Annotated in this window: 117 protein-coding genes, 3 tRNA genes and 1 riboswitch (2 of these 121 running past the window's edge); of the genes, 66 read left to right on the top strand and 54 right to left on the bottom strand. The window is 60.8% G+C overall.

Going from position 1 to position 111714, the window contains the following annotated elements:
* From DZG07_RS21250 to DZG07_RS21325, 15 genes are all read right to left on the bottom strand, one after another.
* Positions 1–802: the 5' portion of an oxidoreductase gene (locus tag DZG07_RS21250; protein ID WP_119820628.1), read on the bottom strand. 158 nt of this gene lie to the left of the window's left edge; 802 of the gene's 960 nt are visible here — the first part of the coding sequence; it begins with the start codon at positions 800–802; the stop codon falls past the left edge of the window.
* Positions 802–1047, bottom strand: coding sequence for a hypothetical protein (locus DZG07_RS21255; RefSeq protein WP_119820631.1), 246 nt, complete (start codon positions 1045–1047; stop codon positions 802–804). The genes DZG07_RS21250 and DZG07_RS21255 overlap by 1 nt, the downstream gene beginning before the upstream one ends.
* Positions 1047–1328 (bottom strand): hypothetical protein, encoded by a 282-nt coding sequence (locus tag DZG07_RS21260; protein ID WP_119820634.1) that lies wholly within the window; start codon positions 1326–1328, stop codon positions 1047–1049. Before DZG07_RS21260 ends, DZG07_RS21255 begins: the two co-directional genes overlap by 1 nt.
* Positions 1329–1330: 2 nt before the next feature.
* Complete coding sequence (dnaN, locus tag DZG07_RS21265; protein WP_119820637.1) at positions 1331–2389, bottom strand: DNA polymerase III subunit beta; 1059 nt, start codon at positions 2387–2389, stop codon at positions 1331–1333.
* A 55-nt stretch (positions 2390–2444) separates the two neighbouring features.
* Positions 2445–3053 (bottom strand): vWA domain-containing protein, encoded by a 609-nt coding sequence (locus tag DZG07_RS21270; RefSeq protein ID WP_162931684.1) that lies wholly within the window; start codon positions 3051–3053, stop codon positions 2445–2447.
* A 54-nt stretch (positions 3054–3107) separates the two neighbouring features.
* Positions 3108–3734, bottom strand: a complete 627-nt coding sequence (locus DZG07_RS21275) for a hypothetical protein (RefSeq protein ID WP_119820643.1) — start codon at positions 3732–3734, stop codon at positions 3108–3110.
* A 50-nt stretch (positions 3735–3784) separates the two neighbouring features.
* Complete coding sequence (locus DZG07_RS24005) at positions 3785–4168, bottom strand: HNH endonuclease signature motif containing protein (RefSeq protein ID WP_162931685.1); 384 nt, start codon at positions 4166–4168, stop codon at positions 3785–3787.
* 251 nt (positions 4169–4419) lie between these two features.
* On the bottom strand, positions 4420–5232 hold the full coding sequence (locus DZG07_RS21285) for an ATP-binding protein (protein WP_119820648.1): 813 nt from the start codon (positions 5230–5232) through the stop codon (positions 4420–4422).
* Positions 5233–5285: 53 nt separating this feature from the next.
* On the bottom strand, positions 5286–6143 hold the full coding sequence (locus DZG07_RS21290; RefSeq protein WP_119820650.1) for a prohibitin family protein: 858 nt from the start codon (positions 6141–6143) through the stop codon (positions 5286–5288).
* A 442-nt stretch (positions 6144–6585) separates the two neighbouring features.
* Complete coding sequence (locus DZG07_RS21300; protein ID WP_119820656.1) at positions 6586–6771, bottom strand: hypothetical protein; 186 nt, start codon at positions 6769–6771, stop codon at positions 6586–6588.
* Positions 6768–7019 carry a hypothetical protein gene (locus DZG07_RS21305; protein WP_119820659.1) on the bottom strand — a complete coding sequence of 84 codons (252 nt, stop codon included), beginning with the start codon at positions 7017–7019 and terminating at the stop codon, positions 6768–6770. Before DZG07_RS21305 ends, DZG07_RS21300 begins: the two co-directional genes overlap by 4 nt.
* Entirely contained in the window at positions 7016–7354 is a 339-nt protein-coding gene (locus tag DZG07_RS21310) for a hypothetical protein (protein WP_119820662.1), read from the bottom strand. Before DZG07_RS21310 ends, DZG07_RS21305 begins: the two co-directional genes overlap by 4 nt.
* 257 nt (positions 7355–7611) lie before the next feature.
* Positions 7612–8742 (bottom strand): hypothetical protein, encoded by a 1131-nt coding sequence (locus DZG07_RS21315; protein WP_119820665.1) that lies wholly within the window; start codon positions 8740–8742, stop codon positions 7612–7614.
* A gap of 31 nt (positions 8743–8773) precedes the next feature.
* Positions 8774–9046 carry a hypothetical protein gene (locus tag DZG07_RS21320; protein WP_119820668.1) on the bottom strand — a complete coding sequence of 91 codons (273 nt, stop codon included), beginning with the start codon at positions 9044–9046 and terminating at the stop codon, positions 8774–8776.
* Positions 9036–9299 carry a helix-turn-helix domain-containing protein gene (locus tag DZG07_RS21325; protein WP_162931686.1) on the bottom strand — a complete coding sequence of 88 codons (264 nt, stop codon included), beginning with the start codon at positions 9297–9299 and terminating at the stop codon, positions 9036–9038. Before DZG07_RS21325 ends, DZG07_RS21320 begins: the two co-directional genes overlap by 11 nt.
* A gap of 326 nt (positions 9300–9625) precedes the next feature.
* On the opposite strand from DZG07_RS21325, the gene DZG07_RS21330 reads away from it, so the two are divergent.
* The 11 genes from DZG07_RS21330 (at position 9626) to DZG07_RS21375 (ending at position 16648) form a co-directional block, all read left to right on the top strand.
* Positions 9626–10348 carry a S24 family peptidase gene (locus DZG07_RS21330; RefSeq protein WP_119821954.1) on the top strand — a complete coding sequence of 241 codons (723 nt, stop codon included), beginning with the start codon at positions 9626–9628 and terminating at the stop codon, positions 10346–10348.
* Positions 10349–10444: 96 nt separating this feature from the next.
* A complete protein-coding gene (locus DZG07_RS21335) occupies positions 10445–10762 on the top strand; it encodes a hypothetical protein (protein ID WP_119820675.1) in 318 nt (105 codons plus the stop codon).
* Positions 10763–10944: 182 nt separating this feature from the next.
* Entirely contained in the window at positions 10945–11217 is a 273-nt protein-coding gene (locus DZG07_RS21340; protein ID WP_119820678.1) for a hypothetical protein, read from the top strand.
* Positions 11214–11870, top strand: a complete 657-nt coding sequence (locus DZG07_RS24010) for a hypothetical protein (RefSeq protein ID WP_119920303.1) — start codon at positions 11214–11216, stop codon at positions 11868–11870. Before DZG07_RS21340 ends, DZG07_RS24010 begins: the two co-directional genes overlap by 4 nt.
* Positions 11871–12076: 206 nt before the next feature.
* Positions 12077–13297, top strand: coding sequence for a hypothetical protein (locus DZG07_RS21350; protein WP_119920304.1), 1221 nt, complete (start codon positions 12077–12079; stop codon positions 13295–13297).
* On the top strand, positions 13298–14176 hold the full coding sequence (locus DZG07_RS21355) for a phosphoadenosine phosphosulfate reductase family protein (RefSeq protein ID WP_119820686.1): 879 nt from the start codon (positions 13298–13300) through the stop codon (positions 14174–14176).
* Positions 14170–14547, top strand: coding sequence for a hypothetical protein (locus tag DZG07_RS21360; protein WP_119820689.1), 378 nt, complete (start codon positions 14170–14172; stop codon positions 14545–14547). The genes DZG07_RS21355 and DZG07_RS21360 overlap by 7 nt, the downstream gene beginning before the upstream one ends.
* Positions 14540–14932: a hypothetical protein gene (locus tag DZG07_RS21365; RefSeq protein WP_119820692.1), complete on the top strand. Its 393-nt coding sequence runs from the start codon at positions 14540–14542 to the stop codon at positions 14930–14932. Before DZG07_RS21360 ends, DZG07_RS21365 begins: the two co-directional genes overlap by 8 nt.
* The gene (locus DZG07_RS24015) at positions 14929–15087 is read left to right on the top strand and encodes a hypothetical protein (protein ID WP_162931687.1); all 159 of its coding nucleotides are present in this window, start codon (positions 14929–14931) and stop codon (positions 15085–15087) included. The genes DZG07_RS21365 and DZG07_RS24015 overlap by 4 nt, the downstream gene beginning before the upstream one ends.
* On the top strand, positions 15084–15257 hold the full coding sequence (locus DZG07_RS24020; RefSeq protein WP_162931688.1) for a hypothetical protein: 174 nt from the start codon (positions 15084–15086) through the stop codon (positions 15255–15257). The genes DZG07_RS24015 and DZG07_RS24020 overlap by 4 nt, the downstream gene beginning before the upstream one ends.
* Before the next feature lie 215 nt (positions 15258–15472).
* The gene (locus tag DZG07_RS21375; RefSeq protein WP_119820698.1) at positions 15473–16648 is read left to right on the top strand and encodes a tyrosine-type recombinase/integrase; all 1176 of its coding nucleotides are present in this window, start codon (positions 15473–15475) and stop codon (positions 16646–16648) included.
* A gap of 157 nt (positions 16649–16805) precedes the next feature.
* Here DZG07_RS21375 and DZG07_RS21380 read toward each other — a convergent pair.
* Positions 16806–16880 (bottom strand) — tRNA-Thr (locus DZG07_RS21380).
* Positions 16881–17035: 155 nt separating this feature from the next.
* Here DZG07_RS21380 and DZG07_RS21385 point away from each other — a divergent pair.
* The 11 genes from DZG07_RS21385 (at position 17036) to DZG07_RS21435 (ending at position 23624) form a co-directional block, all read left to right on the top strand.
* Positions 17036–17218: a hypothetical protein gene (locus tag DZG07_RS21385; protein ID WP_091914208.1), complete on the top strand. Its 183-nt coding sequence runs from the start codon at positions 17036–17038 to the stop codon at positions 17216–17218.
* A 128-nt stretch (positions 17219–17346) separates the two neighbouring features.
* The gene (gene murA / locus DZG07_RS21390) at positions 17347–18636 is read left to right on the top strand and encodes a UDP-N-acetylglucosamine 1-carboxyvinyltransferase (RefSeq protein WP_119821956.1); all 1290 of its coding nucleotides are present in this window, start codon (positions 17347–17349) and stop codon (positions 18634–18636) included.
* A 94-nt stretch (positions 18637–18730) separates the two neighbouring features.
* Positions 18731–19165, top strand: a complete 435-nt coding sequence (locus DZG07_RS21395; RefSeq protein ID WP_091914206.1) for a DUF2948 family protein — start codon at positions 18731–18733, stop codon at positions 19163–19165.
* Between the two features lie 16 nt (positions 19166–19181).
* The gene (gene hisD, locus DZG07_RS21400; protein WP_119820700.1) at positions 19182–20480 is read left to right on the top strand and encodes a histidinol dehydrogenase; all 1299 of its coding nucleotides are present in this window, start codon (positions 19182–19184) and stop codon (positions 20478–20480) included.
* A 3-nt stretch (positions 20481–20483) separates the two neighbouring features.
* Entirely contained in the window at positions 20484–20969 is a 486-nt protein-coding gene (locus DZG07_RS21405) for a UPF0262 family protein (protein ID WP_091914202.1), read from the top strand.
* A 41-nt stretch (positions 20970–21010) separates the two neighbouring features.
* Positions 21011–21406 carry a low molecular weight phosphatase family protein gene (locus DZG07_RS21410; RefSeq protein ID WP_162931689.1) on the top strand — a complete coding sequence of 132 codons (396 nt, stop codon included), beginning with the start codon at positions 21011–21013 and terminating at the stop codon, positions 21404–21406.
* 112 nt (positions 21407–21518) lie between these two features.
* The gene (infA, locus tag DZG07_RS21415) at positions 21519–21737 is read left to right on the top strand and encodes a translation initiation factor IF-1 (protein ID WP_019172992.1); all 219 of its coding nucleotides are present in this window, start codon (positions 21519–21521) and stop codon (positions 21735–21737) included.
* Between the two features lie 39 nt (positions 21738–21776).
* Positions 21777–22406: a Maf-like protein gene (locus DZG07_RS21420; protein WP_091914198.1), complete on the top strand. Its 630-nt coding sequence runs from the start codon at positions 21777–21779 to the stop codon at positions 22404–22406.
* Positions 22403–22606, top strand: coding sequence for a DNA gyrase inhibitor YacG (gene yacG, locus DZG07_RS21425; RefSeq protein ID WP_119820706.1), 204 nt, complete (start codon positions 22403–22405; stop codon positions 22604–22606). The genes DZG07_RS21420 and yacG overlap by 4 nt, the downstream gene beginning before the upstream one ends.
* 315 nt (positions 22607–22921) lie before the next feature.
* Positions 22922–22997 (top strand) — tRNA-Phe (locus DZG07_RS21430).
* Positions 22998–23180: 183 nt separating this feature from the next.
* On the top strand, positions 23181–23624 hold the full coding sequence (locus DZG07_RS21435) for a hypothetical protein (RefSeq protein WP_119820709.1): 444 nt from the start codon (positions 23181–23183) through the stop codon (positions 23622–23624).
* A gap of 142 nt (positions 23625–23766) precedes the next feature.
* Here DZG07_RS21435 and DZG07_RS21440 read toward each other — a convergent pair whose 3' ends face one another.
* Complete coding sequence (locus DZG07_RS21440; RefSeq protein ID WP_091914192.1) at positions 23767–24012, bottom strand: YMGG-like glycine zipper-containing protein; 246 nt, start codon at positions 24010–24012, stop codon at positions 23767–23769.
* A 386-nt stretch (positions 24013–24398) separates the two neighbouring features.
* On the opposite strand from DZG07_RS21440, the gene DZG07_RS21445 reads away from it, so the two are divergent.
* Positions 24399–25097, top strand: a complete 699-nt coding sequence (locus tag DZG07_RS21445) for a GntR family transcriptional regulator (RefSeq protein WP_091914190.1) — start codon at positions 24399–24401, stop codon at positions 25095–25097.
* Between the two features lie 23 nt (positions 25098–25120).
* Here DZG07_RS21445 and DZG07_RS21450 read toward each other — a convergent pair whose 3' ends face one another.
* The 4 genes from DZG07_RS21450 to DZG07_RS21465 all read right to left on the bottom strand — a co-directional run bounded on the left by DZG07_RS21450 (position 25121) and on the right by DZG07_RS21465 (position 29860).
* On the bottom strand, positions 25121–27088 hold the full coding sequence (locus DZG07_RS21450) for an MOSC N-terminal beta barrel domain-containing protein (RefSeq protein ID WP_119820712.1): 1968 nt from the start codon (positions 27086–27088) through the stop codon (positions 25121–25123).
* Between the two features lie 9 nt (positions 27089–27097).
* The gene (locus DZG07_RS21455; protein WP_162931690.1) at positions 27098–28102 is read right to left on the bottom strand and encodes an alpha/beta hydrolase; all 1005 of its coding nucleotides are present in this window, start codon (positions 28100–28102) and stop codon (positions 27098–27100) included.
* Entirely contained in the window at positions 28099–29133 is a 1035-nt protein-coding gene (locus DZG07_RS21460) for an extracellular solute-binding protein (protein WP_119820716.1), read from the bottom strand. Before DZG07_RS21460 ends, DZG07_RS21455 begins: the two co-directional genes overlap by 4 nt.
* A 358-nt stretch (positions 29134–29491) precedes the next feature.
* Complete coding sequence (locus DZG07_RS21465; protein WP_119920305.1) at positions 29492–29860, bottom strand: hypothetical protein; 369 nt, start codon at positions 29858–29860, stop codon at positions 29492–29494.
* A gap of 285 nt (positions 29861–30145) precedes the next feature.
* On the opposite strand from DZG07_RS21465, the gene DZG07_RS24025 reads away from it, so the two are divergent.
* A complete protein-coding gene (locus DZG07_RS24025; protein WP_133304776.1) occupies positions 30146–30679 on the top strand; it encodes a hypothetical protein in 534 nt (177 codons plus the stop codon).
* Positions 30680–30731: 52 nt separating this feature from the next.
* On the opposite strand, the gene DZG07_RS21475 is transcribed toward DZG07_RS24025, so the two are convergent.
* On the bottom strand, positions 30732–30998 hold the full coding sequence (locus DZG07_RS21475) for a PepSY domain-containing protein (protein ID WP_091914177.1): 267 nt from the start codon (positions 30996–30998) through the stop codon (positions 30732–30734).
* Between the two features lie 111 nt (positions 30999–31109).
* Between DZG07_RS21475 and DZG07_RS21480 the strand changes: the two genes are divergently transcribed.
* Entirely contained in the window at positions 31110–31499 is a 390-nt protein-coding gene (locus DZG07_RS21480; protein ID WP_091914175.1) for a DUF930 domain-containing protein, read from the top strand.
* Between the two features lie 103 nt (positions 31500–31602).
* On the opposite strand, the gene DZG07_RS21485 is transcribed toward DZG07_RS21480, so the two are convergent.
* A complete protein-coding gene (locus DZG07_RS21485; protein WP_091914172.1) occupies positions 31603–31914 on the bottom strand; it encodes a hypothetical protein in 312 nt (103 codons plus the stop codon).
* A 261-nt stretch (positions 31915–32175) separates the two neighbouring features.
* Between DZG07_RS21485 and DZG07_RS21490 the strand changes: the two genes are divergently transcribed.
* The 3 genes from DZG07_RS21490 (at position 32176) to DZG07_RS21500 (ending at position 34493) form a co-directional block, all read left to right on the top strand.
* The gene (locus DZG07_RS21490; RefSeq protein ID WP_245429549.1) at positions 32176–33228 is read left to right on the top strand and encodes an ornithine cyclodeaminase; all 1053 of its coding nucleotides are present in this window, start codon (positions 32176–32178) and stop codon (positions 33226–33228) included.
* 103 nt (positions 33229–33331) lie between these two features.
* The gene (locus DZG07_RS21495) at positions 33332–33967 is read left to right on the top strand and encodes a DedA family protein (protein WP_119820722.1); all 636 of its coding nucleotides are present in this window, start codon (positions 33332–33334) and stop codon (positions 33965–33967) included.
* Between the two features lie 88 nt (positions 33968–34055).
* On the top strand, positions 34056–34493 hold the full coding sequence (locus DZG07_RS21500; protein WP_119820724.1) for an NUDIX domain-containing protein: 438 nt from the start codon (positions 34056–34058) through the stop codon (positions 34491–34493).
* Positions 34494–34528: 35 nt separating this feature from the next.
* Here DZG07_RS21500 and mprF read toward each other — a convergent pair whose 3' ends face one another.
* From mprF to DZG07_RS21530, 6 genes are all read right to left on the bottom strand, one after another.
* Positions 34529–37165, bottom strand: coding sequence for a bifunctional lysylphosphatidylglycerol flippase/synthetase MprF (gene mprF, locus DZG07_RS21505; RefSeq protein ID WP_119820725.1), 2637 nt, complete (start codon positions 37163–37165; stop codon positions 34529–34531).
* A gap of 177 nt (positions 37166–37342) precedes the next feature.
* Entirely contained in the window at positions 37343–38893 is a 1551-nt protein-coding gene (locus DZG07_RS21510) for a DegQ family serine endoprotease (RefSeq protein ID WP_119820727.1), read from the bottom strand.
* Between the two features lie 329 nt (positions 38894–39222).
* Positions 39223–40542, bottom strand: a complete 1320-nt coding sequence (locus DZG07_RS21515) for an AcvB/VirJ family lysyl-phosphatidylglycerol hydrolase (RefSeq protein ID WP_245429550.1) — start codon at positions 40540–40542, stop codon at positions 39223–39225.
* Between the two features lie 180 nt (positions 40543–40722).
* Positions 40723–42180, bottom strand: coding sequence for a dihydropyrimidinase (gene hydA / locus DZG07_RS21520; protein ID WP_119820729.1), 1458 nt, complete (start codon positions 42178–42180; stop codon positions 40723–40725).
* Between the two features lie 290 nt (positions 42181–42470).
* On the bottom strand, positions 42471–43784 hold the full coding sequence (locus tag DZG07_RS21525; protein ID WP_119820732.1) for a glutamine synthetase family protein: 1314 nt from the start codon (positions 43782–43784) through the stop codon (positions 42471–42473).
* Entirely contained in the window at positions 43774–44655 is an 882-nt protein-coding gene (locus DZG07_RS21530; RefSeq protein ID WP_091914155.1) for a MurR/RpiR family transcriptional regulator, read from the bottom strand. The genes DZG07_RS21525 and DZG07_RS21530 overlap by 11 nt, the downstream gene beginning before the upstream one ends.
* Before the next feature lie 196 nt (positions 44656–44851).
* Between DZG07_RS21530 and DZG07_RS21535 the strand changes: the two genes are divergently transcribed.
* The 9 genes from DZG07_RS21535 (at position 44852) to DZG07_RS21575 (ending at position 53269) form a co-directional block, all read left to right on the top strand.
* Complete coding sequence (locus DZG07_RS21535; RefSeq protein WP_245429551.1) at positions 44852–45619, top strand: N-formylglutamate amidohydrolase; 768 nt, start codon at positions 44852–44854, stop codon at positions 45617–45619.
* The gene (locus DZG07_RS21540; RefSeq protein ID WP_119820738.1) at positions 45620–46282 is read left to right on the top strand and encodes an isochorismatase family cysteine hydrolase; all 663 of its coding nucleotides are present in this window, start codon (positions 45620–45622) and stop codon (positions 46280–46282) included.
* Positions 46283–46437: 155 nt separating this feature from the next.
* Positions 46438–47613, top strand: coding sequence for an ABC transporter substrate-binding protein (locus tag DZG07_RS21545; RefSeq protein ID WP_119820741.1), 1176 nt, complete (start codon positions 46438–46440; stop codon positions 47611–47613).
* A 51-nt stretch (positions 47614–47664) separates the two neighbouring features.
* Entirely contained in the window at positions 47665–48399 is a 735-nt protein-coding gene (locus DZG07_RS21550) for an ABC transporter ATP-binding protein (RefSeq protein ID WP_119821960.1), read from the top strand.
* Entirely contained in the window at positions 48392–49099 is a 708-nt protein-coding gene (locus DZG07_RS21555) for an ABC transporter ATP-binding protein (RefSeq protein ID WP_119820744.1), read from the top strand. The genes DZG07_RS21550 and DZG07_RS21555 overlap by 8 nt, the downstream gene beginning before the upstream one ends.
* A 235-nt stretch (positions 49100–49334) precedes the next feature.
* On the top strand, positions 49335–50225 hold the full coding sequence (locus tag DZG07_RS21560) for a branched-chain amino acid ABC transporter permease (protein WP_091914143.1): 891 nt from the start codon (positions 49335–49337) through the stop codon (positions 50223–50225).
* 7 nt (positions 50226–50232) lie between these two features.
* On the top strand, positions 50233–51261 hold the full coding sequence (locus DZG07_RS21565; protein ID WP_119820747.1) for a branched-chain amino acid ABC transporter permease: 1029 nt from the start codon (positions 50233–50235) through the stop codon (positions 51259–51261).
* A complete protein-coding gene (locus DZG07_RS21570) occupies positions 51258–51926 on the top strand; it encodes an isochorismatase family cysteine hydrolase (RefSeq protein ID WP_119820751.1) in 669 nt (222 codons plus the stop codon). Before DZG07_RS21565 ends, DZG07_RS21570 begins: the two co-directional genes overlap by 4 nt.
* 26 nt (positions 51927–51952) lie before the next feature.
* Entirely contained in the window at positions 51953–53269 is a 1317-nt protein-coding gene (locus DZG07_RS21575) for an aspartate aminotransferase family protein (RefSeq protein WP_119820754.1), read from the top strand.
* A 6-nt stretch (positions 53270–53275) separates the two neighbouring features.
* Here DZG07_RS21575 and DZG07_RS21580 read toward each other — a convergent pair whose 3' ends face one another.
* Entirely contained in the window at positions 53276–54526 is a 1251-nt protein-coding gene (locus DZG07_RS21580) for a D-amino acid dehydrogenase (protein WP_119821962.1), read from the bottom strand.
* Between the two features lie 207 nt (positions 54527–54733).
* Here DZG07_RS21580 and hemA point away from each other — a divergent pair, with 207 nt between their 5' ends.
* On the top strand, positions 54734–56011 hold the full coding sequence (hemA, locus tag DZG07_RS21585) for a 5-aminolevulinate synthase (RefSeq protein ID WP_091914565.1): 1278 nt from the start codon (positions 54734–54736) through the stop codon (positions 56009–56011).
* Positions 56012–56055: 44 nt separating this feature from the next.
* Here the strand turns inward: hemA and DZG07_RS21590 are convergent, their stop codons facing one another.
* The 4 genes from DZG07_RS21590 to mscL form a co-directional block, all read right to left on the bottom strand.
* The gene (locus DZG07_RS21590) at positions 56056–56544 is read right to left on the bottom strand and encodes a molybdopterin-dependent oxidoreductase (RefSeq protein WP_119820757.1); all 489 of its coding nucleotides are present in this window, start codon (positions 56542–56544) and stop codon (positions 56056–56058) included.
* Between the two features lie 87 nt (positions 56545–56631).
* Positions 56632–57714 carry a branched-chain amino acid aminotransferase gene (locus DZG07_RS21595; protein ID WP_119820760.1) on the bottom strand — a complete coding sequence of 361 codons (1083 nt, stop codon included), beginning with the start codon at positions 57712–57714 and terminating at the stop codon, positions 56632–56634.
* 82 nt (positions 57715–57796) lie between these two features.
* The gene (locus tag DZG07_RS21600) at positions 57797–58963 is read right to left on the bottom strand and encodes a pyridoxal phosphate-dependent aminotransferase (RefSeq protein WP_119820763.1); all 1167 of its coding nucleotides are present in this window, start codon (positions 58961–58963) and stop codon (positions 57797–57799) included.
* Positions 58964–59075: 112 nt separating this feature from the next.
* Positions 59076–59495: a large conductance mechanosensitive channel protein MscL gene (gene mscL, locus DZG07_RS21605; RefSeq protein ID WP_091914128.1), complete on the bottom strand. Its 420-nt coding sequence runs from the start codon at positions 59493–59495 to the stop codon at positions 59076–59078.
* 273 nt (positions 59496–59768) lie between these two features.
* Here mscL and DZG07_RS21610 point away from each other — a divergent pair, with 273 nt between their 5' ends.
* Positions 59769–63260, top strand: coding sequence for a NahK/ErcS family hybrid sensor histidine kinase/response regulator (locus tag DZG07_RS21610; RefSeq protein WP_119821964.1), 3492 nt, complete (start codon positions 59769–59771; stop codon positions 63258–63260).
* Positions 63261–63269: 9 nt separating this feature from the next.
* Here DZG07_RS21610 and DZG07_RS21615 read toward each other — a convergent pair whose 3' ends face one another.
* Together DZG07_RS21615 and DZG07_RS21620 are read right to left on the bottom strand one after the other, a co-directional pair.
* Positions 63270–63926, bottom strand: a complete 657-nt coding sequence (locus tag DZG07_RS21615) for a response regulator transcription factor (protein WP_091914124.1) — start codon at positions 63924–63926, stop codon at positions 63270–63272.
* A 157-nt stretch (positions 63927–64083) separates the two neighbouring features.
* Positions 64084–64527 (bottom strand): hypothetical protein, encoded by a 444-nt coding sequence (locus tag DZG07_RS21620; RefSeq protein ID WP_119820766.1) that lies wholly within the window; start codon positions 64525–64527, stop codon positions 64084–64086.
* A 114-nt stretch (positions 64528–64641) separates the two neighbouring features.
* On the opposite strand from DZG07_RS21620, the gene DZG07_RS21625 reads away from it, so the two are divergent.
* Positions 64642–64992, top strand: coding sequence for a DUF952 domain-containing protein (locus DZG07_RS21625; protein WP_119820769.1), 351 nt, complete (start codon positions 64642–64644; stop codon positions 64990–64992).
* On the top strand, positions 64989–66080 hold the full coding sequence (locus tag DZG07_RS21630) for a quinone-dependent dihydroorotate dehydrogenase (protein ID WP_119820772.1): 1092 nt from the start codon (positions 64989–64991) through the stop codon (positions 66078–66080). The genes DZG07_RS21625 and DZG07_RS21630 overlap by 4 nt, the downstream gene beginning before the upstream one ends.
* Positions 66081–66143: 63 nt before the next feature.
* On the opposite strand, the gene DZG07_RS21635 is transcribed toward DZG07_RS21630, so the two are convergent.
* Positions 66144–67484, bottom strand: a complete 1341-nt coding sequence (locus DZG07_RS21635; protein ID WP_119820775.1) for an MATE family efflux transporter — start codon at positions 67482–67484, stop codon at positions 66144–66146.
* Between the two features lie 151 nt (positions 67485–67635).
* Here DZG07_RS21635 and DZG07_RS21640 point away from each other — a divergent pair, with 151 nt between their 5' ends.
* Positions 67636–68538: a histone deacetylase gene (locus DZG07_RS21640; RefSeq protein ID WP_119821966.1), complete on the top strand. Its 903-nt coding sequence runs from the start codon at positions 67636–67638 to the stop codon at positions 68536–68538.
* Between the two features lie 2 nt (positions 68539–68540).
* On the opposite strand, the gene DZG07_RS21645 is transcribed toward DZG07_RS21640, so the two are convergent.
* The gene (locus DZG07_RS21645; RefSeq protein ID WP_091914114.1) at positions 68541–68804 is read right to left on the bottom strand and encodes a DUF6460 domain-containing protein; all 264 of its coding nucleotides are present in this window, start codon (positions 68802–68804) and stop codon (positions 68541–68543) included.
* 138 nt (positions 68805–68942) lie between these two features.
* On the opposite strand from DZG07_RS21645, the gene DZG07_RS21650 reads away from it, so the two are divergent.
* A tRNA-Gly gene (locus DZG07_RS21650) sits at positions 68943–69016 on the top strand.
* Positions 69017–69178: 162 nt separating this feature from the next.
* On the opposite strand, the gene DZG07_RS21655 is transcribed toward DZG07_RS21650, so the two are convergent.
* The 3 genes from DZG07_RS21655 to DZG07_RS21665 all read right to left on the bottom strand — a co-directional run bounded on the left by DZG07_RS21655 (position 69179) and on the right by DZG07_RS21665 (position 73131).
* Positions 69179–71050, bottom strand: coding sequence for a nucleoside-diphosphate sugar epimerase/dehydratase (locus tag DZG07_RS21655; protein WP_091914112.1), 1872 nt, complete (start codon positions 71048–71050; stop codon positions 69179–69181).
* Complete coding sequence (locus tag DZG07_RS21660; RefSeq protein WP_205557145.1) at positions 71040–71969, bottom strand: glycosyltransferase family 4 protein; 930 nt, start codon at positions 71967–71969, stop codon at positions 71040–71042. The genes DZG07_RS21655 and DZG07_RS21660 overlap by 11 nt, the downstream gene beginning before the upstream one ends.
* Before the next feature lie 199 nt (positions 71970–72168).
* The gene (locus DZG07_RS21665) at positions 72169–73131 is read right to left on the bottom strand and encodes an NAD-dependent epimerase/dehydratase family protein (RefSeq protein ID WP_197716891.1); all 963 of its coding nucleotides are present in this window, start codon (positions 73129–73131) and stop codon (positions 72169–72171) included.
* A 213-nt stretch (positions 73132–73344) separates the two neighbouring features.
* Here DZG07_RS21665 and DZG07_RS21670 point away from each other — a divergent pair, with 213 nt between their 5' ends.
* Positions 73345–74508 carry a glycosyltransferase family 4 protein gene (locus tag DZG07_RS21670; protein ID WP_119820783.1) on the top strand — a complete coding sequence of 388 codons (1164 nt, stop codon included), beginning with the start codon at positions 73345–73347 and terminating at the stop codon, positions 74506–74508.
* Here DZG07_RS21670 and galE read toward each other — a convergent pair.
* The gene (gene galE / locus DZG07_RS21675) at positions 74505–75491 is read right to left on the bottom strand and encodes a UDP-glucose 4-epimerase GalE (RefSeq protein ID WP_091914106.1); all 987 of its coding nucleotides are present in this window, start codon (positions 75489–75491) and stop codon (positions 74505–74507) included. The two genes, DZG07_RS21670 and galE, sit on opposite strands and share 4 nt — an antisense overlap.
* A 243-nt stretch (positions 75492–75734) precedes the next feature.
* Here galE and DZG07_RS21680 point away from each other — a divergent pair, with 243 nt between their 5' ends.
* Positions 75735–76595 carry a glycosyltransferase family 2 protein gene (locus tag DZG07_RS21680; protein ID WP_162931691.1) on the top strand — a complete coding sequence of 287 codons (861 nt, stop codon included), beginning with the start codon at positions 75735–75737 and terminating at the stop codon, positions 76593–76595.
* A 62-nt stretch (positions 76596–76657) separates the two neighbouring features.
* Positions 76658–77626 (top strand): GDP-L-fucose synthase, encoded by a 969-nt coding sequence (locus DZG07_RS21685; RefSeq protein WP_119821968.1) that lies wholly within the window; start codon positions 76658–76660, stop codon positions 77624–77626.
* A 22-nt stretch (positions 77627–77648) separates the two neighbouring features.
* Here the strand turns inward: DZG07_RS21685 and DZG07_RS21690 are convergent, their stop codons facing one another.
* Entirely contained in the window at positions 77649–79007 is a 1359-nt protein-coding gene (locus tag DZG07_RS21690) for a phosphomannomutase (RefSeq protein WP_119820789.1), read from the bottom strand.
* A gap of 221 nt (positions 79008–79228) precedes the next feature.
* On the opposite strand from DZG07_RS21690, the gene DZG07_RS21695 reads away from it, so the two are divergent.
* The 5 genes from DZG07_RS21695 to DZG07_RS21715 all read left to right on the top strand — a co-directional run bounded on the left by DZG07_RS21695 (position 79229) and on the right by DZG07_RS21715 (position 86530).
* On the top strand, positions 79229–80119 hold the full coding sequence (locus tag DZG07_RS21695; protein WP_119820792.1) for a glycosyltransferase: 891 nt from the start codon (positions 79229–79231) through the stop codon (positions 80117–80119).
* 107 nt (positions 80120–80226) lie between these two features.
* Positions 80227–81630, top strand: a complete 1404-nt coding sequence (locus DZG07_RS21700) for a mannose-1-phosphate guanylyltransferase/mannose-6-phosphate isomerase (protein WP_119820794.1) — start codon at positions 80227–80229, stop codon at positions 81628–81630.
* 238 nt (positions 81631–81868) lie between these two features.
* Positions 81869–83233 (top strand): DUF2793 domain-containing protein, encoded by a 1365-nt coding sequence (locus DZG07_RS21705; RefSeq protein ID WP_119820797.1) that lies wholly within the window; start codon positions 81869–81871, stop codon positions 83231–83233.
* Positions 83234–83531: 298 nt separating this feature from the next.
* Positions 83532–85241, top strand: coding sequence for a type I secretion system permease/ATPase (locus DZG07_RS21710; protein WP_162931692.1), 1710 nt, complete (start codon positions 83532–83534; stop codon positions 85239–85241).
* Complete coding sequence (locus DZG07_RS21715) at positions 85238–86530, top strand: HlyD family type I secretion periplasmic adaptor subunit (RefSeq protein ID WP_119820802.1); 1293 nt, start codon at positions 85238–85240, stop codon at positions 86528–86530. The genes DZG07_RS21710 and DZG07_RS21715 overlap by 4 nt, the downstream gene beginning before the upstream one ends.
* 41 nt (positions 86531–86571) lie before the next feature.
* On the opposite strand, the gene DZG07_RS21720 is transcribed toward DZG07_RS21715, so the two are convergent.
* Positions 86572–87666, bottom strand: coding sequence for a 2'-deoxycytidine 5'-triphosphate deaminase (locus tag DZG07_RS21720; protein WP_119820805.1), 1095 nt, complete (start codon positions 87664–87666; stop codon positions 86572–86574).
* A 76-nt stretch (positions 87667–87742) separates the two neighbouring features.
* Positions 87743–87820, top strand: a riboswitch (SAM riboswitch).
* A gap of 44 nt (positions 87821–87864) precedes the next feature.
* Here DZG07_RS21720 and DZG07_RS21725 point away from each other — a divergent pair.
* Positions 87865–89055 (top strand): O-succinylhomoserine sulfhydrylase, encoded by a 1191-nt coding sequence (locus tag DZG07_RS21725; protein ID WP_091917876.1) that lies wholly within the window; start codon positions 87865–87867, stop codon positions 89053–89055.
* 182 nt (positions 89056–89237) lie between these two features.
* On the opposite strand, the gene DZG07_RS21730 is transcribed toward DZG07_RS21725, so the two are convergent.
* A complete protein-coding gene (locus tag DZG07_RS21730) occupies positions 89238–89843 on the bottom strand; it encodes a CDP-alcohol phosphatidyltransferase family protein (RefSeq protein WP_091917877.1) in 606 nt (201 codons plus the stop codon).
* Between the two features lie 140 nt (positions 89844–89983).
* Between DZG07_RS21730 and apaG the strand changes: the two genes are divergently transcribed.
* Positions 89984–90376, top strand: a complete 393-nt coding sequence (apaG, locus tag DZG07_RS21735) for a Co2+/Mg2+ efflux protein ApaG (RefSeq protein WP_091917878.1) — start codon at positions 89984–89986, stop codon at positions 90374–90376.
* 149 nt (positions 90377–90525) lie between these two features.
* On the opposite strand, the gene DZG07_RS21740 is transcribed toward apaG, so the two are convergent.
* The 3 genes from DZG07_RS21740 to DZG07_RS21750 form a co-directional block, all read right to left on the bottom strand.
* Positions 90526–91518: an Hsp33 family molecular chaperone gene (locus tag DZG07_RS21740; RefSeq protein ID WP_091917879.1), complete on the bottom strand. Its 993-nt coding sequence runs from the start codon at positions 91516–91518 to the stop codon at positions 90526–90528.
* A gap of 205 nt (positions 91519–91723) precedes the next feature.
* Positions 91724–92641 (bottom strand): ornithine carbamoyltransferase, encoded by a 918-nt coding sequence (argF, locus tag DZG07_RS21745; RefSeq protein ID WP_091917880.1) that lies wholly within the window; start codon positions 92639–92641, stop codon positions 91724–91726.
* A 27-nt stretch (positions 92642–92668) separates the two neighbouring features.
* Positions 92669–93853, bottom strand: a complete 1185-nt coding sequence (locus tag DZG07_RS21750) for an aspartate aminotransferase family protein (RefSeq protein WP_091917881.1) — start codon at positions 93851–93853, stop codon at positions 92669–92671.
* Positions 93854–94210: 357 nt separating this feature from the next.
* Between DZG07_RS21750 and DZG07_RS21755 the strand changes: the two genes are divergently transcribed.
* The gene (locus tag DZG07_RS21755; protein ID WP_091917882.1) at positions 94211–94729 is read left to right on the top strand and encodes a GcrA family cell cycle regulator; all 519 of its coding nucleotides are present in this window, start codon (positions 94211–94213) and stop codon (positions 94727–94729) included.
* Between the two features lie 117 nt (positions 94730–94846).
* Here DZG07_RS21755 and DZG07_RS21760 read toward each other — a convergent pair whose 3' ends face one another.
* Positions 94847–95854 carry a magnesium and cobalt transport protein CorA gene (locus DZG07_RS21760; protein WP_091917883.1) on the bottom strand — a complete coding sequence of 336 codons (1008 nt, stop codon included), beginning with the start codon at positions 95852–95854 and terminating at the stop codon, positions 94847–94849.
* A 97-nt stretch (positions 95855–95951) separates the two neighbouring features.
* Positions 95952–96677, bottom strand: a complete 726-nt coding sequence (gene phoU / locus DZG07_RS21765; RefSeq protein ID WP_119820808.1) for a phosphate signaling complex protein PhoU — start codon at positions 96675–96677, stop codon at positions 95952–95954.
* 262 nt (positions 96678–96939) lie between these two features.
* Here phoU and DZG07_RS21770 point away from each other — a divergent pair, with 262 nt between their 5' ends.
* From DZG07_RS21770 to DZG07_RS21785, 4 genes are all read left to right on the top strand, one after another.
* The gene (locus DZG07_RS21770) at positions 96940–98718 is read left to right on the top strand and encodes a chloride channel protein (RefSeq protein ID WP_245429666.1); all 1779 of its coding nucleotides are present in this window, start codon (positions 96940–96942) and stop codon (positions 98716–98718) included.
* A gap of 185 nt (positions 98719–98903) precedes the next feature.
* On the top strand, positions 98904–99629 hold the full coding sequence (locus tag DZG07_RS21775) for an autoinducer binding domain-containing protein (RefSeq protein ID WP_091917885.1): 726 nt from the start codon (positions 98904–98906) through the stop codon (positions 99627–99629).
* Between the two features lie 89 nt (positions 99630–99718).
* The gene (locus DZG07_RS21780; protein WP_119820811.1) at positions 99719–100384 is read left to right on the top strand and encodes an acyl-homoserine-lactone synthase; all 666 of its coding nucleotides are present in this window, start codon (positions 99719–99721) and stop codon (positions 100382–100384) included.
* Positions 100374–100847 carry a hypothetical protein gene (locus tag DZG07_RS21785; protein ID WP_133304777.1) on the top strand — a complete coding sequence of 158 codons (474 nt, stop codon included), beginning with the start codon at positions 100374–100376 and terminating at the stop codon, positions 100845–100847. The genes DZG07_RS21780 and DZG07_RS21785 overlap by 11 nt, the downstream gene beginning before the upstream one ends.
* A 98-nt stretch (positions 100848–100945) precedes the next feature.
* On the opposite strand, the gene DZG07_RS21790 is transcribed toward DZG07_RS21785, so the two are convergent.
* Positions 100946–102223, bottom strand: coding sequence for an ATP-binding protein (locus DZG07_RS21790; RefSeq protein ID WP_119820814.1), 1278 nt, complete (start codon positions 102221–102223; stop codon positions 100946–100948).
* Positions 102224–102326: 103 nt separating this feature from the next.
* Between DZG07_RS21790 and ppk2 the strand changes: the two genes are divergently transcribed.
* A complete protein-coding gene (gene ppk2, locus DZG07_RS21795) occupies positions 102327–103247 on the top strand; it encodes a polyphosphate kinase 2 (RefSeq protein WP_119820817.1) in 921 nt (306 codons plus the stop codon).
* Positions 103248–103414: 167 nt separating this feature from the next.
* On the opposite strand, the gene DZG07_RS21800 is transcribed toward ppk2, so the two are convergent.
* Positions 103415–103876, bottom strand: coding sequence for a hypothetical protein (locus tag DZG07_RS21800; RefSeq protein WP_119820820.1), 462 nt, complete (start codon positions 103874–103876; stop codon positions 103415–103417).
* 158 nt (positions 103877–104034) lie between these two features.
* On the opposite strand from DZG07_RS21800, the gene DZG07_RS21805 reads away from it, so the two are divergent.
* The 5 genes from DZG07_RS21805 to DZG07_RS21825 all read left to right on the top strand — a co-directional run bounded on the left by DZG07_RS21805 (position 104035) and on the right by DZG07_RS21825 (position 108021).
* Positions 104035–105291, top strand: a complete 1257-nt coding sequence (locus DZG07_RS21805) for an integrase family protein (protein WP_162931693.1) — start codon at positions 104035–104037, stop codon at positions 105289–105291.
* 93 nt (positions 105292–105384) lie between these two features.
* Entirely contained in the window at positions 105385–106278 is an 894-nt protein-coding gene (locus DZG07_RS24030) for a hypothetical protein (protein ID WP_119920307.1), read from the top strand.
* Between the two features lie 160 nt (positions 106279–106438).
* On the top strand, positions 106439–106615 hold the full coding sequence (locus tag DZG07_RS21810; RefSeq protein WP_162931694.1) for a helix-turn-helix domain-containing protein: 177 nt from the start codon (positions 106439–106441) through the stop codon (positions 106613–106615).
* A 529-nt stretch (positions 106616–107144) separates the two neighbouring features.
* A complete protein-coding gene (locus DZG07_RS21820; protein WP_119820832.1) occupies positions 107145–107441 on the top strand; it encodes a hypothetical protein in 297 nt (98 codons plus the stop codon).
* Positions 107442–107598: 157 nt separating this feature from the next.
* The gene (locus tag DZG07_RS21825) at positions 107599–108021 is read left to right on the top strand and encodes a hypothetical protein (RefSeq protein WP_119820835.1); all 423 of its coding nucleotides are present in this window, start codon (positions 107599–107601) and stop codon (positions 108019–108021) included.
* 16 nt (positions 108022–108037) lie between these two features.
* Here the strand turns inward: DZG07_RS21825 and DZG07_RS24035 are convergent, their stop codons facing one another.
* Together DZG07_RS24035 and DZG07_RS21830 are read right to left on the bottom strand one after the other, a co-directional pair.
* Positions 108038–108232 (bottom strand): hypothetical protein, encoded by a 195-nt coding sequence (locus DZG07_RS24035; protein WP_133304779.1) that lies wholly within the window; start codon positions 108230–108232, stop codon positions 108038–108040.
* Between the two features lie 2 nt (positions 108233–108234).
* Positions 108235–108741 (bottom strand): hypothetical protein, encoded by a 507-nt coding sequence (locus DZG07_RS21830; RefSeq protein WP_133304780.1) that lies wholly within the window; start codon positions 108739–108741, stop codon positions 108235–108237.
* Positions 108742–109875: 1134 nt separating this feature from the next.
* On the opposite strand from DZG07_RS21830, the gene DZG07_RS21840 reads away from it, so the two are divergent.
* Both DZG07_RS21840 and DZG07_RS21845 read left to right on the top strand, forming a co-directional pair.
* Positions 109876–110631 carry a hypothetical protein gene (locus tag DZG07_RS21840; RefSeq protein WP_119920309.1) on the top strand — a complete coding sequence of 252 codons (756 nt, stop codon included), beginning with the start codon at positions 109876–109878 and terminating at the stop codon, positions 110629–110631.
* A 10-nt stretch (positions 110632–110641) separates the two neighbouring features.
* Positions 110642–111714, top strand: the 5' portion of a protein-coding gene (locus tag DZG07_RS21845) for a hypothetical protein (RefSeq protein WP_133304782.1). Its footprint extends 361 nt past the window's final position; only the first 1073 of its 1434 coding nucleotides appear in the window; it begins with the start codon at positions 110642–110644; its stop codon lies off the right edge, out of view.

Raw genomic sequence — 111714 nt, forward strand, 5'->3', positions numbered from 1 at the left:
AAGCAGCCTTTTGTTCATCGACCGACAAAGGCTTCGACCAGCGAGCGCACGAAATATGACAATCGCCGCCACGCTCTGGCTGAACGTGCAAGCATGATCGACAAGTCACGCGCGGTTGCGCGCCCTCCTGGCACACTGCATGGTGTTTGCAGAACATTCCTCGAAAGTCGTCGGGCTTGGTGCAAATGCCTGTAGGTGGCTCGTCGCTGAAAACTATACGTTCGGCACGAGCCAGCTGGCGAAGGCAGAATTCTACATCGTATTCCAAGCGCTCCACGTACCGACTATCGTCGTTTTTGTTCGTTACGTAATAGAGGCAACGCGTAAGCCCGAACATGTGCATGCCGATCTGGCATTGGGCGAAGTGCAAGGGCTTGGCCTTACGGCATCCGTCCTTGACGATGAGTTTGAAACCCTTGTCGTTTGAACTCTTGAACTCGCAGAGGTGTTCGGTCTTGGGGGCCTCGGGAATACCGAGAGCCTTGCCATCGCACTTGCCGCGGACGAATCCATGGACAAGGCGAATGCGATCCTGCTGGCCCCAAACCTCCACGCCGATACGCTCGAGGTCCGCGACCATGACCTCTTCCCATCTATCACCGGTTCGGAAGATTGATAGCTTTCGGCCGTCGATCTCCTCTGGTTTGCTGGCCCAGCGAAAGCCGTACCAAAGCGCACGATCGCACTCAGTGCCTATCTCCCCGACACTTATGCCGAGGCTATCATAATGCTTGTTGGCGGCTTCGTAGGCGCGGTAAATCGCGCCTACGGTGCTTGCTGTTGGTTTTGGGATGGGGGCCATTATGCGGCCTTCTGTGTCGCAGCGATCGCCTCATAAATCGCCCATGCCTCGCACTTGAAGTTGTCCAACTTCTTTGGAGTGCTCAAATCCAAACGACTGCGCAGCGCGTCATGAATGGCCGGCCAAAAATCCGCGCCGTCCCCTGAATGCTGAGTCATCAGAATGGCGTAACAGAGTTTCAGCGACCGACTGTTCGCGCGCTTGGCCTTAACTTCCGTCCAAAAAATGCATTCGGAACCTGTCATTAAAACATCTCCTTCGTAAGCGGGCAGCGCGGAGGATTGGCCGGGTCTTCGACAAAGCAGCAGCAATCACGCCGGCCATCTTTGATCGTCCAGTGCAGCGTCGGGCCAGCAAAGGCATAATGGATAAGGACACACTCGCCTGGCGTGTCGTTCCCGAATTCATCCTCCCAGTCGCCTTCGCCGTTGCGGTCTAGGCAATGAGCGCAGACTTCAGCCTGAAAGGATGCGAGGTCGTGACGGCCTTTCGGCCGCCACAACATTGCTTCGGTGGTTTCGCCCATGCCTACACCCGCATCGGCATCAATACGGCAAGCAACGCGTCGTTGCCTTCCGCCGTGAACAGTGTCGGCGAACCGCCGTCGTTGAGCGCGATGCGGACAGTGGCGCCGGGAAGATTGGAGAGGAGTTCGCCGAGATAGGCCGCGTTGAAGCCGATTTCGATTGCATCGTCGTCGTAGACGGCAGGCACTTCTTCGGTTGCGCTGCCATGGTCGGCAGAATTGACGGACAGGGTGACATTGCCGTCATCGATATTGAGGCGAACGGCACGCCCACGCTCAGTCGAGACGGTGGAGACGCGTTCCACAGCCTTTTGCAGCACGTCCTTCTCGATGCTGACGAGTTTATCGTTTCCGGTCGGAATGACGCGCTGATAGTCTGGGAACGTTCCGTCGATAAGCTTCGACGTCAGAATAGCGTCGGGCGTTGTGACGCGCACCTTTCGTTCCGACAGGGCCAGCTTGACCTGGCCTTTTGGCAGCAGCGACACGAGCTTGCGAGGCAGGATGACATCAGGAATGTCATCGCTGTCCTGCCCGATGTGCCGAGCAAGGCGGTGTCCGTCGGTTGACACGGCAACAAGCTTGCCGTCAGCGGTATGCAGGAAAACGCCATTCAAGTAATAGCGCGTCTCTTCTGTGCTGATCGCAAAGCTTACCGGAGCCACGAGCGCAGCCAGGTCAACGTCGAATTCAACGTCAAACTCGCCGGCATTAAGGTCCGGATAGTCGCTTGCGGGAAGCGTCTGGAGCGACCACTTCGCGTGGCCCGACTTGACGACAAGCGTGCCGTCAACGAGCTCGAGCGAAATGTCGCCACCCGCCTTCTTGACGATGCTGTCGAGCAACTTGGCATCAACCGTCGTGGTGCCAGGAACGGCATCAAGCACGGCAATGGAAGCCGACGCTTCAATGTCGAGGTCGGTGGCTTTAACAGTGAGCTTGCCATCTTCGACAGACAGCAAGACGTTTGACAGAATCGGGATAGTCGTTCGGGATTCGGGGATCTTCACAACGGCCGAAAGGACGCGCGAAAGATCGGCCTTGGAAAGGCTGATACGCATGGTGTCTCCTCATGTGGTGTGGTGCCTGCCGTTGGTTGCGGCAGGCAGGTTGGGGTTAGGCCTTAGCGCCCGCTGCAAGTTTGCGGTCTGCGTCGCTGAAGGAAGCCACGGCACCCCCAGACGCATAGGCCATAGACCGTGTGGCGAGTACGTTCATCGCGGCACCGTAGTTGCCGCCCTTCATGACGATAGTTGAGCCGAACGCGTTCCCAAGGCCGGCTCCTTGGGCGAAGGCGTCGAAGTCGGCGCCAATGAACACCACGTCGAATTGCTTGGCGCGCAATTCGTCCAACATAGACTTCGCCGCATCCTTCTTAAATTCGCGACTGCCGTTTTCTGCGCCATCGGTGATGACGACGATCGTCGCCTTCTTCGGTGAGTCTTGCCGAACTGTCGAAACTAGCTTGCCGATAGCGTCGTATAGAGGCGTCATGCCTCGAGGCCGGATTTCGTCTTCGCTGATCGGCTTCCAATCGCTTGCCTTTACGCCGCTGCGCAAGACAAGAAACGGATCTTGGTTGTCAAACGCGGCAACGGTAACTTCCGTCTTCTTTGTCGCCTTCTCACCTGCCAAACCGGCAACATAAGCATTCAAGGCGCCAATGGTCTCGGCCCACCGGGTTTGCATAGAGCCGGAACGGTCCAGCAGAATATAAGCCTTCATTTTTGCTCTCCTGATGTGGTTGGCGCGGGCTGGTGAGACCCGCGCCATGTTTAGTTAGGCAGCTTTACTGCCCCAAGGGCGATTTGGCTTGCCGGCCGAAGATGCTGCTGCGCCGCCGTTGTTCGTCGAGCGAGCCGTGGACGGATTTGCCGACTGGCGGTTGTCATTGGCGGGGGCAGCCGTCGGCTGGACTGCGTCGATTGCGGGCTCGGGGATGTTGCTGCCGTGACCGCCAGGGCCGTCGTCAGGGAAGTAGTAGACCTTTGGTTCGACACGCGCGGGATACATCGGCGTACCGTCAGCATTGAGCTTTTTAGAGGGTTTGCCCATACCGAGCTTCACGGTGAAGGTTCGGAAATGCAACTCCTCGCTTTCGTCGATTTCCTCAACGCCAATCGACCTACGGAGCCGAGCAAATTCCTCCTGCCCAATGCGCTGCGCTTCGGAGTTTTTGTTTTCCAGATTGACGAAGCCGAAATACTTTCGACCCTTCACTTCTTCCGGCGCGAGAACGACGGCAGTGTACTTCAGGCCAACGCCCGTTCTTGCGTTTTCAGGGCCGGTCTCGACGACGTCCGACGCTTCGATTTCCAACTGATAGATACCCGTCGGCAGGTCTTCGTAATCACGCTGTTCTGTGCTGACGTCGCCAGCCGTGTACTTCTTGCCCAAAGAGGCCATTCATATTCTCCTAGTGTGGTGATGTTTGCGCTTGGTGGGCGCGGGGTGGTCTAAAGGAGTCTGCCCTTGCTTTGCGCAAACTCGATCGGGTCTTTTGCCGCTTTATGCAGATTGCAGGGCGGGCAAAGAATTTGGAGGTTCCAGGGCCAGTTCGTGCCGCCCCTAGAAAGAGGAACTATGTGGTCAACGTGCCGAAATCCCTTTCGCCTTATTGATGTGCCGCACTCTGCACATTTGAACTTCTGACGGGCGATGATGACTGAGATGTCTTTTTCGGTGTGCGTCCCACCCGCGCCCTTCTTCGCCGCTCGCCTGTTTCGGTCGTAGACCAGCCTTAGCTCGCGGGCGCGATCTGGGTTTTCTTCCTTCCAACGCTTAGCCCTTGCAACGTTGTTGGAGGAAACATCAGGCTTGGCATTTGACTTCTTTGCCAATTCCTTTTTTCGATCGGGGTTTCGCTCGGCCCAAGCCCGAACACTGACAAGTCGGCTTTCATCCTCCTTCTCTGGATTGTCAGTGCGCCACCTGATGCGATGTTCATACTGGCAACCGGCGCATTGGCCCGTGCTTACGTAGCGTCTTGCGACGTGGCCGCGCTTGCATGGGACTCCGGTAAAGAAGTGCTTTGCGCCGTTAGCTAGCGCGGCATCTTTGCTTCGCGGCAGGTTGTCGTTGTCGTGGCCCGCTATGCCTCCGCCTCCTGCTCTTCCGGCACAGCCTCACGCCCAAATGGTGCGACGATGTGTGGCTCGAAAATCGCGTAGCCCTGACCGGCTTTGTAGGTCAGCGCTCCGGTAAGCTTGTGGCGGTTCTTCGCAATGAAGCCAGGTCGCTCTTCGACGGCGATAAGGCGCTCTCCGCTACCCTCGCCGCGCTTCTTCACATTATCCTTGTGGAACCCTCCTGCTTCTTTCTGGATGGAAACACGCTGATGAATGAACCCGACGATGTCGGCTGCGTGTGTGAGAGAGTTGGCGTCATCCTGCATGCGCAGATTCAGGCGATAGCGCGGGATGCTGTCGGTAATGACGCCGGGGTCTGTCTTGGCAACGATATGGGCGATAAGAATCACCGCAAATCCGGAAGCCTTGAGTTCCGTGAACTTTCGAAGAATTTCACGCCAGACCTCGGCGGTTGCATCCTTCGGCTCGCGGAACTTGCCGTCGCTGATGTCTTTCCATCCACGACGCGCGCAAGCTTCGTCGATGACGATCTGCTCGAGGCTATCGAGCGTATCGACCACGAAGGTTAGGCGATCATGTTCGGCTTCCAGCATCCAATCGCACTGGTCGACGAACTCCTGATAGGTTTCTGTCAGGCCAAAGGAAAGCATATCGACGCCGACGGGAGGCCGTTCATTCGCCCCGGTCTGGACGTAAAACGGATTTGGCCAGTCGCCGGCAAACGAGGTTTTCCCCATGCCCTCGCCACCATAGATGATGACGATCGGTGGAAACGGATCTTCAACCCGTCGCAGTTGGTCGAATGAAATTGCCAAGTTTTGAAACTCCTCAGTGTGGTGGGTTGAGCTAGTTGGTGGCTAGATGGTCGTTAGTGCTGAAGATTGAGCATCGGCACGCTACCGTTAGGCAGCATGGTCTGCGGCAGCCTGCCGTCCCAACGCTCAGCTTGTGTCAGGGCCACAAGGCCTGGATTGTCGCGTAGGGCGTCGCCGCGGGCCTTGATCGCAAGAGCCTCTGCGTCACCGCGTAGGCGGATGGCTTCTGCCTCGGCTTCGGCGGATGCACGCACCGCGTCTGCCTGTGCCCTTGCCTGCGTCACTACGATTTCCGCCTGCACCTTCTCGCGTTCAGCGTTCTGGCGGAGCTTCTGGACCTCGACCTCGGCAAGCATTCTCTGCTCAATACTGGCTTCGTATGCGTCGGAGAAGTCGATGTTCTCGATCTGCACGGACTCGATGACTACTGGCCCGCGAACCGACTTCTGAATAGCTTCGGCAACCTCAAGATTGAGCCGTGCCCGCTCTTGGATGGCTGTAACCGCGTTGAAGCGGCCGAAAACCGTCTTCAGGTCTTCGTGTAGCCGTCGATCGACAAGTCGAGAAAGCATGCCGTCTTCGCCCCCGTAGGTGGCGTACACGTCCGTTACGGCATCGCTTGGAATGCGGTAGCTGACCGAAACGGCAACAACGGCGGACTGCTGATCCTTGGAATAAGCCGGCACGCCTTCATAAATACGAGCCTTAGACTGGACCGAAATCTTGACGACCTCGTCGACCCATGGTGCCTTGAAACCAAGTCCTGGCTGTGCGGTGCCGGTGAGTGCGCCGTTACGAAGAATGACGCCTCGCTCTCCCTGATCAATGGTGTACCACGACCCGAATACGACCGTGATTGCAACGAAGAACAGAAAGACTCCGCCCAAAATAGCGATGATACGTCCAATCATTATTTTCTCCTCTTGGTGGTGGTTTTTGCTGGTGCGAAGTAGGTGACAACGCCCAGTGCTACAAAGGCGGCGACAACGCTGCCGCCGATGAGTGCAAGAATGCCCATGGCTCTATCCTTGAATGAGCAAGTGCAGCCCGTAGGCCATGGTCATGGCAGCCAGCATTGCCAGGCATGGCCACCATGAGAACGGGTCGGGCGCGGTCATTTGGCTGACCGTGCGGCAAGCATGGCGTCGGCGACGGTATAGGCGCACTTTGCCCATGCGTTGATGCGTGCCGTGTCGTCAGGGAGGTGATCCCAAGAACGCGCCGGTACAACGGCAATAACCTGACCCGCAAAGTAGTCGCGGAGAGACATGCCGGCGTCTGGATACAGCCCGCTATCCACGCCGCCCTCACACGGAAAAGCGGAGCCGCCGTGGTCTACGTCGTTTCTACTCATCAAAGCACCGCCTGCAGAAACGCGCCGACGGCGTAACAGCCGGCAAGGAATACGCCTGCCCCGATGAGCGTTAGGACGACCGCCATTGTTTTTGCCGCCGCAGGAGCCTCGTTGTCGTCGTCCGGAGCGTAGTCGAGCGGGAAGCTGGAGAGGATGGATGTGAGTCCGCTGACGAAGTGGTTCATAGTGTGGCCTCTAGTTCGTCGATCCGCTTGCGGGCCTCCTCGATCGTCATGCGGTTCTTGTGGGCTGCAGCGGTCCCCGCCACAGCCAGGAAGAACACGATTGCGCCAACCCACTGCATGGCCGTGCTGGCGAGCAACACGCCAACTCCGATGATGCTGACCGCCATTAGGAACGTGGTGGCGTCGCGAACGAACGAGTGCCAAACCGATTCGTGAATGACGAGGATTTCAGGTTTGGGTTTGTTCATGCCGCGACCTTCATCGTTGCCTGGAAACCCGTCATGGGACGCGGTGTGGCCTCGTGGCCAGCACGTCGACGCGCAGCTGAGTGCATGAACTGTGGCGCTCGTGCCTCCGACACCTTGGCCATGGCGGTGGCGTATGCGTCCCGCTTGCGCTGGCCTCGAGTTTTGCCCTGAGCGTCAACCTTGGGAGAAAGAGGCGGCACGCGAAAACCGGCCGTTCCGGTCATCGTGCCCATTGCGGTAAGCCGGCGCTGCTGAGACGCGTAATCGGCCGATGGAATGCCAAGTCGAGTATCGTTAGCAGCTTCGCGCTGCAGGATTTTGGAAAGAGCGTTCATCAATTCCCCCTCCCCGCACGAGGCGCCGAATGAAACGAGACGGGCGAGGACGAGTGATACGTGCCGTCGTCGCCCTTTCGGGCGGTCGAACGCGCAAGAGCCTTCTGGCCTGCCGTGCGGTACGGCTTGCGGTTCTGCATGTTCACCTTCCCCGTTCGGGTGAACTGCGTGGCGTATGGATGGTTGTTGGACATAGCTTCTCCTCTGTCCGCCTGCCGTTGCCGGGCAGGCGGGGGTGGTGTGATGGTTGGTGTTGGTTAGGCGGCGGTGGCCAGCCAGTACTCGACGGCGTCTTTGGCCTCCTTCAGGCCGATGACGAACCGCTCCTCATACCCGGTTCGGTAGCCGTACTCCGAGGATACGAACGTCTGACGCTTGCCGCCCGCATCACGATAGGCCTTGATTGCCTCGATGCGCTTGCCTTCAGCCGCAAGCCGCTGCCATTCGTGGGCATAGGCTGGCTTTTCTTCCCGCTTGGTGGAGACAAGAGTGTAAACGCCGAACTCGCTACCCTTGTGCTTCTTGGCCAGGCGCGCTGCTTCGCGTTCGGCGAAAGCCGCCGACGAGTGAACGTGCGGTCTGACACTTGGGAGCGGCTGGCCGTTCTCGATGAGGCAGACGATGGCGGGTTTAGATGCGGACGGAGTGACGAGCTCAAAGTAGCGATCAAGGTCACCCATCCACGGATACTCACCGTGATAGCTGCGCCATTCCATCGGCCCGACCTTGCGACCGTCGCGGGTCTTGTAGAACTTGCCGGCCTTAATGGTTAGGGCGGTGGCTGGTGCCAGTTTTAAATACTTCATTGGGATGCTTGGGCCGTCGCCGCCAGGAACGGCACTGTAGCTTGCGTAATCGTGTCCAGCATCGGTGATGTAGAAGTGACCGGCATATTCACCAGCGCGGCGCCAGTGTTTGTTCCAGTGCTCGACAAGGTCATTTGCGCATTCTACTGACTTGTCCTGCACTACAGCGTCACCGACTTTGAAAGGCGCAGCAGGAGCAGGTTCGATCTGATGAGTCCGCAAGTACTGATTGTGGCCATTGAAGAGGTAGCCAGTGCCGCCCTCGCCATCTCCACATGTGCGCTCGATGACGTATTCCACACCGACTTCATACTGGGTGATTTTGCTTCCGGAGCGCGTCGTGTTGTCTACAACCCGCACCCTGTCCCCGACTTTGAACGCGGGTATGAGTTCAATCTCGCCGTCAGGGCGGTAGAAATTCCAGCGACGCCGGCTTTTGCCGTGCCCCGCAAACGGGGCGTCCATTTCAACTCCGGCACGACCAAAATCAATCTCGGCGACTGTCCCAAGCTGCCCTGGCGTAGCACGGCCATAGCCGTCCGTTACCACCTTGACCCGATCTCCAACCTTAAACTTTCCCATAATATTCTCCTCTTGTGGTGAGCGCGGGTGGTTAAGCCGCTCCCTTGGTTTTGGTGTTCTTGTCCAGTCGCACCTTCTTGGTGAAATCGACCGGGATCACGTTGTCACCGCTGCCACCGCCATGGAATTCGTCGTTCTCCACGCGATGAAGCTCCCATTCATGGAACGCCAGAACAGCCAGCGAAGGCGAAACGCGGATGTAGACAAGAGACCCAGCGAAGCCGATTACGATGCCGAACACACTGGTGTTCATCTTGTGCTCGACGACATCACCGAGTTCAAAGAATTCATCTTCAGGCGGCATGGGCAGCCTCCACAAAAGGACGGTCCAAGACCGAAATACGGGGGAGGCTGACGGCTTGGGTGTAGCAGCTGCGCGAGCCGCAGCTTCCCAACACCGGCATATGCTTGACGGTGATGGCCTTCGTGGCGATCGGCCGTACTCGCTGGTAGAGGTGGTACGTCACCATCCCGACGCTTGTTTCCAAGCGTTTTGCGATGGCACGCAGGCTTAGTCCCTCGCCGCGAAGGGCAAGGATTTGTTCTCTCTTTGACATTGAACTCCTCGATGTGGTGTTGACAAAGCGTTGGTTACGCGCCATGTCTTTTGCGCCCGCTGTGGTGGCGGGTAGGAACGCAGGTGGGACTCCTCTTACCTTCTAGTACGAGATCAGGGGCCGCGTTTCGGGTGGTGCCGGCGCATTCCAGGCCCCTTTTCTCTTTCTCTGCCTCTTTAACAAATCTGTCGGAACCAACTCCTTCGTACAACGTTAACCGTAGCTACAAAGATTAGATTCGTTTGTAGATGTCAACCCTTTGATTTGGTAGACACCCTGTGGATAACATTGTAAGATTGGTTAAGTGATTGAGGGATAAGACGAATATGAGACGAATTACCCCGGCAAAAAAATCTCGCTTCGTGCAGATGCTGGAAAACGCCATAGAGGCGGAGGGCGGAAGCCAGAAAGCATTTGCGGAGAAGCACGATATTGGCCAGCAGACGCTAAACACATGGATAGTCAGCGGTCGCGTCCCCACGAAGCAGTTCCACCAAAGGCTCCGCGACGTCCTGAAAATCACGCAGGATCAGTTAGACGAACTGCTGGCCGAAGTGGAAAACAGGCGCGCTGCCGCCTATGAAGCATCCGTTGCGCAAGAGCCGCCCAACGGCAGGATAGCCGGCGGCAAGATGCCTGAAAACCGGGACAATAGCGTACCGGTTCTAGGGCGTGCCGTAGGCGGAGAGCTCGGCGAATACGAGTTCAACGGCGAGGCGTTGGATTGGGTAATGCGTCCGCCTTCATTGGCCGGCGTTGGCGACGCCTACGCGGTCTTCGTCGACGGCGAGTCTATGGTACCGCGCTATCGCCCTGGCGAAACAGTATGGGTCCACCCTCACCGCCCTGCGCGCAAGGGTGATGACGTTGTTGTCCAACTGCACCGGCTAGACGACAGCCATGAGCCGCCATACGGATACATCAAGGAATTCGTTGGTTGGACGTCGAACAAGCTCATTCTGCAGCAGCACAATCCGTCAAAGAAGATCGAATTTGATCGCGAATCGGTGAAGTCAGTAGACACCATCGTGTTCGCAGAGCGTGTCTGAATTCACCAGTCGTACAAATCTAACAAATCGTTGTTGACTTTGTCGAGTTGGTAGCATACAAATCTCCTCACCAAACCACCACCGAGGAGATTCGAAATGCTAAAGGCGCTAGCCACCCATCTTAAGCGAGACGCGGTTTTCTATACTGCTCTCGCCGTTCTTTCCGGCTCGATGTTGGTCGCCGGGACGTTGGTAACGAAGGCCGACGATTTCGAACTGGCCGCCTATTTTGCCGCGCAGGAATATGTCTGCGAATGGCCTGACTATGACGCCAGTGTATCTATCCTGGCGCGTATTGTTGCCGCCGGAACTCCCGAAGATATCGCAATAGAAGTCATCGCCGACGAAGCTTGGGCTCTCGTTGAGAGCGGCGACGTCGATTGCGGCGAGTTGCGTGTCGCGGAGGCGCGATGATGGCCGCCGTGTACCTAGCCGCGTCGTTCTTCGCCGGCATCGCCTTGTCCGTCGCAGTGTTCGGCTGGCCGTTCTGATTTACTGCGCGTTGCCCCAACACGCAGGCGGGCGGCGTTTGCCTCCAGTGGCGCCGCCCTCTTTTTCCCGGCCTCACCAGCCATCACCACCATCGAGGAGCTACCATGACCAATTCACGCTACCCTTCCGTCTATTCTTCCGGATACCCCACCCTTTCCGCACAGGAATTCATCGCTCAGGGCACGAGTGCAGCGGCCGTGTTGTCGATCGCAAAGTTTCTGGCGAGCGACCGCGGTAAGCCGGCCAATCCGCGCGCGGCATCAAAGCTTCGAGCCGTCGCGTTCGAAGTGGCCGACCTTACCGGTGTTCGTCTGCAGGCTTTGCCGCGCGCTGTGAACGACAACCGTAGCCGTCGGCAGTACCGGAGGGCGGCATGACCGTGCCAGATGAAAAGCCCGCATGGGCCGAAGGTGCGAAGGCGATTACAGCCGAAACGCACAAGTCGCTCTCCGCCCTCCCCACTCCAGATGCAGGAGAGGTAGGGGAGCTTCTGGCGGAGATGCGCGCCGGGCTGGAAGGTGTGACGCCGGGGCCTTGGATGTCAGAACCCGGCGCGGCGCGAGGAGCGTGGATAGGCAATGCCTCTAACCAGTGGGTTGCGCTCGCTTGCGGTGAAGATGATGCCCAGGCTGTCATAAACGGCTCGCACCTTGTGCGCTGCTCTCCCGACAACATCGCCAAGCTTCTCGACCACGTTTCAGCCCAAGCCTCCCGTATCAAGGAACTGGAGGGGGAACGGGATGCCTTACGGGCAAAGTTGAACGCTTGCGACTGGTATTGGCCGGAAGACGACACAAGCTCCGATGCATGCTCAGACGACCCTTATGAGATCGTTGAGAACCAAGGCCGCAGCGGTGAAGTCATAGCCATTTCTCGCGGCGGCGTTGTCGAAACTCGGTACTACGCAAGTCTTCCCCCGCCGAAGACGCAGATAGCGACGACGATTTCGATGTTGACGAAGCTACAGAGGAAGCAGCCTCCGCGAAGATCGCCGCCGAGCTGGTGCGCCGCTCCACCCTCGCCGCCATGAAAGGTGAAGACAATGCCGAAGCTTAAAAGACTTCCATACCCGCTCCGTGCGGCGAAAATCAGCATCGATTTCATGCCGTTCGGCTTCTGGTGGAAGCCATCTTTCACGCACAAAAGCGGACTGTCAGAGCGCGCTAGAACAGAAGGTGTGGCCATCTGGTGGGCACGTTGGGCTTGGTTCCAGATCAGCTATTCGAGGTGGTTGTGATGACAATAGATGCCCTGAGAGAGGCCGAGCGGTTCCTTGCATACTTCGCTGGCGAGACAGGCGGCAGTTTCGAAGGACCAGGCACACCAAAAACTGCGCTCGCCAAGGTTAGAGAAGCCCTTCGCACCCAACCGGCAGAGGCCGGGGTGACGGTGAAGGCGCTGGAGTGGGACGAACACAACTGCGCCGATGTGTATGGAGTCAAGGATTGCCACGGACAGGGTCCGAAGCGTTACTTTCTGTACCGCGCGTCCACAATCATCGGTTGGTTTGACGGCATCGACGCCGCCAAAGCCGCCGCACAGGCTGATTACGAGCGACGGGTCCGTTCCGCTCTTGTCCCCACCCCCGCCCCACAGGGGATGGATACGGCGGTGGAGGCAGCCGAGGCCGCAGTTTATCCACGCCACGAAAAGGGCTTCCTCGTTAAGCCTCTCTTGGACGCAATCGACATGCGCGCCGCACTCACCGCAGCCTACCCCCATATGACAGGGGCAGCGCAGGAGGCGGTGGAGGGTGAGCCGGTAGAATGGCAAAGAGAAGCCGGCGACTTCGGCTGGCAGCGTGTCTCACCAGACGATTTGGAGCACTACCGCTCAAAGGGTGCGCGTCTTCGCGCCCTCTACACCACCCCGCAGCCCGCGCCATCCAGCGCGGATGCCGGAATGCTGGCGGCGTTGAAGGAAGAGAACGAGCGGCTTACGAAGGAGCGTGATGCTGCACGACAGTCGCTTGAGCATGACCGTGCGGTGGTCATCACTGCTTCCAATGAGTTCAATGACGCGTTTGCCCGCCGTTCATGGCTACTCGACAGTCGCGGGCCGTACGAATGGGGTGACGACCGCTACAGAGATGAGTTCCGTGGCGCTTACGATGAACTCGCAGCACCCATGTCGAAGCTTCGCAAGATCGGAGCAGATTGGGCGAACTGCCCTGTCGATCACGATGAAATCATGCGTTCGCGACAGAACTGGCAGGAGCGCGCGGAAAAATCAGAAGCAGCCCTCGCCGTTGCCTCCGCCTCCCCGGTGCAGCCCGAAGCGGAGGGGTGGAAGACGATGGACAGCGCGCCGAAGGATGGGACGCGTGTTCTGGTCTATGAGATAGGGAGACCGGTCGAGGTCGCACACTACAACCCAAAATCTTGGCAATGGTCGAATAGGTATCGTCCGGTCAGATGGCGGCCTCTCCCCGCCGCCCCTAAGCAGGGAGGCGAATAGATGGGTGCGCCGTCAAACTTCATATTGCCCGATGGTAATGTGCAGATTGCGTTCTCAGGCGGTCGCACGTCCGGGAAGATGTTGCACGACATCATCCAGGCGAACCAACCCTGGCCCGCCGATCGGGTGAAGGTGGTTTTCACTAACACCGGCAAGGAGCGCAGTGAAACGCTCGATTTTGTGCGTGAGTGCGAAGAGCGATGGGGGGTTCCCATCGTCTGGCTTGAATATCGCCTGCGCTGGACTGGCGCGCCGCACGACCCGAAGAACAAGATTTTCGATACGGGAGCGCACAGCTTTGAGGTTGTTTCCTATGAGACGGCTAGCAGGAATGGCGAGCCGTTCGAACAGATCATCGAATACTTCGGGTTCCTGCCGAACCGGGTTGCAGATTTCTGTTCTCACAACCTGAAGAGCCGTACTGCAAGGCGCTACTGTGTGGCGTCAGGTTGGAAACACTGGACAACCGCGATAGGCATCCGTGCCGACGAGCCAAAGCGCATCCTGAAGAAGCAGCCAAAGGAGCGCTACCGCGTTTGGTATCCGCTCAATGAGGCTGGCGACACCAAACACGATGTCTCCCTCTTCTGGCTCTTCCAGCCCTTCGATCTCGAATTACTGAACATCGACGGCGTGACCCCAACCGGCAATTGCGACGGCTGCTTTAAGAAGTCCGAGCGGAAGCGTGCCGAGTTTGCTCGCAGCGAGTGGCACCACGCCGAATGGTGGTCCGCTCAGGAACGGAAATACGGCGGAACCTTCGACAAAACTACGTCATGGGACCAACTGCACGAGTACATCAGCAAACAAGGCGACTGGCTTTTCGGGGACAACGACGCCCTCTGTCAGCGCGACGGCGGGGAGTGCGCACCATGGTAATAGCAACAGAAGCACCAACCGTCTGCTTTGACATTTTCATTGCAGGCGACTTGGCGCAGGCAAAGCAGGTTTGCCGCGAATACTGCATGGAAGTTGGCGCTTGCGTCACTGTTGAGCCGGTCGATTACATCTACACGGGCGGCGAGGAAGCAGGCATTCGCGTCGGGTTCATCAACTACCCACGCTTCCCGACCGATGCCGAAGCGATATTCGCTAAGGCGTCCGATCTAGCCGGCAGGCTGATGCACCGCCTATGCCAACAATCCTATTCCATCGTCGGACCCGACAAGACTGTGTGGTTCTCTCGGCGCCCCGAAGACGCATCCCGCACCGCCCTAGCCGGTAGCAAGGAAGGGGATCGGGATGAGTGATATCTCAAGGTACAAAATTGAGGGATACGATTGGGCTGCCACACCTTCACACGGTGGGGTTTGGGTTCGTCATTGCGATTACGAAGCCCTCCGCCAGCAGTTGGAGACTGCGCGGGCGGAAGGCCGGGATGAGGGGCTGGAGGAAGCGCGGGCAGCCAACCGAAAGCTGCACAGGCGCGCTCAAATTGCCGAAGGCATGAAAGATTCGCTCTACGGTATCGTGGATGCTTGGGCGCGAGTCATTAGGGGATCAAAGAGAAAGGCCCCGGAAAAGATTTGCTGGGCCAGTTACAAACTAGGCCAGATGTCCGGCGTAGAGCTGGTCTACTACGACTTGGATAAGCGCTGCAAACGAGCCCTCAAGTCAGGGGAGCGCGGCTCATGACCACCGACCAAGCCCAATCGGTCGCCATCTTCCTCATCGTCGCTATCCCGGCTGCGTATTGGCTGCTGCGCTTTAACTATCGCACCTGGCTAGAGCCGGTAATGGACCCTGAGCGCGCCAAGGAACGGGAAGCACGGAAGGAGAAGCGGCTGTGAAAGACTTGATTGATCAGATGGAAACTCACGCCGGAGAGTTGCGCAATCATATCGCAAAAATCCGCATCGACTACCCGGAGGCTGCCGATGCGCGCCGCATGGATCTCCGGCAAGTCTACCGGAAAATCGCTGAGGCTCGCCGCGCCCTCGAAAGCGAGGCTGGCAGGTGACGTTTTCTTTCAAAGGAGGTCCGAATGACCCCAGCAAATGACAATGGGCTTGGCGTCCCGCCCGGCATCTATTCGGTTGAAGAGGCGTGCGGATGGCTTAAAATCAGCCGCCAGAGCCTTACAAATCTGACGATCGACCATCCGTATTACGCCAAGAACGGCAATCGAAAACTTTTCAGCCAGTCTCATATCAACAAGCTCTGGGAGGCGATGCAATGTCAGAACCAAAACTCACCAAGCGTCCTGGAAGCGATAACTGGTACATCCGCGGTACCAACAGCGCAGGCCGACCGGTATTCCGATCTACTAAAACCAAAGACGAAGCAACTGCCAAGGCGCTCCTCGTCCAATATCAGGCGCGCGTCCTAGTCGAAAAGGTGCACGGCCCTGTCGCCACGACAACGTTTGACGAGGCGGCTCGCGCCTACATTAAAGACGGTGGCGACCAGACATATCTGCTCCGGCAAGACAGGGAGGGGCGGCGACATGGACTCATGCCCCACTTCGGCGACGCGAAGTTGGCATCCATTACGCAGGACGACCTCGACAAGGCTGCGACTGCGCTATGCCGTCCGGGCGCTAGCCGCGAGACATTGATTCGGAACGTCTATACTCCATTCATTGCCGTGTGGAATTTCGCTTCGTCTGAAGTTCGCAAGATGGCCGCGCCAAAGAAATGGCAACGGCCGCGCAAGGCCAAGGGCACAAACGTTCTTCGGATAGCAGGGACGAAGCGCAGCGGCACAAGGCCGGTCGACTACAATCGAGCGGCGCAATTTGTTGCCAATATGTCGCCGGCTCCGGCCATGGTGATGACGGCTTTGTTCTTTACCGGCCTTCGACCGATCGAACTTTTCGCGCTTGAATCATCGGAGGTGAATGTCGCCGGCCGCTGGCTGGTATTGCATAGCACCAAAACCGGAGAGCCGCGCGGCGTGCCAATTCATGAATTTCTGGCGCCTCTCTTCGAATCTCTTTTGAAGCGAGGGGATTTAGAAAACGACCCTCGGATATTTCGCACTCACAAGGGCGAGGCATACCGTCCGACCGAGGACGGTGGCGGCCAGCTCAAGACGGCTATTATCGGAGCCAGACGCCGAAGCGGCATACTCGACATAAGCCCCTATACGGCGCGCCACTCCGTTTCCACCGGCTTGGTGATTGCTGGCGTCCATCCGCACATTAAGGACCAGATACTCGGCCACGCGGCAGACAACATGTCGCGCCACTATACGAACGTTCCGCAAGCGCCACTCATCGAGGCAATCAATAAACTGCCCGTTCCTGACGCCTGGCAGGCGTTGCCGTGGTGGCAAGATCCCCTGGCTTGGAGTGCAAAGCTAGTCGAGGGAACCGGCGCGAGGAATGACTTGAAGGAGAAGCGGGCCTAGCGAATCGCGAACACAGCATGAACAGAGCCCCTTCTGACTGCACGGAAACTGCACGGAAAAGGACATAAAATCACGATATGTTCCGTGCAGTGGCGCAAAACGGCAGAAATCTACGACAACACTGTATCGCTTAACTAGTTGATTTTGCTAGGAAAAATGGTGCTGCGAGAGAGGATTGAACTCTCGACCTCTCCCTTACCAAGGGAGTGCTCTACCACTGAGCTACCGCAGCTGTCGAATGCGGCGCTTCTGCCACATCAATCCGGCAAGCGCAAGTTATGTGTGAAACTTGTTTGCAGTGTTTTTCCACGGACACGGCGCGGCCATAATGATAGGTATTTTCGGCTCTCGCGACGATCGAACAGGGGACACGTTCGGGCAATCTTCATGAATTCGAACAAAACTACGCAAGTTTCGACGGTAAAGGACGACCGCAAGGCACGCCTGGCGCAGGAATTGCGCGCCAATCTGCAGAAGCGCAAGGCGCAGGCGCGGTCGCGCCGGACCGGCGAGGAAGATGCAAGGCCCGACGGAATCGCCGCGGCGCAGACGCATGACGAGGAAAACTAGCTGATTCATGAGTGGGCTTTCGGCGACACGACCGAAATCCTATTTCTTGAACGGCATTTCACGATGGTCTAGACGGACCGCAAGGATAAACGGACAAAACTGGGAAACATCCCGGAGAAATGATTCTCATGGATCGCATAAGAATAGTCGGCGGCAATCATCTGGAAGGCCGCATCCCGATTTCCGGCGCCAAGAACGCCGCCCTGCCGCTGATGATTGCGTCGCTTTTGACTGACGACACGCTGACGCTGGAAAATGTGCCGCATCTGGCCGATGTCGAGCAGCTCATCCGCATTCTCGGCAATCACGGCGTCGACTATTCGGTCAACGGCCGCCGCGAAAGCCAGAATGAAGGCTATTCGCGCACTATCAATTTCACCGCCCGCAACATTGTCGACACCACCGCTCCCTACGAGCTGGTTTCCAAGATGCGCGCCAGCTTCTGGGTGATCGGGCCGCTGCTTGCCCGCATGGGCGAGGCCAAGGTTTCGCTGCCGGGCGGCTGCGCCATCGGCACGCGTCCGGTCGACCTGTTCATCGAGGGCCTGCAGGCGCTGGGCGCCGATATCGATGTCGACAGCGGCTACATCCTCTCCAAGGCCAAGAACCGGCTCCGGGGCAACCGCTACGTCTTCCCGAAGGTTTCCGTCGGCGCAACGCATGTGCTGATGATGGCAGCAACGCTGGCGCGCGGTGAAACCGTGCTGGAAAACGCCGCCCGCGAGCCGGAAGTCGTCAACCTTGCCGAATGCCTCATCGCCATGGGCGCCAAGATCGACGGTGCCGGCACCTCGACCATCACCATCGAAGGCGTCGATGCGCTGTCCGGTGCGCGTCACCGTGTCATCCCCGACCGCATCGAAACCGGCACCTATGCCATGGCGGTTGCCATGGCTGGCGGCGACGTGCTGCTGGAAGGTGCGCGCGCCGACCTGCTGCAAGGCGCGCTCGACGTGCTCGCGCAGACCGGCACCGAGATCATTCCGGTCAATTCCGGCATTCGCGTTCGCCGCAACGGCTCAGGCATCTCGCCGGTCGACGTGACGACCGAGCCTTTCCCCGGCTTCCCGACCGATCTCCAGGCGCAGTTCATGGGCCTGATGACCATGGCCAAGGGCAAATCCCGCATTACCGAGACGATCTTCGAGAACCGCTTCATGCATGTGCAGGAGCTTGCCCGCCTCGGCGCGCACATCACGCTTGCCGGCCAGACCGCCATCGTGGAGGGCGTTTCCAAGCTCAAGGGCGCGCCGGTGATGGCGACGGACCTGCGCGCTTCGGTGTCGCTGGTCATCGCCGGGCTGGCTGCCGAAGGCGAAACCGTGGTCAACCGCGTCTATCACCTCGATCGCGGTTTCGAGCGGCTTGAAGAGAAGCTTTCCGGCTGTGGTGCGACCATCGAGCGCCTGTCTTCGTAGGAACTGCTCCGCGCCGGCTGGCGTTTCGGTTGCGTGCTTTGCCAAGACCGCATAACACAAGGCCAGAAACCTTCGCACAGGCGCCGGCGCGGATATGGACCAGCTTAAACTCGTCGCACTCGACGAACAGGATTTGAAGATCGTCTCGGCGCATGTCCAGGACGCCGTCATGAAGGTCGGCGACCTGGATTTTTCCGCGTCGGCCAAGCGCTTCATCATGAGCGTCAACCGTTTCGCCTGGGAAACCAGGACCGGCTTCTTCCGTCCGCATTATGAGCGCCGCAAGAGCGTGCTGGATTTCAACCGCGTGCTCGGCGTCAGGGCAACCGGCATCGACCGTGAAAAGCCCGAGGACGTTCTCTCTCTCCTGGCGATACAATTTCACGAAAGAGACGCACCTGCTGGCGCCATCGAACTGATTTTCGCCGGCGGCGGCGCAATCGCGCTGCAGGTCGAGTGCATCGAAGCGCGCCTGGCCGATCTGGGCGCTGCCTGGGAAGCAAGTTCCCGCCCCATACACAAAGCATGACGAGTTCTCATAAAAAATGGCAATTACGCTCAACACATCCGATGCCGATTTCGAGACGCGCTTTGCGGCGTTTCTGACGACCAAGCGTGAAGCTTCGCCGGATGTGGATGCAGTGGTGCGGACCATCATTGCCGATGTGCGCGCACGCGGCGACGCCGTGCTCAAGGAATTGACGCTGAAGTTCGACCGTGCCGATCTGGACAAGCTCGGCATCGCCGTGTCGAAGGAAGATATCGCGCAGGCCTATCGCGATGCCAACCCAGCGACCGTGGAAGCACTGAAATTCGCCCGCGACCGCATCCGCTCGCACCATCAGCGCCAGCGTCCGCAGGACGACCGCTACGTCGACCCGATCGGCGTCGAACTCGGCTCCCGCTGGACCGCCGTCGAGGCCGTCGGCCTCTATGTGCCGGGCGGCACCGCAAGCTACCCCAGCTCGGTGCTGATGAATGCGGTTCCGGCTGTCGTTGCCGGCGTCGAGCGCATCGTCATGGTCGTGCCGGCCACGGGCGGCAGCATCAATCCGCTGGTTCTGGTGGCGGCCGATATTGCCGGCGTCAGCGAAATCTATCGTATCGGCGGCGCGCAGGCCGTCGCTGCCCTTGCCTATGGCACCGAAACGATCGCGCCGGTGGCCAAGATCGTCGGGCCGGGCAATGCCTATGTCGCGGCGGCCAAGCGGCAGGTGTTCGGCACCGTCGGCATCGACATGATCGCCGGCCCATCGGAAGTGCTGGTCGTCGCCGACGCGGACAATGATCCTGACTGGATCGCCGCCGACCTTCTGGCACAGGCCGAGCACGACGAATCGGCACAGTCGATCCTGATCACCGACGACGCCGGTTTCGGCAAGGCAGTCGAGGCAGCCGTCGAACGCCAGCTCAAGTCGCTCTCGCGGGCGGAAACCGCAGCCGCAAGCTGGCGCGATTTCGGCGCGGTGATCCTGGTGAAGGATATCGACCAGGCGATCCCGCTGGCCAACCGTATCGCTGCCGAGCATCTCGAACTCGCCGTCGCCGACCCTGAAGCGCTGCTGCCCAAAATCCGCAATGCCGGCGCGATCTTCATCGGGCGCCATACGCCCGAAGTCATCGGCGACTATGTCGGCGGCTCGAACCATGTGCTGCCGACGGCGCGGTCCGCACGGTTTTCCTCCGGGCTTTCAGTGCTGGATTTCATGAAGCGCACGTCGCTGCTGAAGTTAGGGCCGGACCAGTTGCGCGCGCTTGCGCCGGCGGCGATCGCTCTCGCCACGGCCGAAGGGCTCGACGCGCATGGCCGCTCCGTCGCCATCAGATTGAACCTGCAAGAGTGAGGGATGGACGACGTCACCCGCCAACGCTCCAGACTGATCGACGTCGCGCTTGACGAATCGATCGGCCGTTCGACGCCCGACATCGAGCACGAGCGGGCGGTGGCGATTTTCGACCTCATCGAGGAAAACAGCTTTCAGCCGGCCAATGACGAGGGCAACGGACCCTACAAGCTGAAGCTCTCGATGATCGATTCCCGGCTGGTCTTTGCCATCACGCATGAAGACGACAGCCCGGTGATGACCCATATCCTGTCGCTGACGCCGTTCCGCCGCATCGTCAAAGATTATTTCATGGTCTGTGAGAGCTATTACGAGGCCATCCGCACTTCCACGCCGAGCCAGATCGAGGCGATCGACATGGGCCGCAGGGGACTTCACAACGAAGGCTCGCAGACGCTGATGGACCGGCTTGCCGGCAAGATAGACATCGACTTCGACACGGCGCGCCGCGTCTTCACGCTCGTCTGCGTATTGCACTGGCGGGGTTAGTCCTGGCTGAACCGACGCCCCCTCCCCGATCCATCCTGTTCATGTGCGGCATGAACGTCGTGCGCTCTCCCATGGCCGAGCTTCTGGCCCGAAAGGTGCTGCCGGCTACGACCTTCGTCGCCTCGGCAGGCGTGCGCACGGGCGAGCGCGACCCTTTCGTCGATGCCGTACTTGCCGAAGACGGGCTGTCGCTGAACGATCGCCAGCCGCGTTCGCTGGACGAGCTGGAAGACGATTATTTCGACCTGATCGTGACGCTGGCGCCGGAAGCACACCACGCAGCACTGGAACTCACGCGCTCCATGGCCGTCGATGTCGAATACTGGCCGACAGCCGACCCGACCACGGCGACCGGCACGCGCGAGCAGATCATGGCCGCCTACCGCGATGTGCGCGAGCGGCTGAAAGCCAGAATCGCCCAGCGTTTCCTTCCGTGAAGGCCACTGGGCCTACGTCGATTAAGCGTGTTCACAAAGAGCATATAATCATATAGGTTCCGCCGAAATTCCGGCCGGCGTGCCGAAATACAATCCAGACCAAAGGTAAAGAATGCCGAAGGAAGAAGTCCTCGAGTTTCCGGGCACGGTAACAGAACTGCTGCCGAACGCGATGTTTCGCGTCAAGCTCGAAAACGAACACGAAATCATTGCCCACACGGCCGGCCGCATGCGCAAGAACCGCATCCGCGTGCTGACGGGCGACAAGGTCCTCGTCGAAATGACGCCATATGACCTGACCAAGGGCCGCATCACCTACCGTTTCAAGTAAGCGGTTCGCGAGTCGCGTTTTCCAACCGACGGGAATTAGATGAGCGCTTTCCAGAAGCTTGTGCTTGCCTCGGCTTCGCCGCGCCGGATCGAGCTTCTGCAGCAGGCGGGCCTCGAGCCCGACCGGCTGCTGCCGGCCGATGTCGACGAGACGCCGCTGCGCGCCGAGCATCCGCGCTCGCTGGCCAAGCGCCTGTCCAAGGCCAAGGCGGAGAAGGCGCTCGAATCGCTGAAGACCGAACCTGACTTTGCCGGCGCTTTCATCCTGGCCGCCGATACCGTCGTTGCCGTCGGGCGGCGGATCCTGCCCAAGGCGGAACTGATCGACGAGGCTTCGAACTGCCTCAAGCTTCTTTCCGGTCGCTCGCACCGCGTCTATTCCGGTGTCTGCCTGATCACGCCGGACGGCAAGCTGCGCCAGCGGCTGGTGGAAACACGCGTGCGCTTCAAGCGGCTGGGTCGCGAGGAACTGGAAAGCTATCTCGCTTCGGGCGAATGGCGCGGCAAGGCCGGCGGTTATGCCGTGCAGGGACTGGCCGGCACCTTCGTCGTCAAGCTCGTCGGCTCCTACACCAATGTCGTCGGCCTGCCGCTCTACGAGACGGTCGGCCTGCTGACTGCGGAAGGCTTCAAGGTGCATTTCAACTGGCTGTCGGGAGCGCGGGCATGAGTGCCGACGCCCCAGGCAACGTCACGCCGCTGCGCCCGAAGCGGCCCTGCCCCGAATGCGGCAAGCCATCTGCGCGCGAAACCTACCCGTTCTGCTCGACGCGGTGCAAGAATGTCGATCTCAACCGCTGGCTTTCCGGCAGCTATGCCATTCCGGTTCGCGACGACGAGGAAGAGCAAGGCGACGACCCCGCGAATTAGAGCATGATCCCGAAAAGTTGCAGACTTTTCGGACAAGATCATGGCTCAAAATCAATACCCTAGAGTGCGATGACGATTCAAGGAAGCGTCACCGCACTCTAGGGTTTGACCGTGATCTTTTGCGAAAACCGGTCACCACTTTTCGGGATCACGGACTGACGCCGGCTGACTTTCCAGCGGCTTTCGTTCTTTCTTGTCGCAATCGGCTTTCAGGCGCTGGACAGCCAGAAATCTCGTGCTATAACCCACCCGCTTTCCAGGGGTTGCCAAGCCCCCGCAAAGTGGGGAACCGGCTCAAACCGGGTTCCACAATAGGCCCAGATAGCTCAGCTGGTAGAGCAGCGGATTGAAAATCCGCGTGTCCGTGGTTCGAATCCGCGTCTGGGCACCATTTTTCTCAAGTAAAATCGATGCCTTACTAAGTCGTGCGATGGAATGAGCACGTTTATGTTGCGACGTGTTGCAAGCTGATTCTTTTAGCTTCGCAAAGAGCCGGCCAGTCTACGTGGCATAGATTGACGCACTCCCCACCCTCTGCGAATTTGTGGTGGGCCAATGGGGTGAATATGGGCTAATGGGCGAAGAACAGACACGCAGCTTACTGATTTCAACAATATCACCAGCGTTCTTTGGTGCTTTCTTCGGAATCGCCGGAACTATCTTTGCGTCTACTCTTGGGTATCTCAACAAGGATCGCGAACTTGATCTGGAGATGGTGAGGCTAAGCGTAACTATTTTGTCAACGCCTACATCAGCCGCGGACAATGACCTCCAGCGCCGATTTGCCGTATATGCTCTGCGGCAATTCTCAGGGGTAAATATGTCTGACGCTGACTTGGATGCATGGGCTAAGACGCGCGGCTCGCTTCCCCGCGTTACCAATATAGCTGAGGTGTGCGGCGAAGTTGCCAGCACTTACGCAAACTCTGCCTACTTCACCGATGATGACGCTAAAGCCGATGCGGCGCGGGCGCTAGATACACTATATAACCTCGGGTGTACCAAGCCACCGTCTTGAACAGATAATCGAGATGACGGGCGCAGCGCCGATGCTCACCATAAACCAATGCCGGCTCTTACTATAAAGCCGGCATTAGTTTGTTTTTAGCCGAGGTTACTAGACCGCGAAAACCTCGCAATCCTCGGTGCTGGCTAACCTATCACCGGCAGCGCGCGGTGTAGATGCGGCCGTGACGGTCGCGATACTGGCAGTAGCCGTTGCGCAGGTTGCGCACCAGCAGGCCGCCGAGTGCACCCGCGCCGGCACCGATCAGCGCGCCTCTGCCGCCGCCAGCAATGCCACCGATGATGGCGCCGGCACCCGCACCTATACCAACATCCCGTTCGGTTGAGGTACAGCCGCTCAGTGCAACTACAGCGGCTAGTGCAATGATCATTTTACGCATGGATCGAATTCCTCACTTGGTGATCACGAGTGATCAGGCAGCCCATTAGCATAAGAAATGGGACAACGCGTCAAGGGCCTCGAAAGTTGGATAAAATATTGTTGCCAGATGTTACCGCAAATGGGAAATCACGACGCTCGCAGCCGATAGTTCGAGAACCATGATCCTACCGACAGGAAAATATAGGCGGAATTTCATGCCGCGCTGCCTGCGAACAACCGTAGATAACGTGACATCGCCGCTTGCGGCTTTGCGGATCAAGCGTCTATTATCTACTTGAAAAATCGCTGACTTCCGCAGTCAGGTATTGTTCAGCACCTTTATTTTCATAGCGGCAGATAAAGCCATCTGCGTAGTTTCAGGACGCATGAAGCAGCACACCGCCAATGGCCGATAAAACCCAATTCGGACTGACTGCAGTCGACACCGTTCCCCTGCACGAGAAGGTCTATCTCGAGCTTGTGCGGGCGCTGATGTCGGGCCAGTTCGCACCCGGCCAGAAGCTGACGTCGCGCAAGGTCGCCAAGGAACTCGGCACCAGCGACATGCCGGTGCGCAGTGCCTTCATGCGCCTGCAGGCGCTGCGGGCGCTGAGCCCGATGCCCAACGGCAGCATGGAAGTGCCGATGATTTCCGCTGCCCGGTTCTCGGAACTGACTGCCGTGCGCATGATCCTGGAAGGTTCGGCAACCGAACTCGCCGCCCAACGCATCAACGGAAACAACCTGCGCACGGTCCGCCGTCATTGCACCGAACTGACCGAGGCGGCCCGCAAGGGCGACATCGACGACTATCTGCGCAAGAACTACAATTTCAAGTTCTCCATCTACCGCCATTGTGGCAACGAGCAGATGATCTTCCTGATCGAAACCGTATGGATGCAGGTGGGCCCGTTTCTGCGGAACCTGACAACCGGGTTCGAGAACAATCTCGCGTCCATTCTCGACATCGACTACCACGAGGAAGCAGTGGCTGCGATCGAGGAACATGATGGCGCGCGGGCACGCGCGGCCATCACGCGCGACATAAACGACGGCGCGACACATCTTTTGAAACACGTCAAATTCCCCGAAGCGCGCGCCTGACGGCAGCAGGAAACCCCGTCTCGTCAGATCTCCAGTTCGACGGCGCCGACCGGGTTGGTCGAGCAGGCCAGGATGTAGCCTGACTGTTTTTCCTCGTCGGAAAGTGCCGCGCGTTCGGGATCGGCGGCGTTGGGAGCGATGCGCCACTCGCCCGAAACGACCTTGCAGCGGCAGGTGCCGCAGATGCCCGCCTCGCAATCGGCAGGCAGTTCAACGCCAGCCTTTCGGGCGAGTTCGAGCACGGTGACGGCCCCCTCGCCTTCCACCGACTTGCCGCTCTTCAGGAAAGATACCTTGTAGGTGCCTATCTCGGCTTCGGGTGCAGCCGAGCGATCCGGGCCGAAGGTTTCCTCCAGAAACGGGTGTTTCGGCGTGGGCTGCCAGACCTCATAGATCTGCCGGGCCTTGCTGCGAAACCCATCGGGTCCGCAGCAGAAGACGAGGCGGTCGGCAAGATCAGGACAGGCCGCGCGCAGCACAGCCTCATCGAGCCGTCCGGTCAAGACATTGGGCCGGCTATCTTCTCCGAAGCGGGTGGACGCAAGCATCTCCTCCGCGGCGTTGGCGCCGGTGAGATTCCAGGACAGCCGCAGCCGTTCCCCCATCTGCCGGCGCAGCAACGCCAGTTCGTGCAGAAAGGAAACGTCCTCCGCATTGCGCGCACTGTGGTGGAAATGGATGTCGAGCGGCAGGTTGGCATCGGCAATGAAGCGCAGCATCGACATCATCGGCGTGATGCCGCTGCCGGCCGACAGCAACAGAAGGCGCTCGGCCGAACCAGCGGCCGCAAGATGGAAGCGGCCATTGGGACCGAGTGAGCGAAGGGTGTCGCCCGGCTTCAGCGTGTCGTGCAGCCAGTTCGAGATGTGACCGCCTTCGACCCGCTTGACCGTCACTGAAATATGGTGCGGCCGCGACGGCGACGAAGAAATCGTATAGTTGCGCCGCACAGTCTGCCCGTCGATATCGAGCAGCAGCGTGATGAACTGGCCGGGCTTGTAGTCGATGCCCTCGCCCGGCTCCAGCTGGAAGCGGAAGGTGCGGAAGTCGTGCGTTTCGTCGATGACGGCCACGCAGCGAAGCAGCCTTTCGCGCCCGCGGGCATTCGAGGTACCTGTGGCGCCGGCAGTCGAAGGCAGCCGCGTGACGGGCACGGCAGAGTCCGGCAGGATGGTGATCGGGACTTTGCGCGCAAGGACTTCGACAGGGTCGCCGACTGTCAATCGTCCCATGGTGCGCGGGATCAGGAACTGGCCGAAATAGGCCTTGCCGTCCTCACCGCGCCGCTGCTTGCCCAGCAGGGCAAGAGGCTCGTGATCCGGCCGGCCTTCGCCCGTGCGCGGATCGAGCGTGATCATGACGCAGCGGTCGCAAGCGCCCGCCACCTCGAACTCGATCCCGCCGATTCGCACCGACGCCCAGCCGTCTTCCGCATAGGCGTCCGGCCCGGTGACGACCAGATTAGGCCGGAACCGCTGCATTTCAGCCTCGGTTTCGAGGAAGCGGTTCATGTCGGCGAGCGATGCTGCATTGGTCAGGAGCAGCGGCGCGGTATCGGCAAAGCTGACGGTGCCGCCACCGCCCAATCCGAGCGGGCGATGGGTCTGGCCGCCCTTCACCACAAGGCGGCACGGCCTGCCGAGAAAATCCTGCAGCCATTGCGAAACAGCATCCCCGGCGTCCAACACGATCACGCTGTCACCCCAGATTGTCACCGTGTCGGTCCGGCGCAGAGAGCCACGCACAAAGCCAAGCACCGGCATGCCGGGCGCAGTCAGCACCACCTCGTCGCCATCGAGATGCGTGCGGACCTGCATTAGCTTCGAAGTCTTGCGGGCGGTGATGCAGTTTCCCTCTTCGTCCACGACCATCATGCGCCGGTCGCCGACGAGCCCTTCCGGCTCAAGCCGCGCAGTTTCGACGGGCAGGCCGGCACCGGACTTCAGCGGATAGATGTGCAGGCTTTCGACACGAAAAGGCAAAGCGGTCATTTCGATACGTTATGCCGCAAGCATCTGTTTCACGGCACCGCAAACTTCCAGAAAGGCCGCATCGGAGCGCTTCGAAATGCCGGAATGCTGCATGAAATTGTGGATGAGGCCGTCGAAGCAGCGGTATTTCACATTGTTGCCCGCAGCCTTCAACTGTTCGGCAAACGCGCTGCCCTGATCGCGCAGGATGTCGTTCTCGGCGCCGTAGAACAGGATCGGCGGCAGCCCGCTCAAATCCGCGGCCAGCACGGGAGAAACCCGGGGATCGGACGCCAGGGCGTGATCCGGCAGATAGGCCCGGGCGAAATATTCGGTCTCGGCGAATTCCAGATAATGGCCGGTGGCGAAAGCTTCGTCCGACGCTGATTTCGACGCGAGGCCGAGATATGGCCGCGCATCGACCAGCAGGTAGAGAAGGCACGCACCCTTGAATGGCGCCCGATCCTGCAGCATGGCCGCGATCGACAGGTTTGCGCCGGCGCTGTCGCCCATCAGCATGAAACGGCCAGCATCGCCGGCGATCGATGCGGCGTTGCCGGCAATCCAATTCACCGCGAGCAGCGTGTCTTCAAGAGCCGCGGGGAACGGGTGCTCCGGCGCCAGGCGATATTCCAGAAAGGCGACCACCGCCCCGCATTCGAGCGCAATGCGGGCCGATTGCAGCGCATAGGTGTCGGCATCGCCGAGCACGAAGCCGCCACCATGCAGGTAAAGGATCACCGGCGCCGACCCGGAAAGATCGGCAGGCGTGTAGATACGAAGGGAGGCATCGGCATGGCCGCCCGGCAGCCGAACCGTGGCTTCGGACACGTCGCCTTCGGGCGCACGGCTCATTTCGCGGTATTGCGCGCGGTAGTCGCGGCGCGCGCTTTGCAACGTGACTTCCTGCTGCGACGAAGCCTGCTCGGCCGCGAGCCGGTCGAGCATCGCCTTGATTTCCGGATCGAGCGCCATGCAACACCTCTTGTCTAGGGAAGCCGCCGCCCGGCGAACCGGGCGGCGCGTCGAGATCACTTCAGGAGATCGGTCCAGATCCGGGTGTAGAGCGCCTGCACATCCGGCGCGCAGGCGAGATTGAAATTGCCGTTCGCAGCAAATTCGGCCGGGATATTGACCTCGGGCGCATCCTTCATGTCTTCCGGCAGGAAAGCTTCCGAACCCTTGATGCCATTGGCGTAGCGGGCGAAGCTCGAAAGCATCGCGGCATTTTCCGGGTCCATGACGAAGTTCATGAACAGCTTGGCGTTTTCGGTGTTCTTGGCGTCCTTGATGATCATAAGATTGTCCATCCAGATCGGATAGCCTTCCTTCGGATAGCCATAGACGATCTTGTCGTTCTTCAGCCGCGAGCGGAAGGACGCGCCGTTCCAGTTTACACCGGCCGAAATATCGCCCTTGATGTATTTCTCGATGTTGCCGAAATCCATCGACAGCCATTTCGGCTTGGCCGCAACCAGCATGTCGCGCACCTTCTTCAACACTTCTTTGTCGCCGGTGCAGGGCTCGCCGCCGACATAGGCAATGGCCAGATACATGACATCCGACATTTCCGGCACGACATTGACCTTGCCGACGAGTTCGGCCGGCGGATCCATGAAGATCGCCGACGTGTTCGGATCACCCGAATAAACCGAGTTGTTGACCGTCACACCTGTGGTTCCCCATTGCCACGGCACCGAATAATGACGGCCCGGATCGAACGGCACGTCGACCCAGCGGGGATCGACATTTTTGAAATTCTCCATCTGGTCTGGACGGCTTTCGAGAACCAGACCCTCGTCGATCCAAACCTTCACCACCGAGGCGGAGGGGACAACCATATCGAAGCCATGGCCGCCCTGGCGGATCTTGGCGAGCGCGGTGTCGTTGGAATCATAGTCGGTGACGGTAACCTTGACCTTGTAGGCGTCCTCGAACTTCTTGATCATCTCCGGGCTGGTGTAGTTGCCCCAGTTGTAGATGTTCAGCTCTCCCTCGGCGCGGGCAACGCCCGTCATCGCCAACAATGCCAGGCCTACTGCCGTCGCCGTCGTCTTCCAGTTCATGTCATGCTCCTCCCAGTTTGATCGTCCGATTGCGACCGCGCTTCGCCGCCGCTCAAACCCTGGCGGACGACTTTTGCCTGATTCATTGTTTTCCGGCGGCGTTTGTCGCCAGCCCTCCAACACCGGCCCAACCGCACTATATTGTGATCTCACCGCTACACAATAGTGCGATCTGCGATCGCACTATTTTTCAACCGTCCCGCTGCAATGAATGGCAAGGGGCGACGTTTGAGAGCTGCCGCCGGCATATCGGCTCGCGGACAATCCAGTCCCGCAAAAATCAGGGATTTCTGCGCGAAACGCCGAAGCAAAGGGCCGTCAGGAAACTGCCGGCGCGTACCGGCGACGTGCTTTGGGATTATTTGCCGTGGCTTTTAGAAGCCAGCTTGGCTTTCGTCAGCGCACCGGCTTCCTGTGCGAGCGGCTTCCATTCCAGGGCAGCCGGAACGTAGCGCAAGTCATCTTCCCATTGCTGGGAAAGAACACTGCCCTCGATGCCCGTCGGATTTTCGTACTGGCCGACTTCCTCGTCGGCGGCGTCCGTCAATGGCCAGGTCGCGTGTGCCTTGCCCGCAACCATGATGCCGCCCATTCGCGCCGGGGCGTATTCGCACTCGTTCGGATCGACGCACTCATCGACAAGCGCCGCCAGCATCGAAAGCGACGGTGCAACGAAGAGGCCCACAACCTGTTGGTCCGCAGCTATGCGAACGAAATACGCTTTCAATGAACTCCCCCGGAACGAACGTTCTGTTCCACTTTTAGCCGAATACCATCTGCCGTGCCGCGGAGGCAGATACAATTGATCACCACTTCGTTACCTAGAGCAGCATCTGGTAACGGAAATGGGAGCAACTTTTATTTTCATCCCGGCAACGGCGTCTCGGAACGACATAATTTTGATCTTCCCGGCCAGCCGCTAAACATAAAAAGCCCGCCGCTCTTTGTGGAACGGCGGGCCAATTTCGTTGCCTGAACCACCCTTCTACCGGGCGGGGCGGTATTCAATCGGATGACGATGGATGATCATGGTAAAGCTTGTCTTAAACTGGCACCAAGGCGAAGTCAGGCAAGTCATCATCCGGTTCGTCGTTATCCTTATCTTCACTTTTTCTTCATTCCACCCGTATGGGTGGTGCAATCGAAAGGAAAAAGAGCCATAGTGCTGGTGACGACGGCAATGCGTGCCGGTTGTCAAATTCGCTCAGATGTACGTGGGCCCGGCGACGGGCAGTTCATCCGGCCTGGGCTCTGGAACGTATTTCGTACAGAGCAGAGGTGTGCCGTGAACCGTTACGAGAGCCAGTATTCAGGCAGATATAAGCATTGGACGCCGGAGGACATCGCCCAGTTGCGGCGCATGGCCGGCAAGCAGGAAAGCGTGACCGCAATTGCAAGGCGGTTCAACCGCTCCGTCGGCGCAATACGCACGCGCGCATATGCGGAGGGCATAAGCTTGGCGCAGGGCAACAAGACGCCCTCGATCGGAAGGGCGACCTTCAAACAAGTCGGCAGAGCTGAAAACCGCCCCCTCGAAGCTATCTAGAGCACCGTGTCTCTATCGAGCACCGAAGTCGCGAGCCGGTCGAATTTGACCGCTATTTCGGCTCACCCGTGGCCGGGTCGATCTTTATTTCGACCTTGGCCTTGTCGGTCGTATAGTATGTGATCTCGTAAAAACCTTCCTCGTCCCAGTCGATCTCCCCGATATAGCGGAACTGATCCCGCTGCTCGATCTTGGCGATGATCTCCGACAACTTCTTTCCGTTGTCGGGCGGCGTGGCAGGCGCTGCGGTCTGAGCCAGGGCCGGAGCGCTTATCAGGCCTCCTGCAAGCAATGCGGCAAGGAACAATTTGCGAGACATGATCTCTCCCTTTCTGGCTGATCGCGGAGGAAACGATAAAACGCGCGTTCCGGTTCCCATGGTCCTCCTGATGCCTTGATTTAGGCTCGATCCTATGGTGCAGGAGTAACCATGAGGAAAATCTGTCTCCTGACACTCGCCGTTGTGGTTCTCGCTTCACCGGCCATGGCGCTCGACGGCGCCCTCAAGGCCGGCCTGCTGAAACTCGATCCCGAAACGCGACTTGAGCAGCGTTGCGACGCCGAGGCGCTCGACCGCATCGGCAAAGACGGTTCCCACTACAAGCCGGATCGCGTCGTTGCCTATGCGATGGCGACGCCGACAATGCTCACCGACGCCATCGAAAGCCCGGGGGCTGCGTTTCGCAGCAAGGGCGAATGGTACAAGCTCGCCTATGTCTGCAAGACCGCACCGGATCACATGAAGGTGCTGTCGTTCGAATACCAGATCGGCGACGCAATCGCCGAGGCCGATTGGCAGAAATACAATCTCTGGCAATAGCGCTCGCAGCGCATCTCCATCGACCACGCAATGCGACGCAAAAAGCCCGCCATTCCTTTAGGAAAGGCGGGCCATGGATCAGGTCAAGCCTGAAATCCGGGGATCAATTGCAGGGCGCCTCATAGGTGCGCGGATTGCCGTAGCGGTCGTAGAGCGGCCGGCCGCGACGGTCATACTGCTGATAGACGCAACGGCCGGGCGTTGTTGCCGCACCGAGGGCTGCACCCGCGACGCCACCGATAAGAGCGCCGGCAACCGTGCTTCCGGTGTTGCCGCCGATCGCCTGGCCGGCCAGTGCGCCCACGCCCGCACCGATCGCACCGCCGCCGAGTGCGCGTTGCTCCGGCGTATTGCAACCGCCAAGCGTCAGCGCTGTAACCGTCAAAACCGCTGCCAAAGACAAGCGTTTAATCATCGAACCTCTCCTGTTGCCGATGAGCCCTTCAGCGGCACAATTATCATAGGAATTTCAGAGCGTCACGGTGCCTGCCAAAATGAGTCGGCAGCGGGGAATGCCCAATTAGAGGTATTGTCGATACTGACAAAACCGCTGCGATATTTATCAACCGGGTTGGCGATTATGCAAGAAAGTGTCGTATCGATTGGCCGAGAGCGCCGCTAGTCTACCAATTTGGTCATCCGGCGGAGATGCTGGAACAGGTGGTTGGGGTAGATTGTGGTTCAATTCGTCGGCACGAAAAACATCGCGGATCTGGTCGCTTCGGTCGGCTTGGAGACATTGCTTCTCAAGCTCGTGAAATATCTGGAGCAGGACTTTTCGCGCTGGGAAGATTTCGACAAGACGCCCCGCATCGCGGCCCACGCCCCCAATGGCGTGATCGAGCTGATGCCGGCCAGCGACCATGATCTCTACGCCTTCAAATTCGTCAACGGCCACCCGGAAAACCCGCTGCACGGGCTTCAGACGGTGACCGCATTTGGCGTGCTTGCCAATATGCACACCGGCTATCCCGAATTCCTGGCTGAAATGACCATATCGACCGCACTGCGCACCGCAGCGACCTCGGCCATGGCGGCCAAATATCTGGCGCGCAAGGACGCGCGGACGATGGCGATGATCGGCCTCGGCGCACAGTCGGAATTCCAGGCGACGGCGTTCAAGACCGTCCTTGGCATCCGTCACCTTCAGGTCTTCGATATCGACCCGGAAGCTGCAGCGAAGTTCTCGCGCAACCTGGAAAATTCCGGCTTCGTCATCACCCATGCGCCAAGTGCGGAAGAAGCCGTTCTTGGTGCGGACATCATCACCACGGCCACAGCCGACAAGAAACTCGCGACCATCCTGTCCGACAACATGGTCGGCGCGGGCGTGCATCTTAACGCAGTCGGCGGCGACTGCCCCGGCAAGACCGAACTTCACCGCGACATCCTGCTGAAGTCCGACATATTCGTCGAATTCCCGCCGCAGACCCGCATCGAGGGTGAAATTCAGCAGCTCGACAAGGACTATCCGGTGACCGAACTTTGGCAGGTCATTACCGGGCAGAAGGCCGGCCGATCCTCGGACAAGCAGATCACGCTTTTCGATTCCGTCGGTTTCGCCATCGAGGATTTTTCCATGCTGCGATTCCTGCGCGATCTTGTGCAGGGCACCGCATTCTATTCCGAGATCGACCTCGTGGCCGAGCCGAAAGATCCGCGCGATCTTTTCGGCCTGCTGATGAAGGGTGCAGCACCAGCACGGGAAATGCTGGCGGAAATTGCCTGACCTTGCGGTCGAACACTTGACGCGTTTTTGCCGTATGGCGATGCTCTATGCTTGAAAGGCGGCACGCGCCGTCTGTCTCGTCATGTGCATTTCATAGGGCTGTATGCTCGATCTCCTGTCCCCGGATACGCTTCACCATCTGATCCACACCTACGGGCTGTGGGTGCTTTTTGCCGTGGTGATGTGCGAGAGCATGGGCGTGCCGATGCCCGGCGAAACGGCGCTGGTCTCGGCAGCGCTTTATGCCGGCGCGACCCATCGCATAGAGATCCTGCATGTCGTCACCATCGCAGCCTGCGGGGCTATCGTCGGTGACAATATCGGGTATCTCATCGGCCGCTCCGTCGGTCTGAAGCTGCTCATCAGGCATGGCAGCCGCATCGGGCTGGATGAAGGCCGGCTCAAGGTCGGCCAGTATCTGTTCCTGAAGCATGGCGGGAAGATCGTGTTCTTCGGCCGATTCGTCGCCTTTCTGCGCGCCTTCGCGGCTGTGCTGGCGGGTGCAAACCGCATGGCCTGGCCGCATTTCCTGATCATGAATGCGGCCGGCGGCATCTGCTGGGCGCTGCTCTTCGGCGGCGGCGCCTATTTCTTTGGCGAACGCATCAAGGCCGTCGCCGGGCCCGTCAGCCTCCTGCTCCTGCTCGTCGTCGTCATCGGGCTTATTGCCGGCATCTGGTTCTTCCGCCATCACGAGAAGGAACTGGAAGCACGCGCCAGGGCCGCCCTGCCCGATTAGCGCGAGAGCCTGTTTCCGATACGCTGGGCCAAGAATCGGCCTCCCCGGCATTCAACATTGGGTTTTCACGCCAAAAGAAAGCGCCTGAATGACATCCTATCTGATGGAGCTTCGCGGTTTGATCGGAAGCCGCTTGCTGCTGCTTCCCTCCGTTGCCGCTGTGATTCATGACCATGCGGGCAATCTGCTTCTGCAGGAAAAAGCTTCGGGCGAAGGATGGAGCCTGCCTGCTGGCGCAATCGAACCTGGCGAGATGCCGCAGGATGCCGTCATTCGAGAGGTGATGGAGGAGACTGGCCTTGCGGTCACCCCAACCGCTATTCTCGGCGTCTTTGGTGGAAAAGAGTTTCGGTACACCTACCCGAATGGCGATCAAGTCGAATACGTCGTCACACTATTCAGATGCCAGGTTCTTGCAGATCAAGGATCGTGGACGGACAACGAGACAAAATCGCTCAGATATTTCGCGCGGGAGGATATGCCGCCGCTGGCATTGCCTTACCCTTTGTCCGCTCTGTTTTCGTAGACATTTCAACATTCCCCGGGCCGACGGATTAGGCCTTATGCCGGCTCCGCCACCTTGGGCTTGGGCCGGCGCTTTGGCTTGCGCGAGCCCGAGCCGATGAACTTGCCGATACCGCCGGAAATCAGCGCGTTCACGTCGAGCAGCACCTGCGGAATGTTGAGACCGCCGGGGCAGGCCAGATATTGCGGCGTCCAGACCGGCGAGAACTTCTGCTTGAAAGAGCGCAGGCCCTCGAAATTGTAGAAGTCGTCGCCATGGCGGAACAGGAACGTTCCCATGCGGTTCCAGCGCGAGGCCAGAGCGTGGTCGGAAAGCCCCGACAGGGGTGCAGCACCGAGATTGAACCAGCGATACCCTTCAGACTGCGCATAGAGCAGGATGCGGACGAACAGCGCGTCCATGAGAATCTTCGAGACACCCGGACGGTAGCGCATAAGGTCGACGGACATTTCGTTCATCCCGCCGCTGCGCCAGATATTGGCGAAGGCGACGATGTGGCCTTCGTGGCGCATCACCGCGCAGTCGAAATGCGAAAGATAGGCCGGGTCGAAGTAGCCGAGCGAAAAGCTCTTCTCGCCGCCGCTCTTCTCGGCAAGCCAGATGTCGGAGACCTGCCGCAGTTCGTCCATGATGGCCGGCACGCCCGCCCTCGGCACGATTTCGAAGACCAGCCCTTCCTTGGCGGCGCGGCGGTCGGCGTAGCGGAAATCCTGGTTCTTGCCGCCTTCCAGCGTGAAGCGGGTAAGATCTACCCGGGCGACTTCGCCAAGCTTCAGAAGCGCATAGCCCATGTCGAGATAGAGCGGCAGATTGTCGGGGTGAACGCCATAGAAAACCGCGCGGCCTGCCTCGCGGTCGGCCATGTCACGGAACTGCCAGACCAGATCCTCGGCCTGTTCGAGGTCGCCAACGGGATCGCCCATGGCGACGAGCGAGCGCCCTGCCCGCGCATACATCAGAAATGCCTTGCGGTCCGGCGACCACAGGAATTCCTTGTCGCCTAGCAGGGCGATGTTGGTCTGCGTGTCGTGAGACGTAGCGATCACCGCTTCGACCGCGTCCGACTCTGTGGCGGGCTGCTTTCTGGCGCGCACCGGCGGCCGGTTGATCGCGACGGCGACGCCAAGTGCTGCCACCGCGATCAGAAGGCCCACTGTTGCGCGCAGGAAGCGCGGCGCCTCGCCTTCCCATGCGAATTCCCAGAACAGTTCGTTCGAGTATTCGACGTGGCTGTAGGAAAAGAAGCCGAGCCATGTGGTGGCAACGAGGGTCAACACCACCAGCGCCAGCCAGTGCCATGAGATGCGGCCGAACCGCTGTGGCGAGCGGCGATAGAAGGCCTGCCGCGAGAGCAGAAGGAACAGCGCCGAGAAGGCCAGCGTCGTCGCCTCTTCCCAGTCCAGACCCTTGATCAGCGAAAACACCGCGCCGGCAAACAGCACCGCCACCGCCGCCGCCCAGGCCGAGAACAGCCGGCGCTGCAGGCCATGGGCGATAACCAGCAGCGCAAGGCCGGTAAGACTGCCGAGGAAATGCGACGATTCCACCACCGTCAGCGGCAGCCAGCCCTCCAGCATATCGAGCCGGTCCGGCACGCCGGGGGTGGCGCCGGAAAATAGCAGCACCACGCCCGAGATGAAGACGACTGCGGCTGCCACCGGCGGCACGATGGCCTTTATGGCCTTGGCCGAGCCGACGAAGCGGGCGGCAAGTTTGCCGCGGATCACGCCCGCCTCGATTGCCGCAAGCACCACCACCGCGATGAAGAACGGCAGGAAGTAATAGATGAGCCGATAGGCAAGCAGCGAAGCCAGAATGTCCGCCCTGCCCTGCAGGCCAAGACCGGCGATAAGCGTCGCCTCGAACACGCCGATGCCGCCCGGCACATGGCTGATCGAGCCGAGGATGACCGCGCTCATATAGACCGTCAGGAAGAGCGCGGGCCCCGACTGCGCATCGGCCGGCAGAAGCACGTAAAGCACGGCGGCAGACGCCATGAGATCGATGATGCCGACAAGCAGTTGCACAAGCACCATACTGCGGCGCGGCAGGGGAAAGCGCCATTCGAAGAACCTGATCTCGCGCCCTTCAGGCCCTGCAAGGAAATAAAGGCCGACCAACGCGCCCAGCAGCGCCACACCCACCAGGCGATCGGCGGCCGGATAGAGCATCTTCATGACCGGCACGCCGTCGGGGTCGATCACCAGCGCCAGGCCGACAAGTGCCGTGAAAGCCAGCCATAGGCCCATCCAGGTCAGAAGCACGACCTGGCTGATCTCGCCCGCATCGAGCCCGCTACGCGAATAGGTGCGGAAACGGACCGCGCCGCCGGTGAACAGATGGAAACCGAGGAAATTCGAGAAGGCGTAGCCGCTCATGCCGGAAAGTGCGGCGCTGTGCCAAGGCACCTTGCCGGGTGCCACGATGCGGCAGGCGACGATGTCGTAGGTGGCGAGCGCGCAATAGCTGACTGCGGTTGCCAGAAGCGCCACCACTATGCTGGTGCCCGGCATGGCGCTTATGGCAGCCTTGATGTCGTCGAGGCGCAGCCCGGCGGTCATCTGATGGAAAAGCCATAATGCGCCGACCGTCACCGCCACTGCGGCAATGGAGCCTAAATACGCACTCAACCGCCAGCGCGGGCTGCGTTCTTCAACGACGCGCTGGTCCATCAGCTAACGCTGGCCTCTCGGCAAGGCTTTCCAAACAGGATCATGTCAGTCTCCGAAATCGGCCGGTTCGGGCCGCGAATGGTAGTCGATTTTCGTATGACAGTGTCGAATTTCAGGCAGCATCCAAACAAAAACCGCCCGGACATGCGTCCGGGCGGTCTGTGAGGCGAATAACGATCAGGCGTGATCGAAAGGTACGGCGATGAAGGTCTGCGTGTCGCCACGCTCGACGAGCAGCAGCACCGACTTCTTGCCGGCCTTGCCGGCTTCGGCAACGGCGCGGCTTGCCTCCCTGGCGTTCTTCACCGGCGTCTGGTTGACCGAGACGATCAGGTCTCCCTCACGGATGCCCTGCTCGGCGCCGGCCTTGTCCGGGTTGACGCGAGCTACAAGCGCGCCCTGCTCACCGTTCGACAGGTTCAGCGCCTGCCGGGCCTGCGGGGTGATGTCGGTCAGAGCCAGTCCGAGCGAAGGCACCGAATTGCGGCCGGACGACTGGTCCGGCGTGCTGTCGGCGGAGGCCGTCTTCTGCTCGTCGCCGTTCTGGCCGACGGTGATCGGCACATTGACGCTCGAGCCCTTGCGCCAGACCGTGAGATCTTCCTTGGTGCCGGGCGAAACATCCGCCACGGCGCGGGAAAGATCCTTCGGGTCCTTGATGTCGCGGCCACCCAGCGCGGTGACGATGTCACCCGTCTTCAGGCCGGCAGCCGAGGCAGGCGAATCGTCGCTGACATGCGCGATCAGCGCGCCCGTCGGATGATCGAGGCCGATCGCATTGGCGACATCGGCAGTCACCGGCTGGATCTGCACGCCGATATAGCCGTGCTCGATCGAGCCGCTCTTGATCAGCTTGGCGACGACCGACTGGGCCTGATCTGACGGGATGGCGAAACCAACCCCGACGCTGCCGCCATTGGGCGAATAGATGGCCGAGTTGATGCCGACCACCGAGCCGTCCATGGCGACCAGCGGGCCGCCGGAATTGCCGTGGTTGATGGCGGCGTCGACCTGTATGAAATCGTCATAAGGCCCGCTGTGGAGGTCGCGGCCACGGGCCGAGACAATGCCTGCGGTGACGGTCGTGCCGATCCCGAACGGGTTGCCGATCGCCAGCACCTGATCGCCGAGCGAAAGCTTGTCAGAATCGCCCCACTTCACGGTCGGCAGCGGCTTGTCGAACTTGACCTTGACCACCGCCAGATCGCTCTTGGCGTCGCGGCCGACGAGGGTGGCCGGCAATTCCGTGCCGTCATCGAGCACCACCTTGATCTCGGTGGCGCCGTCGACAACGTGGTTGTTGGTCACGATGGTGCCGTCCGATGCGATGATGAAGCCTGAGCCCAGAGCTTCGGCCTGCTGGCCGCCGCTGTCGGGGCGATGCGGCCTCATCTGCTGCTGCGGCATGCCCTGATCGCCGAAGAACTGGCGGAAATACTCGTCAAAGGGCGAATTTCCGCTGAACGGCTGCTGCTGGCCGTCGCCGCTGTCGTCGGAAGCCGAAGCGTCGACCTTCATCTTTGTCATGATGGTGACCACGGCCGGCTTGTCGGCATTGACGATGGGCGCGAACGAGCCTGACGGTGCCATGATGCCGGTGACCGGCGTCGGCTGGACGGCCTCGGCTGCCCCTGCCCGCAGGACAGGTGAAAGCACGAGGGGGGTGATGATCAACGCGGCGCCAAGCAGAGCGGCGACACGGTGTCTGCGAAGAATATTGGAGGACATTTTCGTGGTCCCTGCGAGAGTTGATCCAAGCGCCGTGGCGTATTCCATGCTGGAATCGTCTATTCGACGTATCGACGATCAGGCTGGCCGTTCTCGCCGATTTCGGCTGCCGATGCATTCGATAGGGAAGACTTAGGGAGCAATCCCGCCACAATTTAGAGCTTTTGCGAACATTACGAAGATTTAATTCTTACGCATATTTTCACACATGCAAGAAAAAATCGCCGCGTCACAAATACAGTGCGACACGATGTTCATAAATGGCAGAGTTATTTTATTAACTTATTGTAATCTTCAGAATTACGACAATACTTCTCTATTGCATTTGATCATGGCGTCGTGTTCGCGGCCATGCCTGTACGCCGTATAAATCCATCTATGATCTTGTCGGCAAGGCCTGCGTAATCTCCATCGAAATGATGCCCGCCCGTAGTCTTGATGACCTCGACCGGGCCGCCCTCCAACTTCGGGCATGCCGTGTCGTCTTCATCTTCACCGTAGAAACACTGGACCAGCTTCGGATCGATCTTGCTGAGTTCCGGCAGGGTCGGGACGGAGTCGGAATCGGCAGTGCCGAGCCAGCCAGCGACCGAGACTTCAAACGAGGCGTCGGGAGAGAAGCCGAGCAGTGAAATCTGGCTGACGCGCTGCCTGTCCGCCTCGTCCAGCACGTTGAAGGTTGCCGGAAGGACATCGGCGCCGAAGGAATAGCCGATCAGCAGAACGTGCTTGACCTTCCAGAGCGCGGTATATTTGTCCATCATCTGCTTCAGGTCCGCCGCCACATCCTTGGCGGGGCGTTCGGACCAGAAGTAGCGCAGCGAATCCACCCCGATTGTGGGGATGCCCTTTTCCTGAAGAATCCCGCCGATGGACTTGTCGAGATCGCGCCAGCCACCATCGCCGGAATAGACGATCGCCATCGTGTCGTGGATTGGCGTTGCCGGCAGTTCCACCAGCGGAATATCACTGGTGTCGTCCTGCGACTGGAGCACGGCGGTCATCGAATTCTCAAGTGCCGCCTGGGCCGGCGTCGTCGCATCGTTGATCTTGATGTCGAACCCCTGGCTGCGCAAATCCTCAATATGCGCGCGGCCGTCAGCGTTGGCCTGGGGCGTGAAGGTTACATCGATCGGATTGGGCATCTCGCCCTTTTCAAGATCGTAGACCGTGCCTTGCGGGGTGACTTTTTGCGCCGCGCCGCTGCACAAGGTCTTGGTCAGCGGGACGCTGGCGGTCGGATCGATGGCTACCGTGTGGCCGACGGTAGCCGCAGGCGTCTGCGCCGCAATTGCCATGACAAGGCCGCCGCCCTCGCCTGCACCGGCGAGGATGGGCGGATTGTAGTTGGAGGAACCGGCCGAGCGCTGCATCTGCTGGCTGAGGTTCTCGATATCCGAGACCAGATAGGCGCAATCGTCCGGCACCTTGGCGATCGATTGGAGATATTGCGGAAGATCGACCCCGACGACGATTGCGCCATCGCCGGCCAGTCGTGCTGAAAAGTCTTCGTCGGCGGCGGACCAGCCTTGCTTGTCGGAGAACAGGAAGACGGTGCTGCTCGGCGCTCCGTCCGGCATCAGGATATGCGGCGACGGAATCAGGCCGCTGTCGAACTGGTCGGCCGGGGCCGACCCTGCGATGGCCACAAGGCAAAGAGAAATCAGAGAAAATCCGACAAACCGCTTCACGACAAAACCCTTGGATGTCCGCCGTTCCCCACCTCCGAAACACGTTCCGGAGGTACAGCGCGGGCACCTTGATCCCTAAAAATGGCCGGGATTAAGGCAGGCCATTTCTCAAGGGTGGAAGCGACACGGCTCCGTCGGTCAGACGCCGATCGGCATATGCTCGGCCGAGCGGGTGACGGCGCGTGGGGCGGTGATTTCCTTCCATTTCGACAGCGCCTGGTTGACCGCCGGGAAGGCTCGGCGCTTGACGAACTTGCCGCGGCCCGGCTGCGGCTGGTCGTTCTGTCCGTGCGACCAGACGACATCGCCGCGCGACAGCGTGTAACGCGGCAGGCCGTTGACCTTGAAGCCTTCGAAGACATTGTAGTCGATGATCGACTTCTGGTTGGCCGCCGAGATCGTCTTGGACAGTTTGGGGTCCCAGACGACCAGATCGGCATCCGAACCCGGCAGGATCGCCCCCTTCTGCGGGTAGATGTTAAGGATCTGGGCGATGTTGGTCGAGGTGACGGCCACGAACTCGTTCATGGTCAGCCGACCGGTCTCCACACCGCGCGCCCACAGCACCGACATCCGATCTTCCAGCCCGCCGGTGCCGTTCGGGATTTTGCGGAAATCGTCGAGGCCGAGCGTCTTTTGTTCGCTGGTGAAAGCGGCATGGTCGGTCGCGACCACCTGCAGCGAGCCGGCGGCGAGGCCTGCCCAAAGGCTGTCCTGATTGAGCTTGTCGCGGAAGGGCGGCGACATCACGCGGCGGGCGGCGTGCATCCAGTCGGCATTCTGGTATTCGCGCTCGTCCAGCGTCAGATGCTGGATCAGCGGCTCGCCATAGACGCGCATGCCCTTCTGGCGGGCGCGTCGGATCGCTTCATGGCTCTGCTCGCAGGAGACGTGGACGACATAGAGCGGCACGCCGGCGGCGTCCGCAATCATGATAGCGCGATTAGTCGCCTCGCCCTCGACTTCCGGAGGACGCGAATAGGCATGGGCCTCCGGGCCGGGCATGCCGCTGTCCATATATTTCTGCTGCAGGGCGGCAACGATGTCGCCGTTCTCGGCATGGACCAGCGGCAGCGCGCCGAGCGCGGCGCAACGCTGGAAGGAGGCGAACATCTCGTCGTCATTCACCATCAGCGCGCCCTTGTAGGCCATGAAATGCTTGAAGGTGTTGATGCCGCGGTCGACGACCTTGGCCATGTCGGAGAAGTTCTGCTCCGACCAGTTGGTCACGCACATATGATAGGAATAGTCGGAGGATGCCTGACGCTGGGCCTTGCTCTCCCACTCCTCCAGCGCCTCCAGCATGCCGCCGGGTCCGGGGATGACGAAATCCACCACCATGGTGGTGCCGCCGGAAAGGGCTGCGAAGGTGCCGCTTTCCCAGGTTTCGGCAGCCGTCGTGCCCATGAAGGGCATTTCGAGATGGGTGTGCGGGTCGATGCCGCCGGGCAGGATATAGGCGCCTTCGGCGTCGATCACCGTGTCGCCGGAGAGATCCTTGCCGATCGCCGCGATGTGCTCGCCCTCGACCAGGATGTCGGCCTCATAGGTCCTGTCGGCCGCAACGATGGTGCCGCCCTTGATCACTTTGGACATTGGAATCTCCTTCATGCTTGCCTGCCGGCAGTCGCTGCGTGTTCCCTCGCGGACTGCTCGATCTTCTTGTTTGATCCACCACACTGGCCGCCCCGGCGCGCCTGGAACAGCGCCGTGGGCCAGAATTGATTGGGCCACCTTAATCGTTTTCGGGCGGCGGCAAAGCACCTTTCCACCAAACGATGCGTTTGGTGGATGCGGTCTTGCCCGGCAGAGGTAATCGAAGGCGTTTCAGGCGCAATCGCCGCCGGAATCGGACCGGCGGGCGATCGATCGAAGATGCAGGAAGGCTAGTATACTTCCTCATAGGCCGCGCAGATTTCCTCCTGCGTCTTGCCTTTCAGGAAGCCGAGTTCGCCTTCCTTGTGCTTGACATAAACGTCGGCAAATCCTTGCGGGAACCAGCCGGTGACGACCGGATTGGCCTTGAAGCGGCGCAGCGCTTCTTCCAGCGTCTGCGGCAGGCGGACATAGCCGCGCTCGTTGAGTGTCTTGGCATCGAGCAGCGACAGATCTTCCTGTGTCGCTTCGGGAACCTCCAGTTCTTCCTCGATGCCCTGCACGCCGGCATGAACCAACGCCGCAAGCTGCAGATACGGGCTTGCCGTCGCATCAGCCGCGCGGAACTCGAAGTTGAACTGCGCGGCCTTGGCGATGTCGCTGAGATCGGACACCGGGCAGATACGCACGGAGGCCTCGCGGTCGCGGAAGCCGAGATTGTTGAAGGCAGCGCTCCAGCGATGCGGCGTCAGCCGCAGGTAGGAAACCGCGCTCGGCGCGGTGATGGCGACGATGGAATCGAGATATTTCAGGATGCCGGCAACGAAATGGCCCGCCGTTTTCGAAAGCTCATGCTTGCCGGCAGGATCGTAGGTCGCGGGCTTACCGTCCTCCGACAGGAAGCTCATATGGATATGAACGCCGTTGCCGATGCCTTTCGGGTCGCGGATCGGCGTGAAGGTGACTTCGTGGCCGAGGCGGTCGGCGACCGTCTGCACCATTTCCCGGGTGATCAGCGAGTGGTCGGCGACGGTCACGCCGCGCTGCGGTCCCATCGTAACCTCGTATTGGGCCGCGCCGAATTCCTTCATGAAGGTGTCGGGCTGCACACCTGCCTCGCGCATTGCGCCAACCAGCAGCTCGGCGAAATCGCGCTCGGCGCGGAAGCCTGCCATCGAGAAGGCATCGCCCATCGGGCTATGGCTGTTCTTGAACTGGAACTCATGCTCGAAGGCGCCGAACAGCGTCAGCCCTGTTGCCTTTTTCAGCCGCTCAAGTGCGGCGATCAGGATCGAGCGCGTGCAATATTCCCATGGCCTGCCGTCGGTGTGGCGGATGTTGCCGATGGCGAAATGCTCGACCGGCTCGCCCTCACCGAACTCGATACGGACGCGCGCATCGGCATCCGGGATCAGCACCAGATCGCCGAGCGAGCCGAACGGGCTCTCGGCGATCGCATCAAAGCAGGTGATCTGGACATTGGTCGGCGTCCAGCCGATGCCGCGCGCCAGCCGCTTGTCGAACTGCGAGGCCGGAAACGCCTTGCCCCGCACCTTGCCCGCCAGATCGCTGCAACAGGCGACGACCATTTCTTCACGTTTCATCGAATTCCCCATTCCGTTGTTCCTGCCCGGGAGCCGGCGGCGCCAGCCGCACGGCATCCCAGGCCTCGATACGTTCGCGTGTGGCGGTCCAGTCCGCCTCGGAAACCTTGACGATCAAGGCTTCGACAAAGGCGACGGCACTGACCACCGTGTCCCAGGCCGTGCCGACGCCGATCGGCAGGCCGACGACATGCGTGCTGTCGCGGGCGATCGGCGACATCCATTTGTCGGTAATCAGCACGATCGACGGTTTGCGCTTTTCGCGGATGATTTCGGCGAGCCGGGCCAAATCCGGCTGGTAGCGGCGGAAGTCGAACAGGATCACGACATCCTGCTTGCGCATGCGCAGGATGTATTCGGGCCATTGTTCGGAGCTGGCCGGCAGATGGTGGACCCGCTCGCGGATCTGGCGCAGATGCATCGACAGGAAGGCGGCGATGCTGTCGCTGATGCGCCCGCCGAGCAGGAAGATGTTGCGCGAAGGATCGGCGACCAACCCGCAGATCGCATCGAACTGCTCCGCCGAGACGCTTGCCGACATTTCCTGCATGAGATGCCCGACGCGATTGGCATAGTCGCCCAGGAAATCTCCGGCACGGGCCGGGCTTTCGACCGTCTTCAGGTCAAGCGGTGAACGGCGGCTTTCCTTCAGCTCGCCGATCAGCTGGCGCTGGAATTCCTGATAACCGCCATAGCCGACCTTGCTGACGAAGCGTGTGATCGACGGCGCGCTGACACCGGTGCGCTCGGCCAGTTCCTGGATCGTCTGCAGCCCGGCGAAGGGATAATCCGCCAGGATGGCATTGGCGAGCTTGCGCTCGCTGGCGGTAAGCGTCGGCGCGGCCTGCATGATCGTGGTGCGGACTGTCATCTAGCCTGAAAGGTCCATAAACCGCCCGAGAGCGTTGCTGACGTTCATTATTCACAGTGAAAAAAATTAGTCAAACAAACAAATAATATTGACTATGACTGAAAAATTTCTTCCACTGTGCCGGTAATGGGCTGCCTATGGCCCGCCGAAATAGCCTGAGGCGATGTTGCAGAACGCACAGCAAGAAACAACGGTTTTGACCGGAAACGATCCGGACCCGGTCGAGGCGATCAACCTCGCCGGCAATTCGCCGTTTCTGTTGACCTGCGAGCATGCCGGCCGCGCCGTGCCGCAGGTGCTGGGCGATCTCGGCGTGGAAGCCGCCGAGATGGATCGCCATATCGCCTATGACGTCGGCGCGGAAAATCTCTCGCGCGGCCTGTCCGCACTGCTCGATGCGCCGCTGATCATGCAGCGCTACAGCCGGCTGGTGGTCGACTGCAACCGTCCCTTCGAAGCCAAAGACTGCTTTCCCGAAATCAGCGACGGGACGGTGGTGCCGGTCAACCGATCGCTTTCGGAAGGCGAGCGCCGCCAGCGTTTCAACGAAATTCACCAGCCTTTCCACGGCGCCGTCAGCGCGTTTCTGGATCAGCGCAAGGCAGCCGGAAAGCCGGCGATCCTGATCTCGGTTCACAGCTTCACGCCATGCCTCGCCGGCAAGGAACGGCCCTGGCTGGTCGGGCTTCTGGCCAATCGTGACCGGCGTGTCGCCGACGCGTTCATGGCGGCCTTCACTCAGGCAAATCCTGGCATAAGCATCGCCCACAACGAGCCCTATACGGTCGACGATTTGTCGGACTACACCGTCCCGGTTCATGGCGAGGCGCGGGGCATTCCCCACCTTCTCCTGGAAATACGAAATGATCAGATCGCCCAGCCTGACGGCCAGGTCAGGTGGGCACGGCTTGTGGCGGACGCACTGACGGGTGCCGTCGCCCTTATGAACGAGAAAGGCAACTAGATGGCCGCCGACTTTCCAACCACCCGCGATCTTCCGCTCGAGCCGAATGCGTCGGCGATCCTGTTCATCGACGTGCAGAACTTCTGCGTCCGGCGCGACGGCGGCGAGTTCAAGGACGTGCCGGACGCCGACATTACCGGCAAATACGCCTATTACTTCGACCGCATCAAGACGACCGCCGTGCCCAACATGCAGAAGCTGCAGGCAGCCTTCCGCGATGCCGGCATCGAGGTGCTCTACACCACCATCGAGAGCCTGACCAAGGACGGCCGCGACCGCAGCCTTGACTACAAGATCACCGGCTTCAACGTGCCGAAAGGCTCCGACGACGGCAAGGTCATCGACGAGATCGCGCCGGGCGACGACGAGATCGTGTTGCCGAAAAGCTCGTCCAGCGTCTTCGTGTCGACCCATATCGACTATCTTCTGCGCAATCTCGGCGTGAAGCAGCTCGTCATGTGCGGCCTGCTCACCGACCAGTGCGTGGAATCGGCGGTGCGTGATGCCTGCGACCTCGGCTACCTCGTGACGCTCGTGCCCGACGCCTGCGGGACCTACAGCCAGGAACGCCACGACAATTCGCTGCGGACGATCAAAGGCTATTGCCGGCAGATCGATACAGACGCGCTGATCGCCGAAATCTCGGCGTCGAAAAAAGCATAGACCGCGATGCCGCGGCGGGTTCGTGGATTGAGGTTCAAGAGGAAATAAACTTTACTGATAGTGACTTCAGCATACAGGGCCGAAAAGACAGAAAACAGCGGGAGAACCCGCACCGGCCCTTTGAAATAACCAAACAAAAACAGGGGAATGCACCTATGAAAACGTCAAGGACAACTCTTTTAGGCACAGCAGCAGCACTGCTACTGCTCGGCTCGGCGGCGCACGCCGCAGACGACAAGATCATCATCGGCGGCGCGATGTCGCTGACCGGGGTTCAGGCACCGCTCGACACGCCCGGCGTCAAGGGCGCGGAAGTCGCCGTCAAATATCTCAACGACAATGGCGGCGTGCTCGGCAAGCAGATCGAATTCATCAACATCGACGGCAAGTCCGACCCGGTGACGGTCGGCAATGTCGCGGTCGAGCTGATCGACAAGGGCGCGCAGTTGATCATGGCGCCATGCGATTTCGACTTCGGCAGCCCGGCCGGCCGTGAAGCACAGGAAGCCGGCATCGTCGGCATTTCGACCTGCGCTTCCGACCCGCTCTACTCGTCCTGGTCGCTCGGCGACAAGCAGTTCACCCTGTCGATGTGGAACACCACGATGGGCGCTGTGGCTGCCGACTTCGCCGCGAAGGAAAAGGGCTGGAAGACGGCCTATGTCGTCACCGACCAATTCATCGCCTACACCAAGTCGCTGTCGAAATATTTCGTCGAGCAGTTCAAGGCCGATGGCGGCGAAGTGATCCTCGAAGACACCTACACCAACGGCGACAACAACTTTTCGGCCCAGATCGCCCGCCTCCAGGCGCTCGGCAAGAAGCCCGACGTGATCTTCCTGTCCTCATACGGCCAGGACATCGGCGCGATCATCCGCGCGCTGCGCGAAGTCGGCTATGACGCGCCCGTGCTCGGCGGCGACGCCTATGACGATCCGGCGATGCACGAGGCACTCGGCGAGAAATTCGGCAACAATGTCTACTTCGTGACCCACACCTGGATGGGGCCGGAAGCACATCCCGACATGCCGAAATTCATCGACCTCTACACCAAGATGCATGGGGCAGCACCTGACACCTCCTTCGTCTCGACCGGCTGGGACACGATCATGCTGATGGCCGACGCGATCAAGGCTGCGGGCAGCACCGACGGTGCAGCCGTCGCCAAGGCGCTCGAGGACGGCCAGTTCAAGCTCCTGACCGGCGATCTGGACTACGGCACGGCCGAGGAAGGCCACGTGCCGAACAAGGCTGCCGTTGTCCTGGAACTCAAGGGCGGCAAGCCGACCTTCGTCGGCTGGCGCAAGCCCGAGAGCATTCCCGCTCCCTGACATCTCAGGCGCCGGGGCCTTGTGCCCCGGTCCCTCGCAATGGGGCAGTCCATGTCTGACAAATCGCTCAACGCGGCTGGCGTATCGGTCGAGTTTTCCGGCCTTCGCGCGCTCGACAATGTCTCGCTGACGCTGTCGCCGGCCGAGATCGTCGGCCTGATCGGGCCGAACGGGTCCGGCAAGACCACGCTGATCAACGCCATCACCGGGCAGGTGCCGCTCGCCGCCGGCCGTGTGACCATAGGCGACGACCAGATTTCGGGCCTGTCGCCGCGCAAGATCGCCTTGAAAGGCATCAACCGGTCGTTCCAGATCGTGCGCCTGTTCAACAACATGACCGTTGTCGAAAATGTCGAAAGCTCGGCGCTCGCCCACGGTGTCAGCCTGCGCAAGGCGCGCGAAAAGGCGAACACGCTGCTGGCCGAGTTCTCCCTTTCGGAAAAGGCCGAGGATCTTGCCGGCAATCTCAGCTATGGCGACAAGCGCCGCGTCGAGATCGCCCGTGCGCTGGCCGCCGACCCGGCCTTCCTGCTGCTGGACGAGCCGGCGGCCGGCATGAACGAGGCCGAATCCGAAACGCTCCTGCACATCCTGTCCGAACTGCCGCGCACGCGCGGGCTCGGCCTGCTGATCATCGACCACGACATGGGCCTGATCATGCGGCTCTGCAACCGGCTGCATGTGCTGGCTTCGGGCCGCACCATCGCCGAAGGCAAGGCGGATGAAGTCCGCAAGAACCCGGCGGTGATCGAAGCCTATCTCGGATCGGAGGCCGCCCATGCTTGAGGTCAACGATCTCGAAGTGCGCTACGGCGCGATCCGCGCCGTGCGCGGCGTCTCGCTGAAAGCCGACACCGGCGAACTCGTCGCCATTCTCGGGGCCAACGGCGCCGGCAAATCATCGACGCTGATGTGCATCGCCGGCGCGCTGAAGGCTGCCGGCGGCTCGATCCGGCTCGACGGGCAAGACGTGACATCCGCCAACCCCGAAAAGATGGTGCGGGCGGGCGTCGCCACCGTGCCCGAAACGCGCGACGTGTTTCCCGACCTGACGGTCACCGAAAACCTGACGCTCGGCAGCTATACCCGGCGCAGCGACCGCGCGGGTGTCACTGAAGATCGCGAGCGGATGCTGGCGCTGTTCCCGCGCCTTGCCGAGCGCGCCGCGCAGCCTGCCGGCACGCTTTCGGGCGGCGAACAGCAGATGCTGGTGATTGCGCGCGCAATGATGTCGCGGCCCAAGGTGCTGCTGCTCGACGAGCCGTCGCTGGGGCTTGCGCCTGTCATCGTCGACCAGATTTTCGAGATGATCCGCACCCTGAAGCAATCGGGCCTGACCATCGTGCTGGTCGAGCAGAATGCCCGCAAGGCGCTATCGGTCGCCGACCGCGCCTATGTGATGCGGCTCGGCAAGATCGCCGCATCGGGAACCGCCGCCGAAATCGGCGCGCAAACGGATCTCTCAGCGCTGTATTTGGGGGCGTGAGTTTCGATATGGCTTCTGTCTCCCTCGCCGTCCTTGTACCCCCACCCCTAACCCCTCCCCACAAGGGGGAGGGGAACTATGCCGCTGCTTTCTGGGCGCAAACTTTGGAAGGTTGGCTCGCAATGGCACCAGCTCAAAATCCCCCTCCCCCTTGTGGGGAGGGGCTAGGGGTGGGGGTAGCTTCATATGCGGCTGCACTGCCTTTTGGCTGTCACTCGAACAGGCGGCTCTCCAGATGACCTTCGCAGTTCAATTCCTCATCGACGTGCTCAGCCTTGGCGGCGCCTACGCGCTGATGGCGCTCGGCCTCGTCATCGTCTACGGCATCCTCAAGCTGGTGAACTTCGCCTATGGCGAACTCATCATGGTCGCCGGCTATGCCATGTTCCTGATGGGCGGCTCCGGCCTGCCCTGGCTGGTCATGGCGGGGGTTGCGGTCATCATGGCCGTGATCGCGGGCATCGCCACCGACTATGTCGCCTTCCGCCCGGTTCGGGCAAAGTCGGTGACCGCGGTTCTGATCACCTCCTTCGCCTTCTCGACGCTGTTGCAGAATGCGGCGCTGCTGTTCATTTCGCCGCGCCCGCGCCCGGTGCCGCTACCCGACATCTTCTCGCAGACGGTGACGATCTTCGGCGCGATAACGCCCGTGCGAAACCTTATCACCATAGTCGCGGCAATCGTGCTTCTGGCGCTGTTTGCCTGGCTGATGCGCCGCACCGTGCTCGGCATCGCCATGCGCGCGGCGGCAACCAACTTCACCATGGCGCGGATGCTCGGCGTGCCGGCAAACCTGATCATAACCTCGGCTTTCGCCATCAGCGGCTTCCTGGCTGGCGTCGTTGGGCTGCTGTGGATCGGCCGCATCGGCACCGTGGTTCCGGGCATCGGGCTGGAGCCGCTGCTGGTCGCCTTCATCGCTACGGTCATCGGCGGCATGCGCTCGATGACGGGCGCGGTGATCGGCGGCTTCCTGCTTGCCCTCATCGACACGACGCTGAACTACACGCTGTCGCAGGAGCTGCTGAAGTTCCGCGACGCCTTCACCTTCAGCCTCGTCATCCTGATCCTGTTGTGGCGGCCGGATGGCCTCATCAAGGGCCCGGCCTCGGGCCAGCGGACGTGAGGACATCATGAAGCGCCATCTTCTCACCGTAGCGATCCTCGGCGGCCTCATCGTCCTGCTGGTGCTGCTCAATCAATGGCTGGGCATCCGGCTCTACGACCGCATCGCCACCAATCTGTGCATCTCGCTGGTGCTGGTGCTGGGCTTGCAGGTGTTCATGGGCAATTCCGGCATCCTGTCCTTTGCCCATATGGGTTTCATGGGCGTCGGCGCCTACACGTCGGCCGTGCTGACTATACCGGCGCAGATGAAGGGCATGGCCCTGCCCGACGTTTATCCCTTCCTCCAGACCGTGCAGGTATCGCCCTATCTCGCCATCGCTGCGGGCGGCATCGTCGCGGCTTTGGTTGCCGCCGCTCTGTCCTATCCGCTGATGCGGCTGTCGGATGCGGCGGCGGTGATCACTTCGTTTGCGCTGCTGGTGGTGCTCTACACGGTGATGACGCATTGGAGCCAGGTGACCAACGGGCCGCGCACGCTGTTTGGCCTGCCCAAAGCGACCGACCTGCCGCTGGCAGCGGGCGTCGCGATACTCGCCTTGATCGCCGCACTCGTTTTCAAGGAATCGCGCACCGGTCGTCTGCTGCGCGCAAGCCGCGACGACGAGACGGCTGCGGCGGCGTTAGGCGCTCATATACCGAGCCTGCGCTGGCGCGCCTTCATCCTGGCAGCACTTTTTGCCGGCGTCGGCGGCGCGTTGTGGGGCCACTTCATCACCTCGTTTTCGCCAAAGGCCTTCTATCTCAAGGAAACATTCCTGATCCTCAGCATGCTGGTGATCGGCGGCGCGAATACGGTCACCGGGGCGATCGTCGGCACTTTCATCGTCACCATCGCCTATGAAAGCCTGCGCGGTTTCGAGGGCGTGCTGAACGAAGCCAAGATCATGTCGAACCCCGTCGTCGGCCTGACGGAAATCGTGCTGGCGCTGGCGATGATCGCGGTGCTGGCGTTGCGGCCCGGCGGCCTGTTCCCGACCCGCGAAATCGGCGCGCTGTTCGGACGCAAGAAGACCAAGCAGGAGAATGCAGGATGAGCTGGAAAACCGCCTACCGTTCCTTCTACTACGCCAATGCCGAGGAGCCGGCGGATATCAAGCTCGATCCGCAGACGACCGCACTTCTCGTCATCGACATCCAGAACACCTATCTCGAGGACAAGGACACGCCTGAGGAAACCGCGCGCTGGCAGCCCTTCTACAGCCGCATGCGCGACACCGTCATTCCCAACACGGCCAAACTGATCGCCGAATGCCGCGCACGCGGCGTCGAGGTCATCTATGCCCGCATCGCCTGCCTGAAGAATGACGGCCGCGACCGCTCGCTCAGCCAGAAGAAGCCCGGCTTCAACTATCTGCTGCTGCCGAAGGATCGCGAGGATGGCCAGATCGTGCCGGAACTCGCGCCGCTCGCAGACGAGATCACCATCATCAAGACCACCGACAGCGCACTGACCGGCACCAATCTGCGGCTGATCCTGCACAATATGGGCATCAAGGACGTCATCTGCGCCGGCATCTTCACCGACCAGTGCGTGTCCTCGACCGTGCGCAGCCTGGCGGATGAAAGTTTCGGCGTGATCGTCGTCGACGACTGCTCGGCAGCGGCGACGATGGAACTGCACCGGCGCGAGCTGGAGATCATCAACATGATTTATTGCCATGTCGTGCAGCTGGACGAGGCGGTGGGGTTCTTCAACTAAAATCGAGGCAACGAGGGAAGCCGCCCATGGCAAGCCTTTACGAGCGCGACGCCGCCGCGATCTCAAAAATGTCCTTCCTGCGCTTCTTCCCGCAGGCGGTGGTTGGCGGCGAAGGGTCTTATCTAATCGGCGACGACGGGCGTCGGCTTCTCGACCTCTCCGCGTCCTGGGGAACTGCCGGCCTCGGCCATTCGCACCCAGCGGTACGCGAGGCGGTCAACAAAGCGCTGGAAAACCAGGCAGGAGCCAGCCTGCTGTCAACGGCAAACCTGCCCTCGGTCGAACTCGCCGAGAAACTTCTGTCGATCGTGCCGAAGCGCGCCGCCGGCCGCGTCTGGCTCGGCCATTCCGGCTCGGACGCCAACGAGACGGTCGCACGCGCGGTGATCGCTGCGACCGGCAGGCCGCGCATCCTCGCCTTCAACGGCGCCTATCATGGCGGCACGTCAGGCTCGATGGCGATTTCGGGTCATCCGGCACAGCAGGGTGTCGCCAAGGCCGCAGGGCTGACGCTGATCCCCTACCCCAATGCCTATCGCGACGGCGGCGAGGAACAGGCCGAAGCAACAGCCATCGACCATCTCGAAAAGCTGTTTGCCGGGCCGGTGCCGCCGAATGAGGTCGCCGCGCTGTTCATCGAGCCGATCCAGTCGGATGGCGGCATGGTGGTGCCGCCGCAGAACTATTTCAAGAAAGTCGAGGCGCTCTGCCGCCAGCACGGCATCCTGCTCGTCTGCGACGAGGTCAAGGTCGGGCTTGGGCGCAGCGGGCGCCTGCACTGTTTCGAGCATTTCGGCATCGAGCCGGATATCATCGTCTTCGGCAAGGGCCTTGGCGGCGGACTGCCGATCTCGGCAGCGGTCGGACCCACCGAGATCATGAACCACAGCGCCGCCTTCTCATTCCAAACGGTGCACGGCAATCCCGTCTGCGCGGCAGCCGCACTCGCCGTGCTGCAGACCATCGAGCGCGACAATCTCGCAGCCAACGCCGCTGAGGTCGGACAGTACCTGATGGGCGGGCTGGAACGCCTGAAGCAGAAGCACACAATGATCGGCGACATACGCGGGCGCGGGCTTGCCATCGGCGTCGAACTGGTCACCGACCGCATGAGCAAGACGCCGGCTAGGCGCGAAACGGCGCTGACCGTCTACCGTGCCTTCGAGCTTGGCCTGGTCCTCTATTATGTCGGCGTCAGCTCCAACATTCTGGAGTTCACGCCGCCGCTGACGCTGACAAAGGCGGAAGCGGACAGCGGCCTCGACATGCTTGACCGAGCGCTGTCCGACGTTGCCGACGGCCGCGTCGACCCGGCCGTTCTTGCCGCCTTCGAGGGCTGGTAAGCCCTTTTACGCTACCGGCAAAAGCCCCTGCGGTTCGATGTCCGGCTTCCGCCCGGCAACGATATCGGACAGGAATTTCCCGGAACCGCAGGCCAGCGTCCAGCCGAGATGGCCGTGGCCGGTGTCGAAATAGAGATTGCCGTAGCGGGTCTTGCCGATGACCGGCACCGAGTTCGGCATCATTGGGCGCAGGCCGGTCCAGCATTCGGCCTTGCTCTCATCGATCGCGCCGGGAAACAGCTCGCGCGCGGTGCCGAACATGCGCTCGAAATCGGCCGGCTTGTGGCTGCGGTCGAAGCCGGCGAACTCGGCTGTCGAAGCAAGCCGGATGCGATTGCCGAGCCGGGTAAAGACGACATAGCGCTCCTCATCAACGCTGCCCATGGTCGGCCCGTTGTCCGGGTCTTTCAGTTCCATGGTCGCCGTATAGCCCTTCACCGGATAGATCGGCAGGTCGAGCCCGAGCGTGCGGGCAAAGACCCCACTTTCCGGACCCATGGAGAGAACCGCTGCGTCGCAGGGGATCGAACCCTTGGCGGTCTTCACGGCGCTGACCCGATCGCCGGAGAATTCCAATCCCGCGACGTTGGTGTCGTAAAGGAACTTCGCGCCGTGCCGTTCGCTGGCGTAGTCGGCGAGCCGCGTCGTGAACAGCTGCGAATCGCCGGTCTGGTCCATCGGCGAATAGATGCCGCCGGCGATCCTGTCGCCCGAATTCGCCAGCCCCGGCTCGATTTCGAACAGGCGCTTGCGGTCCACGACTTCGATTTCCAGCCCACGCTCCCCGATATAGCTGAAGTGCTCCACACCCCCGTCGAGCCCTTGCTGCGAGCGGTAGAAATAGACGATGCCCTTGCGGCGCTCGTCGAAATCGATGCCGGTTTCCGAGGTGATTTCGTTGATGCATTCGCGCGAATAGAGCGCCAGCCTGAGCTTCACGTTGGTGTTGGCGTTGGCCCGCGCCTGCGTGCATTGCTGGAGGAACCGCCAGGTCCAGGACAGAAAGGCTGGATCGAGGCTCGGACGGATCTTTATGCCCAGCTCCGGCTTGTAGAGCGATTTCAGGAACGTTTTGAGCGCTCCGGGTGAGGCCCAGGCATAGGCGTCTCCGGGCGAGACGAAGCCGGCATTGCTGTAGCTCGTGCCGTTGGCGGGGGCCGGATGGCGCTCGACAACGGTCACTTGATGGCCATCGCGGGCGAGATAATAGGCCGCAGCCGTGCCGACCACGCCCGCGCCAAGAACCACGATCTTCATGCCATTCCTCATCGCCCAAGACGGCTGCCGAATAGCAGTTATCGGAAATTTGGGCAAAAACCACGACGCACGTGATCCAGATCACGGTCTGTACCCAGATAAGAGGGCATATTGCACCAAAGACGGCGTGGCATTTTGCCCGCATCCATGGAATGGACTGAAAAGCGGGCTGTGATTATGATCCCCATCAAAAATCGGGATGCAGAAATGAACTACCAGCGATTTTTCGAGGAAGCGATCGACCAGATCCATGCCGAACGACGCTATCGCGTCTTCGCCGATCTGGAGCGCATCGCCGGTTCGTTCCCCAAGGCCATCTGGCGGTCGAACGGTGAAGCCCAGGAAATCACCGTCTGGTGCTCCAACGATTATCTCGGCATGGGCCAGCACCCCGACGTCATCGGCGCCTTCCAGAACACTGCCGGCAAGATGGGCTCGGGCGCAGGTGGTACGCGCAACATTTCCGGCACCAACCATCCGCTGGTCGAGCTTGAGCTTGAACTCGCCGACCTGCATGGCAAGGAAGCCGCACTCGTCTTCACGTCGGGCTTCGTTTCCAACGAGGCTTCGATCTCGACGATTGCGCGGCTGCTGCCGAACTGCCTGATCCTCTCGGACGAGCTCAACCACGCCTCGATGATCGAGGGCGTGCGCCGCTCGGGTGCTGAGAAGAAGATTTTCCGCCACAATGATGTCGCGCATCTCGAAAGCCTGCTGCAGGCAGCCGGCCGCGAGCGCGCCAAGCTGATCGTCTTCGAATCCGTCTATTCGATGGATGGCGATATCGCGCCGATCAAGGAGATCGCCGACCTCGCCGAGAAATACAACGCCATGACCTATATCGACGAGGTCCATGCCGTGGGCATGTACGGTCCGCGCGGCGGCGGCATCACCGAGCGCGAAGGTCTGGCGGACCGCATCGATATCATCGAAGGCACGCTTGCCAAGGCATTCGGTACGCTCGGCGGCTATATAACGGGCACGAAATCGGTGATTGACGCCGTGCGCTCATTTGCGCCGGGCTTCATCTTCACCACCGCGCTGCCGCCGGCGATCGCCGCTGCCGCCACGACCTCGATCCGCCACCTGAAAACCTCACAGGCAGAACGCGACGCCCAGCAGCGTCAGGCCGCGCGCGCCAAGGAAGTTTTCGCTTCCGTCGGCCTGCCGGTGATGCCGTCGGAAACGCACATCGTGCCGGTGTTGGTCGGCGATCCCGAGCTCTGCAAGATGGCCACCGACCGCCTGCTCGGCGTCCATGGCATCTACATCCAGCCAATCAACTACCCGACCGTGCCGCGCGGCACGGAGCGCCTTCGCATCACGCCGACGCCGTTCCATACGGACGCGCTGATCGATGTTCTCAAGGACGCGCTGGTCGAAACCTGGGATGCGCTTGGCATTCCCTACAACACCGAAGGCAAGCCGGCGGTGGCCAAGTCCGACCGGATCATTCCACTGCTGGTGCCGAAATCCGGCGGCTGACAGGCATCCGCCGCTGTTAATGCCGGGCCAAGCTGCCCGGCTGCCTATTTGATCTCGATCGACACCACGCCCTTGACGCTTCTAGCGCCACGGGCGTCATCCGGCACGACCAGCCGGAAACCTTCATCCTGCAATGATTTTCCGTCCCGCTCGGTGGCGAGCAGAATGGCGCGGTTGCCGAAGTCCGGCGCGATCTCGCCAACCGAGAAGGCGATTTTGTAGCCATCGCTGGCCGTCACCAGAAATGTGTGCGCCAAGTCTTCGTGATGGTCGCCGGCGAGTTTGGCCAGCCCCTTCTCCTGAAGCACCGGCCACAGCAGAACGCCCTTGTACCGTCCCGTCTCCATGCCTTTCTTGGTCATGAAGGAGACTTCCATTTCCGTCGCTGGAAACTTGGCGAGATCGGCCGCAGTCAGCGTGCCGGCCTCTACGCCGACGCCGGAAAGCGCGATTCCGGCCATGTCTCTGGCCGTCGCCACGAGAGGAACGGCCAGCAGCGCGAATACGGCCAGAAGGACGCGGACGGTTCTCATCGGTTCAGCTCCGTAATACCCAGTGAGATATTACGGAGCCTGCCGTGAAAGGCAATCCCGGCAGAAGGTCTGTCGGGATGCGAGGTGTCAGACCAGATGCACCCAGCCGTGCTTGTCGGCGACGGTGCCGCGCTGGATGCCGACCAGTTCGCTGCGCAGCTTGGCGGTCACTTCGCCGTCGCCGCTGTTGCCGATGGCGAACGAGCCATCCTTGAAGCGCACGGAGCCGATGCCCGCCACGACCGCAGCGGTGCCGCAGGCGAATGCCTCGCGAAGCTTGCCGCTTTCGGCATCCTTGCGCCATTGATCGAAGGAATAGGGTTTTTCGTCGATGCGCAGGCCGGCCTCCTGGGCCAGCTTGAGGATAGAGGCGCGCGTGATGCCGGGCAGGATGGTTCCGCCGAGCGGCGGCGTGACCAGGCTGCCATCATCCATGACGAAGCAGACATTCATGCCGCCAAGTTCTTCAACCCAGCGATGCTCGGCAGCGTCGAGGAAGACAACCTGGTCGCAGTCATGCTTGGTTGCCTCGGCCTGGGCGATCAGGCTGGCGGCGTAGTTGCCGCCGCACTTGGCAGCACCGGTGCCGCCGGGAGCCGCCCGCGTGTAATCGTCCGAAACCCAGACGGTCACCGCCTTGTAGCCGCCCTTGAAATAGGCCCCGACCGGCGAAGCGATGACGCAGAAGATGTATTCCGATGCCGGGCGCACGCCGAGAAACGCCTCGCTGGCGAACATGAATGGCCGGATATAGAGGCTGCCATCGCCCTCCGGAATCCAGTCGGCGTCGGTGCGCACCAGCGTCTCGACCGCGTCGATGAACAGCTCTTCCGGCACAGTCGGCATCGCCATCCTGTCGGCCGACATTGCCAGGCGCCGTGCATTCTCTTCCGGGCGGAACAGCGCGATGCCATCCTTGGTCCGATAGGCCTTCATGCCCTCGAAGATTTCCTGCGCGTAATGCAGCACGGCAGACGCGGGGTCGATGGAGAAAGGCGCACGCGCCTTGATCTCTGCATCGTGCCAGCCGCGTTCGGCGTTCCACGTCATCGTTACCATATGGTCGCTGAAGACCTTGCCGAAGCCGGGATTTTGCATCAATGCCGCGCGCGCCTCGGGCGAGGTCGGCGAAGCGTGTGGAATGTGTTTTATCTGCAGTTTGCCTGTCATCGAATTTACTTTCCCGGTCTCCCCGAAACTGGAGACCTGCATAGTCTACTGCAGCGCTTGACTGCAACAGCGCAAAACCAAATTACCGCTGCGACATCCAGCCTGCCAACCGGGTTGCCGCTTCTTCCAGTTGGTCCAGACGGCGATGGAAGCACAGCCGGAAGAACGCCTCGCCACCCTCGCCGAAGGCCGTCCCCGGTGCCAGCCCGACATTGGCCTTGTCGATGATCTCGAAAGCCGCGCTGCGCGAGTCGCTGATGCCGTCGACCGAAAAGAACAGGTAGAAGGCGCCCTGCGGCGCGCTGATGCGCGCGCGACCGGTTTCGCCGAGAATGCCGCAGACGATATCGCGCGCCTGCCTTGCCCGCTCGATCTGCGATTTCAGGAATTCGTCGCCATGTTCGAGTGCGGCTATCGCGCCGCGCTGCATGAATTGCGCAACGCCGGAGGTCGAATACTGGATCAGATTCTCGAAGGTCTGCTGCAGCGAAGGATGGATGCGCAGCCAGCCGATACGCCAGCCGGTCATCGCCCAGTTCTTGGAGAATGTGTTGACGAACAGGATGCGGTCCTCGTCATCCATGATGTCCATGAAGGACGGCGCACGGTCGCCACCATAGTAGAACAGCGTGTAAATCTCGTCGGCGATGATCCAGAGCCCATGCCGGCGGGCCAGATCGAGAATTGCCTTCAGCGTTTCGAGATCGGCGGTCCAGCCGGTCGGGTTAGACGGGCTGTTGAGGAAGATCGCCTTGGTACGCGGCGTCACCGCTGCCTCGATCTTGCCAACGTCGCATACCCAGCCATTGTCCGACTGGTCGAGGCGAACCGCCACCGGCTTTGCCCCGGCAATGCCGGCGGCTCCCGGGAAATTCGGCCAGGCTGGTGTCAGGTAGATGACCTCATCGCCCGCCCCTGCTGTCGCCTGCAAGGCAAGCTGGATCGCCTGCATGCCGCCGCCGGTGACCATGAATTCCTCGTCGGCGAAGTGCCGGCCGAAATGACGCTCGTGGTAACGAGCAAGAGCGCTGCGCAGGTCGGGTATGCCGCGCTGCCATGTGTAGAAGGTTTCACCGGCGGCAAGGCTGCGGGTCGCCGCGTCGGATATGAAGGACGGCGTCGGCAGGTCGCCCTCGCCCGCCCACAGCGGAATGAGGCCCTCGCGCACGCGGCCATAATTGGCGACTTCGACGATGCCGCTTTCGGGCGCAAGCCGGGCTTCTGCGCGAAGGTTGTCTATCAGGGTCATGATGAATCCAGATGGAAGGTTTGGAAGATAGCTAGCGCGTTTTCAGGCCGCCGAAAACAGAAAACCCCGGCTGCGGAAGCCAGGGTTTTCCTAAAGCGGTTGAAATAAACGGCTACTTCTTCGCCAGAAGATCGCGAATTTCGGTCAGCAGCGCGACGTCCGCGGGAGGTGCGGCAGGAGCCACCGGCTTTTCCGCGATGACACGACGGCGCATGTTGTTCACCGCCTTGACCATCAGGAAGATGATCCAGGCAAGAATGATGAAGTTCAGTACAACGGTGATGAAGCTGCCATATGCAAGGACGGCGCCTTGCGCCTTCGCAGCGTCGAGTGACGGTGCCGTAACGGCCGAAGACAAGGGTAAAAAGTAGTTGTTGAAATCGAGGCCGCCAAAGATCGCGCCGACGATCGGCATGATGACGTCGTTGACCAGCGAGTCGACAATCTTTCCGAAAGCCGCGCCGATGATGACACCGACCGCGAGGTCCATGACATTACCTTTGGAGATAAACTCCTGGAATTCCTTAAGCATAGAACCCTCTCCTTTGATGACGGCCGGGCACTCTGATTTGTCCGCCTCTTCGACTCCGGCCGGTGCGGCATCATAACAAAAACCATAGATTGCAAAACGTTTAAAATTGCACCGATGCGCGATCCGCACCGCAAAATGGGCGGGGATCAAAAACCCGGTCGGCAAGGTCTTGCACAACCAATTGTCTAGGGTTCTCGAATGGACAAGCCAGCGCGGCTGTGATTGCCTTCGTTCTATTGCCGAGATCGCTTGGCGTGGGAGGTTGGTTCAGGCGTGCAGGGCTGGGTCGTCGTCATCATCGCAGTTGCCTATGTGACGCTGCTTTTCGCGATTGCGAGCCTGGGCGACAGGCAGGCCGCGAAGCGCGAACCGGGCCGCCCGCGCCCTTACATCTACGCGCTCAGCCTCGCCATCTATTGCACGTCGTGGACCTTCTTCGGATCGGTCGGGCTCGCCTCCGAAAAGGGCATAGAGTTCCTCGCCATCTATATCGGCCCGGTGCTGGTCTTCGTCTTCTGCTTCCCGCTGCTCAAACGCATCGTCAAGCTGGCGAAAGCCGAGAAGATCACTTCGATCGCCGATTTTCTCGGCGCGCGCTACGGCAAGAGCTTTGCCGTGGCACTCATCGCAACGCTGATCGCTATCGTCGGCGCGATCCCTTACATCGCCCTTCAGCTCAAGGCGATCTCAGGATCGGTCAGCCTGATGGTCGAGCATTACAATGGCTCGCCGCCGTCCTTCGACCCGTTCGTCAGCGACATCTCGCTGATCGTCGCCATGCTTCTGGCGCTGTTTGCCGTCCTGTTCGGCACGCGGCACGCCGATGCGACGGAACACCAGGATGGGCTGGTGCTGGCGGTGGCGGTAGAGTCGGTCGTCAAGCTCGCAGCCTTCCTTGCCGTCGGCCTGATGGTGATGTTCGTGCTTTTCGACGGTCCGGGCGAGATGCTCGACGCCTTCGCCGCCAATGCCGAGGTACAGCACGCCATGGGCTACACGACCTCGCTTGGAACCTGGCTGGTCTCGACGATCATCAGCGGCTTCGCCATCATCATGCTGCCGCGCCAGTTCTATGTGATGATCGTCGAGAACCGCAGCGAGGCCGAGCTGCGCACGGCAACCTGGGTGTTTCCGCTCTATCTGGTGCTGATCAACCTGTTCGTCCTGCCGATCGCATTTGCCGGTCTTGCCATGGTCGGCCCGCAGACGAGCAGCGATCTCTACGTGCTTTCCGTGCCGCTCCTGAGCGGGCAGGACCTGCTGGCGATGGCGGCCTTCATCGGTGGGCTGTCGGCGGCCACCGCCATGGTGATCGTGGCCAGCGTCGCGCTGTCGATCATGATCTCCAACGACCTGATCATTCCGCTGTTCGTGCGGCGCGTGCTCAAGACGGAGGCCAGCGAGAACGAGGACTGGTCGAGCCTGATCCTCAACATCCGCCGCGCATCGATCTTCATCATCCTGTTCGTGGCCTTCCTCTATTACCGCGAGAGCACCAACAATGCGCGGCTGGCCTCGATCGGACTGATGTCGTTTGCGGCAATCGCCCAGTTCGCACCATCCTTCTTCGGCGGGCTGATCTGGCGTGGCGCCAATGGCCGGGGTGCTGCCCTCGGCATGTCCGCGGGCATCCTCGTATGGGCCTATACGCTGCTGTTTCCGTCGCTTGCCGCACCAGATACGCAAATCCTGACCGACGGCCTGTTCGGCATCGAGGCGCTGCGGCCGCAGGCGCTGTTTGGCACCGTTGCCGAGCCGCTGAACCATGGCGTGATGTGGAGCCTCGCGATCAACACGCTCTGCTTCATCCTCGGTTCGCTCTCGCGCGCCTCGGTGCCGCTGGAGCGGATACAGGCGGCGATCTTCGTGCCGCGCGACACGAGCCCCATGCCCAGCCTGCGCCGTTTCCGCACCGCCATCACCGTCAACGACCTCAAGGACACGATCTCGCGCTATCTCGGCGTCGAGCGCACCGAGCGGTCGTTCCAGACCTTTGAGCAGATCGACGGGATCAAGCTCAACGGCAACGAGCAGGCCAGCATGGAGGTGGTGCGCTTTTCCGAGCAGCTTCTGGCCAGTGCCGTCGGTTCGTCTTCGGCGCGGCTGATCCTGTCGCTGCTGTTCAAGCGCAACGACAGCGCCTCCAAGGACGCCTTCCGCCTGCTGGACGATGCGACCGAAGCCCTGCAGCACAATCGCGACCTGCTCCAGATCGCGCTCGACCAGATGGAACAGGGCATCACCGTCTTCGACAAGGATTTCCGCCTGACCTGCTGGAACAGGCAGTATCGCGCCCTGTTCAACCTGCCCGACGACATGGGCCAGGTCGGCGTCTCGCTCGACCAGATCCTGCGCTTTCTGGCGGCACGCGGCGACATCCCCCATGAGGCACGGCTTTCGACGCTCAACCGGCTGACGGACTTCGACAGCGCCTGGCAGATCGAACTGAAGACCAGCGGGCGGATCATCGAACTGCGCTCCAACCCGATGCCCGACGGCGGCATCGTCGCGACCTATGCCGATATTTCGGCCCGGGTCGCTGCCGATCTGGCGCTCAAGCGCGCCAATGAATCGCTGGAACAGCGCGTGAAGAGCCGCACCGCCGAACTGACGCTGGTCAACGAAGAGCTCGCCCAGGCGCAGATGCTGGCCGAGGAGGCCAATCTCGGCAAGACGCGCTTCCTGGCGGCTGCGGGTCACGACATCCTGCAACCGCTCAACGCCGCACGGCTCTACTGTTCGTCGCTGCTGGAGCGTGCAGGCAAGGGTGCCGTCGGAGATGCGGCGACGAATATCGAATCCTCGCTGGAGTCCGTCGAAACGATCCTCGGCGCGGTGCTCGACATATCGCGGCTCGACGCGGGCGCGATGAAACCCGCCGAAACCGTCTTCCGCCTTGACGGCCTGCTGCGCCAGATCGGCACCGACTTCCAGCCCATGGCGGCGGAAAAGAAGCTCGAGCTCGTCATCGTGCCGTCTTCGCTGACGGTCGAGACCGACCGCAACCTGCTGCGCCGCCTCGTCCAGAACCTCGTCTCCAATGCGATCAAATATACCCGCAGCGGCCGCGTCCTCGTTGGCGTCCGGCGGCGTGGCGAACTGGCCGAAATCCAGGTGTTTGACACCGGCATCGGCATTCCGGTCGATAAATTGAACACCGTGTTCCGCGAATTCACCCGCCTCGACGAAGGCGCGCGCGAGGCGCAGGGGCTGGGCCTCGGCCTGTCGATCGTCGACCGCATCGCGCGGGTTCTGCGGCTGGAAATCCAGATCGATTCCGGCCGCGGCAAGGGCACGCGCTTCTCCGTCATCCTGCCGGTGACGGATGCGCAGGAGACCGTGACCGAAAGTGTGGCCAAGCCGCAACCCGCCGCCAATGCCGCCCTGAACGGGCTTTCGGTGCTGTGCGTCGACAATGACGCCCGCATTCTCGAAGGCATGCGCCTGTTGCTCGAAGGATGGGGTTGCGAGGTCAGCGCCTATTCGGGGTCGGCGGCTTTCGCGAAAAATCGCCCGGCGCGGCAGCCGGACATCATCCTCGCTGACTATCACCTCGACGGCGAAACCGGACTGGACGTGATCGCCAGGCTGCGCACGGTCTACGGCAACGGCACGCCGGCGGTGCTTTTGACCGCCGATCGCTCGAACGAGGTGCGCACCGCCGCCGATCTGATGGACGTGCCGGTCATCAACAAGCCGGTAAAGCCGGCGGTGCTGCGCTCGATGATGACGCGGCTGCGTCGCATGGCGCCGGCGGCTGAGTAGCTTATGCGCTTAGTTTGCCGAAAGCGGGTCGCTGCCGATCTTTGAGAGCAGGATGACCGCCTGCGTGCGGCTGTCGACGCCGAGCTTCTGCAACACGGCCGAGACATGCGCCTTGATGGTCGCTTCGGACACCGACAGTTCATATGCGATCTGCTTGTTCAGAAGCCCCTCGGCCAACATGCCGAGCACTCGCGTCTGCTGCGGCGTCAGCGATTGCAGGCGCTTGATGAGGTCGGAAATCTCTGGGTCGCGCTCCACACCGAGATCGATCCCGACCGGTGCGCTGATATCGCCCGAAAGCACCGTCTGAACCGCCTTGCGGATATCGTCCATGCTCGCCGATTTCGAGATGAAGCCCGAAGCGCCGAGTTCCAGCGCGCGCCGGATCGTTTCGGGATCGTCATGTGCCGAGACCACGACCATCGGCACGGCGGCGTGAATGCCGCGCAGCGAGATCAGCCCGGAAAGGCCGCTGGCCCCCGGCATCGACAGGTCGAGCAGCAGCAGGTCGATATCCTCATTGGCGGCGACGATCGCCTTGGTCGCCTCGAAATCGCCGGCCTCGAGGATAGTGGCGACGTCGGCAACGCCGGAAAGCGCCTGTTTCAGCGCGCCGCGAAACAGCGGATGATCGTCCGCGATGACGAACTTGTAGCCTGACGGCAAATGTCCCTCCCGAAATCTCGCTTATTGTTGTTGTATGGCACGAGATCAAGCAACCCAATTATGCGGGGATATACAGGCATTTCAAGCGGCAAGCGCCCGTTTTTGAAGCTCGCGAGCCCGCATCCTCGCAATACGCGCATGAAATCGGCAGACAGGGTCAGGTCTTGTTCGGATCGGAAGGCTGAACGCCGGGCGTCTTGTTGTCCTGATCCAGATCCTTGGCGATGCCCATGAAGCGGCGCATGAAGCGTTCCATGTAGCCCATCGTCTTTTCGAATTCCTCGTCCGTGGGCAGCACGGATTTCGGGTTTATCAGCGGCGACTTCTCGAGCGCCGCGACCCGATCATCCAGCGCCTTCAGCTCCGATTGCAGGCGATCGGCCTGATCCTGATAGGCCTTGCGCTCATCGGCGGCGAGCTTGCAGACCAGTTGTCCCGCGCGCTCCTCGCAGATCGACATCTCGCCGGTCTGCGTGTCCATGCGGACATAGCCGCTTTCGGATTTCTCCAACCGGTAGCGTTCGGTGTCGGCGGCCTGCGCAGCGGAGGCTGCCAGCATTGCAACAGCCGCCGGGGCAATGATGGTGGTGATGAACCGCATGACTTCCTCCAATCTTAAGCAGACCCGACAGGCTGCACTTCGTTTACGCCGGAAATGGGGAGTAAACGGTTCGCCCGTCTTTCCCGTTCCGCGCTTTCGGACTATAGGGCGCGCATGCAACAAACCATTTACAAGATATGTCCTGAAGCGCTGTGGCGCGAGGCCGAAAAAACAGGCGTCTTTACCGGAGCGCCGATCGATCTTTCGGACGGCTTCATCCACTTCTCGACCGCCGAACAGGCCGTGGAGACGGCAGCCAAGCATTTTTCAGGGCAAACCGACCTGCTGCTCATTGCCATCGACGACGCGAAGCTCGGCCCGGCGCTGAAATATGAAGTGTCGCGCGGCGGCGCGCTGTTTCCGCATCTCTACGCGCCGCTCGATCTTTCAAGCGTGCTGTGGGTGAAACCGCTGCCGCTCGGCGCCGACGGCGCCCATCAATTCCCGCCGCTGGGGTCCGCATGAGCCTTTTCGATACGCTTGGCCGCAATCTGCTCTTCACGCTGGACCCGGAAGCCGCGCACGGCCTTTCCATCAAGGCGCTGAGATGCGGTTTTCCGGTTCAGGGCCGGCCTGTCTCCGACAAGCGTCTTCACGTCAGCCTTTGCGGCATCGATTTTCCCAATCCGCTCGGCATGGCCGCCGGCTACGACAAGAATGCCGAGGTGCCGGATGCGCTGCTCGGCCTCGGCTTCGGTTTCGCCGAGGTCGGCACGGTCACGCCGCTTGCGCAGTCCGGCAATCCCAAGCCGCGCATTTTCCGCCTGACCCGCGACGACGCCGTCATCAACCGGCTCGGCTTCAACAATGAGGGGCATGAAGCTTGCGAAAAGCGGCTTGTGACGCGCGCCGGGCGGCCGGGTGTCGTCGGCGTCAATATCGGCGCCAACAAGGACAGCGCCGATCGCATCGCCGACTACGAGCTCGGGGTGAAGCGCTTTGCGCGCTACGCCTCCTATCTGACCGTTAACATCTCCTCGCCCAATACGCCCGGCCTGCGCAACATGCAGGCGCGCGAAAGCCTTGCCGAATTGCTCGGCCGCGTCGTGGCGGCGCGCGATGCGGTCACCCAGAACCAGCCACGGAAAACGCCGCTGTTCCTGAAGATCGCGCCGGACCTGCACGAGGCCGACCTGGAAGACATCGCCGCCGAGGTGACGGAAAAGGCAGTCGAGGGCGTCATCGTTTCCAACACGACGATCACCCGCCCTCGCCTCGCAAGCAGCGCCCATACCGGCGAGACCGGCGGCCTTTCGGGAAAGCCGCTGTTCGAACGCTCGACGATCGTTCTGGCGAAGATGCGCAGGCTGCTCGGACCGCAGGTGGCCATCATCGGCGTCGGCGGCGTCGATTCGACGGAGAACGCGCTTGAGAAAATCCGCGCGGGTGCTGATCTCGTGCAGCTCTATACCAGCATGATCTACGCCGGACCGTCGCTGCCGGGAAAGATCGTCAAGGGCATGGCGCAGTTCGCAGCGTCCGAAGGCATCGCCAGCTTCCGCGATCTGCGCGATGCGCGGCTGGCGCAGTGGGCCGACCGTCCGCTCGATTAATCAGGCAATAGTTTTGCGCATGTCGTCATCGCAAAACCGCTGCACAGTTTTGCGCGCCATACGTCAGACGAAGGTTGCGCGCACAGATCGCGGCATTGCCGCCAGCAGGCTCAATCCGCGCGTGATGAGAAAGACGTGGAGCGCCGCCCAAAGGCCGTGATTGCCGAAATAGCGGCCGAGCAGCAGAAGTGCTGCGACGAAGGCCGCAAACGATAAGAGCATCATGTTGCGCATGTCGCGCGACCAGGTCGCTCCGATGAAGACACCGTCCATCTGGAATGCCAGAACGCCGCTCACCGCCGTCAGTGCGGCCCACGGCAAATAGGCCGAAGCCTCTGCGCGCACGTCTGCCGCTGTGGTGATGATGGCGACCAGTTGGTCTCCGAACAGAAGCACGATGATGGTGACGGCGCCCGCCATGGCGAAACCCCATATCAGCGTCAGCCTGACTGCCCGCTGGAACGCCGGCAGGTAGCGCGCCCCGACCGCCCTGCCCGCCAGTTGCTCGGCTGCGGTGGCAAAGCCGTCGAGAAAATAGCCCGCCACGAGGAAGAAGTGCATGAGCACTGCATTGGCGGCGAGTGTCAGCGTGCCAAGTTGCGCGCCCTGCCGCGTGAACAGCGTAAACGCGCCCATCAGCACGAAAGAGCGGATCATGATGTCGCCGTTGAGCGCCAGCATGCGCCGCATGGCGGCGCTGCTGAAGGTGCGCCGCCACGGCATGTCCGGCATCGGGTGGAAGCGGCGGAGAATGACCGCCAGGCCGACCAGCGTTGCGACGACCTCGCCACAGACCGTGCCCCAGGCAACGCCTTCGACGCCCCAGCCGAGATGAAGGCCGAACCAGATCGAAAGCACGATGTTCACGCCGTTCAGCAGAAGCTGAAGCATCAGGCCACGGCTCGCCTCGCCGCGCCCGAGGAAGTAGCCAAGGATGGCGTAGTTCAGCAGCGATGCCGGGGCCGACAGCAGGCGTATGCGGATGTATGTGTCCATCGCTTGCGTGACGCGCGGTTCCGCCCCCATGAACCATTCGCCGGCGGAAGCGATAAGCGGCGCAAGCAGTATCAGCACGACTCCGGCAACCACGGCGATGGCCGCCGCCCGCCAGAAGACCGCCCGTTGTTCCAGCGAATCATCGCGTCCGAACGCTTGCGCGACCAGGCCGGTCGTGCCCGAGCGCAGGAAATTGAAGGTGGTGAAGACGACGTCGAAAATGATCGCGCCGGCGGCCAATCCGCCGAGCAGGGCGGCATCGCCGAACTGTCCGACGACCGCCGTATCGACGAGGCCTAGCAGCGGCGTGGTCAGATAGGCGAGCATCATCGGAATGGCGATCGTCAGCACGAGGCGGTTGTTGACGTCAAAAGCCCTCGGGCTGGTCGCCGTTGATACCTGATCCATTCCGGGTCTTTCACTGCTGGCCTGATGCTGGCGCTGGACGCGATCTGAACCATTCCGCATCACCGGCGCAAGCGGCTGATGTCAGGAGACTTTTGATGCAGGAGCGATATTGCCGCTTCCTTTCTGCTGGATCGCATTGCAAGAAACGACGATGCCGCTCCAGATCGTTCATCATCCCGACTACGATGCCGGATTTCCGTCGACCCATCGGTTTCCCATGAGCAAGTATCCGCTGCTCATGGAGGAGTTGACCCGGCGGGGTCTCGTGTCGGACGGCGATCTGCATCTCACCGATCCCGCGCCTGCGGAGTGGCTGACGCTGGCGCATGACGGTGTCTATGTGGATCAGGTGATCGCCTGTGCCGTGCCCGCGCAAATTGAGCGCGACATCGGCTTTCCCATCGTCGAACGCGTGTCGCGCCGCGCCCAGCTTGCGGCCGGCGGTACGGTTCTGGCGGCGCGGCTGGCGCTGGAGCACGGCATCGCCTGCAACACCGCCGGCGGCAGCCATCATGCGCGACGCGCCCAGGGCGCCGGCTTCTGCACTTTCAACGACGTGGCGGTGGCCTCACTCGTGCTGCTGTCGGAAGGCCTAGTCGCCAACATCCTCATCGTCGATCTCGACGTGCACCAGGGCGATGGCACGGCCGACATTTTGCAGCCGGAGCCGCGCGTCTTCACCTTTTCTATGCACGGCGAGCGTAACTATCCCAATCAGAAGATCGCCTCCGATCTCGATGTCGCCTTGCCGGACGGCACGGGTGATGCCGCCTATCTCGAAACGCTTCGGGAGGTGCTGCCGGCGCTGTCGGAAAAGGCCGATTGGGATCTCGTCTTCTACAATGCCGGTGTCGACCCGCACGCCGATGACCGCCTTGGGCGGCTTGCGCTGACCGATGACGGCCTACGCCAGCGCGACCTGACGGTGATCGGCCATTTCCGTGAGCGCGGCATTCCGGTCTGCGGGGTTATCGGCGGCGGTTATTCCAAAGACGTGCCGGCACTTGCTGCCCGCCACGCCATACTCTTCGAAGTAGCCTCAGGCTTTGCCTGACATCACTTGCGGTAGCTGAACAGCCGCAACAGGAGGAAGGCCGGAATGACGATCGCCGCGCCCAGGATGAAGTAACCGACGAAGCGGTCGATCGCCCGGAAGCCCATGTTCCACAGCTGCAGGATCGAATCGCGTATCTGGTAGAACACGTCATAAGGCGACCAGCCGAAGAAGCTCATGACGATGCCGACCAGGAACGAAACCACGACGAGCTTGAGAAAAACCCGAAGCGGGCTGTCTCCAAGAAAGCGCGTAAGTCCGGACACTATGGTTCTCCTGCGATTCGCTTTCGCGTTGCCGTCCTGCCGAAATACGCACTTGTTGCGTGGCGTTCAAGGTGAATGCCTGTCAGGCCTCGTTTAGCGATTGCCGATTGGCGCTTCACCGTGATATCGAAGCCATATGCGGGTATGATGTAATGGTAGCTTGTCAGCTTCCCAAGCTGAACGCGAGGGTTCGATTCCCTCTACCCGCTCCAGCTTTTCAGCGCGGCCTTTTAGAGACCGCTTGATAATTCGTCCTGCCGAGGCATATGGCGTGGTTTTGGAGAACCGGAGGGAGCGTACATTTAGTACGTGAGTACCGGAAGCGCAGAAAACTGCGTCAGATGGCCGGCAGGGTAGAATTAGCGAGCAGTCTCTCAAGGCTTGATGAAATCGAACAATATGCTGCGTGCCGCGGCCTCGTCATTGGCGTCGACGGCCGCCTTGAGTTTCTCCAAAGCAGCGGGCACATCGCGATCTTCCATGCTGGAGCGCTTGGCCCGCATGATTTTCGGATGAAGGGTCGGCAGGGCCGTCGCTTCATCGTAAAAGAGTTCCTCGAACATTTTTTCTCCGGGCCGCGCACCCGTAATGATGATCTCGATGTCGCCTTCCGGGTGCTGCTGGTCCCGTACCGAAAATCCGGCCAGCCGGATCATGTTCTCCGCCAGTTCCTGAATGCGCACCGGCGTTCCCATCTCAAGCAGGAACACGTCGCCGCCTTCCGACAGCGCCGCCGCCTGCACGATCAATTCCGCTGCCTCGTAGATCGACATGAAATAGCGCGTCATGCGCGTGTCGGTCACCGTGACCGGACCGCCTGCCGCGATCTGCTCCTTGAAAACCGGCACGACCGAGCCGTTGGAACCAAGCACATTGCCGAAGCGCACCGCACAAAAGCGGGTGCCCTCGCCTCGTTCGTGGAAAGCCAATGACTGCTCCCGCAGGATCAGTTCCGCCCAGCGCTTTGTCGCGCCCATGACGTTGGTCGGGCGCACGGCCTTGTCGCTGGAAATCAGCACGAAATTCTTCACGCCGTTGTCGACTGCGGCCTGCGTCACCGTCATCGTGCCGAAGACATTGTTCCTGATGCCTTCGATCGCATTGGCCTCGACCAGCGGCACATGCTTGTGCGCCGCTGCGTGAAAGATGACCTCGACATCGTTGTTCCTGATCGCGCGCCCGATGCTTACTTCATCGGTGACGGAGGCAAGGACCGGCACGATGGGGCAGGAAGTCTTTCGGGTAAGTTCCTGATCGATGCGATAGAGCGCAAACTCGTTTGCTTCGTAAAGAACCAGCTTGGCAGGCGCCCAGCGCACGATGAGGCGGCACAGTTCCGATCCGATCGATCCGCCCGCACCGGTAACGAGGATGTTTTTCCCCTCGATCATATTACGGAGCAGGCGGGCGTCGGCGGGCACCGACGAGCGGCCCAGAAGCTCATCGATATCGATCTCGCGGATCTGGTTGACCAGATACTTGCCCGCGACAAGATCGGTGATCGGCGGCAGGGTGCGGATGCGGAGCGGATACTGGCTGAGGTTGGCGACAATGGCCTGCCGGCGGGCCACGCTGATCGACGGCATGGACAGGACCACTTCCTTGATCCCGTTATTGTCGATCAGCGTCTGGATCTGGTTGGGCGAAAAGACACGGATGCCGGCTACATCCCTGCCTCTCAGGGAAGAATTGTCATCGAGAAATCCGGCAATGATGATCGTACCCTGGCTGAGCAGGCTTGTGGCCAGCTGCGATCCTGCATTGCCGGCGCCATAGATGAGTATCTGACTATTCAGGGGAGCCTTGTTGCCCGACGGAGCCAGAAGCAACCGCTTGGCTGCAAACCGGGTTCCGCCGATCGCGAACGTCCCGAGTATCCAGTAGATCAGCGGAACCGAGCGTGGAACGACAGCGCTACCTGCCATTTCGGTAACGAAAATCACGAAGACCCAGGCAAGTGCTGCCAGCGTCATGGCTTGCAGAACGGTCCATATCGCCCGTTCGGGCAGGTATCTGATCACCGCACGGTAGAGGCCGATGCGTATGAAGATCGGCACGGCCAGCACAGGCGCTACGAGCATGATCATGATCTGCTCGCTGCCGCTCGGCACGAACAGGCGGTTCAGTCTCAGCGAGTAGCTCGCCCACAGAACGAACAGAAGCACGACGATATCGAATGCGATCAGGATGCCGCGCTTGGCCCGGCGCGGCAAGATACTGATCGTCGTGCGGAGTCTACTTACCATCTTCAGAACGTCCCGCTCCGGCAAAACATGCCGAAATCCCCAAACCCAGATAGGCGACAGCTACCAGCAGCCAGGCTTCCTGCGGCCGGCCGTTTGCCGCAAAGGCCAGCGGCACCACAAATAGCAGATTCACCCCCGTGTAAATCAGCGTTGCCGAGCGGTGCGATGCAAGGCGACGCGCCAAATGCTGATAGGCATGCTGGCGATGGCCGGCCCACCAGCGTTCACGGTTGAGGATACGTCTCAGAAGCGTGACCGTGGCATCGCAGACAAAAGCTGCCGCAAGCACCGCCCATGTCTGATAGGACAGCCAGCCCGCCGAGATCGACAGCAGCGCCAGCGCGAAAATCATGAAGGCGAGATAGTTGCTACCGGCATCGCCCATGAAGATGCGGGCCGGTGGAAAGTTCATGCCCAGAAAGCCGGTGGTCGCAGCCGCCACGGCCAGCATCCACCACCACACCGGGCCGGCCGGAATGCCGGTCAAATGTGGCGAGCACAGAACGGCGGCCGCCAGCAGCATGACAATTCCCTGCATGCCCGCCAATCCGTCGATGCCGTCCATGAAATTGAAGAGATTGATCCACCACAGGCCGACGAAAGCTATGGCGGCCAGCAGCGGCCAGCCGGAAATCGTCACTCCGAAGACTTCAATCGCAGGAAGCGGTGCCATGGTCGCAATCAGAATGCAGATCAGCAGCATCTGGATCGGAAACCGCAATGCCGATCGCAGGCTGACAATATCGTCGAGCAGGCCAAGCATGGCGAATGCCAGCGAAAGCAGCAGAATGGTCCAGAGCGGAGAGCCGGATTGCCATGCCACCCAAACGCCGAAGATGGACGCGGTCAGGGCGATACCGACGCCACCGCCGGTCGGCGTGGGACGAACATGCGAGGATCGTTCGTTCGGTGCCTGCACAAGGCGAAGTTGGACTGCATTACGCCTCACGAAAGCCGTAGCAGCCCATGCCGCTACTCCGCAAAGCACGACGAACAATATCAAATCATCTTGTCCCGGTTACCCTCGACTGACCTCGTAATGCTGGCGGCGCTGGAAGTCCAGATTGTTTACCGACAAGGCACAGGAGAGATGATCGAACATCTTTGTTCGCAGATTCTTAAAGCCTTTGTTCCCGCCGATAGTATTCGACGGTCTGACGCAGTCCTTCGTCAACGCTGACCGGCGGCGTCCAGCCGAGCAGCCGTCGCGTCTCCTCGACGTCCATGCGAAGCGAGCCGCACAGCCTGCGGGCTATTTCGCCCTTGCCGAGGAGGCCCGCCAGAGCAGAAAGCATACCAGGCGGCACGGAGATCAGACGGTTTGATCGGCCCATGATTGCATAGAGACGGCGCAGAAGGTCGGAAGTCGAAAGGTCTTCGCCATCTCCAGCGAGGATCACCTTTCCGGCTGCATCCGGATGTTGCGTGCACAGCAGGACAAGGTCGACGAGATTGGGCAGCGCCACCAGCGTGCGCCGATTGTTCACCGCGCCAAGCGGCAGCGGCACGCCGCGATCGACCCATCGCATCATGTTCAGGAAATTCGCCTTCACGCCCGGGCCATAGACCAGCGGTGGACGCACGATCACGATCTCCATTCCCTGTCGCGCACCCAGCTCGACAAGCCCGGTTTCGGCCTCCAGTTTGGAGATCGCATAGGGGTCGGAAGGTTGGGGCCTATCGGATGCCCGAAATGCCTGTCCGGGAGCGGATTCCTCGCCATTGACCTTGATGGTGCTCAGGAACACGAAGCGCTTGACGCCTGCCGCAGCAGCCTGCCGGGCCAACGCCAGCGTGCCTTCGACATTGACGCGCCGGTACTCAGTGAGCGGATCGCCGGAACGATCGTTCAAGATATGAACCCGCGCTGCCGCATGAATGACGACGTCGAGACCCTGCAGAAAGGACGACCAGTCGGTTTCGCGAGAAAGATCGCCGACGATGGCCGGACGAACTTGCGGCGGCAAGCCCGAAGGTGCCGATCCACGGTAGGCGGCCGTGCAGGAATTTTTCGTCTCAGCGATTTGCCTGACCAAAGCCCGGCCGACAAAACCCGACGCGCCGGTCACGCCAACGCTCAATCGCGGTACTTGCGACCTTTCCTCAATCGATCCGGGCATCAAGCGGCGGCCTTGCTTTGCGACATCGCTGTCGGTCTAGCGCAGCCATGGGGGCCATGCTAGTGCAGCGAGCCATGAAACACTTCGCGCTATGTCACGGAAAGCACTTGGATTCTGCGCCGTTTCCCCTCAGCGCGACGGGTATGGGGCACCCAGACGAATGACTGCAAAGGCATGACGAAAGTCGTCGTCATCTGCAACGACCAGGAATATTTCCTGCGCCACCGGCTCGCCGTCGTCGAGAAGCTCGTGCAGGCAGGCGCAGAGGTGACCGTCGTCACCGGCGGGCAGGAAAAGCCCTTGCGCAAGCCGGAAGGCTGGACCTTCGTTCATATGCCGATCGAACGTTTCTCGTTTCGGCCGCTCGGCGATCTGGCGATCGTCGCGCGCTCAGCACGGCTGATTGCAGCTATGAACCCCGACGCCGTGCATCTGATAACGCTCAAGCCGGCTGTCTTTTCGGGATTTGCCGCCATTCTGGCACGGCTGGCGGGTAGAGGCCCGCGCCGCATACTCGTCACCATCCCCGGCCTCGGCCGCCTGATGTCGCCGGGGGCGGCGTCGAATGGCACCGCTTCCGCAGCACGCTCCATCGTGCGGCGGGCGATACGTTTCCTGTCGGATCGGCGCGGCGTCTATTTCACTTTCGAGACCTCGCACGACCGCAATCTCTGGCTCTCGGACGGTCTGATCCGCAACGACAATTCCACAGTCATCAACGGCGCCGGGGTCAACCCGGACATATTTTATCCGGTCGCCGGGAAAGCCGCTCGCCCCGGCATCAAGGTGCTGTTTGCGTCGCGGCTTTTGAAGGCGAAGGGGCTCGACGCCTTCATCGATGCGGCCAAGCAATACGCAAATCGCGCGGATATCGAGTTCATCGTGGCCGGCATGATCGAGCCCCACGATCCCGACGGCTATTCCCCTGAAGAACTGCGCAAGGAGCCCGCCATTTCCTTCCTCGGCGAGGTGACGGACATGCCCGCCCTGCTGCGCGACGTCGATCTTGTCTGCCTGCCGACGCGCTACGGCGAAGGCATCCCGCGCATCCTCATCGAAGCGGCAGCAAGCGGTATCGCCTGCCTGGCGACCGATCTCGAAGGCTGCAAGGAAATCGTCGAGGACGGCGTTTCGGGCACGCTCATCCCGGCATCTGAACCGGAAGCGCTCGACAAGAACATCAGCAACGCCGTCGACGCCTATCTGCAAAATCCTGAACTGCTGCGCACACAAGGTGCTGCCGGCTACCAGCGCTTCCTGTCAGGCGGCTTCAGCGAGGAAGCGGTCGTCAGCCACTTCATCGCATTGCTGACCGGGCCGGAGACCGACCGTATCTAGGTATTACGCTTCTTCAGCATCTCTTCCCACTGGATGGCGTGGGAAACGATGGTTTCGAGGTTGTCGTATTCGGGCTTCCATTGGAATTCCGACTTTGCCAGATCGGCATTGGCGACGATCGCCACCGCATCGCCCGGGCGCCGTTCGCGGGTGCGCACTTCGAAATCATGGCCGACGACGCGCTTGACCGCATCTATGACCTCGTGAACCGAATAGCCCTGGCCGTAACCGCAATTGGCGATGATGCTTTTGCCGCCGTCGCGCAGGCGCTTGAGCGCCAGGTAATGCGCGTTCGCCAGATCGCTGACATGGATGTAGTCGCGCACGCAGGTGCCGTCCGGCGTCGGATAGTCGGTGCCGTAGACTTCCATGTAGTCGCGCTTGCCGGTCGCGGCTTCGGACGCGACCTTGATCAGGTGGGTAGCGCCCTTGGTCGACTGGCCCGTGCGCATCTTCGGGTCGGCGCCGGACACGTTGAAATAGCGCAGGATCGTATAATCGAGGTCATGTGCGGCGGCGGCATCGCGCAGCATCAGTTCCGTCATCAGCTTGGAGGTGCCGTATGGCGACTCAGGTGCCGCCGCCTCATTTTCGGCAACCGGAATGCGCTCCGGGCTGCCATAAACGGCAGCGGTCGACGAAAAGATGAAATTCTTGACGCCCGAGCGCACGGCACTCTCGATCAGGTCGCGCGACTTGGCCGTGTTGTTGAGATAGTAGCCGAGCGGATCGGAAACCGATTCCGGCACGATGATCGAGCCGGCGAAATGGATGACGGCATCGACCTTCTTGCGCTTCATCGTCGCTTCGATCAGCGCTTGGTCGGCAATGTCGCCGACAACCAGTTCGGCCTCTGCGGGCACGGCCCAATCGAAGCCGGTGCTCAGGCGATCGACGACGACGACCTCTTCGCCCTGGTCCAGCAGTTTCCAGACCATGTGGCTGCCGATATAACCGGCCCCGCCCGTCACCATCACCGCCATGCAATATCCTTTCCATTGTCATCGACAAATTTGCCGATCTGCGTTTTAGCGATTTTTCCCGTTTTTGCCAGAACAGGCCCGTTCACACTCGCAGACAGCGCCGACACACTTTAAGACACGCATCGGAACATTCCGAAAACCGGTATCCACTTTTCGGTCCGATGCTCTAGAAGTATCGATTATCCTAAAAGCCAAGTGCATCCGAACCCACCGCATTTCATGACCGGAAAACCTGAAATCCCGATGACATTGATCATCCCGGTGCATGACCGCCAGGGCGCGCTCGACCGCGCGCTGCAAAGCGTGGCCGCACAAGAGGTTGTGCCGGCCGAGGTCATCGTGGTCGATGACGCTTCCGAAACACCGATGCTCATCCGGCCTGAATTCACGCGCCAATTGCGGCTGCGCCTCATTCGGCATGACAAGAACAAGGGGGCGGCGGGCGCGCGCAACACGGGTTTGGCGGCCAGCACTACCGAATGGATAACCTTTCTCGACAGCGATGACGCTCTTCTGCCCGACACGCTCGGCCGCCGCTGGGCGCTCGTGCAGGAAGACCAGCAGCAGCGCCCGAACGACACAGCCATCTATGGCTGCGGCTGGATCGACTGCGATGAAGACGGCAAATCGCTGGGTATCAGGCGGCCAAGACCGTCGCATGACCCGCTGGATTTCGCCGCCGGCTGCTGGTTCTCGCCGGGTTCCTGTATCATCCTGAACGGCAGGTGGGCCGTTGAAGCGGCCGGGGGACAGGACGAAACCTTGCGGCGGTTCGAGGACTGCGACTGGTTCCTGGCACTCGCGCTTAAGGGGTTTTTCCTGCAGGTTCTTCCCGTTATCGGCGCGAACATCGAGCGCAAGCGCCAGCAAAATCCCCACCGCATAGAACAGGCAGCTGGCGCCCTCTGCCGCAAATGGGCCGAAAAAGGGCTCGACCGGCTTTTGATGTCGCGCTTGCGAAGCTATATGAGCCTGGAAACTGCGGCGGCACATTTTTTTGCCGGTTCGCGGGTCAAAGCCCTGCTTTGGCTCGCCCGCTCACTTATTGAATGCCCGCGTTTTTCGCTTCAACTTTCCCCGGGATGGGATAGGGAGAAAGTTTAAAGCCGGCGAGAGACGGAATAGGGTTTCCGATGCGACGGATACCCGACATGATAGGATTGACCATGACCGATCTTTATTCCCTGAAAAACAAGCGCGTCTTCGTCGCGGGCCATCGCGGCATGGTCGGATCGGCAATCGTGCGCAGGCTGAAGGACGAGGATTGCGAGATCCTCACGGCAAGCCGCTCGGAGCTCGATTTGCGGGACCAGTCCGGCGTGCGGCGCTGGATCGCCGAACGCAAGCCCGATGCCGTGGTCCTGGCCGCTGCGAAAGTCGGAGGCATTCTCGCCAACGACACCTATCCCGCCGATTTCCTCTACGAAAATCTGGTCATCGAGACGAATGTCATTGAAGCTTCTTTCCGCAGCGAGGTCGGCAAGCTGATCTTCCTCGGCTCGTCCTGCATCTATCCGAAATTCGCGCCGCAGCCGATCCCGGAAGACGCGCTGCTGACCGGACCGCTCGAGGAGACCAACGAATGGTATGCCATCGCCAAGATCGCCGGCCTTAAGCTCTGCCAGGCCTATCGCCGCCAGCATGGTGTCGATTACATCTCGGCGATGCCGACAAACCTCTACGGCCCCGGCGATAATTTCGACCTGGAAAAGAGCCACGTCATCCCGGCTCTGATGCGCAAGGCGCATGAAGCGAAGCTTGCAGGCGAAAAGCAGCTGACGATCTGGGGCTCGGGAACGCCGAAGCGCGAATTCCTCCATGTCGATGACGCCGCCGACGCCATGGTTTCCCTGCTCAAGACCTATTCCGGCGACGGTCATGTGAATGTCGGTTCGGGCGAAGACATCACCATCCTCGAGCTTGCCAAGCTGGTGGCCTCCATCGTCGGTTTCGAGGGCGAAATCCGCAACGACCCGACCAAGCCGGATGGCACGCCACGCAAGCTGATGGACGTTTCGCGCCTGTTCGAGACGGGCTGGCGGCCGAAATACGACCTCAAAACCGGCCTGGAAGACGCCTATGCGTGGTTCCGCGAACATGTCGAGAAGGGCGAAGCGCGGCTCAACGTCGCCTGAGCCGCCCACTCGCTAGAGCGGTTCAGCCCGCCCGGATCAGATCCGAAAGCTCTGACACCTTCTTTGCCAAAAGGGCGGTGTCGGCGCGGGTCTCGACATTGAGCCGCAGCAGCGGCTCGGTGTTGGACGCTCTCAGATTGAAGCGCCAGTCGTCGAACGCCATGCTCAGGCCATCGATGGATTCGACCAGCGGATTCTGAGGCAGGAAACGCTCGGCGATCTTTTCCTGCGACAGTTTCGCGTCGGCCACCGTGAAGTTGATCTCGCCCGAACAGGGAAATGCGGCAATGCGCTGCTCGACCAGTTCGGCAAGCGTGGCACCGCTGGTCGAAAGCTCGACGACGATCGCCAGCCAGGCCAGCATGCCGGAATCGCAGTAGGCGAAATCACGGAAATAGTGGTGCGCGCTCATCTCGCCGCCATAGACGGCGTTTTCCTGACGCATCATGTGCTTGAAGAAAGCGTGGCCCGTCGGGCAGGTCTTGGCCACGCCACCCGCCGCCGTCACCACGTCAATGGTGTTCCATGTCAGGCGCGGATCATAAAGGATCGTCGAGCCGGGAGCCCAGCGCAGCATCGTCTGCGCGATCAGCCCGACCAGATAATAGCCCTCGATGAAGCGGCCATTGTGATCGTAGAGGAAGCAGCGGTCGAAATCGCCATCCCAGGCAATGCCGAGATCGGCGCCATGGTCGATGACCGCCTGGCTGGCGCGCGTGCGCTTTTCCGGCAGCAGCGGGTTTGGAATGCCGTTGGGCAGCGTCGGATCGGGCTCGTGGTCGATCTTGATGAACTCGAATGGCAGATGCTTTTCCAGGAGATCAATGATCGGGCCGGCGCAACCATTGCCGGCGTGGCAGACGATCTTCATCGGCTTCAGCTTCACGCCTTTGACCTGCTGCAACAGCCGCTCGATATAGGCATTGCGATCGAGCAGAGGCTTCAGCGCTCCACGCGAGCCGTAATCTGAAACAGCCGGAATGACCGTGTTCGACAGAACGAGCTTTTCGATGTCATTCAGCGCATTTTCCCGCGTTGCAGCGGTCGCGCCTTCCAGCACCATCTTGAAGCCGTTGTAGTTTTCCGGATTATGGCTGGCCGTGACCATGATGCCGGCGTCGGCGCCCGAGTGCTCGGTGTGAAAATACACCTCTTCCGTGCCGCATTGCCCGACCGGCAGGACGCTCACGCCGCTGTCGAGCAGGCCCTGCGCGAGTGCTGCAGCAAATGCCGGGCTGTCCTGGCGCATGTCGTGCCCGACGACCACGGCAGACGGGTTGCGCAGGCTGGCGACCGCCTGCCCAAAACGGTAGGCGAAGGGAGCGTTGATCTCATCGGGAATTTGTCCGCGAACGTCATAAGCCTTGAAAGGTGATTTCACGTGGTCTCCCCGACTATCCTTCGCATAACGGCCAAATGCGGCCGGCCAGCCGTGTTAGAAAGGAAGCAGGCTTGATGCAACCAGTAATCATGTCTACTGGCTTTGTCGGCCGCATGACTTTGCATAACCTGGCCAACCGAAATGTGATTGTTGCCTTCCCGCGGGGCTCCGGTCGCGCCCTTTCACTTTCCGCCTGTTGAAGGCGGAACTCGGAACTCTCGATGGAGGCTTCGATCCTCAGCATTGTCATGCCCTGCCTGAATGGCATGCCGCACATTCGCGATGCGATCGAGTCGGTGAAGTCGGCCATCCCCACCGGAAATGTCGAGATCGTCGTGGCCGATGGCGGCTCCACAGACGGAACCCTGGAATTTCTGCGCAATGCACCGGTCACGCTGATCGAAGGGCCGGACCGGTCGCTCTATGAGGGCCTGAACAAGGCGATTGCCAGCGCGCGGGGCGAATATCTCGTCTGGCTTAACTCCGACGATCTCCTTCTGGGCGGCATGACCGAGCTTTGGCGCAAGACACAGGAAAGCCTTGCCGACATCGGTACAGGAGAGGCCGAGATCGCGGTCGACGGCAAGCCGAACTGGAAGAGCGATCATCACGCCCGCGAGATGAGCACCGCATCGCTGCTGTTTGCCGTGCCAACCATCAACAGCCGGATCATCAGCACCGGACTTCTGCGCGAAGCCGGGCCGTTTCGCTGCGATATCGGCCTGGGCGCCGACCGCGACATGATGCTGAAGCTGTTTGGCCTGTCGCGGAAGCGGATATTCCTGAATTCGGCCGTCTATCGCTACAATTCGCACAGCGGATCAAGAACGATGGGAGCGACATGGAAGTCCTATCGGGATGTCCACGACGCCAATCTGCAGATGGTGCGGGTGCTGCACGAGGAGATGACCGGAAACGGCGACCGCGAGCTGATTGCGGCGTTCGAACTGGTTTCGACGATTGCCCGCGCCCGCGCCGAATTCTTCAATGGGGCGCCTGCAGCTTCACTTGGCAGCGTTCTCAGGGCTTTTCGCAATCACCCCTCGCCTCGCACATGGCTCAGAGGCAAATCATTCTATCTCGATAATCGGGGGCGCGGTTCCGGCTGGTAAAGCGGGCAACTTCGCCCACAGCAAACGGGAATCAGATTTGCCATCACCAACGCGTCCAGTATAGGTGAGCCCGCAAGACTTCGGCCGGTAAGGAGAAATAGCAGTTCATGTTTTTGCCAGTAATCATGGCCGGCGGTTCCGGCTCGAGACTTTGGCCACTGTCGCGTCACCTCTATCCCAAGCAGTTCCTTGCTCTTACCGGCGAACGGACGCTGCTGCAGGACACGGTGATCCGGCTTGAAGGCCTGGGCGCTGAGAGCCCGCTGCTCATATGCAACGAGGAGCATCGCTTTCTGGCCGCCGACCAGATGCGCGTGATCGACAAGGAGCAGGCCACGATCCTGCTGGAGCCGGTGGGCCGCAATACGGCACCCGCGATAGCGCTTGCCGCATTGCTGGCGACGCGCCAGGGGCAGGACCCGCTTCTGCTGGTGCTGGCCGCCGACCACTTCATCCAGGATGTCGCGCGCTTTCAGGACGCCATCCGGGCGGCCGTGCCGCTGGCCGAACAAGGCAAGCTGGTGACTTTCGGCATCGTGCCCAGCCGTCCCGAGACCGGCTACGGCTACATCAAGCGCGGCGGCGAAATCGGCGCGGGCTTCGCCGTGAGCCGCTTCGAGGAGAAGCCCGACCGGGAAACCGCAGAGGGTTATCTGGCGACGGGCGAGTATTACTGGAACAGCGGTATCTTCATGTTCCGCGCCAGCCGGTATCTGGAGGAACTCAAGCGCCATAATCCGGAAATGGTCGCGGCCTGCGATCGCGCGATATCGAACACGCAGACGGACATGCACTTCGTGCGCATCGACGCGGAAGCCTTCAAGGCATGCCCGGCCGACTCCATCGACTATGCCGTCATGGAGAAAACCTCGGATGCAGTCGTGGTGCCGCTTGATGCGCGCTGGAGCGATATCGGCTCCTGGTCGGCCCTGTGGGAAGTGCAGGCGCAGAATGCGGAAGGCAACGCATTCCGCGGCGACGTCATCTCCATCGGCAGCACGAACAATCTAGTCCACGCCGAGGGGCGCCTGGTTGCCGTGATCGGCGTCGAGGATCTTATCGTCGTCGAGACCAAGGACGCGGTGTTGATCGCCCACAAGGATCAGGTCCAGAAGGTCAAGGACGTGGTCGAGCAGATCAAGTCCGACGGCCGTCACGAACATCTCAACCATCGCCAGGTCTATCGGCCATGGGGCCACTACGATTCGATCGATTTCGGCGAGCGCGACCAGGTCAAGCGCATCACGGTCAAGCCCGGCGCCAAGCTTTCGGTCCAGATGCACCACCACCGCGCCGAACACTGGATCGTCGTGCGGGGAACGGCCAAGGTCCACAAGGGCAAGGAGACGATCCTGCTCACGGAGAACCAGTCGACCTATATTCCTCTCGGCGAAATCCACGCTCTGGAAAATCCCGGCAAGATCGACCTCGAATTGATCGAGGTGCAGTCGGGCTCCTATCTGGGTGAAGACGACATCGTCCGCTTCGAGGACAGATACGGCCGGTCGTAAGCACCGGCCTGGCGAATGGGGGAAGAACATTTCGAGCGAAAGCACTGCTGTCGCTCGAAACCAGCGCTTCCCACTTCGTCTGCATGCGCCTTTCACCCTGATTTTGTTGATTAATTACTTCCGTCATCCAGCCTCGGCCAAGTGACCGTTTCCGTTGACGGAACAAAAACGGGGCGTCTTTTTCCCCGTCTTTCGTGCACGGCCGATACTTCGGGTCTCAACAATCGGGACCCTCGCCATGGAAAGTCGCAATCTCAATCTTCCGCTTCTGATGCCATCCCAGGCGCAGAAGCACGTTACCCACAACGAGGCGCTGACCGCGCTCGACGCCATCGTGCAGCTGGCGGTCGCGGACCGGAACCGCACTTCACCGCCAGGCTCGCCGGCGGACGGTGCCCGCCACATCGTGGCATCCGGCGCTACGGGCGAGTGGGCCGGCCATGCCGGGCAGATCGCCTGCTTTCTCGACGGCGGCTGGCGGTTCTTCGTCCCGCGGGACGGCTGGCTGGCCTGGCTGACCGACGAGGCGAAGCTGATGGTGCGAAAGGGCGGGGCGTGGCAAAGCGTCGTCGAGAATTTCCTGTCGCTCGGCGTCAACGCGACGGCCGACACGACGAACCGGCTTGCAATCGCCAGCGCCGCATCGCTGTTCAGCCATGAGGGCAGCGACCACCAGCTCACGATCAACAAGGCCAATGCTGGCGCGCGTGCCACGCTGATGCTTCAGGCGGCCTATTCCGGCCGCGCCGAAATCGGCCTGATCGGCAACAACGACCTGCTGTTCAAGGTCAGTGCCGACGGAAGCACCTTCGTGGAAGCGGTCCGCATCAACAATGCGACGGGCGACACTTGCCTGCGCAGCCTGAATTCCGGCCCGCTGGGGGGATTGCGCAACGCCATCATCAACGGCCGCGGCACAATCAATCAGCGCGGTTTTGCCGGCGGCGCGCTCACCGGCTATGGCTACGACCGCTGGAAAGCGGAAGGCACCGGCTGTTCGGTCACTGTCGCAGCCGGACGCTTTTCACTCATCGGGGCGATCAGCCAGACCATCGAGAAATCCGGCCTGCCCGGTTCGGTCGTTACGGTTTCGGTCGACTCGCCCAGCCGGAACCTGACCGTGACGCTCGGCACGCAGACAGGCACCATCCCGTCCGGTACCGGCCGCCGCCACACCACCTTCACGCTCGGCAGTGGAGAGGCCGACGACCTGAAGCTCACCATCTCGGCGGGTCTGGAAACCACATTCGCCGACGTCCAGGTTGAACATGGGCCATGGCCGACGCCGTTCGAAACCCGCCCTGCGGCGCTGGAGGAAATGCTGTGCAGGCGCTATTTCGAGGTCGCTTACGCGCTCTTCAGCGGAGCGGTGGTCAGCGGCAGCGGCTTCCGTACAATCGCGCCCTACACCGTTGCGAAGCGGGTCGTGCCGACAACAACCATCCAGGAGATCGAATTGTCCTTGAACGCGCCCACAACGGTCTCCTCCTATACCTTCAGCGGCTTCGGCCGGATCACCGGCGCGCATGTATACTTCGTCTCCTCGGCAACGAGCGCCTCAGCAAATGTGCAATTGAAGATATTTGCCAGCGCCGAGTTCTGACCCAATCATCCGCTCACAAATCAACCGCCTGCGTGCGACCGGACGCGGGCGGGACGATGGCTGCGTCCGGCTACCATTGTTTAGTAATGATGTCCTCAGGTGACAGTTGAAGTAATCTTTCTGTCAGCTAATTTCGATATGCGGCATCTTCTTTTGATTTCATACGGATCGTGTATTACTGCGACCAGCGGTAGAGTTCGGCGAACGGATCGCCTTTTTGGCAAGCATCTATCATCGGGGAACTATGCGAAAAGTCGACGGCATGGAGGAGGCCAAGGGGACCTTTTGGAAGGCCACCTTGTCGCTCGCATTGTTCAGCTGCGTCATCAACCTGCTGATGCTGAGCGGCCCGCTCTTCATGCTGCAGATCTACGATCGCGTGCTTTCGAGCGGAAGCGTGCCAACGCTCGTTGCTCTCACCATCCTCATCTGTGCGCTGTTCGCCTTCATGGCGCTGATAGACGCAGTGCGCGCGCGCGTCTTCTCGCGCATAGGCGAGCGGATGGAAGAGGTGCTCCAGGCGCCCACCTTCCTGGCTGTCGTGCGCCGGACCTGGCGCTCGCCTGACAAGGCCGGCGCTCAGCCGCTGCGCGACCTCGACACCGTGCGCAGCTACCTTTCCAGCGCGGGGCCGGCAGCCTTTTTCGATGTGCCATGGGTTCCGGTGTACATCGCGGCCATTTATATTTTCCATCCGGTGATGGGCACCTTCGCGCTCGCTGCCGCCATCGTTCTTGTCGTGTTGGCGGTGCTGACCGAACTCCTGACCAGCAAGCGGCAGATGTCTGCGGCAACGGCTTCCGAAGACGCTCATCGCTTTGCCGAGGAAGTACGCCGGCAATCCGAGATCGTCACGGTGCTGGGCATGAGCGGAGCGCTGAATGACAGCTGGCTCGTGCAGAAGGCCAAGGCGATGGGACTTCACAGCGCGACGAGCAATCGCGCCACGATGCTGTCGTCGCTTTCGAAATCGCTGCGCCTGCTGTTTCAGTCGGGAATCCTGGCGGTCGGCGCATGGCTGGCCATCAAGCAGCAGATCACGCCCGGCGCGATGGTTGCAGGCTCGATCATCATGTCGCGGGCGCTGGCGCCGATAGACCAGTTGATCGGCCAGTGGCGCATGATGATCGGCGCACGGCGGTCCTGGGCACGCCTCAAGGCACTGCTGAGCGCCGACGCGCAGGCCGGCCATTCGCCGATGGCCCTGCCGAAGCCGGTGGGACGGCTCAGCGTTTCGGGACTTGCCTGCCTTGCTCCGGGAAAACAAAAGCCGCTCGTTTCGCGCGTGCAGTTCTCGCTCGAGCCCGGCGCCGGCCTGGGCATTATTGGGCCCTCCGGTTCGGGCAAGACAACGCTGACCAAGGCCCTGCTCGGCATCTGGCCGCATACCCAGGGAGACGTACGGCTGGACGGCGCCAAATTCGACCAGTGGGACCGCGACACGCTCGGCAGGCATATCGGCTATCTTCCGCAGGACGCCGCCCTGCTGCCGGGAACGCTGGCGCAGAACATTTCCCGTTTCGATCCCGATGCGACTCCCGACAAGATCATCGCCGCAGCCAAGCTTGCCGGCGTTCACGAACTGTCGCTCGGCTTCGAAAATGGCTACGACACCCAGCTCGGCATCGACGGCGTGCAGCTGTCGGCGGGACAGAGGCAGCGTGTCGCCCTGGCAAGGGCCGTCTATGGTGACCCCGCGCTGATCATTCTCGACGAGCCGAATTCCAATCTGGATTCCATCGGCGATGCCGCACTCCACAACGCCATATTGTCGCTGCGCAAGAACGGCACCACCGTCATCGTCGTGGCCCACAGGCCGAGTGCCGTGAATGCGGTGGACCAGCTGCTGTTCATGGCCGACGGCGCGCAGGTCGAGTTCGGACCCAAGGAAGAGGTTCTGAAGAAAGTGACCCGTGTGGCCACACCGCAACCACAGCCTCAGCCCCAACCACAGCCAGCCGCGCAGAACATCTCCAAATTCAGCGTAGGTCCGGTGCGCGTATCATGAGCGTAACGCAAAAATCGCTGCGCATGACGCAGGTCTTCGGCGTTCTCGTCGTCCTCCTCCTCGTCGGAGGCGTTGGCGGCTGGGCTGCGACCACCGATATCGCCGGCGCCGTCATCGCACGCGGCAAGATGTCGGTTCTGAACAATGCCAAGAAGGTGCAGCATCTTGAAGGCGGCATCGTCGCCAAGCTTGCGGTGCGCAACGGCGACCACGTCAATGCCGGCGATCTCCTCATCCGGCTGGACGACACCGAAACAAGGGCCAACCTCGCCATCATCGAATCGCAGAGGGACGAGTTCCTGATCGAGCGTGCGCGCCTGGAAGCAGAGCGTGACATGCGGCCGGCACTGGACCTGCCCGAGAGCCTGGCGGGGGACCAGAACAGCGGCCGGCTGCAGACCATTCTCGAGGGGCAGCAGAAGCTTCTGAAATCGAAGCTGGACGCGCTCACGGGCAAGAAAAAGCAACTTGCCGAGCAGGTCGAGCAGATCGGCGGGCAGATTTCCGGCCTCGAGTCCCAGTTCGCCGCCAAGCAGCGGCAGGTGGAAATTCTCGGCCGCGAGCTGGAATCGCTGCAAACGCTGCGCGCCAAGGGTCTTGTCGAGCAAAGCCGTATCCTGGCACTGGAGCGGCAGGGCGCGATGCTGGATGGCGACATGGGCCAGATCCAGGCCGAGATAGGTCGCTTGCGCGGGACGATCAGCGAAACCAAGCTTCGCATCATCCAGGAAGACGAGGAGTGGCGCAGCGAGGCGCTGACCACGCTGGGCGAGGTCCGCGCCAAGCTGGCGACGCTCGAAGAGCAGCGCACGGCGGCGATCGCCAAGCTGAAGCGGATCGATATCACGGCCCCGCTTTCAGGCTATGTCCACGAGTCGAACGTCTACACCGTTGGCGGCGTGATCGGCTCGGGCGAGCCGTTGATGCTGATCATACCCGAAAGCGACGCGCTTATCGTCAGGGCGCGGGTCGGGCAGCGCGACATCGACAACATCCATATCGGTCAGGAAGTGCGGTTGCGCTTCACCTCGCTCAGCCAGCGCGTCACCCCGGAATTGATGGGTGACGTCACCACCATCGCGCCCGACGTGACCACCGATCAGGCCACCGGCGAGGTCTATTACCCGATCGAAATCACGCTGATCGATGGCGAGATCAAGAAGCTCGAAGGCATCCAGCTGAAGCCCGGCATGCCGGTAGAGGCCTTCATCCAGACCGGGATGCGCACGGCGCTATCCTATCTGACCAAGCCGTTCACCGAGCAGCTGCAGCACGCGTTTCGCGAATAATACCTGATGGCGTGGCTGCGTGTTATGCGCAGGCTGCGCCGTCAGCTATCGGTGCGAAAATGCTTCGAAAGCTTCAGGCCCTGCGCCTGATAGTTCGAGCCGAGATCGGTACCGTAGAGCGCCTGCGGCCGCGACAGCATGTGCTCATAGACGAGGCGGCCTACGATCTGCCCATGTTCAAGGATGAACGGCACCTCGTGGCTGCGCACTTCCAGCACGGCGCGGCTGCCGGTGCCACCGGCCTTCGAATGGCCGAAACCGGGATCGAAGAAACCGGCATAATGGACGCGGAATTCGCCGACCAGCGGATCGAAAGGCGTCATCTCGGCGGCATGGCCAGGCGGCACATGCACGGCCTCGCGGCTGACCAGGATGTAGAATTCATCCGGGTCGAGCACCAGTTCGCCCGCGCCGCGCTTGTAGAGCGGCTCCCAGAAATCATGCGCGTCCTGCGCGGCGCGCTTGTCCACGTCCACCAGCCCGGTGTGATGCTTGCCGCGATAGCCGACCAGCCCATCCTTGTCGCCGTTGAGATCGATGGAAAGCGCAATGCCGCCGCCCGAGATGTTAGGCGTGTCGGAAGCGACCAGCGTCTCGGTGCGGTGCAGCTCCTGCAGCTCCGCTTCCGAAAGCAGCGCATTGCCGGTGCGGAAGCGTATCTGCGACAGGCGCGAACCCGTCCTCACGATGATGGGAAAGGTGCGCGGGCTGACTTCGAGATAGAGCGGCCCGGAATAGCCGGCCGGTATCTTGTCGAACTCCTGGCCGTTGTCGGTCATGACCCGGGTGAAGATGTCGAGCCGGCCCGTCGAGCTTTTCGGGTTTGCCGAGGCCGAGATCGTCGTCGGCAAAGCGAGGCGCTCCAGCAGCGGCACGATGTAGACGCAGCCGGTTTCCAGCACAGCACCGGCGGTCAGGTCGATCTCGTGCAGGCGCAACCGGTCGAGCTTTTCGCTCACCTTGTGGCCTGGACCCGGCAGGAAGCTGGCGCGCACCCGCCAGGCCTTTTCGCCGAGCCTGAGATCGAGGCTGGCCGGTTGGATCTGGTCATTGTCGAGCGGACGCGCAGCAACCAGCGCCCCCGACTGGAAAAGCGCTGCGATGTCCCGATCCGGAAGAATACCCGACTGCCGCAAACTTCTACTCCTGCGATGAAGGGGCGAGGTTTAACGATGTCCGGCATTGACGCAAGAAGGCACGGGGTCTAAAGGACCGTTATCCCGTGGTGATTTGGCCGGTCGGCTTGCAGCCACGTTAAACAAGTCGCTAAAGGGCCGTCTGTGGACCGGCATGCGACTTTTCGCGGCCGGTTTTTTTGTGTTTGGATCAAGGCTATGACGAACAAGAAGCAGAATTGGAAGCCCGCAACGCAACTCGTTCATTCCGGCGTTCTGCGCTCCGGTTTCGGCGAGACGGCCGAGGCAATCTACCTGACGCAGGGCTATGTCTACGACACGGCGGAAGCCGCCGAGGCCCGTTTCAAGGGCGAAGAGCCCGGCTTCATCTATTCGCGCTACGCCAATCCCACTGTCGACATGTTCGAAAAGCGCATGTGCGCCCTTGAAGGCGCTGAAGACGCGCGCGCACTGGCGTCGGGCATGGCCGCCGTCACCGCCGCGGTGCTGTGCAGCCTGAAGGCCGGCGATCATATCGTTGCCGCGCGCGCGCTGTTCGGCTCCTGCCGCTGGGTGGTCGAGACGCTGGCGCCGCGATACGGCATTGAGGCGACGCTGGTTGACGGCACCCAGATCGAGAACTGGGAAAAGGCGGTCCAGCCCAACACCAAGCTGTTCTTCCTGGAAAGCCCGACCAACCCGACGCTGGAAGTGGTCGACATCGCAGCGGTCGCAGCCCTTGCCAATTCGATCGGCGCAAAGCTGGTGGTCGACAATGTTTTCGCCACGCCCCTCTTGCAGAAACCGCTGGAACTCGGCGCGCATATCGTCGTCTATTCGGCCACCAAGCACATTGACGGCCAGGGCCGCTGTCTCGGCGGCGTCATCCTCTCCGACAAGGAGTGGATCGACGAGAATTTGCACGACTATTTCCGCCACACCGGGCCGAGCCTGTCGCCATTCAACGCCTGGACGCTGCTGAAAGGCCTGGAAACGCTGCCACTGCGCGTGCGCCAGCAGAGCGAGAACGCCTCGAAAGTCGCCGATTTCCTCGCCGGCCGGCCGGAAGTTTCGCGCGTCATCTATCCGGGCCGCGCCGACCATCCGCAGGCCGACATCGTCAAGAAGCAGATGAAGGGTGGCTCGACACTGATCTGCCTCGACTTGAAGGGCGGCAAGAAATCGGCCTTCGCCTTCGAGAACGCGCTGGATATCATCCTGATCTCCAACAATCTCGGCGATTCCAAGAGCCTGATCACCCATCCGGCCACGACCACGCACAAGAACCTGACCGACGAGGCGCGCGCTGAGCTCGGCATCGGCGACGGCACGCTGCGCATTTCGCTGGGGCTGGAAGACGCCGATGACCTGCTTGAGGATATCGAAAAGGCGCTGAAGGCGGCGGGGTAACGTCGACGCCATCTTTCCTTCTCCCCGTTTACGGGGAGAAGGTGCCCGAAGGGCGGATGAGGGGCAGTGCCAACGTCGAACACTAACGATCAACGTCGGCGCTGCCCCTCACCCTGCTCCGCCCGGTAAGCCGGGCTTCGCCTTCCCTCTCCCCCTAAACGGGGCGAGGCAAGAGGCGCGCCTTAACGAAACACCCGCCCTGCCAGCACAACGCGCGACAGGGCGGTATAAAACGTCACCGCCGCGAAGACATAGGCGATGACCGCAAACCACGCCGGAAACAGGCAGAAGGCGACGAAGACGGCCAGCGTCTCCGTCGCTTCCGCCAGCCCGGTGGTGAAGAACAGCGACTTTTCTCCCCTCGCCTCGCCTTCCAATTTCCGCTTCTCGGCCATGATCGCGTAGGCGAGGAAGCTGGAGCCGTTGACGTAGAACGACAAGAGCAGCACTGCGCCTGCAACCGCATTCGCTGCTGGATCGGCCAGCACGAAGCCGAGCGGGATCGCGCCGTAGAAGGCAAAATCGAGCACGATATCGAGATAGCCGCCGAGGTCGGTCTTCCCGCGCACCCTCGCCACCGCACCGTCGAGCCCGTCGCCAAGGCGGCTGACGAGCAGAAGGGCAAGGCCGGCCAGGAAATGGCCTTGGGCAATGGCTATCGCCGCGGCGACACCGACGGCAAAGGCGGCGATCGTCACCGCATTGGCCGAGACGCCAGCCTGCGCCAGCCTGCCGCCGATCGCCTCAAGCGCGGGATCGATGCGCTTGCGCGCCCAGCCATCCAGCATATTGGAATCTCCGCCTCCGATTTACCCAATAGACGCGAAACGCCGCCTTGCGGAAATCACAATCGCGCGGTTTATCGCTTAGGGTTGTTGACCTGCCGGCCATGTCGGCGGAGTCTTGTTCGAGTTGGAGTAGCAGACATATGTACAGCGCCATCACGCGCGACATCGAGGTGAGTGTCGAGCCTTTCTATCTGGAGGAACGCTCGGACCCTGCGCAGAGCCGCTTTGTCTGGGGCTACCGCGTGACCATCGCCAACCAGTCGGACGAGTTCGTGCAGCTTCTGTCGCGCTATTGGCACATCACCGACGGTCTCGGGCGCGTGGAGGAAGTGCGCGGCGCAGGCGTCGTCGGCGAGCAGCCGGAATTGAACCCCGGCGACAGCTATCAATACATGTCCGGATGCCCGCTCACCACGCCATCCGGCATCATGGTCGGCCGCTACACCATGCGCAACGCGCGCGACGAAATGTTCGACGTGGATATACCGGCGTTTTCGCTGGATCTGCCGGGGACGAAGCGGACGGTGAATTAGGTTATCCGGGCAGGTTTGCGCTACCCCTCATCCGCCTGCCGGCACTTCTCCCCGTATAGCGACGGGGAGAAGGATGAAGCTCCAACGCTGACGACCCCCTCTCCCCGTCCTTCACGGGGAGAGGGTAAGGGTGAGGGGCGGCGCCGCCCTCAAGCCTCCGTCGAAAACTCCGCCGGCTCGAACTCATACGCCTTCGAGCAGAATTCGCAGTTCACGCGGATGACGCCGTCCTCGACGCTGTCGGTGATCTCCTCGGCGGAAAAGCCGTCGAGGATGCCGCGGATCTTTTCGCGCGAGCAGGAGCATTCGTCGCGTATTTCGATAGGCTCGAAGACGCGCACGCCGTGCTCGTTGAACAGGCGATAGAGCAGCCGCTCGGCCCCGATCGTCGGGTCGAGCAGTTCGGTGTGGTCGACGGTCGCGACCAGCGCCAGCAGTTCCTGCCAGGCATTGTCGGTGACTTCCTGCGCGTCCGCACCCGGGTCGCCGTCGCCGCCGTGAAGATCAGGCATGCGCAGGCGCTCCGGTGCCTTGGGCAGGAACTGCGCCAAGAGCCCACCGGCGCGCCAATGCTCGCGGCGGCCGCCTTCGGCCGGCAGCACGAGCTTGCCGACAGACAGCTTCACGTCGGTCGGGATCTGCTCCGACTGGCGGAAATAGGTTTTCGCAGCCTCTTCCAGCGTCGTGCCGTCGAGCTGGACGATGCCCTGGTAGCGCTGCATATGCGTGCCCTGGTCGATGGTCAGCGCCAGAACGCCGCTGCCGAGCAGCGTCTCGGGCTTGTCTTCGCCGGCATCGAGCAGCGCCTGCAGCCTCTCGGCATCGAAACGCGCATAGGCGCGCAGCGAATGCGGCGTGGTGAAATCGGCGACAAGCATGTCCACAGGCCCGTCGGTGCGGGTCTGCAGGATGAATTTGCCTTCGAACTTCAGCGAGGTGCCGAGCAGAACGGTGACCACCACCGCCTCGGCCAGCAGCCGGGCGACGGGTTCGGGATAGTCGTGCCGCGCCAGTATCCGGTCGAGCAGCGGCCCGAGCTGGACCATGCGACCGCGCACGTCGAGCGGGCCGACCTCGAAAGGTACGACATTGTCATCACCGGCAAAGCCGAATTCGCCAAGCTTGCGTTCCGTGTCAGCCACCAGACCAAATCCCTTTTACAGTCTCCGGACAGGCAAGACTCATCGCCCGGAAACCGCTCGTTCAAACGACAGTTTAATGTGATCTGCCCCAGATAGGCATGCAAGCCTTCAGGATCAAGCTTTCACAGCTTCGCGGCCCTGAGACCGTTTGATAACCCGTCCTGCCGCGTCAGATGACCGGCAGGGTAGAATTAGCAGGCGGTCTCTAAGCGCCGAGGCACCAGGCAAGCACAGCCTTTTGCGCATGCAGGCGATTTTCAGCCTCGTCGAAGACAACCGAGTTCGGCCCGTCGATGACCTCGTCTGTGACTTCCTCGCCGCGATGCGCCGGCAGGCAGTGCATGAACAGGGCGTCGGGCTTGGCGCGCTTCATCAGTGCTTCGTTGACCTGATAAGGCTGGAAGATGTTGTGGCCGCGGGCGCGATGCTCCTGGCCCATCGACACCCAGCAATCGGTGACGATCGCATCGACGCCTTCCACCGCCTGTTCGGGGCTGCGGGTGAAATTGACCGTGCCGCCATTGCCTTTGGCCCAGTCGACATATTTCTGCTCCGGCTCGCTGCCTTCCGGCACCGCGACATTGAGGTTGAAGCGGAAGCGTGCAGAGGCTTCCAGCAGCGAATGCAGCACATTGTTGCCGTCGCCGACCCAGGCCACCGTCTTGCCGGCGACCGGGCCGCGATGTTCCTCGATGGTCATCACATCGGCCATGAGCTGGCACGGGTGGGTGTCGTCGGTCAGACCGTTGATGACCGGAATCGTTGCATTCTCGGTGAGTTCGAGAAGGCGTTCATGCGAGGTGGTGCGGATCATGATCGCGTCGACATAGCGCGACAGCACCTTGGCGGTGTCGGCGATGGTCTCGGAGCGGCCGAGCTGCATTTCGGTGCCGGTGAGCATGATCGTCTCGCCGCCGAGTTGGCGCATGCCGACATCGAAGGAAACGCGCGTGCGGGTTGACGGCTTGTCGAAGATCATCGCCAGAACCTTGCCTTCCAGCGGTCGCGAGCGCTCGCCGGCCTTCAGGCGTCCCTTGCGCGCGACGGCATCGTCGAGAATGCCGCGCAGCGTCGTTTCGGAAACGGCGGAAAGATCGGTGAAGTGGCGGATACCACTGGTCATAGCAAACCCCGGAGGTGTTGTTTCAGCTCATGCGGCGGCTTCGGACAAGCCCTTGGCGGCAGCGCGGATGCGCGACAGCGCTTCGCGGATCTCATCGTCCGTAACGGTCAATGGCGGCAGCAGGCGCACGACGTTGTCGCCCGCAGGCACCGCCAGCATTTCTTCCTGTCGCAGCGCGCCGTTGACTGCGGTGTTTGGCACTTTGCATTTCAGGCCGAGCATCAGCCCGGTGCCGCGCACGCTTTCGATGATTTCGGGAAATTCGTCGGAGATCGCGGCCAGCCCCTGCTTCATCAGCAGCGCCTTGCGCTTGACCTCGTCGAGGAAGCCGTCTTCCAGCACCACGTCGAGCACGGCATTGCCGACCGCCATGGCGAGCGGGTTGCCGCCGAAGGTGGTGCCGTGGACGCCGGCCGTCATGCCGACAGCCGCTTCGTCGGTGGCAAGGCAGGCGCCGACGGGGAAGCCGCCGCCGATGCCCTTGGCGATTGCCATCAGGTCCGGCGTCACGCCGGTCCATTCATAGGCAAACAGCTTGCCGGTGCGGCCGATGCCGCATTGCACTTCGTCGAAAATCAGCAGCAGGCCGTGCTGGTCGCAAAGCTCGCGCAGGCGCTTCAGAAACGCCGTCGGCACTTCGCGAATGCCGCCCTCGCCCTGGATCGGCTCGATCAGGATCGCCGCCGTCTCCGGCGTGATCGCCTTCTCGACCGCTGCGATATCGCCAAACGGAACCTGGTCGAAACCGTCGACCTTGGGACCAAAGCCTTCGAGGTATTTTTCCTGGCCGCCGGCAGCGATGGTTGCCAGCGTGCGGCCGTGGAAAGCGCCCTCGAAGGTGATGGTGCGGAACTTTTCCGGGTGGCCGCTGACATATTGATAGCGCCGCGCCGTCTTGATGGCGCATTCCAGCGCCTCCGCGCCCGAATTGGTGAAGAACACCTTGTCGGCGAAGGTCGCTGCGACCAGCCGCTCGCCAAGGCGGCGCTGGCCCGGAATCTCATAAAGGTTCGAGGTGTGCCACAGCTTGCCGGCCTGCTCGGTGAGAGCGGCGACGAGCTGGGGGTGGCCATGGCCGAGCGAATTCACGGCGATGCCGCCGGCAAAATCGAGGAAGCGTCGGCCGTCATCCGCAACCAGCCAGGTGCCCTCGCCCCTGTCGAAAGCCAGGGGTGCACGTGCGAAAGTCTCGTAAAGCGCCGAACCGCTCATTATATGCGTCTCCGGGACCGGAAAACCAAAAAAGCCGCCTCAAGCGGCGGCCTTAACGGGCATATTTCGTTTCCGGTCACAAAGTCAACGAAAACGTCGCGCAGAAGCGCGCGGCGGACAACTTGGCCCAATAAGCCACCTTTATTGCGGCAAGTTGTTGAAAACCCAAAAAACCGATTCGTGTGGCACCCCGGACTCTTGTCACCGAGTCAGCCGATAAGGTAGTTTGAAGTCTAGAAATAACCAGATTTGGTGCGGCAAACCCAATCACCCGAATATATGTGGTGTCACCCCGAGCATTTGTCGGGACGGGAATGGATTCCGGGAGGTCGCACGCACAAGCAGGAGCATGCTCTCATGAACTGGACTGACGAGCGAGTGGAAACCCTCCGCAAATTGTGGGCCGAAGGCCTGAGCGCCAGCCAGATCGCCGCCCAGCTTGGCGGCGTCAGCCGCAATGCCGTCATCGGCAAGGTCCACCGCCTGAAGCTTTCGAGCCGCGGCCGCTCGACGGCAGCGCCGGCCCGCCAGAAAAAGACGGTGCACGCGTCGACCGGCGTCAAGACCGCGCCGCGCGCCACGACCACCACGCGCACAGTGACGACCTCGATCGGCGCAACCGCGCTGCAGACGCAGTTCGATGCCGAGCCGGTGGCTCGCCACTATCTGCGCCCCGTCGAAAATGTGGTCGTCCCGATCTCGCGGCATCTTCAGCTCGTCGAGCTCAACGAGCGCACCTGCAAGTGGCCGAATGGCGACCCGCTGACGGAAGAATTCCACTTCTGCGGCAACGACGCTGCCGAGAGCGGCCCCTATTGCAAGTACCACTCGAAGATCGCTTTCCAGCCGGCATCGGAGCGGCGCAGAAGCCGCTGATAGTGAATAGTGAATAGTGAATAGTGAATAGTGAATAGTGAATAGAAAGCAGTGCGACGGTTCGCGAAGCGCAATCGCCTAATCTACTCTCTACTCGCTATTCTCTTTCCCCCTTCATCACAGCCAGCCGTTCTTGCGGAACCGCCAGTAAAGGAAGGCGCAAGTGGCGGCGATTGCCGTCAGCACCATCGGATAGCCGTATTCCATCCTCAGCTCGGGCATGTCGCTGAAATTCATGCCGTAGATGCCTGCGAGCGCCGTCGGCACCGCCAGAATGGCGGCCCATGAGGCGAGTTTCTTGGAGATCGCCGTTTCCTGGCTCTGCCCGACCAGAAGGCTCGCCTCGAAGGCGAACGCCAGCACCTCGCGCAGACTGTCGATCTTCTCCTGCACGGTGCGGATGTGATCGGTCACGTCGCGGAACAGCGGGTGCATTGCGGCATGGATTTGCGGCAGGTCCGCGCTTGTCAGCCGCCTGCAGACCTCGACCAGTGGAAGGGCGGCGTTGCGCAGCCGCAGAAGATCGCGTCTGAGCATGTAGAGCCGTTCGATCTCGGCGGCGAGCATCGGCTTGAGCAGAACCTTGTCCTCGATCTCCTCGACCTCGTCCTCGATCTGCTCCAGCACCGGCATGTAGTTGTCGACGATGAAATCGAGGATGGCGTAGAGGACGAAGTCCTCGCCCTTGGCCAGCGAATGCGGACAGCTTTCCCAATGCTGGCGAACGGTGGCGTAGGAGGTCGACGGGCCGTGCCGGACGCTGACGATATAGCCCTTGCCGACGAACAGATGCGTTTCGCCGAAGGTGACGCGACGGTCGATCAGTTGCGCCGTGCGGGCAACGATGAACAGCGCATCGCCATATTGCTCGATCTTAGGCCGCTGGTGCGGATGCTCGGCATCCTCGATCGCCAACGCATGAAGATTGAACTGCGCCTGTACGCGCAGCAGGAGTTCACGGCTGGGCTCGAGAAGGCCTATCCAGACGACATGGCCTTCCTTGCCAGCCCACTCGCCGGCTTCCTCGACCGGAATATCGGCAACGCGCTTGCCTGCGGCATAGACGCTCGAGGCAACGATCCCGGCTTCCGCCGGAGCGGGCGCGAATTTGCGGACATGATCCATCACCACCTCCCGAAGGCAGAACCTTCACTGCGTGATGAATGCGCAGGTCAGCCAGTCTAGCGCAATTTTGCGGAAAGTTCGAGGATGCGGACCCCGCTCACTTCGCCGAGATTTCCACCGGCAGCACGACCTTGTCGGTCTTGTCTTCCTTGGGACGGTCGATCGGCATCTGGTCGCCGGTGACGACGTAATAGATCGTCTCGGCGATGTTGGTGGCGTGGTCGCCGATGCGCTCGATGTTCTTGGCGCAGAACAGGAGATGCGTGCAGGGTGTGATGTTGCGCGGGTCTTCCATCATGTAGGTCAGGAGCTCGCGGAACAGCGACGTGTACATGGCGTCGATCTGATTGTCGCGGGCGCGCACGAATTCGATGCGCTCGACCGAGCGCGAGGCATAGACGTCCAGCACTTCCTTGAGCTGCGTCAGTGCCAGTTCGGCCAGCGCCTGCAGGCCGCGAAACAGGCTTACGGGCTGGCGGCCTTCCGAAACCGCCACCACGCGCTTGGCGACGTTCTTGCCGAGATCGCCGACGCGCTCGAGATCGGCTGAAATGCGGATCGCGCCGATGATTTCGCGCAAATCCCCGGCCACTGGTTGGCGCTTGGCGATAAGCACGATCGACTTGTCGTCGATCTCGCGCTGGGCTTCGTCGAGGATGGTGTCGTCGGCGATGACCTTCTTGGCCAGTGCCAGATCCGCATTGACGAGTGCCGCGATCGCCTGATCGACAAGGCGCTCGGCCTGGCCGCCCATCGCCGCAACCTTGCGGGTCAGGTATTTCAGCTCGTCGTCATAGGCACTGACAATGTGGTGCGACTGCATGAAGGTCCATCTCTCTTCGGAACCGGCAAATCACGATCCCTGAATCCATGCATATAGGCTAACGACATGACGGAAAAAAGAAAGCTTGGATTGGCGGCACGCTGACGCCACAATTCGGGCTGATAGCGCCTGCGCGAGGGGTCCGGAAACATCGTCTCCAACGAGCAGCGGTTATTATTTTAGCCGGCGCGCAAAGTGGTCTAGCGTTCCCGTGACGTCCATCCTCTTGACTGCAAAAGGCCGCGCGGTGTTCCACGGCACGATCACAAAGCTCCTTTCCTCCTGGAAGAACCGCGCGCAAGTTCACACGGCGCTGCACCTTCTCAACGCGCGCGGCATAGCCGTCGTCGGCGTGGCCTGCGTCGTCGGAGCGCTGGCGGCGGTGACTGTCACGGCGATGAGCTGGATCGTTCAGGAAATGCACTGGCTGCTTTTCGGGCTGGAGCGCGGCGCGCGGCTGTCGGCCATGTTTTCGCTGTCCAGCTCTTCCCAGGCGCTGGTGCCGATCATGGGCGGCGTGCTGCTCGGGCTGACGATCGCCTATCTCCGCCGCCGGCAATATCGCACGCCGATCGATCCGATCGAGGCCAATGCGCTCTATGGCGGAAGGCTGTCGGCCACGGACACCGCCATCGTCGCCGTGCAGACGATCATCTCGAGCGGCTTCGGCGCGTCGGTCGGGCTTGAGGCGGCCTATACCCAGAGCGGTTCGGGGCTGGCGTCCCGGCTGGCCCGCATTCTGCGGCTGCGCCGCAATGACGTCAGGATACTGGTGGGATGCGGCGCGGGCGGCGCTATTGCCGCTGCCTTCGGCGCGCCGTTGACCGGCGCGTTCTACGGTTTCGAGCTTATCATCGGTGTCTATTCCGTCGCCAATGTCGCGCCGGTGATGGCAGCCGCCGTCACCGCCTCGCTGACGGCGAGCTATCTCGGCGGCGCGCAATTTCCCATCGAAGTCGGCCCCGTGCCGGCGATGACGGCCATGCAGTATCTGCCCTATCTGCTGCTGGGCTTTCTGGCGGGTGCTGCGTCTATCGCCATCATGCAACTTGTGACGGTCGTGGAGAAGGGTTTTTCACGGCTATCCATCGACGCAGCACTGCGTCCGGCGATCGGCGGGTGCCTGATCGGCGCACTGGCCCTGATCACGCCTCAGGTGCTTTCGAGCGGCCATGGCGCGCTGCATCGCGAACTGGCGATGAATTACGGCCTCTATGTCGTCGCCGAACTCTTCGTCCTCAAGCTGATCGCATCTGCCGTATCGCTGGGCTCGGGGTTTCGCGGCGGCCTGTTCTTCGCTTCGCTGTTCCTCGGCGCGCTGCTCGGCAAGATCTTTGCCGAGGCGATGATTTTCCTGCTCCCGCAAACCGGGGTCGATCCGATGATCGCGGCCGTCGTCGGCATGACCTCGCTCGCCGTCGGCGTCGTCGGGGCACCGTTGACCATGACATTCCTGGCGCTGGAATCCAGCGGCAACCTCGCGCTCACCGGCGTTGTTCTCGGGGCATCGATCGTTTCGGCGGTGCTGGTGCGGGAGACCTTCGGCTACTCCTTCTCGACCTGGCGGTTCCATCTGCGCGGCGAGACGATCCGAAGCGCCCATGACGTGAGCTGGACGCGCAACCTGACCGTCGAGCGCATGATGCGCGAGGACGTTCGCACCTTGCCCGACACAACCACGATCGAGGAATTCCGCAAGCAGGTCCCGCTGGGTGCGGCACAGCGCGTGATCGTCACCGACGCCGACAAGAAATATGCCGGGATGCTGCTTGTCGCCGAAGTCTACGGCCTCGATGCAAGCGTTGAAGCGGAAACCCAATCCATTCGCACGCTGGCGAAATATCAGGACACGCTTCTGGTGCCGTCCATGAACGTCAAGGCGGCGGCGGATATCTTTGCCCGGTCGGGCAGCGAGGAATTACCGGTCGTCGACAACTTCGCCAACCGCCGGGTGGTCGGGCTTTTGACCGAGGCCCACCTGCTGCGCCGCTATGCCGAGGAACTGGACAAGGCGCGCAAGGATCTTTCAGGCGAAAGCTGAGCGGACTTGGCAAAGCTCGCCCGCGCCCTAACTTTCAAACAGGACAGAAATCGATAAGATTTGAAACAAAAAACTTTGCCTGGCGACACCGCAATAGTTCTAAATTACCGATTTACATCGTTAGATTCATAGATATAGCTATTGATACTCATGTTGCGGACAGGCAATCGCACCGAGGAACGGCAATGCTGAATGCACACAGCGAATTGCTCGACTTCATCGAGCGGGCAGAGAGACACCCCTCGATGTCTCTCCTCGTCGACGACTTTTCCCAGGTCATCGACCGGCAGGGCTTCAACGCTTTCATCATGACCGGCCTGCCTTCGGCCGGCATCGACGTCGAGCCGATGGTCATCGCCAACCATTGGCCGGAAGCCTGGTCCGATCGTTACAGGGAGCAGGTGTATTTTCCCGACGATCCGGTCTCGAAATGGTCGATCACCAAAGACCGGCCTTTCCATTGGCGGGAAGCCTGGAACGCGTTTCCCGTCAGCAAGCGCGTCCAGCAGCTGAACGGCGAGGCCGCTGCTTTTGGCCTGGTCGACGGCATCGCCTTCCCGCTGCGAACCGCCAGAAGGTGGCAGGCGGTCGTGTCGCTTGCCAGCCACCACAGGATGGACATCGACAAGAAGGACGAAGGCCTGCTCTACTGCGCCGCCGTCTATTTCCAGATGGCCGCAAATGACCTGGCGTCCCAGAAGGCCCCTCCGCCTCCGACCTTGAGCGACAGGGAGCAGGAAATCCTGAAATGGGCTGCGGCCGGCAAGACCGCCTGGGAGATATCGACCATCCTCAATATTTCCGAGGCGACGACGCGCACCCACCAGCGGCATATCAATGCAAAGCTGGATACCGCCAACACAACCCAGGCGGTCATGGAAGCAATCAGGCAACACATTATTCACGTGTAGATTGCCGGTCAATCATCGATTCCGACGATAGCTGACAGGCCCGTTACGGTTCATCCTTCTGCGAGAATCAACCGCAGGGGGTAGTAGCCGTGCAAATCCACGTCGTGAATGCCGCAAACCGTCACCTCTATACCGCCGAACTCGAAGACTTCTTTCGTGCCCGTCACGCCATCTATGTCGAAGAAAAGCAATGGCGCGAGGACGACGGGAGCGGCATGGAAATCGACCAGTTCGACACCGATGAAGCCACCTACATGATCGGGATCGTTGACGACCAGGTCATGACCGGAACCCGGCTTCTGCCGACGACCGAACCGCATATGCTGAGCGAGGTGTTTCCGCACAGCTGCAACTTCACCGGCGTCCCGCGGCAACCGGACGTCGCCGAATGGACGCGCGGCTTCATCGTGCCTTCCTTCCGCGAAAAGGGCCACGGCCCGATCAAGGGCCAGTTCTGCGGAACGGTCATGGAATACTGCCTGAACGAAGGCATCACCCGCATCGGCGGTATTCAGGACCTGTATTGGCTGCCGCTGTGGAAGCGGTTCGGCTGGACGGTGCGACAGATCGGAAATCCTATTCTGATCGACGACCGCTGGTGTGTCGCCGCCTATTTCGACGTCACGCAGGAAGCACGCGACCGCGCGCTCGCCAGGGGCAATCTCGACCATTCCATTCTGGTGCATCGCGGCCCCTACGAGCCGTTCATGCAGCAGTTCAGCTCGAGCCGGACAGGAGGCGCTCGTGCAGCTTAAAATGGGACAACACGAACACGGGGGGCACCCGGTGCGGCACCGGAACGGATCTCGGGCAGCACTCGCCAACACCGGGTACAACGACGATCTGGCGGTGCCCGAAATGCCCCGCAAGGAATATTTCGCTCAGTTCGTGAGCGAACTACGAAAGGAGATGCAAGCAGCCCGCGCAGAGGAGGCGCGGCTGCTTCAGGCGGACAAGGCGCATATTTCCGGAGGCGGCAGCCTCCGGAAAACGCCGAGCGGAACCGACTACATCCTGTGGGGCAGGATCGGCACAGGCGGTGTGCCAGATCTGCTCAACCGTATCGACGACGACATAGAAAGGTGCCGCGAGCCGGTCATCATTACCGGCACGGCCTTCTCCACCCGATACCGGTTCAGCCGCTGGCTTCTGCGCAACGGTCACATCGCGCGAGCCGATCTCGGCGAAGATGGTTTGGTGGTCGCGAAATCGGCTTAGCCGAGCAAGGAATAGATCGCGTCTTGCGCACCCTTGTACGCGCGTCGCGATAAACAGGTTCGGCCTCCCCGGACATACCGCTCGTCCGGCGGCGGATGTCATTCCGCCGCCGGAAAATGCACCGTGAAGGCCGCACCCTCGCCCAGCTTCGAGCGGATCGACAGGCGGGCGTTGTGACGTGTCAGGATATGCTTGACGATGGAAAGGCCGAGGCCCGTGCCTTTCTGCGAACGGCTGGTTTCCACATCCACCCGGTAGAAACGCTCGGTCACGCGCGGAATGTGCTCTTCGGGAATGCCGGGACCGAAATCCCGTATCGTAACCGTAGTTTCACGCTCGGCATTCGTGTCCGGGCCGGCGATCGAGACGACGACACGGCCGCCCGACGCGCCATACTTGCACGCGTTTTCCAGCAGGTTCTCGAAGACCTGGAACAGTTCGTCGCGATCGCCCAGCGCCTCGAAAATGCCGGCGGGGAAATCGCGCTCGACGGTGACGCCGGACTCCCTGGCCAGCGGGCTGAGGGAATCGATGACGCTTTCCACCACACCGCGCAGGTCGACTTTAACGCCGGGCCGCAGATGCGACTTCATCTCCAGCCGCGACAGCGACAAAAGGTCGTCAATCAGCCGGGCCATGCGCGCGGTCTGGTTCTGCATGATCTGCAGGAAATGATCGCGTGCCTTGGCGTCGTCGCGCGCCGGGCCGCGTAGCGTCTCCACAAAACCCGAAATGGAAGCCAGCGGCGTACGCAGCTCGTGGCTGGCATTGGCGATGAAATCAGCCCGCATGCGGTCGATGCGGCGCGTCTCGCTCTGGTCCTTGAACACCATGACATAGAGGCCTGTGCCCCTTCCGACGGCAGACGCGGTGACGCGAAAGACGCGTTCGATCGGCACGCGCTCGATGAAGTCGATCTGGCGCGACGCGGCATGGCCGAACAGCACGGCCTGTATCATCTCCTGCATTTCCGGCGCGCGGAATTTCAGCAGCAGCAGGATGCCGGGGCGCAGCGCCCCGAAAGCGTTGACGGCGGCATCATTGGCATGAACGACCGCGCCGGCTCCGTCGAAGACGATCAGCGGGTCGGTGACGGCGGCGGCCAGGTTCTCGCCCGAGAGGCCGCGCGTGCCACCATTGGCGGTCTCCTCGGCCTCGGTGGCGAGCAGCCCCGCCGTGCGGCTGGGCGCAAGGCCCGCCACGACGATCAGCGCGCCCACCACGGCAGCGACCGTCCGGGTGTCGCCGCCTGCCCAGATGTGGACGGCAAGCACGGCTGCGATGGCTGCGGCCAGCATCCAGCGATTCTGGCGAAACCGGTGGGCAACCAGCCGCATCGCGCGGCGTATCCATTGTTCGCGGCCTTGATCGCTCATGCGAAAATCCCGTGATGCCTTGTACTTCGGGGTAAAACTTCACGCTGGACCAGTCTGGCCGCACCCAATAGCATGAAAGGGAAACCAAGAAAGGTTTGTCGAAATGAAAAACGCCGACGACGCGCCTGAGACCGCAGCAGCCAAGGAGACCGCGGGCCTCACACCGTTGAAACTCAAGGTCGGCGACAAGGATCGGCTTTTCGACATCAACAATCCCGAACTGCCCGACTGGATCGACAAGAAGGCCTTGCGTTCGGGCGGGTATCCCTATGACGACAAGATGCCCTCCAAGGACTACGAAGAAACGCTGGAGCGGCTGCAGATCGAACTGGTCAAGCTTCAGGCCTGGATGCAGGCGACAGGCCACAGGGTGCTGACCCTTTTCGAAGGACGCGACGCCGCCGGCAAGGGCGGGACGATCAACGCGGTGCGGGAATACATGAACCCGCGTACTGCCCGCAACGTGGCGCTGACCAAGCCGACCGAAACCGAGCGCGGCCAATGGTATTATCAGCGCTACATTTCGCATTTCCCGACGGCGGGCGAATTCGTCACCTTCGACCGATCCTGGTACAACCGCGCCGGCGTCGAGCCGGTGATGGGCTTCTGCACGCCGGAAGAGCACGAGCATTTTCTGCAGGAGACGCCGCGTTTCGAAAAGCAGATCGTGCGTGAAGGCATCCATTTCTTCAAGTTCTGGCTGGATACGAGCCAGGAGATCCAGCTCAAGCGCTTTCACGATCGCCGCCACAGCCCGCTGACCAACTGGAAGTTCTCACCGATGGATGTCGCCGGCATCAGCAAATGGGATGCCTATACCGAAATGCGCGACCTGATGGTGAAGCGGACCCACACTGCTGAAACGCCGTGGACGATCGTCAAGGCCAACGACAAAAGGCGGCTGCGTATCGCGGTGATCCGCCACATTCTGCTCGCACTGCCCTATACGGGACGCGATCTCGACGTCATCGGCAAGCCTGACAAGAAGATCATCGGCGAAGGGCCGAAGTTCCTGAAGGGTTGAGCGAAAAGCCTACAACGCCGGGCTAGAGACTGTTTGATAACTCGCCCTGCCGAGGCATATGGCGTGGTTTTCGAGAACCGGAGCGGAGCGGACATTTAGGTACGTGAGCACCGGAAGCGCAGAAAACCGCGTCAGATGACCGGCAGGGTAGAGTTAGCAAGCGGTCTCTAACGACGCCGCGCTTCCCGGTGCGGTGTCTTGTGCCAATGGTGCGGGCGCTTCCACAGCTCGTAGACAGAGCACCATGCCGCCAGCGACAGCATCAGCCAGTAGACCGGCGTCATCATGCAGACTTTCCAGAAACCCCGGCTTTCCCGCTCATTGAGCGTCATTCGGCCAAGCACCATGAAGGATGCATAGCCAAGCACCACGGTGGTGGAATCGAACGCCAGCAGGCCCCATTGCCAAATTCGCAGGGGAATGCCGCCGCTGACCTGCACGGTCAGCACCAGGGCCGACAGGATCAGGAACGGGTGCATCAATGCCGACATGACCATGCCGGCAAACAGGATCTGCGCCATGCAGAACGACGCGAAACGCACTTCGCGGGCAAGCCTGACGGGATTGCGCATATGGACAAACCAGGTCTGTATCCAGCCCTTGAACCAGCGTTCAGGTCTGTTTAGCATCGTCCACAATGGTTGGAATTAGCGAGCAGAATCAATGCTGATTGATCCACAGCTATTCGAGCATGTTTGCGTACTTCCAGCGAAAATGTTGCTATAGTGTTGCTACGAGTCGCGCATAGCAACAAACCGGCAGGGAACACCAGCTAGTGAAGAAGAGATTGACCGCCGTAGTCCTTGCATCACTTCAACCGAAGGCGAGCGGCTATTACGTGTCCGACAATCAGCAGACGGGCTTGCGTGTTCGGGTAGCACCATCAGGTATTCTCACCTGGAATCTCGTCTACCGGATAAAGGGTGAGCCGGCTGCAAAGAGTGCTTCGCTCGGTGTGTGCGATCCAAACGGGAAGAATGGGCTCGGGTTGCAAGAAGCTCGCGAAAGGGCTGCCGAAATCATAAAGGCGGCTCGCCAAGGCCGGGACCTCCTGGAAGAAGAAGACGAAGCACGGAAAGCCAAACAAGAGCGGCTTACCGTGAAAGAGCTAATCGGGCGCTACGCCAAACACATCAAGAGCCCTCACCGTAAAGGTGGTGCCCTCCGCACCGCCGATGACATAGAACGTCGGTTGAAGCGGGCATTGCGCACGAAGTTTCACAGCGCCGCCGACGGCCTTCGACGTAGCGATGTAAGTGACCTACTCGAACCTGTTGCAGACGGTCGCCCGCGCGAAGCTGAAAAGCGCAGGCAGGTCATTGGCGCGATGTATCGTTGGGGTCTGGCGAAAGGCTATGTAACGACCGACCCCACAGCCGGCACAGAATCGTATGGCAGGGGTGATCCACGAAACCGAGTGCTGTCGCCTGACGAGATGAAAACCCTCTGGGACTGGATGGATGCCGGAGCTGATGGAATGACGCCCGACTGCATCGCGGTCCTTCGCGTGCAATTATGCACCGGGGCGCGGGTCGGAGAAATCGCCAGCATGGACGCATCCGAGATTGAGGATGACGGCGAACGGCTGCTTTGGACGCTTCCCGCCGAACGCTCCAAGAACAAGAGCGAGCGCGTCACCCCATTGGTCGGGCTTGCCCGGGAAATCATCCTGGAAGCCTACGAAAGGCGTAAACGCGGATCGTTGTTCATAGCTGCCAAATCCGAGCGGGCATTACGTTCAACCGACCTCGGCCATGCGCTCAAAAATCGCGATTTGCCATGCAAGCATTTCACCACCCACGATCTGCGACGTACGGTGGTCAGCGGTATGGACGAAATGGGTATCGCGCTCGATACCATCGCCGCCGTCGTCGGCCATCAACGCGGAACGAAGGACACGCGCACGTTGGTTCAACATTATAGCCGCCCACGCCTTAACGAGCGCGTCGAGGCGGCATTGACGTCTTGGGATGCCCGTTTGCGGGGTGTCATTGAAGGCCTAAAGGAACAGCCGGGCGACAATTTGGTGAGGTTGCACGGATAGTAGATCCGTAGGGATAGGACGGCCATCCGACAAGCCGGTAATGCACCACCGGTTTCCCTGCGGTCCCCAAGGTGCGGTCGCGAAGGTGCTGCGATGGACGAGCAAATAATATTTTGGAGCCGGCAGGAAGCGTGGCCTAGAGATACTCCCATATATGTGTTTTTGGCGCGCGCCGTTCATATTGTGGGAAAGTCCATGTTCCCAACAGAGTGGACTGAAGGTGAGCCGATAACCCCGGAGCCGTACCGGCTGAATTTGGGAATTAACGGCATCACATCGGCCTTGCCCCAGTCCATGGCTAAGCCGTGGCAAAAGGACACCGTTCATCGGCTTATTTTACGCCACCATCCAGAATTCAAAAGACCTCCAACTCGGCATGGAAAGTTTGGACCAGAAAGACTTACGTTCACCGTGGAAGAATGGCAGGCTGCCTATCAAACAGCACAACGTTTGGACGCTGAACGCCTAGTATCGCGCAGGCGATTTGAAGTTGTAGTGCGCGAAATTGCCAATCAGATTGCTGACGGCATACTTAAATACGCATTACGGGATGCTCGGGGAGGCACGATCAGTTCTACCCTCTGCTCGCCGGATTTGTGGAATACTGAGAGCATCTCGCCCCGCTTCTACTGGTGTCAGATGAATAGAGAGAACCCGTTCGGGGTTGCTGTCGGGGGAGATGGATTTCAGTCCATTTTTATCGAACGGGCTAGCCTTGACCGATTTCTTGCCTCGCGAGTGACGGCTCAGAGTTCGAAGCCCGATAGAGGGCCTAAGAAGGCCTATTCGCTTGAGGAAAAGCTATTGCCATACGCCCAAACGATCTACGAGGCTGTGGAGCGCGGAGAAAGCGAACCGCCCACTCGGGATGAGTTTGTCTCGAAATTTCGCGACAAGTTTCCCGATGTTTCGATTCCTGTGGTTCGAAATTTTGTTTGGCCTACAAGGCCGAAAGCTTGGAACCGAAGGGCTGCAAAGGGCAGTTAAGGGTTTCGACCACCAATCTCACCCTTAAGCCACCTGCGCGCCACCCACCGCCACCTTGCGCCACTATCTAAGCCACTGATTACGTGGCGTAATTATGGGAACAGACTCGAACGGCGTATTTTGTCCGCGTAGTCAACAACACACGCGGGTGAACGCAACCATGACCAAGATATCCGTCACCATCCCCGAAGCCGTGCAGATGACCGGCATCGGGCGCTCGTCCCTCTATACCCTCTTTCGCGAAGGTAAGATTCAGCCGCGAAAAAGCGGAAAGCGGACGCTGCTCCTCGTCGAGGACTTGAAGCGGTACGTCGAAAACCTTCCGGCTGCATCGTGAGGTGCAGCCATGACCCTACATAGAAAAACTGCCGCCCCGACTGGCATCGGGAACGGCAGCGGTAATTCGAAAGGTTCTACGCCTCGGATTTATCGCACCACCCTCGAAACTTCAATCTCTGATTATCCGGTTTTCGCAATCGCCGGTCGTTATCGGCTGCCGATTTCAACAGCTCGGGAAGTCTGCCGTATGGCCGGAATCGGAGGGAGGCTCAGATGACAGCTCCCCACGAAACGGCCCTGGACGTGCGGTGTCCTAACGGCGATTCCAATAAGGAAAGCGCGGACGACTATTCCGATGTTGTTACTCGCCTTAATCCCGAGTGGCGCGTCATTGTTTGCAAGGACCAAATCCAATGGGTTTTGCAGCGCATTGATGGAAAGAGGCACGGCAGAACGCGATGGGTCGGTCGGAGCTATCTCCGAGACCGAAATGCGTTGACCCGGGTCTGCCGGACCAATGTGGGCGAAATTGACCCCATTGCCCTACTAGCCCTCGCCGCACTCCCCGAGATGATTGGAGTTCAATCATGAGCAAGCCAAGCTATAGCATCGTTGTGTGCGTTGAGCCCGACGGAACACCCTTCACCGTAAAAGGCCGGGATGCCTGGGCCCTGGTGAATCTGATCGAGGCCGGTGAAAAAGGCTGTACACCCATCACGACGCCTGGGCCTCGTTGGAGCGGCTATGTCCACAAACTGCGCCGTGCCGGCCTGGTGGTCGAGACCATCCATGAAAACCATAGCGGCCCCTTCCCTGGCTCGCATGCCCGATATGTCCTGCGTTCGAAGGTGGTGGTCCTTTCAGAGGAAAGGGCAGCCGCTTGACCCAGCAGCAAATCACGAAGGCGGCTCAATGGCTTGCGGCGGAGATTTCTCCGCCCAAGCATCTCCTGCCGTATCTTCGCCGTCACTTCGATCTGAGCGCCCAAGAGGCCGTCGAAGCGATACGGGAGGCCAATTTGATCCGAGCGGGGGCCCACTGATGCGTGAGTTCTCCAAGATCAGTCCACAGCTTTGGAATTCGAAACGCTTCCGAAAGCTCGACAACGATGATGCCAGATATTTTTATCTCTACCTTCTGTCATGCGAACATCAGACCAGCGCGGGATGCTTCAGGCTCCCCGTCGCTTACGCAGCTAACGACTTGAATTGGGAGACAGATCGAGTGCAAGATTCTTGCGCCATTCTCGGAAAAAGCGACATGATCTTGCATGATGCAGATACGGATGAGGTCTTTATCCGCCGCTGGTTTCGTCATTCGCCGCCGACAAACAAGAAACACGCCGCCGGCATCAGGAGCTATATCGACCGCCTCGAAAGCGAATTCGTGGCAGAAGCTGCCGACGACGAATTTCTGAAGACAGAGTGGGGATTGAAGTTTACAGAGTCACCGAGCTCAAATTAACATGTGCAAGAGAAACCTACTTGGCGAACTCTTTATCGCCATGGTTTTCTTCGCCACGATATTTCATTGCGCGCGCCTTTTGTTCCTCGGTCAATGTGGACCAAAAGCCAGTCATTGGGCGTGGTTTAGCGCAAAAGGGTTCAGGATCCGGCCTCGGGTTATCCCAAAACCAGACGGAGAGCGACTTAAATGATGCGGCTATTGCGTTCATTGTCAGACTCCTTTCCTGTAATACGCCGTTCCATTCCGTGGGGATTCACGCACAAACCCGTAAACATTTTCGTAAAGGTCAACGAGTTTGTCTTCGATGGGTTGCAAGCGAATTTCCTTCTTGCCACGCGCCTGAGCATAATTGGCTGTCGTTTCTAACGCAATCGCAATTCGCATACCTCTTAATGGGCAATCTTGTCGCGGGTCTCCCTCAAGGAACCGAAGCATGATAGCTTGACCCGTCGTTAAAGCTAACGCCAACGCCGATAGCCTGTCATCTGACCAAATAGCTAACTCGAGCCTGTCTGGCTCCTTATGCCTCTTATCGATATCGCGCCAATCGAAATACGGCTTGCCCCAGTCCTCCATGCCATACCAGACTCTCCCGCTCCACTCTGTGATGGATATCTTCCGTTCCAGCACTTCAGACATGGTGGCAGAAGCGTGTTTGTAAGCAGCGTGGCGGCTTTCAATATATTTGGCTTTCGCTGCGGCTAATGTGGATGACAAACGGGAATCTCACAAGATGTTTCACCCCATTTACATATTCATGGGCCGCTCGTCATCCTTTCTTCATATGGTAATTCAGATACCCCTTTGAAAGCCCTTTCCAAGCCCTACCCATAGCCTATCGATACACAGAGACTAGACACAGACGGAGACTAGACCGAGAGGCAGACTGAAGACCAAGACCGCAGACGAAAGACATAGACGCCCTTTTGCAAAGGGCATTATTCCTTTCCCCTGGGCTCGATCTTCGAAAGAATGCTCTCAACCGTCACCGTCTCGGAAGCGTCAACGCTGGCTCCATGCTCTGAAGAGGGACTGTTGGCAATGTCGGCGCTAGAGATGCTCCTCAGCTGCGGGCATCAATAGCTGGTACAATTCACCGTATTTCCGAAACGATTGCAGGTAGTGGACACTGTCTTAGGAGTCGAGTTTGCGATGGCTTGTGACGCCATTGCAGAACGAAACGCGGCAGTTTGCCGAGAAGAACCCGCCTCCGCTTGAATGCATTGGGCCATTTCTACGGTTCCCAGCTTGAAGCCGTAGGTCACACATCGATCTCGAAAGTACGAAGCCTGCGTGTTAGGCGAGGCTGTTGCGAACCACGCCGGAGAACCGGGACGGCCAAGGTACTTCTTGCCGTCAACACCAGTGCACCCAGCAAGGGCACACAGGCCAATCAAAACAAAGCGCTTCACGTAATCCCCTCCCCGCAAACGCACGGATACCGTACGCCCCTAGTCAGGCTCGAACAAGCCAGTTGAACCGCGACCGTGCTGACAGGACGGATCGAGGCGATTTGTTGGGAACGAACCCACCTTTTTTCATGTGACGACGGCGTACAATCGCGCACAGTGGCGCACGCGCGTGAACGGTAAAGTATCATCTAACATATTGAATTTATTGTCTTTTGTTGCCACAGTTGTTGCTATCCAGACGCAATCTGGTAAACTTGTCTTCAAACTGGTTGGAGATGCCAATGCGATTTTCAGAGGCAATGAACGGACAGATTCGAGTGCGCGTGGGGGTCGAAGAAAAGCGAGCGCTCATTACCGCCGCTGCCCGGCGTGGAAAGACCCTGAGCGAATTTCTCCGGGAGGCCGTTAGTGAAACCGCACAGCGGGTGGGTGCGTAGTCATGACCCTTCCATCTTCTCCCCCTATCTCTGCTTCGCAGATCAATGTCGAGCTTGGGCGCGCGCCCGATGCACCCTTCAGCATTACCGGGGCTGAAGAAAGGGCTTTGGCTGGGGTGCCCTCAGGGCCAATCTCATTCTCAGACTTCCTTGCCCTTTTCACATCCGTGGCAGTCGTCGGTTCAAATGCCGCCACGATCACAATTCCCGCAGATTCTCAGGCGGGCGACCTGGCTGTGATGTATGATTTTGCTGTCAGCGGAAATCCCGGCAACGCGCCGCCAACTACAACGCCTTCAGGCTGGACGCTTATAACCAGCAACAATAGTGGCGATTTGCGGGGCAGTATTTTCTACAAAATCCTGACCGGTGGCGACCCCGGCGCTAATGTGACGGGCATGAACGGCGGTGATATCAACCGTAAGGTCATGCGGGTTTTGCGTGGAAGACTTCCCGTTTCTGCGGTTACCACAGGCGGCTGGGATCAAAACATAACCGTCACTGCCAATTCTCCGGGCAACATAAACGTTCCGGCCTCCGGTGGCTCAACGCCCTTGGTTATCCTTGGCTTCGGTGCCTCCCGGGGCACGGTTAGCACGTTCTCGTCATCGCCTGCTTTTGACAGCTCGAACGCTGCCAGCGCCACTCGGACGGGCTACAAGAGTTACAAGGGGACGGCCTCCAATCACACCGTCAGCATGACCCAAGCCGGCGACCGTAACGGGCTTGCAGCCGGCTATTTCCAGATCAGTTTCTAGCGGGGCCAAAATGAACCTCACCGATATTTTCAGCCAGGTCCTTCGAGGGTCACAATCGGCAATTAGGCCTTCTAGCGCAAATGCCCGTTACGGGGACGCTGGTAATTACCTTGCCAGCCCATCGGCAACGGTGGGTACACCGCATCTTCTGGCTGACAACTCGCAGAGTTCAGGCGGTTTGCTCGAAATGCTTCAGGGGTTGGTTGGCGGGCAGGGCGGCGGCGGAGCCTTGCCTCCCAGCGCGGCACCAGGTGCCATTCAGCGCGGCCCGAATGGCAAAAACTATCAGTATGCAGAGACGACGGGAATGGCCGGGGCAACCGGCAACCAAGGCTGGATTCCGGTCAATAATGGCGGAGGTGGAGGCCTTGGCCAGAAACTGGCTGAACTCGGCCCGATCATCGCCATGATGGACCCTATGGGCCGAAACAACACGATGGCCGCTGCAATGATGCAGATGCAACAGGGCAAGAAGAAAGACGCCCGCGATACGGCCAACCAGAATCAGACGGTCGCATGGTTGCAGTCTCAGGGTATGGGTGAGCAGGAAGCGCATTATCTTGCCGCTGACCGTAACGCGTTGCGCTCCTGGTACGGGGAGTGGAAAGCAGGAAACAAGCCAGATTGGGCAATTTCGGAGATATACGATCAAGCCGGCAGACCTCAGAAAGTCATGTACGACAAGCGTGACCCGTCACGCTACAACGTGCTGGGCGGATCGCAGTCAGATACTCTTTCGCCAGAGGCGGAGGCGCAGAAAGTTAGGATTGCGCAGGCAGGTCGAGCCGAAACCAATGTCAGTGTTGGTGCCGAAAAGGGTTTCGACAAAACCGTAGGCGAGGGCTACGGCAAGCGCTTCCTCGACTTGCAGGAGCAAGGATCAACGGCACAGCGGGCGCTCAACTCCCTTGATGTGATGGGAAGCTCTCTTTCCGACCCCGGTTTCTATTCGGGCGCGGGCGGCGACTCGGTGCTGCAACTGAAGCGGTTCGGTGCCTCCCTTGGCATGAACCCCGACGGCATCACCTCCATGGAGCAGTTCAACGCCATGTCGAAACAGGCGGCTTTGGACAGTATGGGCGG

Origin of the sequence: Mesorhizobium sp. DCY119, assembly GCF_003590645.1 — a bacterium.
Taxonomy (GTDB): Bacteria; Pseudomonadota; Alphaproteobacteria; order Rhizobiales; family Rhizobiaceae; genus Mesorhizobium_M.

What these genes read in the sequence shown, in the direction of transcription:
- DZG07_RS21705 (WP_119820797.1), top strand. Translation starts at nt 81,869, where the DNA reads ATGGAAAGTCGCAATCTCAATCTTCCGCTTCTGATGCCATCCCAGGCG.
- DZG07_RS21560 (WP_091914143.1), top strand. Translation starts at nt 49,335, where the DNA reads ATGACCTTCGCAGTTCAATTCCTCATCGACGTGCTCAGCCTTGGCGGC.
- phoU (WP_119820808.1), bottom strand. Translation starts at nt 96,677, where the DNA reads ATGCAGTCGCACCACATTGTCAGTGCCTATGACGACGAGCTGAAATAC.
- DZG07_RS21495 (WP_119820722.1), top strand. Translation starts at nt 33,332, where the DNA reads ATGCTCGATCTCCTGTCCCCGGATACGCTTCACCATCTGATCCACACC.
- DZG07_RS21550 (WP_119821960.1), top strand. Translation starts at nt 47,665, where the DNA reads ATGTCTGACAAATCGCTCAACGCGGCTGGCGTATCGGTCGAGTTTTCC.
- DZG07_RS21670 (WP_119820783.1), top strand. Translation starts at nt 73,345, where the DNA reads ATGACGAAAGTCGTCGTCATCTGCAACGACCAGGAATATTTCCTGCGC.
- dnaN (WP_119820637.1), bottom strand. Translation starts at nt 2,389, where the DNA reads ATGCGTATCAGCCTTTCCAAGGCCGATCTTTCGCGCGTCCTTTCGGCC.
- DZG07_RS21310 (WP_119820662.1), bottom strand. Translation starts at nt 7,354, where the DNA reads ATGAACGCTCTTTCCAAAATCCTGCAGCGCGAAGCTGCTAACGATACT.
- DZG07_RS21655 (WP_091914112.1), bottom strand. Translation starts at nt 71,050, where the DNA reads ATGGTAAGTAGACTCCGCACGACGATCAGTATCTTGCCGCGCCGGGCC.
- DZG07_RS21630 (WP_119820772.1), top strand. Translation starts at nt 64,989, where the DNA reads ATGAGCCTTTTCGATACGCTTGGCCGCAATCTGCTCTTCACGCTGGAC.
- DZG07_RS21260 (WP_119820634.1), bottom strand. Translation starts at nt 1,328, where the DNA reads ATGGGCGAAACCACCGAAGCAATGTTGTGGCGGCCGAAAGGCCGTCAC.
- DZG07_RS21500 (WP_119820724.1), top strand. Translation starts at nt 34,056, where the DNA reads ATGACATCCTATCTGATGGAGCTTCGCGGTTTGATCGGAAGCCGCTTG.
- DZG07_RS21375 (WP_119820698.1), top strand. Translation starts at nt 15,473, where the DNA reads ATGTCAGAACCAAAACTCACCAAGCGTCCTGGAAGCGATAACTGGTAC.
- DZG07_RS21775 (WP_091917885.1), top strand. Translation starts at nt 98,904, where the DNA reads ATGCTGAATGCACACAGCGAATTGCTCGACTTCATCGAGCGGGCAGAG.
- DZG07_RS21315 (WP_119820665.1), bottom strand. Translation starts at nt 8,742, where the DNA reads ATGGGAAAGTTTAAGGTTGGAGATCGGGTCAAGGTGGTAACGGACGGC.
- DZG07_RS21570 (WP_119820751.1), top strand. Translation starts at nt 51,258, where the DNA reads ATGAGCTGGAAAACCGCCTACCGTTCCTTCTACTACGCCAATGCCGAG.
- DZG07_RS21555 (WP_119820744.1), top strand. Translation starts at nt 48,392, where the DNA reads ATGCTTGAGGTCAACGATCTCGAAGTGCGCTACGGCGCGATCCGCGCC.
- DZG07_RS21700 (WP_119820794.1), top strand. Translation starts at nt 80,227, where the DNA reads ATGTTTTTGCCAGTAATCATGGCCGGCGGTTCCGGCTCGAGACTTTGG.
- DZG07_RS21730 (WP_091917877.1), bottom strand. Translation starts at nt 89,843, where the DNA reads ATGCTGGATGGCTGGGCGCGCAAGCGCATCGATCCCGCGCTTGAGGCG.
- DZG07_RS21540 (WP_119820738.1), top strand. Translation starts at nt 45,620, where the DNA reads ATGGCCGCCGACTTTCCAACCACCCGCGATCTTCCGCTCGAGCCGAAT.
- DZG07_RS21440 (WP_091914192.1), bottom strand. Translation starts at nt 24,012, where the DNA reads ATGCGTAAAATGATCATTGCACTAGCCGCTGTAGTTGCACTGAGCGGC.
- DZG07_RS21685 (WP_119821968.1), top strand. Translation starts at nt 76,658, where the DNA reads ATGACCGATCTTTATTCCCTGAAAAACAAGCGCGTCTTCGTCGCGGGC.
- DZG07_RS21290 (WP_119820650.1), bottom strand. Translation starts at nt 6,143, where the DNA reads ATGATTGGACGTATCATCGCTATTTTGGGCGGAGTCTTTCTGTTCTTC.
- DZG07_RS21475 (WP_091914177.1), bottom strand. Translation starts at nt 30,998, where the DNA reads ATGTCTCGCAAATTGTTCCTTGCCGCATTGCTTGCAGGAGGCCTGATA.
- DZG07_RS21270 (WP_162931684.1), bottom strand. Translation starts at nt 3,053, where the DNA reads ATGAAGGCTTATATTCTGCTGGACCGTTCCGGCTCTATGCAAACCCGG.
- hydA (WP_119820729.1), bottom strand. Translation starts at nt 42,180, where the DNA reads ATGTCCAAAGTGATCAAGGGCGGCACCATCGTTGCGGCCGACAGGACC.
- DZG07_RS21330 (WP_119821954.1), top strand. Translation starts at nt 9,626, where the DNA reads ATGAGACGAATTACCCCGGCAAAAAAATCTCGCTTCGTGCAGATGCTG.
- DZG07_RS21580 (WP_119821962.1), bottom strand. Translation starts at nt 54,526, where the DNA reads ATGAAGATCGTGGTTCTTGGCGCGGGCGTGGTCGGCACGGCTGCGGCC.
- DZG07_RS21275 (WP_119820643.1), bottom strand. Translation starts at nt 3,734, where the DNA reads ATGGCCTCTTTGGGCAAGAAGTACACGGCTGGCGACGTCAGCACAGAA.
- argF (WP_091917880.1), bottom strand. Translation starts at nt 92,641, where the DNA reads ATGACCAGTGGTATCCGCCACTTCACCGATCTTTCCGCCGTTTCCGAA.
- DZG07_RS21800 (WP_119820820.1), bottom strand. Translation starts at nt 103,876, where the DNA reads ATGCTAAACAGACCTGAACGCTGGTTCAAGGGCTGGATACAGACCTGG.
- hisD (WP_119820700.1), top strand. Translation starts at nt 19,182, where the DNA reads ATGGCAATTACGCTCAACACATCCGATGCCGATTTCGAGACGCGCTTT.
- DZG07_RS24015 (WP_162931687.1), top strand. Translation starts at nt 14,929, where the DNA reads ATGACCACCGACCAAGCCCAATCGGTCGCCATCTTCCTCATCGTCGCT.
- DZG07_RS21355 (WP_119820686.1), top strand. Translation starts at nt 13,298, where the DNA reads ATGGGTGCGCCGTCAAACTTCATATTGCCCGATGGTAATGTGCAGATT.
- DZG07_RS21820 (WP_119820832.1), top strand. Translation starts at nt 107,145, where the DNA reads ATGAGCAAGCCAAGCTATAGCATCGTTGTGTGCGTTGAGCCCGACGGA.
- DZG07_RS24030 (WP_119920307.1), top strand. Translation starts at nt 105,385, where the DNA reads ATGGACGAGCAAATAATATTTTGGAGCCGGCAGGAAGCGTGGCCTAGA.
- DZG07_RS21750 (WP_091917881.1), bottom strand. Translation starts at nt 93,853, where the DNA reads ATGAGCGGTTCGGCGCTTTACGAGACTTTCGCACGTGCACCCCTGGCT.
- DZG07_RS21590 (WP_119820757.1), bottom strand. Translation starts at nt 56,544, where the DNA reads ATGAGAACCGTCCGCGTCCTTCTGGCCGTATTCGCGCTGCTGGCCGTT.
- DZG07_RS21565 (WP_119820747.1), top strand. Translation starts at nt 50,233, where the DNA reads ATGAAGCGCCATCTTCTCACCGTAGCGATCCTCGGCGGCCTCATCGTC.
- DZG07_RS21485 (WP_091914172.1), bottom strand. Translation starts at nt 31,914, where the DNA reads ATGATTAAACGCTTGTCTTTGGCAGCGGTTTTGACGGTTACAGCGCTG.
- yacG (WP_119820706.1), top strand. Translation starts at nt 22,403, where the DNA reads ATGAGTGCCGACGCCCCAGGCAACGTCACGCCGCTGCGCCCGAAGCGG.
- DZG07_RS21405 (WP_091914202.1), top strand. Translation starts at nt 20,484, where the DNA reads ATGGACGACGTCACCCGCCAACGCTCCAGACTGATCGACGTCGCGCTT.
- DZG07_RS21755 (WP_091917882.1), top strand. Translation starts at nt 94,211, where the DNA reads ATGAACTGGACTGACGAGCGAGTGGAAACCCTCCGCAAATTGTGGGCC.
- DZG07_RS21545 (WP_119820741.1), top strand. Translation starts at nt 46,438, where the DNA reads ATGAAAACGTCAAGGACAACTCTTTTAGGCACAGCAGCAGCACTGCTA.
- DZG07_RS21840 (WP_119920309.1), top strand. Translation starts at nt 109,876, where the DNA reads ATGACCCTTCCATCTTCTCCCCCTATCTCTGCTTCGCAGATCAATGTC.
- DZG07_RS21825 (WP_119820835.1), top strand. Translation starts at nt 107,599, where the DNA reads ATGCGTGAGTTCTCCAAGATCAGTCCACAGCTTTGGAATTCGAAACGC.
- DZG07_RS21325 (WP_162931686.1), bottom strand. Translation starts at nt 9,299, where the DNA reads ATGTCAAAGAGAGAACAAATCCTTGCCCTTCGCGGCGAGGGACTAAGC.
- DZG07_RS21640 (WP_119821966.1), top strand. Translation starts at nt 67,636, where the DNA reads ATGCCGCTCCAGATCGTTCATCATCCCGACTACGATGCCGGATTTCCG.
- DZG07_RS21790 (WP_119820814.1), bottom strand. Translation starts at nt 102,223, where the DNA reads ATGAGCGATCAAGGCCGCGAACAATGGATACGCCGCGCGATGCGGCTG.
- DZG07_RS21525 (WP_119820732.1), bottom strand. Translation starts at nt 43,784, where the DNA reads ATGAAACGTGAAGAAATGGTCGTCGCCTGTTGCAGCGATCTGGCGGGC.
- DZG07_RS21340 (WP_119820678.1), top strand. Translation starts at nt 10,945, where the DNA reads ATGACCAATTCACGCTACCCTTCCGTCTATTCTTCCGGATACCCCACC.
- DZG07_RS21575 (WP_119820754.1), top strand. Translation starts at nt 51,953, where the DNA reads ATGGCAAGCCTTTACGAGCGCGACGCCGCCGCGATCTCAAAAATGTCC.
- DZG07_RS21360 (WP_119820689.1), top strand. Translation starts at nt 14,170, where the DNA reads ATGGTAATAGCAACAGAAGCACCAACCGTCTGCTTTGACATTTTCATT.
- DZG07_RS21695 (WP_119820792.1), top strand. Translation starts at nt 79,229, where the DNA reads ATGGAGGCTTCGATCCTCAGCATTGTCATGCCCTGCCTGAATGGCATG.
- hemA (WP_091914565.1), top strand. Translation starts at nt 54,734, where the DNA reads ATGAACTACCAGCGATTTTTCGAGGAAGCGATCGACCAGATCCATGCC.
- infA (WP_019172992.1), top strand. Translation starts at nt 21,519, where the DNA reads ATGCCGAAGGAAGAAGTCCTCGAGTTTCCGGGCACGGTAACAGAACTG.
- DZG07_RS24025 (WP_133304776.1), top strand. Translation starts at nt 30,146, where the DNA reads ATGACGATGGATGATCATGGTAAAGCTTGTCTTAAACTGGCACCAAGG.
- DZG07_RS21435 (WP_119820709.1), top strand. Translation starts at nt 23,181, where the DNA reads ATGGGCGAAGAACAGACACGCAGCTTACTGATTTCAACAATATCACCA.
- DZG07_RS21595 (WP_119820760.1), bottom strand. Translation starts at nt 57,714, where the DNA reads ATGACAGGCAAACTGCAGATAAAACACATTCCACACGCTTCGCCGACC.
- DZG07_RS21600 (WP_119820763.1), bottom strand. Translation starts at nt 58,963, where the DNA reads ATGACCCTGATAGACAACCTTCGCGCAGAAGCCCGGCTTGCGCCCGAA.
- DZG07_RS21320 (WP_119820668.1), bottom strand. Translation starts at nt 9,046, where the DNA reads ATGCCGCCTGAAGATGAATTCTTTGAACTCGGTGATGTCGTCGAGCAC.
- DZG07_RS21365 (WP_119820692.1), top strand. Translation starts at nt 14,540, where the DNA reads ATGAGTGATATCTCAAGGTACAAAATTGAGGGATACGATTGGGCTGCC.
- apaG (WP_091917878.1), top strand. Translation starts at nt 89,984, where the DNA reads ATGTACAGCGCCATCACGCGCGACATCGAGGTGAGTGTCGAGCCTTTC.
- DZG07_RS21350 (WP_119920304.1), top strand. Translation starts at nt 12,077, where the DNA reads ATGACAATAGATGCCCTGAGAGAGGCCGAGCGGTTCCTTGCATACTTC.
- mscL (WP_091914128.1), bottom strand. Translation starts at nt 59,495, where the DNA reads ATGCTTAAGGAATTCCAGGAGTTTATCTCCAAAGGTAATGTCATGGAC.
- DZG07_RS21410 (WP_162931689.1), top strand. Translation starts at nt 21,011, where the DNA reads ATGTGCGGCATGAACGTCGTGCGCTCTCCCATGGCCGAGCTTCTGGCC.
- DZG07_RS21680 (WP_162931691.1), top strand. Translation starts at nt 75,735, where the DNA reads ATGACATTGATCATCCCGGTGCATGACCGCCAGGGCGCGCTCGACCGC.
- DZG07_RS24035 (WP_133304779.1), bottom strand. Translation starts at nt 108,232, where the DNA reads ATGAACGCAATAGCCGCATCATTTAAGTCGCTCTCCGTCTGGTTTTGG.
- DZG07_RS21385 (WP_091914208.1), top strand. Translation starts at nt 17,036, where the DNA reads ATGAATTCGAACAAAACTACGCAAGTTTCGACGGTAAAGGACGACCGC.
- DZG07_RS21420 (WP_091914198.1), top strand. Translation starts at nt 21,777, where the DNA reads ATGAGCGCTTTCCAGAAGCTTGTGCTTGCCTCGGCTTCGCCGCGCCGG.
- murA (WP_119821956.1), top strand. Translation starts at nt 17,347, where the DNA reads ATGGATCGCATAAGAATAGTCGGCGGCAATCATCTGGAAGGCCGCATC.
- DZG07_RS21460 (WP_119820716.1), bottom strand. Translation starts at nt 29,133, where the DNA reads ATGAACTGGAAGACGACGGCGACGGCAGTAGGCCTGGCATTGTTGGCG.
- DZG07_RS21305 (WP_119820659.1), bottom strand. Translation starts at nt 7,019, where the DNA reads ATGAACAAACCCAAACCTGAAATCCTCGTCATTCACGAATCGGTTTGG.
- DZG07_RS21725 (WP_091917876.1), top strand. Translation starts at nt 87,865, where the DNA reads ATGACGAACAAGAAGCAGAATTGGAAGCCCGCAACGCAACTCGTTCAT.
- DZG07_RS21625 (WP_119820769.1), top strand. Translation starts at nt 64,642, where the DNA reads ATGCAACAAACCATTTACAAGATATGTCCTGAAGCGCTGTGGCGCGAG.
- galE (WP_091914106.1), bottom strand. Translation starts at nt 75,491, where the DNA reads ATGGCGGTGATGGTGACGGGCGGGGCCGGTTATATCGGCAGCCACATG.
- DZG07_RS21480 (WP_091914175.1), top strand. Translation starts at nt 31,110, where the DNA reads ATGAGGAAAATCTGTCTCCTGACACTCGCCGTTGTGGTTCTCGCTTCA.
- DZG07_RS21335 (WP_119820675.1), top strand. Translation starts at nt 10,445, where the DNA reads ATGCTAAAGGCGCTAGCCACCCATCTTAAGCGAGACGCGGTTTTCTAT.
- DZG07_RS21510 (WP_119820727.1), bottom strand. Translation starts at nt 38,893, where the DNA reads ATGTCCTCCAATATTCTTCGCAGACACCGTGTCGCCGCTCTGCTTGGC.
- DZG07_RS21450 (WP_119820712.1), bottom strand. Translation starts at nt 27,088, where the DNA reads ATGACCGCTTTGCCTTTTCGTGTCGAAAGCCTGCACATCTATCCGCTG.
- mprF (WP_119820725.1), bottom strand. Translation starts at nt 37,165, where the DNA reads ATGGACCAGCGCGTCGTTGAAGAACGCAGCCCGCGCTGGCGGTTGAGT.
- DZG07_RS21760 (WP_091917883.1), bottom strand. Translation starts at nt 95,854, where the DNA reads ATGGATCATGTCCGCAAATTCGCGCCCGCTCCGGCGGAAGCCGGGATC.
- ppk2 (WP_119820817.1), top strand. Translation starts at nt 102,327, where the DNA reads ATGAAAAACGCCGACGACGCGCCTGAGACCGCAGCAGCCAAGGAGACC.
- DZG07_RS21300 (WP_119820656.1), bottom strand. Translation starts at nt 6,771, where the DNA reads ATGAACCACTTCGTCAGCGGACTCACATCCATCCTCTCCAGCTTCCCG.
- DZG07_RS21530 (WP_091914155.1), bottom strand. Translation starts at nt 44,655, where the DNA reads ATGACAGTCCGCACCACGATCATGCAGGCCGCGCCGACGCTTACCGCC.
- DZG07_RS21620 (WP_119820766.1), bottom strand. Translation starts at nt 64,527, where the DNA reads ATGCGGTTCATCACCACCATCATTGCCCCGGCGGCTGTTGCAATGCTG.
- DZG07_RS21395 (WP_091914206.1), top strand. Translation starts at nt 18,731, where the DNA reads ATGGACCAGCTTAAACTCGTCGCACTCGACGAACAGGATTTGAAGATC.
- DZG07_RS24010 (WP_119920303.1), top strand. Translation starts at nt 11,214, where the DNA reads ATGACCGTGCCAGATGAAAAGCCCGCATGGGCCGAAGGTGCGAAGGCG.
- DZG07_RS21715 (WP_119820802.1), top strand. Translation starts at nt 85,238, where the DNA reads ATGAGCGTAACGCAAAAATCGCTGCGCATGACGCAGGTCTTCGGCGTT.
- DZG07_RS21255 (WP_119820631.1), bottom strand. Translation starts at nt 1,047, where the DNA reads ATGACAGGTTCCGAATGCATTTTTTGGACGGAAGTTAAGGCCAAGCGC.
- DZG07_RS21445 (WP_091914190.1), top strand. Translation starts at nt 24,399, where the DNA reads ATGGCCGATAAAACCCAATTCGGACTGACTGCAGTCGACACCGTTCCC.
- DZG07_RS21810 (WP_162931694.1), top strand. Translation starts at nt 106,439, where the DNA reads ATGACCAAGATATCCGTCACCATCCCCGAAGCCGTGCAGATGACCGGC.
- DZG07_RS21635 (WP_119820775.1), bottom strand. Translation starts at nt 67,484, where the DNA reads ATGGATCAGGTATCAACGGCGACCAGCCCGAGGGCTTTTGACGTCAAC.